Consider the following 115,343-nt stretch of genomic DNA (forward strand, 5'->3'; position numbering starts at 1 on the left):
CTGCTTTTATCGTGGCTGGTTCAGTTCTGATCGGCGGTGGAGAAGATGATTAGCTGGCTGCTAGTTATTGCTCTTTTTACATGGATGGGGGCTATAGGGGGATACTTTTTCAAAAAAGCCAGCGGGCAAAAAATCAGCATGAATTTGAATTTGTTCATATACCTTTTGGCCGGCTCGCTGTTTTACTGTGCTGGGGCAGTTTTGAACATATGGGTGCTTAGGCATCTTCCGTATACTGTCGTCTTCCCACTTACTTCTTTCACTTATGTCTGGACTCTTGCTATTTCTTACTTTTTATTAGATGAAACAATATCCATTAAAAAGTCAGCAGGTGTAGTTCTAATTATTATCGGCTCCATTTTTCTCGTGCGTTAAAATGACGGCACAACTAGTCTTTTAGCTCTTCCGTCTGCGAAACGGATAACTTTTGGATGATACAAAAAGAGCATCTGCTTAGGGCAGGTGCTCTTGATTTTCACACGGTTAATAACTCGTCATAGGCGAGATGGTTTCTTGTGGGTTTACTACCGGACGGCCAATGGAGTGGTATTCAATACCGCTGTTTTTCATTTCTGCTAAAGTAAAGCAGTTGCGTCCATCAAAAAGCAAGGGATGGACTAACAGGCGCCGGTATTCTTCTAATGGAAAACTTTTTATTTGCTGCCAATCCGTCATTATAACGGCTGCATCTGCGCCCTGCAGAGCTTCCTCCAAATCACTTGTAAATAGGACTGGCTCAGGCATGACTGTTTTTGCAGAAGGGATGGCTACAGGATCGTATGCTTTGACGACAGCGCCTGTTCTTAATAATTCTTCGGCCACTCGAATGGACGGTGCTTCCCTCATGTCGTCTGTGTTTGGCTTAAATGTCAGGCCAAGCAGCACGACAACCTTGTTATCAAGACTGCCGAGCCGGGTGGTTATCATATCGACCATCCGTTTCCGCTGCATTTCATTAACTTGCTGGACACTTTCTAATAAAGGCATCTGATAGTCGAATTGCTTCCCCATAGCAATGAGTGCATTCGTATCTTTCGGAAAGCAGGAGCCTCCATAGCCAACACCTGCATGCAGGAATTTTTTACCGATTCGTTTGTCCATGCCCATACCGGCTGCTACGTTATCAACATTCGCACCTACCTGGGCACAGAGATGGGACATTTCATTAATAAAGCTAATTTTAGCAGCTAAAAAAGCATTTGAAGCATACTTGATCATTTCAGCACTTCGCAAATCTGTTTTCACTATTGGCAGCTGGAATGGCTGATTGATTGCTTCCAATAATTCCAATGCCCAGGAATCTTCTGAACCAATAACTATTCGATCACCGTGAAAGGTATCATGGACTGCTGTTCCTTGCCGCAAAAACTCGGGGTTGGAAACAACGCTAATCGTTATAGGAGGAGTAAGCCTGGCTTCAATTAAATCTTTTATATATTGATTGGTACCGACGGGAACGGTACTCTTTGTAACAATAACGACATCCTGTCTTACATTTTCCGAAATCGCCCGGCAGACTGATTCAATATATTTTAATTCCGCCGAACCATCAGGCCTTTCCGGGGTTCCTACTGCTATATAAATTACTTCTTTTCCCGCCAGCCCTTCTCGATAATCAGTCGTAAACTGGATGTTGCCTTTGCGTAGATTTTTGGTTAACAGCTCCTCTAGCCCTTCTTCATAAATTGGCGACCTGCCGCTTTTTAGCAAGCTTACCTTTTCTTCATCAACATCCAGGCAAGTTACCGTATTGCCAATCTCAGCTAAACATACACCTGTGACTAATCCGACATATCCAGTACCAATTACTGCTATATGCATGGCTGAAACACCGCCTTTTCAGGAAATTGGGAATGAAGAGCAGGAGAGATGGCATGGACAGCTGAATAAGTCCATGTCTGCCTTTCCATTGGTGATATTTGAACTCCGCTTTTATAAACTGCTGCATCGATAAAGATTATGTTTCTCACCTTCAATACGTCTCTCTCCTTTTAAAGGGATACTTATTTATATTTCTAAATAGGGAAAACCATTCATTATCTTGTCAGTTTAAATAGTACCACCACTGGCGAACAGGCTACAATCCCCGCCAGAACTGGTTTTTTCACCAATTTACATTCTTTACAATTGCTGTACAATAAAAAAAGAGGCTGTATTTCGGTGGTTTGACACCATAAAATACAGCCTCTTTTTGACTAAAAGAAGAAAAAATAACCAATTATTAATTCTTTATTAAAAATTCTTCATATTAACCTCTGTCATTCGCTCGTTTTACCAGCTTATGAACACTGTTGATCAGCGGTTTTTTTCCTTTTTCTATTGCCCCCAGCTCGGCTATCAGGACGAGCAGAAGCAGGATAACGAACGAAATTACCAGCGAAATGCTTAACGATGCGTTAGAAAACAATATCCCCAATGTACCAAAAACCGCACTGAATCCATAAATTATCAACACCGTCGTTCGATGGCTGAAGCCGGCTGCCAATAATTGATAATGAATATGCTTTTTATCGGGCAACATAATATTTTCACGGTTGTATAAGCGCCGGACAATGGCAAACAACGTATCAAAAATCGGTACAGCCAGAACAATGACAGGAATAATAAAACTGAACAACGTCACATTCTTAAACAATCCGAGCAAGGAAATCACGGCTACTGAGTATCCTAAGAACATCGATCCGGTATCTCCCATATAAATTTTAGCTGGATAAAAGTTATGGAATAAAAAACCAAGATTACTAGCAATCAATACAACGCAAAAATAAACAACAACAATCCGGTAGTCGCCTAAAGCCATAATCAGCACACTGATCAGGGCAATCGTTGACACACCTGAGGCAAGTCCGTCCAGTCCATCAATTAAGTTAATGGCATTGGTGATCCCGACAATCCACAACAAGGTAATGATGGTACTCCAGCCTTCCAGCTCAACCAATCCAAGCAAAGGTACATTAATGCGTTCGATGATTAAGCCGCCATTAATTAGAATTGCTGCTGCCGCAATCTGCCCTGCGAGCTTAAAAACAGGCCGCAGCTGCAGCTTGTCGTCTAGGATGCCCAACAGGATGACAATTACAGCTCCTGTTACAATCTCAAACATGTGCATGTGGACTGGCTGTAAATAAAGCAGTCCCAATACTGTCCCGAGGAAAATGGCTAGGCCGCCAAGCCTTGGAATGGCAACTGTATGAATCTTTCTTGCTTCAGGCTGGTCAATAGCTCCGATTTTTACAGCAAACTGTTTGACAGGGAAAACGAGTAGTACGGTTGATATTAACGATATAAAAAAAGCGATGACAAGCTCTGTCACATTAACCATAAAATCCCTACTTTATATGAAATACGTCATGTTTAATATTAAACAAAAAACAAATAATATTACAAATGAATGACACTCTTTATAAATATTCACCTAGATGGCTCAATCCAAACGTTGATTATCCTTGTTTCACCGAATATATGGACGCACATGGATTCAAGGATAAGAGAAAAAGGTGTATGATTCCAAGCGAGAATCATACACCTTGTTTTGTTATGCTTGCTTTTCCCGTTTTTTGTCCCTCCGGAATAAACGGACGACCCTTGCTGATAAACCATCAAAGTACGTGTAGACGACCGGTATTAACAGCAAAGTGAAAATACTTGAGACTCCCAGGCCAAATATAATCGTAATTGCCATCGGCTGCTGGGATTCCGCCCCTTCGCCGAAACCAAGCGCCAATGGTACCATACCAAGGATTGTCGTTAAGGTAGTCATCAAAATCGGCCGCATTCTGCTCGCTCCTGCTTCCAGGATAGCTTCGAACCGATCCATGCCCCTGCGTCTTAAAATGTTGATGTAATCCACAAGGACAATGGCGTTGTTGACAACAATCCCCGCGAGCATGATTACCCCAATGAAGGCGGTTATGCTCATTGGCTTTCCTGTCAGGAATAGTCCAAGTAAAATACCTACTACAGTAGCTGGCAGAGAAAACATGATAACCAGCGGTGTCAGGAAGTTTTCAAACTGAACTGCCATGACAGCATAGACAAGGAAAATCGAGAAGACCAACGCGATCGCTAAGTCTGTAAAAGCTTCTGTCATATCTTCAACCTCGCCGCCGATGGAATAAGAGTATTCCTCAGGGAAATGGAGTTTTTCCAATTCGGCCTCAACATCGCTGCTGATACTGGCTAAATCTCTGCCAGATATATCGCTGGTAACATTTACTTGCGGCTGCTGGTTTTCTCTGGCTAACGTAGCTGGCCCTTGGATCTGCTCAAAGTCAGCAATTGTATCTAAAGGAATCATCGAACCTGCTGGTGACTGAATCGCCATGTTTTGCAGGTCACTGATTGTACTGCGCTCATCCTCAGGGAATGTCAACCGCACATTCATATCATCCCCGTCTTCCCGGTAATTCATTACCACTTGACCGGTGAAGCCCATTTGAATCTGGCTCATCACCTGCTGATGGGTTAAGCCATGCTGGGCAGCAGCCTCCCGATCGACAGTCACGTTTAATTCAGGCTGTGTCTCCGAGACGGAGGATGTCGGATTTTGTACACCGTCCACTTTCGAAATAATAGATACAACTTGGTCAGAAAGCTCCCGCAGTACTTCATGCTCTGGACCATTCAGCTGAATTTGGATAGGTGATCCAGCACTCATCCCTGCTCCTAGAGCACTGACAGAAACTTCAGCTCCGACAATATCCTCCATGTCTGCCTGCATGTCAGCTACCACTTGATCAGTTGTTTGTCCCCGGTCCTCTGATGAAATCAACTGCAAAGTATAGGATGCCTGGTTTCCACCACCCCCAGGTCCCATCATCGAGGAACCGCCGATGCTCAAGAAGCTCGTTTCTAAGAGGTCCTGATAATTCTCCAGCTTTTCACTAACCTCGGCCGCGATAGCTTCCGTTTCCTCCGTTGAGGTGCCCGTCGGTGTTTCTATGGAAACCTCGATCTGACCCTGGTCGGATGCCGGCATAAACTCCGCTCCGATAAATGGTACCAGGGCAAGACTTCCCACTATACATATAAAAGTAGCAAAAACCGTTGTCTTACGGAATTTCAACACTTTACGCAAAATATTCTTATAACCATTGTTCACTCTATCCAAAAATCGATCAAACCAGTAACGCCGTCCGTTATCCTTCATTGCTTTAGTCAGCAGTTTGGATGAAAGCATCGGTATCAAGGTAATCGAAACTACTAAAGAAGCAATTAACGCAAAGGCAACTGTCAGGGCAAATGGCGTGAATAAACTCGAGGCTATTCCTTCCACAAATACAATCGGCAAAAAGACGACTAATGTAGTGGTAGTCGAGGCTATCACGGCCGGAGCCAATTCTGAAGCACCTTTTTTGGCCGCTTCGACAATCGAATAGCCCCTCTGTCTGTACGAGACGATGTTTTCCAGTATAACGATAGAACTGTCGACCATCATCCCGATTCCGAGCGCAAGACCGCCCATGGTAAGCACGTTCAATGTCTCCCCTGTAAAGTATAGCAAGGTAAACGTAGATATAACGGCAATCGGTATCGAAAGTCCGATAACAAGGGTGGCACGAATGCTTTTTAAGAATAGTAACAAAATCAATACGGCAAAAATTCCACCGATAATCATATTTTGAACGACCGAATTAATGGAAGACTTAATGAAAGCCGATGTATCAATTACCACGTCAAGAGAAACATCTGATGGCAATCCTTCCTTTAAATCAGCGACAGCCTTAGTGACATTATCAGCAACATCAACCGTGTTGCCGTCGGTTTTTTTCATGACCGACAATACAACCGCCTGGCTTCCATTGACCATGGTAGTATCAGAAGATTCCTCAAATGTATCTTTAACTTCAGCAATATCTTCTATATGTACTTTGGTTCCTGACTGCGATTGGATAATAGTCTTTCTAATATCATCGACCGATTCAAAATCGCCATCTACTCGCACCTGCAGATCTTTATCACCCTTTTGGACAGCTCCGGCCGATCCTGATTGATTGGCACCACCCAGGGCTTGGCTGATATCCTGCGTGCTTATCCCATATTGGGAAAGTTTGGCTTGGTCAAGTTCAAGCTGTATCTCTCTCTTTTGACCGCCTTCTACAGTAACAGAAGCGACCCCGCCTTGGCGTTCAAAATATGGCACGACTTGATCTTCTGCAACCGCCTGTAACTGGGAGGTATCCTCTCCGGTAAGCCCTACCCACATGACCGGCATCTGATCCGGATTAAAACGTAATACCGAGGGATCATTGGCACTATCCGGCAGCATACCTTTTACCGAATCTACCTGCTCCCGCACTTCAAGCAAGGCATTATCAAGGTCCACCCCTGTTGAAAACATCAAAACCACCATAGAGGAACCTGATTGTGACTGGGATTGGACAGTTTCCACTCCTTCAATCGAACTCAGTGAAGCCTCCAATGGCTGACTAACTTGTTTTTCGACTTCCTGAGGAGCGGCATCCGGATAATTAGTCGCCACTACCGCAATAGGCAAGTCTATTTTAGGAAATAAATCAATCGCTAAACTCCGTAATGAAACAAACCCTAACGCCAGGATGGCCAAAACGATCATGATCACCCCGACTGGGCGTCGGACAGAAGTATCTACTAACTTCACGGTTACTGCTCCTCCTTCTCGATGCTTACTTGGCCGCCGTCAGTCAAGGTTAATTGTCCTTTAACAACAACAGAATCTCCTTCAGCCACCTCTGCTTCAATCGCTGTCATGTCAGACTGGGATTCTAAAACAGTAACTGGTATCTCGGACACTTGGTCGTCCTGTACTACATAGATAAAGGTTTCTCCGCCATTCTCAACTAATGCTGCAGTAGGTATCAGCAATGCATTTTCCACAATGTCTTCCGGAAGACGGACGACAGCTGCCATACCTGGTTTAATGTCGTTATCTTCATTTTCTATCTTCAATTCCACTGGGTATAAACCGGTATCGTTAGGTACGGAAGCGGCATAACCCATTTGAGCGGTAATTGTTTTATCAAGGCTGGGAATATGAATGTCCGCTTCCTCATTATCTGTAAACAATGGTAAATCTTCCGCTGTAACGGTCACTTCAATTAGTAAATCGTCCAAATCAACAATAGTTGCCAGAGGGTCTGAAGTAGAAACCATTCCACCCTCCTGCGCATTCAAAGTAGTGATCTCTCCATCGGCAGAAGCTTCGACATCAATCTTTCCCATTCCTTCTGCAGATTGGATCGTCGCTAACAAATCCCCCTCTTCTACCTGATCGCCTTTTTTCACCTCTAACACTTCAACTTCGCCAGCTGTGGGCGGAATCACAGGTGACGTGGTTTCCGGCATCGAGCGACCGTAAAACTTCTTTTCTATTGTTAAATCCCCTTGGGTGATACCTTCGACTTCTACAGGGGTAACTGTTTCTTCCTCGTCCTGACTTTCTGTATTATCTTCTGAACAGGCAACTAACAATAGGAATAGCGCTAACAAGGGCAGAATTAATTTTTTCATAGATAATCTCCTCTCTTACTTGTACAGCAAGCAATTTATGTAATGGGGCTTTGCTATCTATGCCGATACTGTCGGCTGTACGGGCAGCTTTGTCAAATCCTATGGCTGCGGGTACTCGCGTATCAAAGCATGTTTGTTTTCCTTCACTATAAAAAATTTTCCCAAATAGCATATACGGGAAAGCCCGTCAATTAGTTTCAATGAAAAGAAGGAATAATTGTTCTACATGAAAAAACAACTAAAATGACTGGTCAGTTTCCTTGGACTACTATACCATTAATACGATTCACTGACAATTGCTTGAATTGGGGCTGGGCAATTGTCTTTCCTAGACTGGTTACTAGGGAACTTATGATTTACAGCTGATTTTTTCACATCGATGATTAAAGATTAGGCATTGAGAAGCGGAGCAATAGTAAGTGAGAGAATAATAAAGACAAATATCCTGCACTCAGTAGGAATGCAGGACATTTTACATTTGGGAGTATACTGCTCCCATTACGTGATGATTAACACACAGAGGGTTTATTGAACACCTTTTTCGTCGGCTGTTCCATCTTCTTCTTCATCGTTCTCATTACCATTGTTCTCTTGTCCAGGCTCAGTTCCGCCTTCTGTGTCGCCAGTCTCCTGGTTGTCGTTCTCTTCGGTATCCATGTCGTTTTCATTGTTTCCTGTATCGCCGTTATTGCCTGTATCTCCATTGTCCCCGGTATTACCGCCATTATCTTCCATGTTGCCGCCGTTATCTTCAGCTGGAGCATCGTCCTCCTCCGGCGGAGGGTTTTGCTCCTCATTGTTTCCGCAGGCTGCGATCAGTGATAATGCCAATATAGATGTACCTAATTTAAATAACAAGCTATACTTCATAATTATAAACCTCCTTAAATTTAGATCCAAGATTATCATTCCCATTTTCACAAAAAGTACCCAAAACTTTTCAATAATTTTTATGGAATAAACAAAAATATGGGACAGTTCCTCCACTTCACCTGCTCGATTGCTGTGAGAAACTGTCCCTTACCTTTAATCTTTTATTGGTTTTCATCATCCGATTGCTGTTCTGAATCGTTTTGCTCTTCACTTTCTACTTCATCTTCAGAAGAATTTTCACCTTCCCGATTTGGTTCGCCAGTGCCACCTTCAGAGCCATTGTCGCCTGTCCCTTGGTCCCCCTGACTGTCGGTATCGCCAGAGTTGCCGTCATCCTGCTCAATTTCACCCGTATTTTGATCTCCGTTCTCTTCTACCGGCGATTCTTCATCTTCAGGGGGAGGCTGCTCCTCATCACTTCCGCACGCTGCTATGATTGAAAATGCCAGCAACGGGGCGCTAAATTTAAATAATAAACGCTTAGTCATTTCCATATTGTCCGATAACCTCCTTTACTGTGTTAAAACTTTGTATTGGTGATAGGCTAAAGAGGGACTCTCCTGATTGATACTGTACATTTTTATTATGGTAACACTATTACCTGGATTAAATCCTTTTAAACCTACCATATACAGAATCAACACGAAAAGAAAAAGGACTGTCCCAACAAAAGCCAATGAAGGCTTTTATAGACAGTCCTCTTACAATCATCGATAATCATTTTATGGCAAACATAATTTCCGCTTCACATGCTATTTCGCCATCTACGGACGCGGTTGCTTTTCCTTTGCCAATCGGCCCTTTTAGCTTAATGATTTCAACTTCTAATTTCAGCTGGTCTCCAGGTTTCACCTGGCGCTTAAAGCGGCATTTATCTAACCCTGCCAAAAATCCAATTTTTCCTTTGTTCTCTTCTTTGTTAAGAATGACCACTGCGCCGACTTGTGCTAACGCTTCAACTATCAGCACCCCTGGCATTACCGGGTAATCAGGAAAATGTCCTTGAAAGAACGGTTCATTGATTGTAACATTCTTCTTTCCGACAACTCTTTTTCCTTCTTCAATCTCTGTCACTTCATCAACCAATAAAAAGGGATAACGGTGGGGAATGATGTCCTTAATTTCCTGAATATTTAACATGGTTTTATCTCCTTTCGTACATCCACTTGATTCAAACGAAAGCTGCAGCCAGCTGCCGCGCTTACAAGTGCTTCTCCAATCTAAATTATAAAGAAAACTTGCGCTCCCGCCAACCCTTTTCAATTGAAGGTATCATCAATCCCAGGTTTGGTTGACTAGCAGCAGGGTAATACTATTTGTAGTTCAAACGTTAAAAGGAGGTCGAAAGGATGCTTTGGACGATATTAGGCATCCTACTAGTATTGTGGCTGCTCGGCTTGCTATTTGATATTGTCGGCGGTCTTATCCACATTCTACTAGTAGTCGCTGTCATTGTAATAGTGGTGAAATTTATTAGAGGAAGAGGCAAGCCTTAACAAAAAAGGATAACTTTAAAGGGACTGTTCCAAGAGGAATCTTACGCTTACGCGAGTTCTTCCTGGGGCGAGTCCCTTTGTCTTTTATATAAAAAAGGGTTAACCGTTTTTACAGCTGTATGTACGGTTAACCTTTCAAACAAATGTAAAGGTCAATTATTTTCCTGTTACAATGTCGACAATGTGCTGCCATGTATCTAATTCAAGTACTTCGGTCGGCTTCCCGTCACCCAGCACACCATAGCCGAACATCAAGCCAAGTATTAATGCAAGAGCGCTTAACAGAAGCACAACGACAATACGAAGCCAAATCGGAAAAATCCGGCGGCGCGCCTGATTGCTTTTCTTTTCGGCCCCTTGCTGTTCCTGTTCAGTCTTCTTGTCAGTTTCAGTAGAAGCAGGCTGCTTGGCAGATTGTTTTTGTATCTCTTTCTGCTCTTTGCGCTTGGCCGGACCTTGTTTAATTTCTTTGGTTGGGTTATTCGTTGGCATAGCTGTGATGACTCCTTACTATTAATTCATCCTGTCAAACTAATCCTGCCGATCGGCAGCAGTCTTCCATTTTACAGGATTACCTCAACTGGTTTACGAGCCCCATCATTTGGTCGCTCATTGAAATAGATCTGGCATTAAATTGATACGAACGCTGGGTCAGTAATAAATCGCTCATTTGCTTAGCAGTATCAACATTTGATGACTCCAACGCACTATCCTTTACCTGAAGTTCATTGCCAGCTACCGCTTGAATGATTTCGCCTTCCTGGTAATTCATTGCATCAAGATCCGGCAGTCTAAAGCTGTTATTTCCGGTCGGTTCCAGCACGCGCGGGCGTACCGCTTCAACAACTGCTAACCTGCCTTCTGCTTGTTTATTCCCATTACGTGTAACTTCAATTACCCCATTACCCGTTATCGAGATATCTTCAAACCCGTCGACAAAAGAAAGCGGGCCATTTTCACCAATAACCGGATAGCCATCCTGATTGGTTAGCATGACTTCCCCGTTTTCCTGCGGATTTAAGTAAAACGAGCCTGCTCGTGTAAATCTGGTTTCTGTTACGCCATTCTCAGTAACCTGGACTTGAAACAGGTGATTGTCGTTTAGCAGGGCGACATCAAGTCCCCGCCCGGTCTCCTGTAGCGATCCAGCTGATAAGTCGGCATTGGTATGGCCTAATACAGCTCCTGAACCAATTCGCAAACCATCAGGGGTTAGACGCCCTTCTGCATTGGCCGGATCTGATAAGTTATCGATTTGTTGAAATAAAAGCGAGGAGAAATTAGCCTCGCGGCTTTTGTAACCATTCGTACTAGCGTTGGACAAATTATTACCGATCAAATCTAATTTATTTTGCAGCTGGCCCATTGTTACGGCTGCCTGTATTCCTATTCTACTCATGGTGAACCACCCCTTACCTCACTCTGCCAATTTCATTAACGGCTTTTTCCATACTTGTATCATATGCCTTCAATACTTTTTGATTCGTTTCAAACATCCGGTAGGCTCCCATCATGTCGGTCATGGATTGTAAGGAATCCACATTGGAACCTTCCAAGTAGCTTTGCTGGACAGTGAAGGATACACCAGCCATTGCTCTGGCATTTACTGCCGGATCGGCATCATCTTCCATGCGATATAATCCCTGGCCTTCTTTAATTAAATCATTAGTATTTGCTGTGTAGGAAATACCAAGCGGGATCTCCTGTCCGTTAAATTGAAGGTTTCCTTCATCTGTCACGGTATATTCCATTCCGTTTGTTTGAATCGGGTTACCGGCCTGGTCAAGCACATAGTATCCTTGATTGGCTACAAGGAATCCGTCGCCATCGACAGTGAAATTGCCGTTTCTTGTCATTCGCTCTTCTCCCGCTTCATTCTGCAGGGTGAAGAATAGCCCGCCATCCTCATCAGGCATTGTCCCGTTTATCAGGGCCACATCTGTCGGAATTCCTGTTTCCTGCAAGTCTCCCTGGGCAAAATCAGGTACCGTTTCCTGTACATATACACCGGTATTAATGGAACCAATCTGTGTTTGCATCGGTAAATTCATCCCGCGGCTTGTGGGAACATCCTTTGACTCCATTCGCTGTAAAAGCAGTTCAGGAAAAGCTTTAAGTGTTGCCTGATCCTGCTTATAACCGGGAGTCTGCGCGTTCGCAATATTATTGGATAATGATTCCTGGCGCCTCTGCTGTGCTAACATTCCTGAAGCTGCTGTATAATATCCTCTTAACAAGATTCCTTGCCCCTTTTTTTCAGCCGGCCATCCACCGCCTGTATTTTTAATCATCCGCCTTGGCTGGCATCCTGCTTCGGCAATGATCGCTTGATATTTATATTCATAATAAGCTCTTTCTAGACATTTTTCGCATTACAGATAGAAAAAAGATGATCACACAATACTTCTTTTTTCTATTTTATCAATGTTTTCCAACATAATCCCCGTGCCTCTTGCTACACAATTCATTGGTTCCTCTGCTAACAGAACGGGTACTTTTAATTGATCAGCCAATAGTTGGTCTAAGCCGTGTAAAAGTGCCCCTCCCCCGGTCAAAATCACACCTCTGTCAATAATATCTGCCGACAGCTCTGGAGGAGTATGTTCTAAAACTGTTTTGGCTGCTTGGACAATCATGAATACAGACTCACGTAACGCTACTTCAATTTCCTCCGACCGGATCGTGATTGTTCTAGGCAAGCCAGAAACCATATCACGGCCGCGAATATCAATGCCTTCATCACGGGCTCCCGGGAATACAGTAGCCACATTGATTTTAATATCTTCTGCTGTTCTCTCACCGATCAACAGCTTATATTTTTTCTTAACATAATTAAGGATTTCGTGGTCAAATTTATCCCCTGCCATTTTAATGGACTGGGCTGTCACAATATCCCCCATAGAAAGAACAGCTACATCGGTAGTGCCGCCTCCGATATCGACAACCATATTCCCGCTTGGTTGAAAAATATCCATTCCAGCTCCAATCGCTGCAACCTTTGGTTCCTCTTCTAAGTATATTTTCTTTCCGCCGGATTTCTCAGCTGCTTCTTTGATTGCTTTTTGCTCTACTTTCGTGATATTGGTAGGACAGCAAATCAGCATACGAGGTTTGGAAAGAAATCCACGAGCATTAATTTTATTGATAAAGTATCTTAACATCGCTTCGGTGACATCAAAGTCAGCGATGACTCCATCCTTCAACGGGCGAATGGCCTCAATATTGCCAGGAGTCCGTCCAACCATACGGCGTGCGGCGTCCCCGACTTCTAAAACCTTTCCCGTATTACGATCCATGGCAACCACTGATGGTTCATTTAACACAATTCCTTTTCCCTTAACGTGAATTAACACATTAGCTGTTCCAAGATCTATTCCAATGTCCCTAGAAAACATGAATTTTGATCCTCCCTGCCTAATATTGTGCGTCGTATCCGTCCCTGAACACAATGCTACTAATCATATATTTTATCACAAATTCTCTGGATTAGTTAGCAGGAATGGAAAAAAATCTTATCAATTGCCATTTTCTTCATAAACTGCAGGCGAAAGGTTGTAACAGCAAGTAAAAATTGGCTTCCGCCATTGCGGGCGGCAAGCCAAGGTTTTTATTACGTTTTTCTTGAATTAGACTTTATGGATCAAAGTATAAGCAAGTTTATCACCTTTTATTGACTTACTGGTTCTGCCGGTGTTTCGGTTTCATTGACGCTTGTATTCAAGCTATACTTCAGCTTTGTTGCTTCACCACCACGTAAGTGCCTGATCGCCTTATGATGATCAAGAATGGATTTTACCTCATTGGCGAGATCCGGGTTGATTTCCGGCAGCCTTTCGGTCAAATCTTTGTGAACTGTACTTTTAGATACGCCAAATTCCTTGGCAATAACACGAACAGTCTTCCTTGTTTCTACAATATACTTCCCAATCCTGATAGTTCTCTCTTTGATGTAATCATGCACACCACTCGCCTCCCTGAGTTGTAAGTCCAAGGTGTGAAATGAGACATTAGGTGCTGATTTATAGGATGAATGGAGTAGACTATGTAAGAAGGAACAAAGCGGCCCGGTTAATATCATCGTTGTCTAGTGGAATGCCCCGCAATACGCTCACCTCAGACCCTGCTTGAATGCTAGGTTTTTAACATTTTATTAAACCCCGCCATCATTTATGAATAAAATCGAAAAGTAGCAGAAAGAGGGACAGCCCTCACTGTGACAAGTCGTGGATTAGTATATAAAAAAAGCATTCCCTTGCAGGAATGCTTTTTAGCTTTTATGACGTATGTTATAAAATGTTAACTCACTTTTTGTAGATAGACTGTAAGAAATTCCGAGGTTGACCGCTGGTTTATTTCTATATAAGGCTTACGTTCCAGCGGATAGTATCTTATTAATTCCGGTTGTAAACTCAGCCCAGCACATAATTCCGCCGTATCGTTAAATTCACTTAATTTTAGCAGAGTATCATGTCCAGGAAAAACAAATCGGACTTCATTTCCATAGGCAAGTAATTCATCAAGAAAATTTATGATATAGCCCCTTTCCTCTTACAACATTACTATATCATATTTGCTCTCCTGCCAAAAGCGACCAATTGACTATCTTAGCCATTCTCTTTTAACGGTTAACCTATCTCGCCGTAGTCTGGATCGTAATGTAAAGTGATAGGTTCCTCATCTTTAGGGTCTTTCTTTGGAGCTTCTGTTCCTTCCTCAGATGTTGGTGAATCTGCAGAAGCATCATACTGATTTGCCTTTCCTTCTTCCGCGAATGCGGCAACCGGTTGAACCAAAGCCAAAACTACCAATAGAGCGAGCAATGAAACAAATCTTTTAACCATAGATAAAACCCTCCTAAAGAATTTTAATATATAAAAAGATTAAGCTTTTTACCTTTGGATGCCCTAATCTCTATGTAGCCCCCTGGAGTCAGGCAATCTTTGGAAAAAAGTAATCCTTCTACCGAATGAACTGTTACGGTAATGAACAATTACTTTTAAGTTAATTAAGGCTCATGGCGTAAACTATTATTGTTCAGTGCCAGTAATGGAAGCCGCGAAAAAAAATAGTCGCTTCTTTTTACGATAAAATCATTATAAGAACGGAGCAGCAGCCCTTTATCCTGCTCTGCCATTCCTAAATAGTATTTTCGGAATGGGCTGTCCAGCGAAATGCCTTTTAAAATTTTTCTTGCTTTCTCATAGTCTCCTTTTGCAATTGCAAGGTGAGCTTGTTCACTCGGATCCATCGTCGTAATGCCTTTAATTATTCCGAAGTGAGCGGAAACAAAAGGAAAATTTTGTTGTTCTATTGCCCTGATCAAGACTGCCTTATTATATAGAATGGCAATTCGTTTAGCTTCATCGAGATGATAAACACATTGCACATAATTATCGTAAAGATAACTCAGCCCCAGATGCATATGGATATTAGCTTTTCTTTCCTGGCAGTATGACTCTGTCAATACTTGAAATGCATACTTCCTCGCCAAAATTAATTCGTTTCTTTTCCAGTAATAAGTGAATAAAATTTCATTTAAACGGACGAAAAAAAGCGAGGATAAAAAGCTATCTTCTATTTCGTTAATCAATTCAGACTGCTGATCTAAATAATCACCAAGCTTTTCGAATTCATTCAAGTCGTAATATAGGTATATTTTCATGAAGCCTACGATGCAATTCAGCTCTGCAAGATTTGTTTTAATTTGATTTATCTCTTCCAGCAGCGCGTGTTCCGGTATTGTTCCTTTTTTTCTTAACACTAACAAATCATAGAGATATGCCCATTTCCGGTTGATAGAGTTGAGACTCTGTTTATTTATTAAGATGAGATCATCCAATTCCTGATAATAACCGTTCATATAGAGGAATTCCAATCCAGTCCTTTTTACATAATCAGACTCCGAAGTTAAGCAGAACTGCTTAGTCAAAAAAACTACTTTTTCTTCTGGATAGTCCCTGCTGATCATGTTCATATAATCTTCGATAGTCAAATGTTTATGTAACATAGGATCCACCACTTCGGTCCTTTCAGTTTTTTTGCAGAGTACACCGCTCTCCTTCATGGCATACCTCCTTTCGTTTGACAAAACCTATGCTAACTGGTCATGTTAGTTTAATTATCGCATATAAGTTCTATTTTTCAACAGTAAATTACGAACATTCGTTCGACACTTTCTGGCATTTTATTACATATTTCTCACTTGTTCTACAAGAGGCTTTTCGTTTTAGATCAAAAGTGTCGGTTGTAATTAATACTCTCCGCCTTAGGTCCTGGTTCTCGCCCATAAAAAAAGCCCGGGAAAAGTTCCCGGGGCTAATTATATTATGCGTTTGCCATAGCTGCAGATGACTCGCGATCATCTGCTGAAGACTCCTCTGAAATACTGTCTCCTGATTCATTCTCACTGTCTTCTTCTGTATCTGGGCTATCTTCCGTGGAAGAGTTACCCTCAGTTTCAGCTTCCTTTTCTGTCGAAGAGTCACCCTCGGTTCCGGCTTCCTCTTCTGCTGAAGAGCTGTCTTCCGCAGCTTTATCTTCTGCGTCTGCTTCATTTCCGTTAGAAGACTCAGATTTCAATTCATTCAATTGACGGTTGAAGAATTCTTCAGGATTTACTGGATTCTCCCCTTGGCGCAATTCAAAGTGCACGTGTGTACCGCTTGCCTGGCCGAATAAGTTCTTGCCAGCAGTTCCTATCACGTCGCCTTGCTGAACTTTTGATCCAGCTTCCACTGAAACCTTATCCAGGCTAGCATAATAGGTAGTCACGTCATTTTGATGGGAAAGTTTCACTACATTGCCCAACAATGGATCCTCTTTAACTTCTATGACTTCACCGCTTAAAGATGCCGTTACATCAAAGCTTTCACCTTCTGGGGAAGCAATATCGACACCGGTGCTCTGATAGTACTTATTGTTGTATAGAACAAGTGCTTTTTCTTGATCTTCACTATCTGCACTATAGTCATAGAACTTTGTTACAATCTCTGCCTGATCTTCTTCCTGTACTGGCATTTTGATTACTTCCTGCTGTTCAACTACTGGCTCGGCTTCTTCACCCATATCAAATGGATTTTCAGAAATATTATCCACCTGCGGTTCGTTGTTGTCCAATGCTTGATCAGGGGTATCTAAGTTTTGATACCATAAAACACCTGTCAAAAGCAAAGCCGCCATCGTCAAGTAAAGTGCCGGGAAAAACCATTTCTTGCGAAAGATACGCTTCCAACCATTTTTTGAAACGTTCTTATTTTCCTCTCTCATTGATCATCACCTCAGCTATCATTCTGAGCAGAAAATGAGAGTTATATACATTTAAAAAACATTTTTTATAATTTAATGTTCGACAAAATATAAATTTTATTCCTATTTTTACGTTATATTATCCGCAAAATAAAAAAGGGACCGTCTTTTACCTGCCAGATTTGGCAGCATAAATGAAGATCCCGCGCTCTCTATGTCAGGAATTGGAAGCAAGCTGTGGAGCAGTTTGGCCGATCTCCTCAATATCTGCTCCCTGGTAATAGTACTGTAAAATTTCCTTATAGTTCTTTCCTTCTTTCGCCATTCCATTAGCTCCGTATTGGCTCATCCCGATTCCATGTCCGTATCCCTTAGTAGTGAAAATTAAATGGTTTTTCTTTTGTTCCAATTCAAAATCACTCGACCGCAGGTTAAGCTTTTCGCGGACTTCCCTTCCGCTAAACGACTTACCCCCAATAGTGATACTCGCAACGCGGTGGCTTGCGGTACGTTCAATGTCTGCAACCGCTGCTGAAGCAGGGTCGAAACTGACTCCCAGCGCCTGTTCCACTTCGCCTACAGTGAAGATTTTCTGATCCATGAACTTAGGTGACTCTTTATCCCACGGACTGGCGACACTCCTCAAATAAGGAAGTTCACCTTCCCAATATTTCTCCGAGTCCTCTGTGTAGCCATTGCTAGTCGAGAAAAAAGCAGGGGTAATCGGCTGGTCATCGTAGGTAACAATCTCCCCTTTTGTTCCTGCTACTGCTTCTAGGATTTTATTCATCTTCCAAGTGTAATCTGATCCCCAGGCCTCCCGCAATTCTTTATCATTTTTATAAACCTGATGCTGGACCGTATCTGTCACATCCGCTCCTTGCGGGTTTTCGTCAGGTTCAGCGGTGAGATGGTTGACAATGTAAGTCCTGGCAGCCAATGCCTGGGCTTTCAATGCTTCCAACTCAAACTCTGCGGGCATTTCTGAGGCTACCACATTGGTAACATAGGATTCCAGGGGAACGGTTTCCACTTCTTCAGTTTCGGAGCGGAAAACCTTCACCGAAAATGCAGAATCCTTTTCCTGCAAAACCACTTGTTCTGTTTCTTTTGGCGTAGATGTTGTGGAACTTTTCTCGGTACCGCCGGCCTGGATGAACGGTACAACGATTAGCGTGGGGACAACTAAAATAATGGTAATCAGGCTGGCAATAATAACACTTGGACCTTTCCACTTGAATGAAGGTGATTGCTTCAGTTTCTTCATAGGCGGCCTCCTTGTCTAGTTTGTCTACTAATTAATCTATACAGGAAGCAAAAACAATAGAACTACTTTTTCTGTAAAAGGATCACAATGTGATAGATTGTCCCAGCCAGGAAACCTGGCGTTTGGCAAGCTTCCCACATATGATTGGAAATACCAACAATCCGCCAGCAAGTGTACTGGCGGAATGTTTTAGTAGACAGTTTCTTTTATCGGAGGATTATCCTGTATTTCTTTATTATAAAGATGACACGCAACATAGTGCCCATCTTCAACTTCCTGCCATTTCGGCTCAATTGCAGCACAGGCTTCCATCGCAAAAGGGCAGCGCGTCCGGAACACACAGCCGCTTGGCGGGTTAATCGGACTTGGCAGCTCTCCTTCTAATATAGTCCGTTCCCTTTTATCCTCTACATCGGGGTCGGGAATAGGGATAGCCGAAAGCAATGCCTGCGTGTATGGGTGAAGCGGCTTTTTATATAAGTCTTTTCCATTTGTTAATTCAACCATGTTCCCAAGATACATGACGCCGATGCGGTCAGAAATATGCTTAACCATCGACAAATCGTGGGCGATAAATAAATATGTTAAACCTTTTTCTTTTTGCAGCTTCCGCAACAGGTTGACGACTTGTGCTTGAACAGATACATCTAAGGCCGAAATCGGCTCGTCAGCGATGATAAACTCAGGATCAAGAGCCAATGCACGTGCAATTCCAATCCGTTGTCTCTGGCCTCCGCTGAACTCATGAGGATAACGGTTGGCATGATCCCTGCTGAGCCCAACCTCTTCCAGCAGCTGATACACTCGATCAAGGCGTTCCTGTTTATTAGGATACAGACCGTGGATCTCCATTGGCTCGGAAATAATCTCCTTAACTGTAGAACGGGGATTTAACGAAGCATATGGATCCTGAAAAATCATCTGCATACTACGGTGGAAGTCAAACTTATCTCTCTCTGACAGCTCATGGACGTTTTTTCCGTTAAAAACCACCTCTCCGCCAGTTTGATTGTAAAGGCCCATAATCGTTCGCCCTATCGTTGATTTACCGCAGCCTGATTCCCCTACCAGTCCAAACGTCTCCCCATGGTAGACTTCAAAGCTAACATCGTTGACGGCTTTTAATGTTTCACCCTTGCCGACCTGAAAAAACTTTTTTAAATGGCTGACTTGTAATTTACCATTTTCTTTCATTGTTTGGCCTCCGTCTTTTGCCAGTACCGTCTGGCCCCGCATAATTCAGTTTCATAAACAGTACCCGCAAGTGTTGTTATTTCTACATTCTTTCCTGTTGTTGGGGAATGGAGCATTTTACCTGCACCATAATAAATACCAACATGATGCAGTTTCCCTTTACCTTCGTCATAAGAAAAAAACAGCAAATCTCCTGGTTCCAGCTGATCTAAAGGAATTTCCTCTCCGTCCATGGTTGCCTGGTCAGTTGCGTCACGCGGGATTTGATAACCATTCGCTTTGTGCATGTTATAGGCAAAGCCGGAACAATCGTAACCGAAGGAACTCATCCCTCCCCAAAAGTAAGGAAGGCCGAGAAAAGCTTCTCCAGCTTGGACAATATCGTCACCGCTGCCTTTTGCCATTTCTTGTTGATAGATATGTATATCTTCCTTAGATAAAAAACCGCTCCCAGCAGGCAGTCTAACACATACCGTGGATTCATCCTCTTCCAGGACCGGAAGCTCGGTTAAATAGCTTAGCTCCAGGTATGGCTGACTGTTGCTGTCATACAGTGTCGTCCGTTTACTTGTTACCTGAGCTGTACTTAATCCTGACCATGCCTGCTTGTTTGTCTGTTGGATTTGGCTGGTAGGCAGCCAGCCTGGATAACCACGGGTATCCTTTATCGATGGTTGTGTTGGAATAATTACCTGTGTCCATTCTTCCTTACTTTCAATAACTTTTACTTGTTCTCCATACAGAAGCTGAGACTGAACTAAATTCTTATCGCACAAATCGAGACGAAGTGGGTAAGTTAAACGATTCAGCCAGGCTTCTAAATCAACCGGATTAGAGATCCCTGGTTCATCTAATTGTCTCGGAGACTCTGGCGAAGTCCACAAAGTAGCTACCGGCACATTGACCACCCAAACGTTATCTTTTGTCGTCATACCGCTCCCTCACTTTCACTCGCTATATTTACTTGGTTGATTCCCAGCCCAGGCCCTTGCGGCAAATGGACAATGTTCGCTTGATAAGTAATACCTCCATTCAAGGTGTCTTCTGCCAGCATTAAAGGAGCATCAAAGTCATAGCGGGTAATATTTTTTTGGCTGGCTGCCACGTGGGCAGCTGCCGTAATGCCAAGCTTCGTTTCAATCATACTGCCAATCATGCATTCTACCCCGTAGCTTTCAGCTAATTTCACGATTGCCAGAGCCCGATCTATTCCACCTGTCTTCATCAATTTGATATTGATAAGGTCGGCACTGCGGGTTTCCAAAACACGGCGGGCATCAATCGGGGAGAAAACACTTTCGTCGGCCATTATTGGTGTATCTACACGATCTGTGACATATTTAAGACCTTCCATGTCATGCGCTTTTACCGGTTGTTCGATTAATTCTATATCAAGTCCGGCATCCTCCATTTGATGAATTGCCCGGACCGCTTCTTTTGCCCCCCAGCCCTGATTGGCATCCAGCCTGATAAGTGCTGAGGAACCGATGCTTTCACGGATTGCCCGTATTCTCCGTACATCTGTTTGGATCTCGTCCTTGCCCACTTTAACCTTTAAACAAGTAAATCCTTGATTTGTATAGGCTACGGCATCCTCCGCCATCTCATCTGGTGTGTTGACGCTCACCGTGAAATCGGTTTCCAGCTCGCTGCGATAGCCTCCTAACAGCTGATAAAGCGGAAGCCTGCACAACTGTGCGAAGCAATCATATAAAGCCATGTCTACAGCCGCTTTGGCACTGGTGTTTCCAACCAAACATTTATTTAACAGGTGAAAAACCTCCGCTTTTGCCAACAGAGATTTCCCCTGGAGAGCTGGCTGGATAATATGCTGGACTGCATGTTCGATACCCGCAAGGCTGTCACCGGTAATTACGTGTGTAGGCGGGGCCTCTCCCCAACCAATCGTCCCATCATCACATACCACTTTGATATAGACAGACTCTGCCACAGTTACCGTCCGTAACGCTGTCTTAAACGGTTTTACTAGAGGAACAGCTACCCTGCTCGTTTCGATTGCTTGTATTCTCATCAGCAAACTCCTTTTTGTTTTCTTCTTATAAAACCCCGGGTTCAATAGCCAATGTTTTCTTTGCGCTCGATAAGTGGCCCTGTACCCCTAAAGGAATGGCAAAGTGCGGTTGGCAATGCCCGATGTTGAACCCTTTCACAACCGGCTTATTTAAACCGGAAAAATAGCGCCCGAACACTTGATCAAGTGTTAAAGATGCTTTCCCGTCCTTAGGGTTGGCATTTTTAAAGTCTCCTACGATTATTCCTGCAGCTTTATCAAGTTTCCCGGCTTGCTGGAGCTGGTTTAGCATCCCGTCAATCCGATAGGGCTCTTCATCGATATCCTCTATCAGCAATAGCTTGCCTTTTGCCTCAATTTCAAAAGCTGTACCAAGCGTGCTGCACAACAGGCTCAAATTTCCTCCTGTCAGCTCTCCCTGCGCCTCTCCTTCTGAGATTGCATGAAGCGGCGAAATCTTCTCTGAGTAGACGAGTTTAACTGGATCAAAGAGCTGCTGGAACATTTGCTTCGATAAATCGGCAAACCCTTCTTTGCCAATATCCGAGCTGATCATGGGGCCATGGAATGTGACAAGTCCTGACTGCTGCTGAAAGGCCGTGTGCAAATAAGTGATATCACTATAGCCCCAAAAAACCTTTGGGTTAGCTGCAATTAATTGATAGTCTATATCGGAGGCTATTCTTCCTGTGCCGTATCCTCCGCAAACACAAATGATGCCTGCAATCCCAGGATCCCCGAACATCTCATGTAAATCATGTAAGCGGGATGCATCTTCTCCAGCCAAATAACCGTGAGTGTCTCTAATATGGGTGCCTTCCCTTACGTTTAAGCCGAGCGACTTGATAAACGCTATTCCAGCATCAAGATCAGCCAGGTTGGGAGGGCTTGCTGGAGCTATGATTCCTACTGTATCCCCCGCTTGTAATGGTCTTGGCAAAATCATCGCGTAAACCTCGTTTCTATGAAATTCTCCTGTGCATCAGTCCAGTTCTATCGCTGCTAATCGGGCGCTTTCGCTTTTTCATTGTCCAGCTACAGCTCCCAGCAGCTCGTGAACTTCCTGCTGCTCCGTACGATAAGTCAACATCATCGCTTACGCACTGTGTTTCCTTTATCTCCTGTGCATCAGTCCAGTTCTATCGCTGCTAATCGGGCGCTTTCGCTTTTCTATTGTCCAGCTGCAGCTCCCAGCAGCTCGCGAACTTCCTGCTGCTCCGTACGATAAGTCAACATCATCGCTTACGCGCTGTGTTTCCTTTATCTCCTGTGCATCAGTCCAGTTTTATCACTGCTAATCGGTCGCTTTCGCTTTTCTTTCTACATACAAGAAATGGCTCTGTTCACCTGGTACTGGCGGATTGGATTCACGCTGGTACGGCGGGTGATTAAGAGCCAGTTCTTTTTGTTTGTTATTCCATGATGGTTTCTAGTTTTAGTTCTTGTCTGCCCATTTCAGTTCCATATAACCTACTGGATGGCGGACAATTCCTGATACTTCATCTTTATGAAGGAACACTTGGTTATAAAAATTAACCGGTATGATCGGCATTTCTTCAAATAAAACTTTTTCTGCTTCGTACATTAACTCCCAGCGTTTTTCTTCATCGGCTTCATTCTTCGCTTGAGAGATCAAATCGTCATATTCTTCATTGGACCAACCAGTACGGTTCATGGAAGAATCGGTGACGAAGCTTTCCAGGAAGTTGATTGGGTCGCCATAGTCAGCAAGAAATGAACTACGGGATAATTGATGTTTTAAGTCTTTTTGATCTTGCAGGAATACATTCCACTCGGCGTTTTCCAGTGTGATTTCAATGCCTAAATCCTGCTGGAACCGCTGCTGGACTGTTTCGGCGATTTTCTTGTTATCTTCTGAGGTGTTATAGGTCAAAGTAATCGGGGGCAGTTCGTCATACCCTTCCTCTTCCATTCCTTCAGCAAGCAGTTGCTTGGCCTCCTCTGGATTATATGCTACTAAATCACCGTTTGTTTCGCGGAAATCATTTCCCGATGGGTCTTCAAATCCATAAGATACAAAGCCTTTCGCTGGTTTTTCTCCCATTTTTGTTACGTATTCAACGATTTCCTCTTGATTGACAGCCATTGCCAAGGCTTGGCGAATTTTTTTGTTTTGGAATGGTTCTTCATTGACATTAAAGCGGTAAAACTGCGTACCGGCTTGTGGATCAATGACAACATTATCACTGTCCAGCACGTCTTCAGCAAGATCAGCTGGGATTTCAGTGGTATCTAGTTCGCCGCTTTCATACATTTGATACTCTGTATTCGTTTCGTTGACCATCGCCCAGTGGACTTCTTCCAGTTTGACGGTTTCTGCATCCCAGTACTGATCATTTTTCACCATCGTAAAGTCACTGTCATGGTTCCATTCACTAAGCTTAAATGGCCCGTTGCCGACAAAGCTGTCAGCTTCAGCAAACCACTCAGGATTTTCCTCAGCGACTGCCTGATTAACAGGGAAAAACGCCGGGTTCGTTATCACGTTTAAGAAAAAGCCGGTAGGTGCAGCTAACGTTACCTTGAAAGTTTTTTCGTCGACGGCTTCAAGGCCTAAGTCTTCAGCACTGCCTTCCCCATTGTTAAAAGCTTCTCCGCCTTCGATGAAATAACCTAAAAATGCAGAAGAGAATCCCGATTCAGGATCAAGTAAACGGGTCCAGGCATAGACAAAGTCTCCAGCTGTGACATCGTCCCCATTGGACCACTTTGCATCTTCCCTAAGGTGGAAGGTGTACTCCAGGCCATCATCGGAAATATCCCATGATTCAGCAGTCGCTGCTTCTGGCTGATGGTCCTGCCCCAGGCGGGTCAAGCCTTCCATCAGGTTATTCAAAGCCTGCCAGGAAGCGGCATCAAAGCCCTCAGGCGGGTCAAAGGAGGTTGGCTCTACTCCATTGTTTAACCGCAGCACTTTATCACCGCTTGCTTCTGCTTCGTCGCCGGTGTCTGTCGTTTCTGTCTTGTCTTCCTGACCTTCCTCATCTCCGGCGCTTTCATTGGCTGTACATGCTGCCAACACAAAAGCAGCCATTAAAACGAATAAAATCGATAACCATTTTTTCATGTTGATCCCCCTTTTTTATTGTTACTGCCTGGCCCCTGCTATGTTTGAGACATGTTTTGCTCTTTCATCTTGCAGCCAGCAGCCCACTTTATGTGTGGAACTAAGCTTGGAAGGGGCAGGATAAACTTTATCACACACCTCCATGGCAAAAGGACACCTGGCTGTAAATGGACATCCTTGCGGAGGTGAGAATAAATCTGGTGGTGTCCCGTCGATCGGGATGAGGTTGTCTTCCTCAATATCCAATCGCGGAACAGAATTTAACAACCCCTGGGTATAAGGGTGCTTTGGGTCATAAAAAATTTCCCTTTTTGATCCAACTTCAATGATTTTCCCGGCATACATAACTGCTATCCTATCAGCGATTTTTGCCACCACTCCAAGATCATGAGTAATAAGAATGATAGAAACACCAGTCCGTTCCTGGATTTTACCGAATAGGTCGAGAATTTGTGCTTGTATGGTTACGTCCAGAGCAGTGGTCGGTTCATCAGCAATTAGTAAATCCGGATCACAAATCAATGCCATTGCAATAACCATTCGCTGCCGCATACCGCCACTGAACTGGTGCGGGTATTGCTTCAACCGCTCATCTGGATTAGGGATTCCTACCAGCTTCATCATTTCCAGCGCTTGTTTCTTTGCTTCCCCGCTGGTGATGTTCTGGTGCTGCTTCAGGCCCTCTGTCAACTGATCGCCAATAGTTAATGTTGGATTTAGCGCAGTCATTGGATCCTGGAAAATCATTGATATGTCGACGCCTCTGATTTTGCGCATTTCCTTATCTGATAAATTTGTTATATCCCTTCCCTTATAGACGATAGACCCATTTGCTATTTTACCGGGAGGAGATGGGATTAAGCGCATGATGCTATTAGAAGTCACGCTTTTCCCACAGCCGGATTCTCCGACAATTGCCAGCGTTTCTCCCTTCATCAAGTGAAAATCAACACCTCTGACAGCCTTGACTTCTCCCCCATATGTTTTAAAGGTTACTTCTAAGTCTTTTACTTCTAGTATTTTTTCCATTGTTGTCACTCCCTGAGCTTCGGATCCAGGGCATCCTGAAGTCCGTCGCCTAACACATTAAATGCAAACATCGTTAGAGAAATAAATAAAGCCGGAAAGAATAAGCGCCACCAGTCGCCGGAAAGGATGGTCGGCAAAGCGTCGTTGGCCATCACACCCCAACTAGCATAAGGCGCCTGAATTCCTAGTCCTAAAAAACTTAAAAAAGCTTCGGCAAAAATGGCTGTCGGTACCGTCAGTGTCATCTGGACAATGATTGGCCCCATTGTATTAGGAAGCAAGTTTTTCCTGATAATCCTTCGGGTTTTCGCTCCAAAGGACTGAGAGGCAAGAACAAATTCCAAGTGTTTCAACTGCAATACCTGTCCCCTGACAATCCGTGCCATACCAACCCATCCTGTCACACTTAGGGCCACAATAATGGTAGTCAAGCTTGGGCCCATTACGACTAGCAGCAGTATGACGACTAGTAAATAAGGAAGGCCGTACAATATTTCGATAATCCGCATCATAATATTATCTGCCCGGCCGCCTTTATAGCCGGAAATCCCTCCGTAAATAACACCGATAAAGAAATCGATTAATGCTGCCATCAATCCTACAAACAATGAAATCCTCGCCCCGTACCATGTTCTCGTAAAAACGTCCCTGCCTAATTCATCTGTTCCAAACCAATGTTCCGCTGAGGGAGCCATATTTTGGTTAGGGAGATTAATTTCACGGACAGAATGCGGTGAAAAAATCGGACCGAAAATCGCCAGTAATGCTAGTAAAACAAGAAAGAGCAGGCCGGTCATCGCCAGTTTGTTTTTTAATAGTCTTTGCCATGCATCACTCCAGTACGAGAGCGACGGTCTGGAAACCTTTTCGGCGTCCTGTGATTCTTTTTTCAACGGACGGAACCATTCATCAGGGATGGTGGAACCAGCGTGAAGTTCCTGGTTTTTCTCTTCCGCAAGACTCATGTTATTCCGCCTCCTTCTTATGCAGCTTGATTCTTGGGTCAAGCAATCCATAGGCAATGTCTACTAAAAACAACATAATGATTAAAAAGGCACTGTAAAATACGGTTGTTCCCATAATAACCGGATAATCCCGGTTGTTGATGCTCTCCACAAAGTATTTACCCATCCCGGGGATGGCAAATATTTTTTCCAATACAAACGTCCCTGTCAGGATACCAGCCAGCAAAGTACCTAAAATAGTAACTACTGGCATAAGTGCATTTTTAAGTGCATGCTTAAAGACTATTTTGTAGGGAGACAATCCCTTTGCTCTAGCCATCTTGATATAATCCTGTGTAAGCACTTCCAGCATACTCGACCTTGTCAGCCTTGCAATGATGGCCATTGGACCCGTAGCCAAAGCAAGGACCGGCAGCACCATATGCTGAGGGCTGGACCAGGTAGCCGCTGGAAGAATTTTTAATTGAACAGCAAAAGTCTGGATCAGCTGGGTAGCCAAAATAAAGTTCGGAATAGAAATCCCAAGCACAGCAATAGTCATCGCAAAGTAATCAATTAATCCGTTATGTCTTAATGCTGCAATAATTCCTAATAGTATCCCGGAAATGACTGCGACGATAACAGATACCAATCCTAGTTCGAGCGAAATCGGGAATCCTCTGCCAAGCAGGTCATTAACTGTCGAAGTAGGCTGCTTGATCGATGGGCCGAAGTCAAAAGTCACAATTGATTTCAAATATAGGAGATATTGGACATACAATGGCTCATCCAAATGGTAATGGGCCTGCAAATTGGCCTGGACAGCTTCACTGGTACCGCGTTCCTCGTTGAACGGCGAGCCAGGAATTGCATGCATCAAAATGAAAGTCAGGGTTACAATTATTAAGATGGTAACTACCATGATCACAAAGCGTTTTAATATGTATCCTAGCATGGCTCCACTCCTAACTGAATGTTGTGCGCATCGCCAGTTCAGTCATTACCAGCATCGCTTGATACGCCTCTAAGATGTCCTTTGCTTCAAATTTAACCGTTGTGGTCCCCGGCTCTAGCTCAGTTCCGGGCATAAGGCTTGCCCATTCGGCTTGACCATAATTAGTGAATTCAATGCGTAAAGTAGGGTGTTTTGGCGGCTTAAGCGGAGCAATGCTTGCACGCTTTTCCAAAGCTGATTTGGCTTGTCTTTGCAGCAATTCACCTGCTTTTCGCGGAGAAAGAGCCTTCACCGCCGAACGGGAAATAGTCGTCTTAACTGGAGCAGTAACTACATTTTCAATCAATTGTTCAGCTTCTGCACATGCTTGATCATCTCCAGCCACCATAAGCACCGGTACACCGAAATGGCCTGCGACATACGCATTGAAGCCTAGCTCCCCTACTATCTTGTCATCTATGAAAAAGTTACGGACACCAAAGGTCATTGAATGGGACATGACGCCTTTTTGGCCGGCGCGGGCATGGTAACCGAGAAACATGGCTCCTATGTAGCTTTCGTCTAAATCTTGCACCATCGAGAAGGGTTTGACATCTCCTGTGATAAGGGATGCTTCTGGGTGAATTTCGTCAATTAAAAGGTTATTCATTTTTGAATGGCTGTCATTGACAAGGATTTCCTCGCAGCCGAATTTGTAAGCTGCCTCAATCACATAGTTTGCTTCTTCGGTCATTATCCGGCGAGCTCTTTCATAGTTGAGCTTGTGCGAGTCTACATACGTGTGATCCGGCAAACCGGTGATCCCTTCCATATCTACTGATAAAAACAAATTCATAACTACAGGCTCCTTCTTTTGGCGTCGGTGTTGCCTTATTAAACTTTTGATAATAATAACACAATTTTTAAAAAATTTAAATAATTAATTTGGTCTAGACAAGTTTGCAGCTTATACAGGCAATACAAAGCCCCACAGAAGGTTTCGCTTCTGCGGGGCCGCATTCAATCTGTTCTTATTTATAGTTTAAGCAGTTTTGCATTAATCGCTACAATCACCGTGCTCAAGCTCATCAACAATGCCCCCGCTGCCGGTGTTAAGACAATCCCTACCGGGGCTAAAATTCCTGCTGCAAGGGGGATGGCCACTATATTATAACCTGTAGCCCACCATAGATTCTGAACCATTTTTTTATACGTTTTTTTCGATAAATCGATTAAGTTAACCACATCATGAGGGTTGCTCTTTACAAGAACGACGTCTGCTGTTTCCATCGCGACGTCCGTGCCTGCCCCGATAGCTATCCCTAAGTCGGCCGTAGCCAAAGCAGGTGCATCGTTGACGCCATCACCAGTCATAGCTGTCTTCCAGCCTTTTTCTTTAATTTTCGTCACTTGGTCGGCTTTTTCGTCTGGCAATACCTCTGCATAAACCTCATCGATATTCAATTGTCCAGCTACCCAGTGTGCCACCTTTTGATTATCGCCGGTAAGCATCATCGTTTGGATGTCCTGTTCCTTCAAGGCAGCAATCGCATCTTTTGCCGACTCCCGAACCATATCTGCAAGGGCAATCATGCCAGCCATCTTTTCTTCTAAAAGAACAAATACTACTGTTTTTCCTTCAGAAGCCAGTTCGCTATAATGGACGTGGTCATATTTAATTTGATGTTCACTTGCATATCCAGGGCTGACAACATTGATCTTTTGGTTTTCAACCAAACCTTCTATGCCTTTTCCGGTAATGGACTGAAAATCTTTGACTTGCTTTAATGGAAGATTACGTGATTCAGCCTCACCCACAATCCCAGCTGCTATCGGGTGCTCAGAACTTTGTTCCACACTTGCAGCCCAGCTTAATACGTCTTCCTTCGAATAAGTTTCTGATGGGACAATATCGGTTACGCCAAATTCGCCTTTTGTCAGTGTACCTGTTTTATCAAAGACAATAGCGTTAAGGTTCCTAGCCTCTTCAAAATTGGTACGATTTCGAATTAATAAACCTTGTTTGGCCGAAATAGATGTCGAAACAGCTGCAACTAAAGGGGCAGCTAAGCCTAAAGCGTGCGGGCAAGTAATTACCATGACAGTAACCATCCGTTCTAACGCGACATCAAAAGCATAGCCAAGCATCAGCCAGATTGCCAGTGTTGTAAAACCTGCTGCTAAAGCCAGATAAAACAGCCATTTGGCAGCCCTGTCCGTAAAATTCTGGGTTTTCGATTTGGTTTCCTGTGCTTCCTTAACAAGTGTCACTACTTGGGACAAGTAGGATTCTTCACCTGTTTTTGTTACCTGAACAGTCAAGGACCCTTCTTTATTAACGGATCCGCCAATTACTTCATCGTCCTGATACTTTTCAATAGGAACCGATTCACCTGTCAGCATCGATTCATCTAATGCCGACTCTCCCTTTAAGATAATACCATCGACAGGGATCTTTTCCCCCGGTTTTACAAGCACCCGATCGCCCTTATTCAATTCAGCTACCGGAATATCTTGTACCTGATCTTCATCAGACAGCTTATGGGCTGTTCCAGGCATGAGTTTCACCAGCTCTTCAAGTGCATTGGACGCTCCCATTACAGAACGCATTTCAATCCAATGGCCCAATAGCATAATGTCTATCAGGGTAGCCAATTCCCAAAAGAAGTCTCTTCCTTCCCAACCAAAGACTGTCAGCGTACTATATCCATAGGCGACAAAAATGGCAAATCCAATAAGCGTCATCATACCAGGGTTTTTTTCTTTGACTTCGCTAATCGCTCCGGTAATAAATGGCCATCCGCCATAAAAAAAGACAAAAGTCGATAAAATAAATAACAGGTATTGGTCTAAAGCAAACCGCCAATCCACACCAAGGAAATCCTGGATCATCGGTGAGAGGAGAAGGATCGGTATGGTAATGACCAGGGAAAGATAGAAGCGGCGCTTAAAGTCAGCAATCATATCCCCATGATCATGGTGATTGTGGCTTCCATGCCCTTCATGGCCATGTCCGCCATGCTCCTCATGGCTTTGAGAATGACTGGAGCCTCCGTGTCCGCTGTGGCCTTGTGAATGATCAGAGCTGTCCTTCTCGTGTGTTTGCTGACTTGTTTGGCCGTTCTCCTGTTTATGAGAATGGTTCTCCTGATTCTGCACTTTCTTCTCCCGCTTATCCATCCTATCTCTCCTTTCGTTTTTACTTTATAAAAATTCGTTTTTTTACATCTATACCCTGTACCCCTACATTGTATGATTTAATCGATTAACATCCTTATATAAATAGGAAGGTTCCATGATAGCTTACCCGAAAATATTCCCCTTCAACGGACAATTTAAAATTTGTCAGGTCTGGTGGTTTTCCTCAGCTGACAGAGGAGATATTTAAACTTTCGCACAAAAAAAGAGCTATCCTTAAGGACAGCCACGTGCCAGATTAGTATTTAATCTAGCAGCTATGGGGTATCGGTCCCTTTCCAGATAGCTCTTTCCAATATAAAATTATGATACAGAGGTTTGTTGCTGTTTTTCAGGATTAATGACAACTTCTCCATCATCGTTGACACGTTCGACATCAGCACCTAAGGAAGCAAACTTTTCTGCCAAATCGACATAGCCGCGGTCAATGTGCTTCAATTCTGTTACACGGGTATAACCCTCAGCAGTCAACCCGGCAAGAATAAGGGCAGCACCAGCGCGTAAATCAGTAGCAGCTACTTCTGCTCCTTGTAGCTCTGTCGGACCTTCAACGATCACACTTCTACCTTCAATTTTAAGCTTGGCATTCATACGTCGAAATTCCTCGACATGCATGAAGCGATTTTCGAAAACTGTTTCCGTGATGACACTTGTACCTTCAGCTCTTAACATCAATGCCATCATTTGAGATTGCATGTCTGTAGGGAAACCTGGGTGAGGAAGGGTTTTAATATCGGTTGCTTTCAGTTTTTTCGGCCCGATTACCCGCAAACCATCTTCCTCTTCCTTAATATAAACGCCCATTTCTTCCATTTTGGATACTAAAGAACGCAAATGCTCTGTCTCTGCTCCTTGTACTAATACATTACCGCCTGTTATAGCTGCACCAACCATAAAGGTTCCTGCTTCGATGCGGTCAGGAATAATGGTGTGTTCAACACCATGGAGTGTTTCTACTCCTTCGATTCGAATGGTTTCTGTACCAGCGCCAACTACTTTGGCACCCATTTTATTTAAGAAATTAGCTAAGTCAACAATTTCAGGTTCTTTGGCACAGTTTTCAAGAACCGTTTTTCCTTTTGCCAAGGCAGCAGCCATGATAATGTTTTCGGTTGCTCCGACACTTGGCACATCCAAGTATATTTTAGCTCCCTGCAAACGTCCTTCCGAGTGCACTTCTACAAATCCATTGCCAACATGCACTTTAGCTCCCATAGCTTCAAAGCCTTTCAAATGCAAATCAATTGGCCGGGAGCCTATCGCACACCCTCCAGGCATAGCAACCTTCGCATGTCCGTATCTAGCCAGCAATGGGCCTAATACAAGTACAGATGCCCTCATCTTCCTTACAAATTCGAAAGGTGCTTCAGTCTTAAGCGGCTGTGATGCGTCTACTGTTACTGTATTATTTGAAATGCTGATATCTGCATTCATATTGCTTAATACTTCTTTGATCGTTCTTACATCTGCTAGTGCTGGTACTTCATGAATAGTGCTCTTTCCTTCACTTGCAATAATACTTGCTGCGATGACAGGCAGTACGGCATTCTTGGCACCTTCTACTTTCACGGTACCATTTAGCTGCCTCCCACCACGGACGATGATTTTTTCCACTGCTCATTCTCCTCTGCGTCCAATTTCACTATATTAATATTCAGTAATTATGATAGGTGTTCCTATTGTGATGGTAGTATTGCCGCTCACATCTCCGCGAGCAGCTATCTGTATATTCATTAGGCTGTCCTTACCAGGGATTGTTTCTTCCCAGATAGGCGTATACCCCGATAGGACGGTGAAATCTTTTTCCTGTATCTCATCTAGTGTTTGAACATCTAATTTTTCTACAAATTTTTCAAAAAAATAAACACTATTTATTTTACCATTTGTTTGCAGAGAGATACAAGAGAATTCTTTATAACTTTCTGTAAATAATTCATTAGTCACTAGTCCTAGTTTACTAGAATAATAAGATTTCGCCTGCTCGTTCCACGCGTTACCTTTAACAGAATAACTAATCTGTGTTGCCGCTTCCTCTTGTTTCGGCTTAACCATAATAAAGGTTTCGGCAATACCTGAACTTTTGTGGAGGTTGGTTATTTTAATTTTTTCTGCTACTTCGGTTTCCTCTATTTTGAAATCGGACGCAGGGAGGACTGTTTCTATCTTTCTGGCAATCTCTTTGGCCTGGCCAGCATTGATTTGCTCTTTAAGGACTACCTGCCATTGTTTAACTGCAAGCTCTTCCTCCGCAGCAATCTTGGTTAACCAGTCCAGCTTGTTGTTCTCTGCAGTTGCGCTAAATTGGTTTATAGAAAGGAAAAATCCTATGGTGATGATGAGAAAGAACCTTGCTTTCATTTTTATTTATCTCCTTTATCTTATGAAGTTGGGTTTGTACCCTTTCACAAGTATTGACCGGAGAATAAAAAAACATACGGTTCTTTTCTCGTCATTAATTGACACCTATATTCAATTAAAACACTTCTTAATGGTCACTAATCATTAAAAAAGAAAGATTAACTGCTGTGACCATTGCAGGAAGTCCAAGAAGAACCTGCTGACTGTTGTGCCGATTGCTACTGTGATAAAAATTAATAATAATGTCCCTTCAAAAACGCGTCCTTTTTTAATAAGAGGATCAAGATTTATCCCTTGCAAAACCCTCCACGTGATAATGATAAAAATTAAATGAGAAATCATACTGACAAGCGCTTGTTGTCCTAGTGATTGCATCAATTGGATCACACCTTTTCTCTTTGTCGCTTTTTTTGTTCACTAGTAAAACATTGCCACGGACAAAAAGAAATGTCAACGGTGCATCATTGTTTCTGGTAGTCTTTTACCTTTATTTTTTATTTCCTAAACCTGATAATTTCCCGTCAAAGGAAACTGGCTAGGCTATAGATAAAAGAGCCTCCTGTATAAGAAGAATGTCGCTAAAAGGGAAATTAAGCATATTTTCGATATTTCCCGGGGAATAACGACACCTCTCTGGTGTTGCGGTGCTGGCGGTTCGGCGCCTGCAAGACAGCTCATAGATTCAAGAGTAAGAATCGGGGGCGGGAGTGGTGTTTAGTAAAAAAATTTAAAAACGGAACATTTATGGTTTTTTCAGAATAAAAAAAAGACTTTAAAACCAATAAAGGCATTAAAGTCTTCGATACAAATCACTTAATTATGATAGTTAGCTGTTTTCAATAACGTCTAAACGATTAATTGCTCGTCTCAACGCATGTTCAGCCCTTCTGAAGTCAATATCGTCCTGTTTAGTTTGCAGGCGTCTCTCGGCACGCTCTTTCGCTTTCCGAGCCCGTTCTACGTCGATGTCAGAAGGTTTTTCAGCAGACTGCGCCAGGATAGTTACCTTATCAGGGCGTACCTCAACAAAGCCGCCATTAACTGCAAGCCTGTTTGTCTGCTCTGGGCCTTTTAGACGAACGGCCCCGATAGTTAAGGGCGCCACAAGTGGGATATGTCCGGGCAGTATTCCCAGCTCCCCATTCTCAGCCTTTAAACTAACCATTTCGTATGAATCTTCCATTACAGGGCCATCAGGAGTGACAACACTCACAATTAGTGTTTTCAATGAAACCCCTCCTCGGGCTGGGATAAAATACTAATTCATCAGCCGTTATTTCTGAATCCGCCTCAAGGCTGCATCATTCGTATCTTTTAATAAACAAATGCGCAGCCTCGCTGGCGTTTATTAGTTAAATCACTCCATTGATTGGGCTTTTTCAACTACTTCTTCGATACGTCCAACCAAACGGAAAGCATCCTCTGGAACATCATCGTATTTTCCGTCCAAAATTTCCTTGAAGCCCTTTACTGTTTCTTGGACTGGTACATAAGAACCTTTTTGTCCAGTGAACTGTTCGGCTACGTGGAAGTTTTGCGATAGGAAAAACTGGATGCGCCGTGCACGAGAAACGGTAAGCTTGTCTTCGTCCGTCAACTCGTCCATCCCGAGAATCGCTATGATATCCTGTAATTCCTTATAGCGCTGCAATGTCCGCTGTACTTCACGAGCTACTTCATAATGCTCTTCCCCAACTACTTCAGGGTCTAGCGCACGTGACGTAGACGCTAACGGATCAACCGCAGGATAAATACCTTGCTCGGACAGTTTCCGGTCCAAGTTAGTAGTTGCATCCAAATGGGCAAAAGTCGTTGCCGGTGCTGGGTCAGTATAGTCATCAGCTGGCACGTAAATTGCCTGAATTGATGTTACTGATCCTTTATCCGTTGAAGTAATCCGCTCTTGCAATTGTCCCATTTCAGTAGCAAGTGTCGGCTGGTAACCAACAGCAGAAGGCATACGGCCTAAAAGTGCTGACACCTCTGAACCTGCTTGCGTGAAACGGAAAATGTTATCGATAAATAACAATACATCCTGTCCTTGCTCATCGCGGAAGTATTCAGCCATGGTCAACCCTGTCAATGCTACTCTCATACGCGCACCAGGCGGCTCGTTCATTTGTCCGAACACCATTGCTGTTTTGGTAATAACACCGGAGTCCTTCATTTCATAATAAAGGTCGTTCCCTTCCCGTGTACGTTCGCCCACGCCGGCAAACACGGAGATACCGCCATGTTCCTGAGCTATGTTATTGATAAGTTCCTGTATAAGTACAGTTTTACCAACACCTGCTCCACCAAACAAACCGATTTTTCCACCTTTGATATATGGAGCAAGCAAATCAACAACTTTGATTCCTGTTTCCAAAATCTCAGTTTCTGTCGCTAGGTTTTCAAACTTAGGCGACTGGCGGTGGATTGGGTCGCGGCGAGTGTCTGCGGCCAATGGCTCATCAAGGTCGATATTCCCGCCTAAGACGTTAAATACACGACCAAGGGTCACATCGCCGACAGGTACTGAAATCGGTGCACCTAAATCAGCTACCTCTGTTCCACGCTTGACACCTTCAGTAGATGACATAGCGATGGTACGAACACTATCGTCTCCCAGGTGCAAAGCAACTTCCAAGATAAGATCGCTGCTTGCTTCATTGTCATCTTGTGTTTCATATTGAACGCTCAATGCGTTATAGATTTCGGGAAGCTGTCCGCTTTCGAATTTTACGTCCACGACAGGTCCCATAATTTGGGTAACGCGTCCTTTGCTCATCGATTTCCCTCCTAACTAGCTATAATGGAGCTATTCTTGCGCTGCTGCTCCACCAACAATTTCTGTTATTTCCTGAGTGATTGCCGCTTGCCGTGCACGGTTGTATGACAATGAAAGATCGTCGATGAGATCATTGGCATTGTCTGTAGCACTTTGCATCGCCGTCATCCTTGCAGCATGCTCACTAGCTTTTCCATCAAGTAAGGCCCCATAAAGTAAACTTTCCGCATATTGCGGCAAAAGAGCTTCCAAAATTTCTTCCTGATTTGGTTCATATTCGTACGTACTTAACTGCTTTCCTTCGGCACTTACATCTGTCAAAGGAAGAAGTTTTTTCGCCGACACCTCTTGTGAAATAGCACTTACATAGTGGTTGTAATAGATGTTCAGTTCATCAATTTCTTCATCAAGGTACATTTGGACCGTTTCTGAAGTTAAATCTTTTATATCAGCAAAATCCGGTTGGTCGGCAAGACCAGTAATTTCTCTGGCAATCGGCATGCCGCGCTTGGCAAAGAAGTCCCGGCCGACACGGCCAACTGCAATCACTGTATATTCATCAGTTGATTGATGTCTCTCTTGAATTGTCCGGTAAACCTTCCGTAAAATACTGCTGTTATAAGCTCCAGCCAAACCACGGTCAGATGTGATGACAAAATAAGCTGTTTTCTTCACTTCGCGAGCCTGCAGCATTGGATGATTCGAATCCTCGCCGCTGTTAGCAATGCTTGCCACAACTTCCTGGATTTTATCGCTGTATGGAACGAAGGATTTAGCATTTTGTTCTGCCTTGTTCAATTTGGAAGCAGATACCATCTGCATCGCGTTGGTAATTTGCTTTGTTTTTTTGGTTGAGTTTATCCGGTTTTGGATATCTCTAAGAGAAGCCACGCCGTCTCACCACCCTTTCTACAAAGGTTAACGATCGAATTTCTGGTTACATTCAAGAAGTCTTAGGCAGATGCAACAAAGGATTTCTTGAACTCTTCTACTGCACTGTTCATATCCTCAGTTTCTGCCAGCTGTCCTGTTTCACGGATTGTTTTTAGTAGCTCTGCTTTGTTGCTTCCCAGCCATTCATGGAATTCAGCTTCAAAGCGGGTAATATCTTCTACAGGGATATCATCCAAATATCCTCTAGTCAACGCATAAATAATCATTACTTGGTTTTCAACTTTTAACGGCTTGTGCAAGCCCTGTTTTAATACTTCCACAGTACGTGCACCACGGTTAAGCTTGGATTGTGTTGCTTTGTCCAAATCGGAACCGAACTGGGCAAATGATTCAAGTTCACGGTAAGAGGCTAGGTCTAGTCGTAGTGTACCGGATACCTTTTTCATTGCTTTAATTTGAGCAGATCCACCTACACGAGATACAGAAAGACCCGGGTTGATTGCCGGTCTTACACCCGAGAAAAACAGGTCGGATTGCAAGAAAATCTGTCCATCGGTAATGGAAATAACGTTTGTCGGAATATATGCTGAAATATCGCCAGCTTGTGTTTCAACGAAAGGCAACGCAGTTAAAGAACCAGCACCTTTATCATCGCTCAATTTAGCTGCACGCTCTAATAAACGGGAATGCAGGTAGAAAACATCACCAGGGAATGCTTCACGGCCTGGCGGGCGGCGAAGCAGCAAGGAAAGTTCACGATATGCTGCTGCTTGTTTTGACAAATCATCATATACAACAAGTACGTGCTTGCCATTGTACATAAATTCTTCGCCCATAGTTACGCCTGCATACGGAGCCAGGTAAAGTAGCGGCGCGGGCTCAGATGCACCTGCTGATACAACAATGGTATAATCCAGGGCACCATAACGGCGCAATGTTTCTACTGTACCGCGGACTGTGGAGTCCTTCTGTCCGATCGCTACGTAGATACAAATCATATCCTGGTCTTTTTGATTTAAAATTGCATCGATGGCAACCGTTGTTTTACCAGTTTGGCGGTCACCGATGATTAGCTCACGCTGTCCCCGTCCAATCGGCACAAGTGCATCGATTGCTTTAATACCGGTTTGCAGCGGTTCATGGACAGATTTACGGTCCATTACCCCTGGTGCCGGAGATTCTATTGGACGGGTTTTGCTTGTGTCCATTGGCCCTTTACCGTCTACTGGCTGGCCAAGCGGGTTTACTACTCGTCCTAGTAATTCCTCCCCTACTGGCACCTGCATGATCCGCCCTGTCCGGCGAACTTCATCGCCTTCGCGGATTTCTGTATATGGTCCAAGAATAACGATACCTACGTTGCTTTCTTCCAGGTTCTGCGCCATTCCCATGACACCGTTGGCGAACTCAACAAGTTCTCCAGCCATGACGTCATCAAGACCATGAGCACGGGCAATCCCGTCACCAATTTCAATAACTGTACCTACATCATTGACTTCTATGTCAGATTGATAATTTTCAATTTGCTGTTTTATCAGTGCACTGATTTCTTCAGCTTTAATGCTCATGCCATTTCACCCCTATCATCAATTATTTCGCGGATACAATATTCCGTTCTATTCGTTCAAGCTTGCCGCTGATAGTTCCATCATATATCGTATTACCAATTTTGAGCCTGACGCCGCCAAGAATAGATGGGTCGACAATATTGGTAATCTTCAATGTATTCTTACCAAGCTTTTTGGCAAAAACCTGTGAGAGTTGGACCTTTTCGTCTTCGGTCAACTCCCGAACAGAATAAACCTTCGCTTCCGCTATCCCTTTCACATCATGTACTAATTCGATAAAGTGACTAATTATGGATGGAATGAGTTCTTCTCGATGGCGATCAACCAATAAGGATAATGTATTGACCACATCGGAAGAAAAGTCTTGAAACGTCTCACGAATGAGCTGTTTCTTTTTATCATTATTTACTCTTGGATGCTTCAGGAAAGGTAATAATTCATTATTGTTTTGAAATACTTCTTTCAAAATATAAAACTGCTGTTCCATTTGGTCTATGGCAGATTTTTCATCTGCCAGTTGAAAAAGAGCATCTGCGTATCGTTTGGCAACTATTGCTTCACTCATCGCTCTTCTCCTGCCTCTTTAATATATTCATTGATCAACTGCTCTTGATCCTGGGCGCTGATTTCTTTTTCAATCACCTTACTAGCGATTCGCACGGATAAGGTCGCCACTTGATCTTGGAGGGCTTTGATTGCTTTTTCTTTCTCCTGCTCGATGTCTTCCCGGGCAGAAACCTTTATGCGTTCGGCAGCTTCGCGCGCTGCTTCAATTATTTGCTGCTCTTGCTTTTGCCCAGCCTTTTTCGCATTCTCGATAATCGTTTGTGCTTCCTGGCGGGTTTGTTTCAGTTCTTCCGCAGCTTCGCGGGAAGAACGTTCAGCATCGGCGCGGTTTTTTTCCGCTGTTTCTATTTCACTAGCTATATGATCTTCCCTTTGCTTCATTACATTCATCAAAGGACCCCATGCAAACTTGCGCAATAGAATCAATAATACAATAAAGAAGAACAACTGGGTTAACATGTCTCCGACGTATAGACCACCGGGTCCAGCGTTTATAATCAGCCAACCTGTGTATTGCACAGCATTCACTCCTTTCGTCATCTGTAACAGGTTCATTCGTCAGTTTAAGTTTCTTTAGTTAAAGGAAAGGCGAAAGTCCAGCAAATGAACTTCGCCATTTTATTTAAGTTTTATCTAGAATTTCTGTTACATGACGATAAGTGCGATAACTACCGCGATGATCGGCATAGCCTCAACCAAACCAACACCAATGAACATAGTAGTTTGAAGCGCACTGCGCAATTCTGGCTGGCGAGCGATCCCTTCTACTGTACGACTTACAATCAATCCGTTACCAATACCTGCGCCTAGTGCGGCTAGTCCTACTGCGATTGCAGCTGCTAATGCTCCCATAATAAAAATCCTCCTCTAAAATATATGAATTTATTTAATTCCTGTGTTCCGTCTTTCTAAACCGGCCTCTGGGAAGCCAGCCCTAAACCTGTTGAGCATAACCCTGACTGTTTGGCCATTCGGCCCAGCGGGTATAAACTCGGTATATAATTTTAATGGTCTGCGCTCACTTTGTGAGACATGTAAACCATTGTCAACATAGTGAAAATAAACGCTTGGATGGCTCCAATGAACAAACTGAAACCTTGCCAGGCAAGCATTGGGATTGCTCCTCCCAGAAATCCTGCCACACCTGAAGCGGTCAGACCCGCCAGTAAACCAAGCAAGATTTCCCCTGCATAGATGTTACCGAAAAGACGAAGACCAAGTGTCAACGTATTCGAAAACTCTTCCAGCAGCTTTATCGGGAATAAGAACGGCAAAGGACGGAAATAATCTTTTCCGTATTCTTTTACACCCCTTATCTTAATGCCATAATAGTGAGTCAACACAATTACCATGGTTGATAAGGTTAGTGTGATACCTGCATCCGATGTTGGGGACTTCCACCATAAATGGTGTTCTGAATCTACTGTCATAAAGGCGACACCAAGTAAGTTACTTACAAAGATATAAGTGATTAGTGTTAAACCTAACGGCAGAAAAGTCTTCCCTGTCTTCCAATCCATCGTGTCTCCTACAATACCTTTCACGAAATCGATGACCCATTCCATGAAATTTTGGAGACCTGTTGGCTTCATCTGCAGCTTTCTTGATGCGGCGACCCCCAGGATAAAAACAAGGGTAGATGCGATCGCGATCATCAAAACATTGGACAAATTGAAATCAAGCCATGAAATTCCAAATAAGTCCAGAAGTAAGGGTTTTTCATGATCCAAAATTCTTCACCTCTCTTCCCAGCGCTAGTCTTTTAATCTAAATAAAGCAAAATCTATCATAATGACAACATAAGAAGTCATTAATCCAATTAACACACCAATAATATGGAAATATTCTTCGAATTGAAGGGCGATAAGCACAGCAGCGGCTGCTGCAGCTAATCGGGAAAAGCTACCGATTCCTCTGGTAGAGCGTTGTTCGACTGCGGCTTGTCCTAGTTGCATGATCTTTCTTTGCATCAGCCATAAATTATAAAAACTTATCACTGTTCCTAGAAGAAGTCCGAGGAAGATACGTGGATACGGAGTAAACCCGGCTCCAAGTACAAGTAAAGCGAGAAGAAAAAGCATCCATCTGCGCTGGCGGGTTACCATGTGTTCATATTGCTGCATATTATTTGTTCCCCCGTGGTTACTTCCATTATTACGGATGCTTATTATGTACCGGCTCCAAATCCTGGCAACTCATCCTTAGACTGATTGACGGAATGCTCGCTGGTTGTGGAAAAAGGCTGCCTTGCTTGGTAAGATGTATGGCCAGCTTCACGGTTGGTTTTTCCTCAAAAGAACAAAAAAATTTTGTCCGATTGGCAAAACATTTCGAAAAATCCTCCCGGCAATCGTTTAGGACGATTAACATTCATCTTACAAGCTGGGTGCTTTCAAAACAAGGAAAAAGCATATGCCTCTCCTTATGAAACCCTTATCATTCCACACTTGATTAGCATACAATAGGGGTCAGGCAATGTCAATCGGTTTACGGGAGAAAGTAGATTTTGGAAATTCCGCCATCAATATGAATAAACCATAATGCACCCTTCTCTATTATATAAGAAATAAAACTATGGAAAAAGCGACAAATTTGTGACAAATGTAAAAGAAATAACATCATTAAATAAGGACAAGGCCCCCTCTGCCAAATGGGAAGGCGGAAGCAGGCCCTGTTCTTTTATTCAATGTTGATCATCGTAGGGTAACTGTACTTATGGTCCCTGTCTGTCCTAATAATGACATTGGCAAGATATTGACCCTTTTTTCCAACTTCTCTCTTATCCAATGCACCTTCTATCAACCCTGGCTGTTGGTCCTTCAGTTCCACAATTGTACGGTCAAACCTCAGGGTTTCCGGATTATATAAATCAACACTTAGCTTTTCTGCCCCCTCCGGCAAATACATACGAAACTGATACTCTTCATCTGTGAAAGCCTTTAAGCTAAACTCAACCCCCATCGCCTTCGGATAATCAGCTTCTTTAATCAGAAATAGATATGGTAAGTGATAGGAAAGATCCTCCTGCTTTAAAGTAAGCCAGCCTTGATGGATTCCTTTGTCAAGCAGTGACCCTGTAACAGAAAGCTTGATAGGAATAGTTGCTGTCTCCCCCGGCGGAATAGTAAAACTTGCCGGCAGGTCCCATCTCATTCCTTGTTTCTGTTCGGCCATGTCAAAATAATATTCTTTTTCTTTTTTGGTCGTGTTTTCTATTTTAAGCTTGTAGACATGGTGCTCCTTCATTTTTTCGATTTTCCCAAAGGTCAATAAAGGGTTGTGAAGAATTGTTTCTGTTTTGATCGCTTTTGCAACCTGCATCCTGCCCATCCCTTGAATGATTGGATCGTATCGGTTTCCTTGCTCGTCGTTGACTGGAAGGGCCGTAGTAAGCAATGCCCCTTTTAATTGGTCGTGGCTCCAATCAGGGTGTGCCTGTTTCACGAGGGCCAATCCCCCTGCAACATGGGGAGCGGCCATACTGGTGCCTTGCAATTCCTGATACCCGCCTGGAACGGTGCTCGTGATGGATGCACCTGGAGCAACAATTTCCGGCTTGATTTCCCAATTAACCGTTACCGGGCCTCTGGAACTGAATTCCGCCATTAAATCCTGCTTTTCCTCATAAACGGTTTCGATCCATTCCTCATCCTGCGCATTGTCGATAAGCCATTTCCCATCCGCTTGGGAAATAGCAGCCACTGGAATACCAATTGGTTTTTTGCCGTCGTCCACCGATCCGTGGAAAGTGCCCTTTTCATTGTTATAAATAACAACCGCTGCTGCACCCGCCTTTTCTGCAGCACGTGCTTTCTGAGAAAAAGGAACTGCCCCTCTTTCAAGTAAGACGATTTTACCGCGGGCGTCCCTAATATCCCCCTCCTCCATGCTTCGGTGCACGATGGGGTATTTTTTTTGAAGGTCCCATAGGGCGGAACCCATCAACAGAGCCAGGGGAATTTTTTTGTTATGCAATTGATCATATAGATATGGAGTAGTGATTGGCGGAGTGGATGCTCCGACAGAAATTGCTTTGTCCGAGGTAGCAGGTGAGCCTACTGTCCAGTTATCGGGCCCTTCATTGCCATTAGCCACGACAACGGACACCCCGTGATCGATGGCACGATTAACTGCCGCACTAGTTGGCCAATCGGGGCCATTTACCGAACTGCCCAGCGACATATTAATGATATCCATTCCGTCTTTGACCGCTTTCTCCAGAGCAGCAATAACCTGGATGGACGTTCCCATACCGCCAGGCCCAAGCGCCCGATAACCGTACAACTCCGCACCCGGAGCTACCCCTTTCATTTTCCCATCAGCCGCAATAATTCCAGCGACATGACTGCCATGAAGTGTAGGCATGCCTTGTTCTGCCAAGGTTTCCATCGGGTTATCATCTAAATCAACTAAATCGAACCCGCCTTTAAAATTGGCAGACAGGTCCGGATGGGTGTAGTCAATACCAGTATCAATAACACCGATTTTGACACCCTTCCCTGTATATTCAGCGCCTGTTCCGGTCGTAAAAAAAGGGGACTTCTTCAGAAAAGAGATACTATCCTCCGTGTTAGTCCGGTATGTCTGGACAGGGTAGCTTTTTCTGATGAATGATTCAGTTTCTATCTTTTCCAGTTGATGAGCTTTTCCCCGAACAGCCAATCCAGTAAAAAGGGTGTCATAGACTTGCAACACCTCAATAAACGGATGATATTTTTCAATAAAGTCTTTATATTCATGGGGATTTCCATCGACCTCTAGAATTACTGACTGAGGTTCTTCAGTTGCTACAGTGGGAGGTACAGCGGGTAATAGTACGAGGAGGAGAGCAAATATGGCTAGCAATGCAATCTGTTTAACAGGCAAAATAGTCCCTCCTCTTTTTAGCTTATTATCTGTTTACAGAGAGGAAACATGCATGAGCAGAACAACTAATTTGCTGATAGGAGGAGAATAATGAAGAGGATATCTGTTAGAGTGGGGAATTTGATCTTCTTTCCCAGAGTTTCGCTCTACTCATCGCCTTTTTCGCTCCTCTTGCAGGCATAGTTGATCTTCCGCTCTACTTCCAGATCCACTGTATAGTGGAGCGCAAAGGCTTTGCTTCTTTGCTCCCAAATAATAAAACGGCGCCCCACACTTTTGCAGTGCAGGACGCCGCTATTTGTTTTCTAATTTTCCAGTTGAAACGAAGCAGGCCGATCTTCTCTCTGGTGAAAATGGTAGCGGATGGCTTCAGCGATTCTTACTGAAGCCTGACCATCGCCGTACGGGTTGGAGGCTTTGGCCATGGCAGCATAAGCTGCGGGATCAGACAATAGTTCATCTGCCAAATGAAAAATATTATCTTCCACAGTTCCGGCCAGTTTTAATGTGCCAGCCTTTATTCCTTCCGGTCGTTCTGTCGTATCCCGAAGAACAAGAACAGGAACCCCAAGGGAAGGTGCTTCCTCTTGAACCCCGCCAGAATCAGTTAAAATTAAGTGGGCGCGGGAAGCAAAGTTGTGAAAATCAACTACGCCCAGCGGTTCAATCAGCTTAATCCGATCATCGTTGCCGAGAATCTCAATAGCCGTTTCCCGGACTACCGGATTTAAGTGGACCGGATAAACGACTTGGATATCGTCATGGGTCTCGACCAACCGCTTGATGGCACGAAACATTTGCTGCATGTTGGAGCCGAGATTTTCCCGGCGGTGGGCGGTCATCAACACTAGGCGCTTTCCTCCAAGCTTATCAAGGATTTTACTGGAATAATTCGAATCGACAGTTGTCTTAAGTGCATCAATCGCTGTATTTCCAGTCACAAAAATGCTATCCGCCGGCTTGTTTTCCTTGATTAGATTTTGCTTTGATTGGTTTGTCGGAGAAAAATGGAGATCTGCCATAATGCCTGTCAGCTGGCGATTCATTTCTTCCGGATATGGTGAATATTTATTCCATGTGCGCAGCCCGGCTTCCACGTGGCCGACCGCAATTTGATTATAATAAGCTGCGAGTGAAGCAGCAAAGGTCGTTGTCGTATCGCCATGGACAAGTACGATATCAGGGTTGGTCTGCTTCATCACTTCGTCCAGGCCTTCGAGGGCTCTATTAGTAATTTGCGCCAAGGTCTGACGAGACTTCATGATATTTAAATCATAATCAGGAGTGATTCCAAAAATGCCAAGTACTTGGTCGAGCATTTCTCTATGTTGTGCCGTAACTGTAACAATCGCTTCAAATTGTTCCGGCCGCTTATTTAGCTCAAGCACTAAAGGAGCCATTTTGATTGCTTCCGGCCTTGTGCCGAAAATTGTCATCACCTTGATCGGTTTCCCCATGAAATGCCACTCCTTACTATTTACTGCTTATTTTGTACCAAATAAACGGTCGCCGGCATCGCCTAACCCCGGCACGATATAGCCCTTCTCGTCCAATTTTTCATCGAGGGAAGCTAGATAAATATCAACATCAGGATGTTCTTCTTTAATTACTTCTACACCTTCAGGCGCAGCAATTAAACACATCAATTTAATGTTCTTAGCACCGCGCTTCTTTAAGGAGTGAATAGCATCGTTTGCAGATCCACCTGTCGCCAGCATCGGATCTATGACAATCAATTCACGTTCTTCAATGTCTGATGGCAGCTTAATGTAGTATTCCACTGGTTTTAACGTCTCAGGATCACGATAAAGACCGACATGGCCTACTTTCGCAGCTGGAATCAAGCTCAAAATGCCGTCTACCATACCGAGCCCGGCACGCAGGATAGGAACAAGCCCTATCTTTTTACCACTAAGCGTTTTTGTCTTTGCTTGTGTAACAGGGGTATCGATGGTAATCTCTTCCACCGGCAAATCTCTAGTGATTTCGAATGCCATCAATCCCGCTACCTCATCAACCAATTCGCGGAATTCTTTAGTCCCTGTACTTTTCTTACGTATGTAAGTTAACTTGTGTTGAATTAATGGATGATCCAGTACATATACATTTCCCACGTTCCGATCACTCCTTTGGTATATTTGCATCCTTAAAATTGTACTGAAAAAAACGTCTGCTTTCAAGCGTCCCTTTCCGTAAATGCCGAATTTATTCAGCAATGCCTTGGGAATGCAGACAAAAAGCCATCACCAGGGAAGATGATGGCGGGTTATAAATAGTTAATCCTCTTCTTTTTCAGTTACAACTTCTATCACTTTTCTTTTTATTAAAAGCCGGCAATCTGGTGAAAGAGGGTCCTGTCTCGGGTCAATATGCCTCCCGCGCACAAGGAAACCGTCGAAAGTGAATAAGTCATTAAACTCTCTTCGTTGGACGGCATCATACCCTTTTATGTGCAGGTTATACCCTTCTTCCGTTTCTACTACTCCGCCAATAGAAACTGTTGTCTTATCATTCATTGTCGTCCCTCCTAAAATCGGTATACCCATGTAAGCGAAATTTTAAAAGGGTGATTAGAAGGAAATTTACGGAAAAAGCTTTCCCATCACCAGTCTTTTGGAGAAGGGAAAGCTTTTTTAATGCGCAGTTAAGTCTGCCACTAATTCTGATATAACGGGAATTTGTCTGTTAAAGCTTTGACTCTGGATTTTGCTTCCTCTAACTTTTCCTGATTGCCGTGGTTTTTCAAGGTAAATGCAATTATGGCACCTACTTCATCCATTTCCTCCAGGCCAAAGCCGCGGCTTGTTACAGCGGCAGTACCAATACGAATTCCGCTGGTTACAAATGGACTTTCCGGATCAAACGGAATCGTATTTTTATTGGTAGTCAGGCCAACATTATCCAACGCTTCTTCAGCAACTTTTCCTGTCAATTCCAGGCCACGCAAATCCAATAACAGCAAATGGTTATCTGTTCCGCCGGATACGATACGGATTCCTTCCTTTTGCAAAGATTCACCTAGCCGCTTCGCATTATCGATAATTTGTTGAGAGTACGTCTTAAAATCATCCTGCAAAGCTTCCTTGAAAGCCATCGCTTTGGCAGCAATCACATGCATTAATGGACCGCCCTGCATTCCTGGAAACACGGATTTATCAATTTTTTTCGCAAATTCTTCCTTGCATAAAATCATTCCGCCGCGAGGACCTCTTAATGTTTTATGGGTAGTAGTCGTGACAAAGTCAGCATATGGAACTGGGTTTGGGTGAAGTCCAGCTGCCACAAGGCCAGCAATATGAGCCATATCTACCATCAAATAAGCTCCTACTTCATCGGCAATTTCACGGAACTTTGCAAAATCGATTTTTCGCGAATAAGCACTTGCTCCCGCTACGATCAACTTCGGCTGCAACTCTTTTGCTTTCGCAAGGATGTCTTCATAATCAAGCTGCTCCCTGTCTTTGTCCACTCCATACTCTTCGAAGTTATAAAGCTTGCCGCTGAAATTGACAGGACTGCCATGGGTTAAATGGCCGCCGTGGCTTAAATTCATACCAAGTACTGTATCGCCGATTTCCAATGCGGTAAAGTACACAGCCATGTTAGCCTGGGCACCGGAGTGCGGCTGTACATTAGCATGATCTGCCCCAAACAATTCCTTTGCGCGGTCACGGGCTAGATCCTCTGCAACATCGACATATTCGCAACCGCCATAATAGCGTCGGCCAGGATAACCTTCTGCATACTTATTGGTGAGTACGGAACCTTGTGCTTCCATAACCGCTTGCGATACAAAATTTTCAGACGCTATCAATTCGATTTTGTCGTTTTGGCGCCTTCTTTCATCCTCGATTGCCTGAAAAAGCTCTTGATCCTTTTGTTTCACATGTTCCATTGCGTAATGCCCCCTTAATCGTATTGGTTACTGAATTTCCTGCCATCGGCCATTATAAGGCCTGACTGGCGGCTGCAGCGACTGAAAAACAAACACTGCATCGTTAACTCCCTCTGGGAAAACACAGAGGAACATATTTATTCAATCTATCAAAATAGTAACATTAATTAGTCGCAGAAAACACCCGAATCGTCTTGCGGGTAAACTGCACGCTCGCCGCCAATTAACTTCGGGCGTGTTCTGGCTGTATTAACTCTGGCATTTCCGGCAGAACGCTGTTTAAATCTTAGCGGCACTGCCACCCGGCGCAGATGCATACCTATCATTGTTTCTCCGATATCCATACCTGCATCGGCTGAAATAGTTTCGGCAAGCACTGGTTCGCGGAAGTGCTTATAAGCATAGGAAGCCATCGATCCGCCCGCCTTAGGGACAGGAACAGCCGTAACTTGTTGGTATCCTCGCTGAACCAGAGTGTCTCTTTCCATGACGAGAGCACGGTTTAAGTGCTCACAACATTGAAAAGTTAGTTGAATCCCGGAGTTTTTCTGAAGACGTTCCATCTCACTGAAAATAACCGAAGCTATCTCCTCACTTCCAGATGTACCGATACGCTGGCCGGCAACCTCGCTCGTAGAACAACCGACTACAAACAGCTGGCCCTGTTTTAAATACCCCGTAGACAGCCATTCGTCAACTAGCGCTGCCAGCTCTTCCTGCAAGTGCTTCATCCATACAACCTCCATTTCTGTGAGAACAGTTCCCTGCATCTAGATTGGTTTTTTACTTGGTTTCGTAGTCAGCAATTTTGCCGATCCTGTTTGCATGGCGCCCTGCCTGGAATTCTGTTTCCAACCATGTTTTGACGATTTCCCTGGCCAAACCAGGCCCGATAACCCGTTCCCCCATGGTAATCATATTCGAATCATTATGTTCTCTAGTCGCCTTGGCACTAAACACATCATGAACTAATGCAGCACGAATCCCTTTTACTTTATTCGCCGAAATCGACATACCTATCCCTGTTCCGCAAATTAATATTCCTTTATCAAATTCGCCGCTGGCCACTCGTTCAGCTGCAGGAATTCCATAATCAGGATAATCAACGGAATCAGCGCAGTCACAACCAATATCTTGATATTCAATATTCATTTCCTCCAGCAGTCCGCTTATTTCTTTACGTAAGCTTATACCTCCATGATCAGAGGCTAGAATCACTTTCATTATTTATGCTCCTTTTCCAACTTGGCGTTTTTGTAAGTATACTGGCATGGTCGAAGGGTTTTAGATTAACCATTGATGGCTTTAAATACTTCCATCGAAGCAGCAAGAGATAGCAAAGGGTGCGCTGCAGCAGAGCAAAAACCAGACTCCATTTTTTGCGTCTTGTCCCGAAAAATAATATCTTGCAAGAACTTCTCCTACACTTCCTTTCAAGTATAGAAGAAACAAGTGGATGGACAGCCGTTCTGCTCTCATCCTGTTTTTCCCAGCCATCTCTTCTCTGCATTTAATCAGGAAGCTTGCCCTCTCCAGCCGTAAATTCCTCGCGATCGGCGAGTACCATTTCTATCTATTGTCTATCTTTTTTGCGAGCAGTTCAATATACTTTTCAATTTCTTGCAAAGTTACCTGATACGTATTTACATTTCCGCCAAAGGGATCGGAAATGTCGTAATTGGGCAGGATCGCCTCTAGTTGGCGAATATTATTTATTTCTTCCCGCAAATAATCATGCAGCGCTTTATCCATTTTATAAGGGTCCATCTTTTTACCGTTTTCTTTCATAAAAATGGCCCGCTTTTCTTCTAAATCCGAATAAGCCTTTTTCAGCTTCTCCCAGGTTTCCTGGTCGCCTTCCATCACATACTCTTTAAGGGTAAACAATTTCTCGTTGAAAGCCGGATATTGCATGGCAAGCGATTGTTTATGCTGGGATGTCATGGTTAAAACCAAATCGGCCCAATGCAGCAAATCCAGAGTTACCGGTTGTGATTGGTGATCCATCTTGATTTGCTTCCTCGCCAGAACATCCAGAGTGCTTTGCGAAGCGCGCTGTCCTTTACCGGCGAAGATCCCGGCAGATTCAACCTCTGCCTCGGGCAGTTTTTCTTTCAGCAAGGCTTCCGCCATCGGACTGCGACAGGTATTTCCTGTACAAACGAACAAAATCCTCATTTCCTGATACCTCCAGCTGTAAATAATGGAATGAAAGAAACGAGCTCATCATGTATCCCTACATTCCGTGTCCGTATATTTATTCTTTTTCATTATATCATTTAGCCTGAAAGTTCTCGCGGGAAACGATAACTTTCATCCTATCCGTTTCTTTGCAGAAAATAAGCAAGGAACCCTGTGACAACAAAAAAGGCCGCCTCCTCTTTAGTATAAGGAGACGACCAGCTATTACCCGAATATAATTTTTAATCCAAACGCACACAAGATACTTCCGCCTAGCAATTCACTATACACACCCATCAGGCCTCTAGCCTTCCTCCCAAGCAGCAGGCCGGACCATGTCAGCATGGCGCTGAATAACCCGAACAACATGATTGCCAGAAAGGTCCTTACTCCTGACATGCCAAGACTTAAGCCAACCGAAAAGCTATCAAGGCTGACGCTTAATGAGAATAAAATGAGTCCAATTCCAATTGGACTGATCAGCTTTTTATGTTCCCGGTTAAAAGAAGACAGCAGCATTTGCATGCCTAGTGCAAACAGCAGCAAGCCGCCGCCAAGAATGGCAAAGCCTTCTATTTTAGTGGAAATGAATTTGCCGACCACGATTCCAATAAACGGCATAAGCATGTGGAATATGCCAACCGAAATACCAACGATAAATATCCGTTTCAGCCTTAAGGCCTGCATCCCCATTCCTAAACCAACAGAAAATGCGTCCATCCCTAAAGCCGCTGCCATAAAAATCAAGGAAATATATTCCCCCGCATTCACACCAGCCATACCGCCAACCCCTCTCCGGACATGCTATTCCACTATATGCCGGAGAGACAAGTTATATGCCAAACTGCCAGAAACTCTCCCATGTGAAGATGAGGAAAAACCATTCTTTCTTTATATGCTTAATATAGTTGGCTGAGTTTTTTGCTGGCAGCTTTGTTTAGTCGATTCATAACTGCTTGGCCGACGCCTGTTTCGGAATAAGTTTCACAAAGGATGATATCGACATCTGATTTTTTGAAAGCTCTCAATGTATCGTATAGATGGACTGCTACTTCATTTAAATTTTTATGTGATCCACACACTTTAATATTATCCGCACGGATTACTTGCGCCATTTCCCTGCTGGCTATTACACCTGTTTTGTAGCCGTTCTGTTTACAGTCATCAATTTGGGCCTGCAGGAATTCCGCATCCCCTTCAACAAGCCACAGTGGAGCCTCAGGTGCATAGTGGGTGTACTTCATACCAGGTGACCGTGGTGTTTGATTCTGCTCATTTTCAGTCACTTGTTCTGCAAGAGCAGGATCTACCATAACAGTACCAAGCACTTCTTCTAATTGCTCGCGCGTTACTCCGCCCGGCCGTAAAATGATTGGTACATTACTTGTACAATCAACGACCGTTGATTCAACCCCAACCCCAGTTGTACCGCCGTCTAACAACCCGGCAATTCTGCCATTTAAATCATCGTAGACATGATTAGCAGTTGTGGGGCTCGGCCTTCCTGATTTATTAGCGCTCGGTGCGGCCAGCGGCAGACGGCAAGCTTGCAGAAGGGCGCTCGCAACTGGATGATCCGGAATTCTGACAGCAATTGAAGACAGGCCAGCTGTTACATTTTCAGCAATTGTTCCATTGCTTTTTAAAATGATTGTCAATGGACCTGGCGTAAATGCTGCTAACAGCTGTTCAGCGATTTCCGGGATTAGTTTCACGTAATCGTTCATTTGCGATTTATCTGCAAAGTGTACAATCAGCGGATTATCGGACGGCCTCCCCTTCGCTTGGAATATTTTTTCTACCGCCTCATAGCTTGTTGCATCTGCACCAAGCCCATATACTGTTTCTGTCGGAAAAGCGACTACTTGCCGATCGGTTAGTAATTCCGCCGCTTCACTGACTGCCCGCTGTATCTCTTTATGTTCCTCTAGTTTCCATACTTTCGTGTCTATCATTTCGATTAACTCCTTTATTAATAAAAGCTTGGCAGGTAACCTCCAAGCATAAAACAGATAAGTTATTAACACTTTATCCACATTATGTAATTATTCAGGCAATTCCGCAAGTTTCCTCTTCGTTATACTGGTGCTTGCCACAAAAAAGCCGCATGCTTGGCAGAAAAACCACAACCCCTGGCACCGCCGGGATGACAAGGGTGTTTCAGAGCAAATAACTCGATCAAATAATGGAAGGATAGATTATTTTCCAACCCTTGCATTTATCCACACATCTTGCCAGCCGGCAGGGTTTATTTGCAGTATTCCACAACTTATCAACAGTAATCAAGGTGATTTGTGGATAACCATTCAGCTATCCCTTTGGTAATTAAATGCGATATCACCCACGCCTTGTACGGTTAAGTTCCCTCTATACACTACTGCAAACAGGCAGCTTAATGTTCGTGCGTTCCTGTGCGTAATTTCTTTGTCCACCACTGGCCTTCGGTTAAATCCTGGCCTTCTGGAAAGGCAGGAGATGGTTCTTTCTGAAACTCCAATAACGACAGCAATGTATCTAACGCAGGCTGGTGACTGTGAATGAACAGGCCAGTCCCTTTTTGCTCGCTGGCCATAGCAATTGCCGTTTCAATAATTGCCAGCGGAAAAGAACCGGGCACTCCATCCTTAATGTACAGGCTTTTCAGCCAATAACCTGACTTCTCAACAGGAATCAGGGCAAAAAATGCTTTATACTCTCCCTGGTAATCAATTAACCGTCCATACTCTCTCAACGATTGCTGTTCAGAGAAGGTATTCCAGGATCCTTCAAAAAAAACCTCTAATGCTTGATCATCCAATTGGCTCGCGCTTATCAGTTTCATCCATACACTCCCTATCAACATATTCAGTGTCCAGATCTAGCATCTCTCCGGCCTTCACTTAGTCTATTCTATGATTGATAGAAAGGAAATATGATAGATTTAACTAAACCATTCAAAAAGAAAAAATTTCACTTCCACTTCTTCCTCGCCCACTTGCTCTGCTTCGGCTTCTTCTGTTTCTTTATCTGTTTCGGCAACAGTGGTCCCGTCAGAAAAATCGAGGAAGCATAATGGCGGGAATAGTACACACCACCAGTTAGCGCCATTGCCATTTCCAAGTGTGATTAAAATCGCTTCGTATTCGCCAGCCGGGTAAATATAAGATCCATACACTTTTGCAGGAAAATTCACCCGATCACCATAGTCTACTTGATAGGATTGGTGTGATCCTTGTTCCTCAAGAACTGTTTTCACGGTAGCTTTTATTTGCGGAAGCTTGTTTTGGATGGTCTCCCTCGCTTCCTCGATATCATCTATTTCCTTGACCCACTCTGTAATATTATTATTGACCCGGTCGCGGATTTTCCGCTTCAGCTCCTGGTCGTTTTCACCATCACTATTTGCTAATATGCGCAAGCGAATCGCATCATCCGGGATAACCTGGTAGTCTGCACTGCTGCTTTGATCCCATTCTCCTAATCCTTTGGTTGGAAGAACTCCTAATAGTGCCAAAAAAATAATAAAATAAATAATATAACTGCGCATGCTTCCTGCCCCTTTCTTAACTGCTTAGCAACAGTATGGACAGGAGGCGATGCTTTTAAACTGGTAATCTACTATTTTTTTTATCCCTCATTTACTTTGCTTGAACAAATACCATCCGGTCTTTTCCATTGATATCTTTTCTTACCTCGATTTCACTTGCAGGAAACTGGCTGCGGATCAACCGGGAAACTCGGTCCCCTTGCTGATGGCCGATCTCGAAAGCAATCAGTCCCGGCTTATTTAACACCTGGCCAGCCTGGCGAAGAATTTTATCATAAGCAGCCAGTCCTTCCTGGTCAGCGAATAGCGCCAAGCCGGGGTCATAATTTTTCACTGTATCCGAAAGTGTTTCCTTATCTTGATAGGGAATATAAGGCGGGTTGGAAACTAAGACATCGACAGAGATTTGCCTGTCAATCAGCGGCTGAAGAAAATCCCCTTGTAAAAAGGCAATTTCACTTCCATGCTGCTTGGCATTATGCTCAGCAACAGCCAAAGCTTCCGCTGATATATCAGCTGCAATCACCTCAGCAGCAGGCTGTTCACATTTTAGCGTAACGGCAATAATGCCGCTGCCTGTGCCAACATCGACGAGTGTTATCGGGCGGTTTACGTCGAAGGCAGATAGATAATCAAGCACTCCGGCAACCAATTCTTCTGTCTCCGGTCTAGGTATCAAAACATGACGATTAACAGAAAAATCGCGTCCGTAAAAAGATTCTTTTCCCATTAAATGTTGAATAGGAACTCCAGTTGCTGCATGTGCCTCAATATCTTTGATAAACTGTTCGTCCGCTTCGCAGGTGAGCGAATCTCTCAGCGAAGCTAAAAAGTCTGCTCGCGCTAAGCCAGTATGGTGTTGTAATAATATTTCAGCCACCTTTGGCTCTCTTTTATGCTGTTGTAAAAAAAGAGAAGCCCAGCGAAGGGCTTCATTCAGTGTTCGTCGTCTTCTAGTCATCTTATTCACCGATCTGCTCTAGTTTTTTGGCTTGCTCTTCCATACGCAAAGCCTCAATGACTTCTCCGACTTTTCCTTCCAAGATCTGGTCAAGCTTTTGGATGGTTAAGCCAATACGATGGTCTGTGACACGGTTCTGTGGAAAATTGTATGTTCGGATCCGCTCAGAACGGTCACCCGATCCAACCGCAGATTTTCTTGTCTCATCGTATTCAGCCTGTGCTTCCTGTTGAAACTTATCATAAATACGGGCTCGAAGAACCTTCATCGCTTTTTCCTTGTTCTTGATTTGCGATTTTTCATCCTGGATCGAAACCACGATTCCCGTCGGCATATGGGTCAGTCGGACAGCTGACATCGTCGTATTTACACTTTGTCCGCCTGGGCCGCTGGAAGCAAACGTATCAACACGGATATCTTTTTCATGGACATCGACCTCGACTTCCTCCGCTTCTGGCATTACGACAACCGTTGCGGTTGATGTATGGATCCTTCCGCCAGACTCGGTCTCAGGTACACGCTGTACCCGGTGTGCTCCATTTTCGAATTTAAGCTTGGAATAAGCGCCTTCGCCGTTAATCATAAAAATGACTTCCTTATAACCGCCGACGCCAGTTGTATTTGCCTCCATTACGTCGATCTTCCAGCCTTCTGCCTCTGCAAAACGCGAGTACATCCGATAGAGATCTCCTGCAAACAGTGCTGCTTCGTCACCGCCAGCAGCCCCGCGGATTTCCATAATAACGTTTTTGTCATCATTAGGATCCTTCGGCAGCAACAAAATCCGCAGCTCTTCTTCCAATTCTTCTTTTCGTTCGGATAGCTCACTAATTTCGGATTTTACCATTTCCTGCATTTCTGCATCCACTTCATCTTCAAGCATCACTTTCGCATCATCTAATTGCCCGGTGACATCTTTATATTCACGGTAAGCCTGGATGACATCCTCCAAGCCTGACTGTTCTTTAGAATATTCTCGTAGTTTTTTTGTATCACTGATTACTTCAGGATCACTAAGCAGTTCATTTAACTTGTCATAACGATCTTCCAAGGATTGCAGTCTGTCTAACACTTCATCCACCTCTTTCTCCTTAACAGTATAATTATAGTACAGGAGAAAAACCCCGTCAAAAAAAGCTTGCCGCCGTATATTCAGTCAATAGCTACTAGACTCCGTCTGTCGGACGAAAGGTATAGAATCACAAACAGATAAGCAGGCAAAAACGCACGAATTCACATGCCTCGTGCGTTTTAACTGTAACTGCTGCTATGCATCTATTTCACACTTATTTTACTAACACCTTGATTTGATAATTCGGAACCTCACCTTCGATTGCCGAACGAATATGATTAATTTTGGCCATTTTCTCTCCTGAATTTAATTGCTCATTTACACTCACAGTTACAGTAGCCTGATCATCTTCAAAAGTAATTGTTTGGACACGTACACCTGCTACCGACTCTGCTGCCCGAGCCATTTTAGAATGGTCGGCGTCATCCTGATCCAATTGTTTCTCGCCAAACTCATCGAAAATAATTGGGCCGGTATTCCTTGTTTGCATATAACCTTCATCCGTCATTTCTCCTGGTGCCATCCCGCTTTGCCCTTGCAGTGAATCACCGCTTTGTTCTCCACAAGCCGCCAGAATGGACAGGAACAATAGAATTAATAGGAGAATTATCCTTTTACACATAAGCACCCTCCCAAGCATTTTCTGTTAGGATGCTTCAGTTTAAGCAATTTATCCACCCTTGCTTGCTCAACGAAGATAAACAAAAACAGGGAGCTTGGTTTGGGCCCCCTGTTTTTAATCGGTTATTTCGATGCTTGGGAAGTTGTTAAGTTTAACGCTTGCCTGGGACGGTTTGGTACTTCATGGTGATGGCGACACCTTGGTTCATAAGACTCTGAGGCACCGACAAGAATAATCGGATCATCGTACGAGGCGGGTTTACCATTAATCAGCCGCTGTGTTCTGCTGGCTGGCGATCCACAAACCGGACAAATCGCATTTAGTTTTGTTACTGTCTCACTTAAGGCCATTAGCTTGGGAACTGGCCCAAATGGTTCCCCTCGAAAATCAGTGTCCAACCCTGCTACAATGACACGGTGTCCATGATTAGCCAGTTCATCTACAATTTCTACAATTTTTTCATCAAAAAATTGCACTTCATCTATACCGACTACATCGACGTCGGCATCCATATACTTTAGAATGTCGGCTGAACTGTCTACAGGCCTAGCTAGAATAGAAGTTCCATTATGGGAAACTACCGATTCTTCCGAGTATCTGCTGTCAATCGCCGGTTTGAAAACCCGGACAGATAAATTTCCATATGTAGCTCGCCGTACCCTTCTAATCAATTCTTCTGATTTTCCGGAAAACATACTGCCGCAAATAAGTTCAACCCATCCACTTTGCTTCATTACATACACAAGCGGGTCACTCCCTTCAAGGTTAGAGAAGTCGTTATCTAAATTCCTGAATCTCAGGAATGTTTATGCTTAGTTATTTCCCTGTCCATTTATAAAAAATGTCATTTTTCTACTTATTTTGCAATCAGGCTCGCACTAGACAAACTAACTTCAAAAAATCCATGTCAATTGCTGCACACATCCACATAACATTGATAAACGAACAAAGTAAAAAAACAGGCAAAAATTAGACAATTTGCCTGTTTTCCATGCTATTCCGGCTTAATTGCCAAGCATAAATGCCTGGGGAATATTAGCCAAGGTTATATTTTTTCTTGAATCGATCTACACGGCCGCCAGCTTTATCAGCTTTTTGTTTTCCTGTGTAGAAAGGATGAGAAGCTGAGCTAATTTCCACGCGAATCAATGGGTATGTGTTGCCATCTTCCCATTCAATTGTTTCTTCAGATGATTGAGTAGACCCGCTAAGGAATTTGTAGTCAGAGCTTGTATCAAGAAATACAACTTTTCTGTATTCCGGATGAATTTGTTCTTTCATATTCTTTCCACTCCTTTTGCCCTGAATCCTATAGAAACAGAGTTATTGTAAGCCCCCAATCCGAATAAAACAGATAGAGGCATGAGATACATTACTTCCCGCCTTTAAAAGACATAGGCTTAATAAGCAATCTATTCTAAACTCACATAGAATGATTATAACAGTGTAAAATTCCGTTTGCAAGGTGCATTTTGGCAAAGTAAAACTTTCCCTTTTACCGTTCTTTATACTATGAAAGGATAATTAAGCCCTTCTTGCTGTTCCCTTGCGTTTCATATCTTCCTCCATGTTTTGGAAGAATTCTTGATTGTTTTTAGAAGCTCTCATCCTACGCAGAAAACGCTCGACAAAATCGTTGGAATCCTGCATCGTTTTTCGGATAGCCCAAATTTTATCCAGATGATCTTTGGAAACAAGTAATTCCTCTTTCCTTGTTCCAGACCTAAGAATATCAATTGCAGGATAAATACGGCGTTCGGCAAGACTTCTGTCCAAGTGAAGCTCCATATTTCCTGTTCCTTTAAATTCCTCATAAATAACGTCATCCATACGCGACCCCGTATCTACCAAGGCTGTTGCCAGAATGGTAAAGCTTCCACCTTCTTCAATATTACGTGCTGCACCAAAGAAGCGTTTTGGCCGATGGAAGGCAGCAGGATCGATACCACCGGACAATGTCCGGCCGCTCGGCGGGATAACCAGATTATAAGCACGTGCCAGCCTGGTAATGCTATCCATCAAGACAATCACGTCTTTCTTATGCTCCACCAGGCGCATCGCCCGTTCTAGTACAAGCTCGGAAACCTTTATATGATTTTCCGGCACCTCATCAAAAGTGGAACTGACAACATCTACATCTGGATGGACAGAACGCTCGATATCTGTAACCTCTTCCGGGCGCTCATCGACCAGCAGGATGATCAGCTTCGAATCCGGATGGTTTTTAGAAATACTGTTAGCTATCTGCTTCAACAGCATTGTTTTCCCTGCTTTTGGAGGGGCAACAATTAATCCTCTCTGCCCAAACCCTACCGGTGTCATTAAATCGATAATTCGGGTTGAGAGTTTTTTCGTTTCTGTTTCCAAACGCATTAGACGGTCTGGATACAACGGAGTCAATGCTGGAAAATGAACGCGTTCCTTAGCGATTTCAGGGTTCTGGCCATTAACTGCATCAACATGAAGGAGGCCGTAATACCTTTCGTTTTCCTTAGGAGGACGAACTTTACCAGATACCTTATCCCCATTTCGAAGATCAAACCGACGAATCTGGGAAGCAGAAATATAAATATCTTCTGCGCTGGGAGAATAATTGATTGGGCGCAAGAAACCAAAGCCCTCTGATGGAATAATCTCTAGAATTCCATCCATAAATAAGAACCCATCTTTTTCTGCTTGAGCTTTCAAAATAGAAAAAACAAGCTCTCTTTTTGTTAATTTAGCATAATAAGATACCTTATATTCTTTTGCTTTTTCATATAGATCCTTTAACGTTAAAGATTCTAAATGAGAAATGGACAATTCAGCCACAAAATCACCACACCTATTTAATTTTTATATTTTTATTAATTAAGATCATTACTTAACAGAATAGTTCTTCACTGCCACAGCCCTATGCTTAGTCAGATGGCAGAAACGGCCGCTTCACCATGTGCCATGGATCGGGTAAACTATGCAATTCCTGTTCGAAGCCTCGTCGGATAGCTTTTTGATAGATTTTTAAGCTGATGGAGGAAAACCCAGTAGGAAAGTTGACGCCTTTCATCCACTTTGGCTTTTCTAGTCAACAACACTTGAAAGCCGTACAAGGAAGAAGTAGTAGGAAAGCATAAAACTAGAATAGAAGTTTGTAAACAATACTATAGCATTATTTCCATAATAGACCTTCATTAAACTTCTTCAATATTACCTTTTCTTTATTGATTATTCAACTATAATTTCAGCAAAAGCCAGCACGCCGGTTGTATACCCTTTCAACTGCTTATTCATTTACCATTTAAACTGTTTCCTCAAAACATAAGTATGACTCATTTATTATACATTTTAGGGAATAAAAGTGATGGAGGATGTTCCGGCGGAGTATAGTGGTGCTTAAAGGATGCCCTTGTTCTTTAACTAGCTCTCGGGGCACCCTTAAGCATTTGTCTACTATCAAGCTGATTGTTGAAACTATTCAACAGAATTGTGAAACGCCTGCTTCGTCGGCAGAATACCATCGTTTTATGAATTTTGGAATTGCTCCACTTCTTCGGGAGTCATTTCTTCCCGCCAAATCTTTGCACCCAAATCGGACAGTTTTTCAGTAATTTGTTCATAGCCGCGGTCAATATGCTCAAGGCCAGTGATTTCCGTTATCCCCTTGGCCATGAGGCCTGCGGCTATCAGAGCTGCCCCAGCCCGAAGATCGCTGGCCTTCACTTTGGCGCCTTCCAGCTGAACAGGCCCTGAAACAATTGCTGAGCCGCCTTCAACCTTGATTTGGGCATTCATTCTCCGCAGTTCGTCAATATGCTTCATCCGTGCCTGATAAATGGTATCTGTGACCACACCGGTTCCTACCGCTCTGGTCAGCAAGGAAGTGAATGGCTGCTGCAAATCTGTCGGGAAACCTGGATGGACAAGTGTTTTAATATCAACACTCTTTAACTCTTTCCCAGGCTGTACAAGCAGCTGCTCATCGCCTTCTTCAATATTAATACCCATTTCCCTAAGCTTGGCCAACAATGATTCAAGATGCTGCGGAATGACGTTATCAATCAATACTTTTTCGCCTTGCGCAGCTGCCATGATAGTATAAGTACCGGCTTCAATCCTATCAGGGATAATTGTATGCATACATCCTGTCAGTGAGTCACACCCATCAATTCGAATCACATCTGTGCCGGCTCCCTTGATTCGAGCACCCATACTGGTCAGCAATGTAGCTACATCAATGATTTCCGGCTCTTTAGCTGCATTTTCAATAATCGTTCTTCCTTTGGCTTTAACAGCGGCAAGCATAATATTAATGGTGGCGCCCACGCTGACGACATCGAGATAAATTCGAGCTCCCCTTAGCTCATCAGCCCTAAGGTAAATCGCCCCTTGTTCATTTGTCACGGTAGCGCCAAGAGCTTCAAAGCCTTTAATATGCTGGTCAATCGGACGCGGGCCTAAATGGCAGCCTCCAGGAAGGCCGATCACTGCTTCCTTGAATCGACCAAGCATCGCTCCCATGAAATAATAGGAGGCGCGAAGTTTTTTTACCTTTCCGCTCGGCAAAGGCATATTAACCATATTGCTTGGATCGATATGGATTGTCTGCCCTTTCCAAGATACATTTCCGCCTATCTCCTCCAGCAAATCACCTAATACTTCAACGTCAGATATGCCTGGCAACCCTTCAATAATAACCTTTGATTCAGCAAGAATGGCAGCCGGCAGCAATGCAACAGCACTATTTTTCGCTCCGCTCACTCTTACTTTTCCATTTAAAGGACTGCCGCCTTCTACTAGTATTTTTTGCATTGAGAACTCCTCACTCCCTGAGATTGCTCTAAAGATCGTCCAACTGCAACTCCCGGTTGCACCCGTCCCGTTTCTTTTCCTTTAGAGGCAAATCTGCAGTAATCTAGTTGATCAACCTTATTTTACACAAATTTTGCCAAACCATACTAATTTTGCTTGTTCCAATCAGACAAAAACTTTTCGATTCCTTTGTCGGTTAGTGGATGGCTCACCATCTGCTTCAGTATGCTAAATGGTACGGTAGCAATGTGGGCTCCGTTTAGAGCGGCATCGGTAACATGAAGCGGATGCCTGATTGATGCAGCAATAATTTCTGTCTCAATGCCATGGCGGTCAAAGATTTCTGCGATTGCTGCAATTACCTCCATCCCGTTATGCCCGATGTCATCCAGCCTTCCGAGAAAAGGTGACACAAAGCTTGCCCCTGCTCTTGCGGCCAGCAATGCCTGATTGGCATTGAAAATCAAGGTAACGTTGGTTTTTATATTTAAATCACTTAACGCTTTTACTGTTTTTAAACCTTCAAGCGTCATTGGTACTTTAACTGTAATATTAGGAGCTATCGCTGCTAACTCTTTTCCTTCCTCGATCATGCCTTCTGCATCTTCGGAAATCACCTCTGCACTTACAGAACCGCTAATTTCTTCTGTTATGTCTTGAAGCCTTTGATGAAAAGAAACATCTTCCTTTGCTACTAGGCTTGGATTGGTAGTCACCCCCGCCAGAATTCCTAAAGCGCTTGCTTCCCTGATTTCCCCAATGTTGGCAGTATCAATGAAAAACTTCATTTACACAACTCCTTTTCACTTGCTATTGCAAACGGATAAGCTTGGGTTATCGGCTTAGCCGGGTTTACGTGTACCAGCTGCCTAATGAACTTGTACTATTTATTTTAACTGATTAAACATGGAAAATCACTTGATAGCTATGAACATTTAAATTGAAAAGAGTTATTGATAGAATGAATGGTGGCAGAACATGTGGAAAATTATTTTATAGCAGGAAAAGGAAACTGTCCTGGCAGACAGTTTCCTTTTCAGCCAATTATGCTTTGTTTGATGAACCGAACTCGCGCATTTTACCAATAACGGTTTGCTTAATTGCGTCGCGCCCTGGCCCTAGGTATTTACGAGGATCATACAGATCCGGCTGTTCCGCCAATACCTCGCGTACTTTTGTTGCTTGCGAAATTTGGTTTTCCGTATTTACATTGATTTTGGATGTTCCTAGAGAAAGTGCACGTTTGATATCTTTAGTAGGAATTCCAGTACCGCCGTGAAGTACTAGAGGAACATTTACCAAATTAAACACTTCTTCCATACGGTCAAAACCAAGGTTAGGTTCGCCTTTGTAAGGGCCGTGTACAGAACCAAGCGCCGGAGCAAAGCAGTCAACACCTGTTTCGTTTACTAATCTTTCGCATTCTGCTGGAATCGCGTAAGCTGCTTCTGCGTCGTCTACGATTAAATCGTCTTCTTGTCCACCGATACGACCAAGTTCAGCTTCAACAGAAACGCCATTGATATGAGCTACTTCAACAACTTTTTTAGTCAATGCGATATTTTCTTCCAATGGAAAATGAGAACCATCAATCATGACAGATGTAAATCCGGCATGGATTGCTTGGACACATTTTTCAAAGCTTGAGCCGTGGTCAAGATGGATTGCTACAGGAACTGTAGTACCATACTCTTCCATTAGCGCTTTAACCATGGTTACGACAACTTTAAAACCGCCCATATATTTTGCAGCACCTTCTGATACTCCAAGGATAACTGGAGACTTCTCCTCTTCAGCAGCTTGCAATATGGCCTGGACATATTCTAAGTTATTAAGATTGAACTGACCAACGCCATAATTATTTTTCTTGGCTTCTTCAAGCATTTCTTTCATTGAAACTAATGGCATGCTATTTCCTCCTTATGGTAAGCTATCTGCTTTAGTATGCAATATCCAGTCAATAGTTATTTTTGATTGGGTACAGTATAAGAATACCAACTCCTATCTATCGGCGCAACAAAACAGTTAAAAGATAACGCTTTCTCTCTTTTTTCAGATTATTATGTAATTCACTCTATCCATTTTCTGACAGAATTCGATTGACCCGGTACCTTGCATCCTCAATATTAAAGGGTTTGGCGAAGATTTCTTTCACCATTGGAAACTGGTCTTGTTTTCCTTCTATTTCTTCTGAAAGCCCGCTCATCAATATAGCAGGTATATGGATCCCTTTTTCTTCCAACTTATGTAACAAAGCCTTCGCATCCATAATTGGCAATTTATAATCAACCATCAGCAAATCAGGCTGCTCGATTTCTATTTTATCTAAAGCTTCCTTGCCATTTTCCGCAGTAGTAATCCGGTAACCTTCGCTTTTTAAAATTTCCTCCAACAACAGCCGGATGCCTGGCTGGTCATCTACGATCATCACTGTTTTTGCCATTTCTGCCTCAACCCTTCCTGATTCTATACTTAAACCCTTACCAAAGCGCGGCACGGTTTAAATTTTATATTTTTGATCTGTTGTTTCTATACTTTTAAGAATATAGTTAACTGTTATGTTTACCAAGTTATATTAAGTGTTCTAGGGCAGATGAGTATTTTCCTGCTAATCTTGTGGAATATTGGCTTTTTTGGCACTTCCCTTTGAACAGCCATTAAAAAACTCCACAGACGGCACCATTTTCGGAACGATCGCCTGCGGAGTTAAAGCACATACATTTATTTTTTTACAGGCCGTCTACAGATGCACCGATAAAGTCGTGGAACAACTGCTGCGGGCGGTTCGGCCTTGATTTGAATTCCGGATGGAATTGGGAAGCTACAAACCAAGGATGGTCTTCCAGTTCAATTGTTTCAATCAGTCTGCCGTCCGGGCTTGTCCCTGAGAAAATAAACCCTTCAGCTTCCATCTGCTCACGGTAGACGTTGTTAAATTCGAAACGGTGTCGATGCCTTTCATAGACAACATCCTCATCATGATAAGCTTTCCTTGTTTTAGTTCCAGGTTTCAACCTGCACGGGTACACGCCCAACCGTAGCGTTCCGCCAAGATCGGAAACATCTTTTTGCTCTGGCAGCAAATCGATGATCGGATGAGGCGTCTCTGGGTAAATTTCCGCAGAATGAGCGCCTTCCAATCCTAAAACGTTTCTGGCGAACTCGACTGTGGCGAGCTGCATACCAAGACAAATACCCAAGAACGGAACCTTATTTTCTCTGGCATAGCGTATCGCTTCAATCTTTCCTTCGATCCCTCTATCACCGAAGCCGCCAGGTACTAAAATGCCATCCACACCTTCCAGCTTCGACTTGATATTTTCTGCAGTGACATGTTCTGAATTAATCCAGCGGATGGTAATATCCGCATCAAACTGGTATCCAGCATGCTTCAATGCTTCTACCACAGAAATATAAGCATCAGGGAGTTCCACATATTTTCCAACCAGGCCGATAGTGACCTCCTTGGAAAGATTTCTAACTTTCTGCGCCAGCTCATTCCATTCCGTCATATCCGCCGGAGCGCAATCGAGGCCAAAGTGGTCGCATGTCAATTGGTCGAGTTTTTGTTCCTGCAAGGACATCGGAACATGATACAGGGTATCTGCATCTCCAGCTTCCACTACTGCTTTGGAATCAATATCACAGAACAAGGCTATTTTATCTTTCATGTCCTGGCTTATTTCCATCTCTGTCCGCAAAACAATTACATCGGGCTGAATACCAAGCGACCTAAGCTCCTTCACACTATGCTGTGTCGGTTTCGTCTTCATTTCCCCTGCGGCTTTCAAATAAGGAACGAGGGTACAGTGTAGATACATAACGTTATCCCGGCCGATATCGCTTTTGATTTGCCTGATAGCTTCCAAAAAAGGAAGAGACTCGATATCGCCGACGGTACCGCCAATTTCTGTGATTACTACGTCAGCGTTTGTTTGCTGACCGGCCCGGAATACTTTGTCTTTGATTTCATTGGTAATATGAGGGATAACTTGAACGGTACCACCCAGGTAATCACCTTTCCGTTCTTTCTTTATCACAGTGGAATAAATTTTTCCAGTGGTGACGTTACTGTATTTATTTAGGTTTATATCGATAAATCTTTCATAATGACCTAAATCCAAATCGGTTTCTGCACCATCTTCTGTTACAAATACTTCGCCATGCTGATAAGGACTCATCGTCCCCGGGTCAACGTTGATATAAGGATCAAATTTCTGGATAGTAACATTTAACCCCCGATTTTTCAGCAAACGTCCCAACGATGCTGCAGTTATACCTTTACCCAGAGAAGAAACAACTCCTCCAGTTACGAAAATATACTTTGTCAACCTGCATCCCTCTTTCTATATTATTATGCCATTTAGTAGTAATCCTGCTAAGAATTAACTAGTAGTCTAGTCCCCGGCTCCCGGGTCAGACTTAGCCGTCTTTGCTCGCTTGGTTAGATTATTCCAAAGAAAGCCTTTTTATTATGGATGTACCGGAGTTCTCTCCTGGGGTATGACAAGCAGCTTAAGCATGCCTGTCCCCTTTTTTCAAATCATATAAAACAACAAAAGCGCTCCCCTTATTCAGGGGAACGCTTTATCAACGATAAAATAATTTAAAGAGCCCAAATAAAATTTTACTTACTTCCCTTTAGAAAGTCAAGCCCGGATCAATTAATTATAATTATCATCGTTGGCTTTGTCGTCGTCTTCATCGCCGACATAAGATACATCTTCCTCAACGACCTTCTTGTCTTCGTCACCCAATTTACCGCTGCGGAAATCTCCGTCATAATCATCATCTTTGTCAGCATCTGTATCATCGTCATCGTCAAAATCATCGTCGGTATCATCGATGAAATCCGTTGTGTCGAGGTCATCGAAGTCTAAGTCTTCCTCTTCCAATTCACTCAAATCGTCTTCAATCTCTTCTTCCACATAAATATCATCTTTTTTCCGTTTACTTGTTTTGGCTTTAGCCTTTGCCTTCGCTTTTTTCTTTTTCTTTTTCTTCTTAGGCGCATCGGTAATTTCCTCTTCGATCTGCTCGACAGGATACCAAACTTTCAGACCCCAAAGATTGGACCCTCCAGTCAAAAAGCGGCCGTCCGTGTTCAAATCCGTATAAAATTGAGCAATATATTCATCTTTTTGGGCTTTACTATAACCTTTATACTCAGCGATACGGTCATATACTTCTCTAAAATCCATTGCTTTTTTTTCATCTAAAAGGATCAAATTCGCTATTTCAATCATCGAGAAATCAGCAATCTCCTCGTGGCTGTAATTTTTCAAGCTCACGGTCAAGCACTCCCTTTATGTCAAATTATTAGAAACCAAAAACGCTCATGTACACAAATCCGGATTACTTTACGCTTTTCCAAGCAAAAGCAGCAGCTCATGCTATTGGATTACAAGAATGTATACATTCATTTTTTTATTAAGAAAAATTATGTCTTCCTCTGCCGCTTCCAGCACAAGAGCAGTACTCCGCCTGCTTTAATAAGTTTTTGAAAGCCTTTTGCTGAAGAAAAAATAGCGGTCTTAACCAATCATATGATTGTAGAGGCCAATATAACTTATCCTCCCATACATTATATGGTTATAAAAATCAAATTGCAATAATAGCTCTTGTTATCATTCCGCAAATCATCGAGTTGAAAATGGAACAAAAGTTTTCTTTCATATCCTGTTAATTTAGACACTTTTAAGCTCGGTTAAACATGGACTAACGATTTTTGTAGTTCAACACTTTAGTCACTCAGCAATTAGCTTGGATGAAAAGCGAAGGTACGGGAGCGCTTCAAAAACAAAAGGGATGCACGCAAGCGGTAGCATCCCTATCAAAACTACATATTTCTACGATACTGACCGCCAACTTGATATAGAGCATTGGTTATTTGTCCCAGGCTGGCGACTTTAACTGTTTCCATTAATTCGGCAAAAACATTTCCTCCCGATGAAGCCGTAGTTTTTAATTTTTCTAAAGCAGCTTCTGCTTCATGCTCGTGATTGTCATGGAAGCGTTCCAACTCTTGGATCTGATGTCTTTTTTCCTCCTGAGAAGCACGTGCCAGTTCCATCGAATCCATCTGGCCAGCCGGAGGATTAGGGTTTAAATAAGTATTCACCCCAATGATCGGCAGCTCGCCAGAGTGCTTTTTCGCCTCATAAAACAGAGATTCTTCTTGAATTTTACCGCGTTGGTACTGCCTTTCCATGGCGCCTAAAACCCCGCCCCTGTCGTTGATCCGCTCAAACTCCTGCAAAACCGCCTGCTCAACCATATCTGTTAGCTGGTCGATAATAAATGCCCCTTGAAGAGAGTTTTCATTTTTGGTAAGGCCAAATTCCTTACTGACAATCATTTGAATCGCCATTGCCCTGCGGACGGACTCCTCTGTAGGTGTGGTGATGGCTTCGTCATAGGAATTCGTATGCAGTGAATTGCAATTATCCTGGATAGCTATCAAGGCCTGCAATGTTGTCCGGATGTCATTAAAGTCGATTTCCTGGGCATGGAGGGAGCGTCCAGATGTTTGAATATGATATTTCAGCTTCTGGCTTCTTTCATCTGCTCCATATTTATCCCTCATGATAATAGCCCAAATTCTGCGGGCAACACGGCCAATCACCGTGTACTCGGGATCAAGACCATTGGAAAAGAAGAAAGACAGGTTCGGTGCAAACTTATTTATGTCCATTCCCCTGCTTAAATAATATTCAACATAGGTAAATCCATTGGCTAATGTAAAGGCAAGCTGGGTAATCGGGTTAGCTCCAGCTTCAGCGATATGATAGCCGGAAATCGAGACAGAATAATAGTTTCTTACCTGGTGGTCGATAAAGTATTGTTGAATATCCCCCATCATTCTGAGTGCAAATTCAGTTGAAAAAATACAAGTGTTTTGGCCCTGGTCTTCCTTGAGAATATCGGCTTGGACAGTTCCCCTAACAGTAGCCAACGTTTTCTCCTTAATAGCACCAGCTTCTTGATCGGTTGGCTTACGCCCGTTTTCTTCTGTGAATTTTTCCATTTGCTGATCGATAGCTGTATTAAAAAACATGGCCAATATAATTGGAGCTGGTCCATTAATAGTCATAGAAACAGACGTTTTCGGATCGATTAAATCAAACCCGTCATAAAGCTTTTTCATATCCTCTAAAGTACAAACATTGACTCCGCTCTCGCCTACTTTCCCATATATATCAGGACGCAGATCCGGGTTTTCTCCATAAAGTGTGACAGAATCGAACGCAGTACTAAGTCTTTTTGCATCATCGTCTTTTGACAAGTAATGAAAACGGCGGTTCGTTCGTTCCGGGGTTCCTTCTCCAGCGAATTGCCGTTTCGGATCCTCGCCCTTTCGTTTAAAAGGAAATACACCGGCCGTAAATGGAAAGGCACCTGGGACGTTTTCTTTTAATAGCCAGACTAAGCGATCGCCCCAGTCAGCAAATGAAGGGAAAGCCACTTTCGGTATTTTTAAACCGGACAAACTCTCGCTGTTAATATCAAGCGTTATTTCTTTTCCGCGAACCGGAAAGGACATCTGATCTTTTTGATAGTTTGCTTTTGTCTCCTCCCAGGCATCCAGCAATCGTTTGTTTCCAGCCTCAAGCTGCATTTCCTGCTGCTCAAGCAGCTCTTCAATCGGGCCAGTTTGGCTGTCATCAGCGATTAGTTCCCTGGTGGCCCGCAAATGTTGAATTTTCCTGGCAACCTTTGCTTGATCATCTGCCTTTTCATGATATTTCTTTACATAAGCGGAGATGTCGCGTAAATAGTGCCTTCTTTCATTTGGAATAATGACATTCTGTTTTTCCACCACATTTACCCTCTCAAAAGAGGTGGTGCTATTCCAGTTATACTCGCTGTTAAGCTTTTCAATCATTGCAGCAAACAATGTATTAGTCCCAGCATCATTGAATTGGCTTGCAATCGTTCCGAACACAGGGAAGTCTTGTTTATTCTGGTGGAAGAGCATTCTGCTCCGCTCGTATTGCTTTCGTACCTGGTTTAAGGCATCTTCGGAACCTTTCTGTTCAAACTTATTAATTACAATGAAATCAGCAAAGTCAATCATGTCTATCTTTTCTAATTGGGACGGCGCTCCGAATTCCGCTGTCATGACATACATGGATAAATCACAAACATCTGTAATCGCAGCATTCCCCTGGCCAATCCCGCTTGTTTCGACAATTATAAAATCCATGCCGGCGGCCTTGGCAATTTCAATCACATCCGCAATCGACTTGGATAGCTCGCTGCTCGAATTTCTTGTTGCCAACGAGCGCATAAAAACTCGATCAGAAAATATCGCATTCATGCGAATTCTATCTCCAAGTAAAGCACCGCCGGTTTTCTTTTTGGTCGGGTCAATCGATAAAACCGCTATTTTTTTGTCAGGGATTTCATTGATAAACCGGCGAATCAGTTCATCTGTCAACGAGCTTTTTCCGGCCCCGCCAGTTCCGGTGATCCCAAGAACCGGCACCGTGCTTGCCTGTGTATCTTTACAGACTGCCTCTATTGCTGCTGCCTGTTCCGGCTGTGGATGATTTTCCACCACACTTATTAAACGGGCCAATGCCTGATGATTAGCAGCGGGCAGCTTTTCAATTTCTTTTTGCAGGTCGACTGGTGGCGCAAAATCACATTCCTCTAGCATTTGATTAATCATTCCTTGCAAACCGAAACTGCGGCCGTCTTCCGGAGAGAATATCCTGGCGACACCATAGTCGTGCAATTCCTTTATTTCCCGCGGGATAATAACTCCACCGCCGCCACCATACACACGAATATGGCCGGCACCTTTTTCCTTTAATAGGTCGACCATATATTTAAAATACTCTACATGCCCTCCCTGATAAGAAGATATGGCAATTCCCTGTACATCTTCCTGAATGGCTGCATTGACGATCTCTTCTACGGAACGGTTATGCCCAAGGTGTATCACTTCCGCACCACTTGACTGAAGGATACGGCGCATAATATTGATGGAAGCATCATGCCCATCAAATAAACTAGAAGATGTAACGAAACGCACAGGATGAACTGGCTGATAAATTTCTGCTTTTTCCATTATACATACTCCCCTTCCCTAACTATATTTTGATCCGTTCGCCGCTACCTGCCGCTCAGAAACACCGAGCCCTGCCAGTAAAAAATGGACTTGCCTCTCTGTATAGGAAGTTATCGTAAAATCTTTTTGCAGCATCCAGCGGCGGAATCCCCACATTTGTCCCTGAATAAAGATATTGTTAGCTATCAGCGAAATGTCCGACGTTTTAAGCTGGCAAGGTGCACTGTCACTTATCAGATTTTCCAGCATACGGACCATTGCCTTTTCTTTCTTGATCACATATTCCTGCGCTTCTTTTGACAGCGATTTCATTTCCTGATACATAATAACGACCTCATTTTGCATTTCATCCATAAGGAAAAAGTAAGCACGGACAGCTTCCATTAGATGTTCTGTCGTTGCATTCTCCGTTACAAAGGCAGCCTCCATCCGAACTTTTACATTTTCATAAATAGAGTCACACACTAGGAACAAAATGTCTTCTTTCGTCCGTATATATTCATAGAGCGTTCCAATGCTAAACCCGGAAGCTTTGGCGATTTCTCTCGTTGTGGTTCGATGAAACCCTTTCTCTTTGAATAAAGCGACGGCCCCCTTTATCATTTGGTTTCTTCTGTGCTGTATCAGCTTTTCGTCTTTTACAGAGGATGTAACTTTGCTGCTTGTCATTTACGTTCACCTCCCTGCTTCCATTGATAATACCAGTCAAGCGCAAACTGATATGGATCGGCATCAATCGGGTTAATTGATTCCTGGAACTTGGCATCTTTTTTTAAATAATCATCGACCTCACGCCAAATTTCTTCACGGATTAATTCTTTGATCTCAAGTTCCAACTTTTGGGTCCGTTGATTTTTGCCTTGGTTTGTCTGCTCCAAGAATTGTTTGTGTGCCAGGATTTGCTTCCACAATTGATCAATACCTTGATTTTCTGTAGAAACTGTCGAAATAATTGGCGGAGTGAAGCCTTCCTTGTCACTAATCATTAAAAAATCCCTAAGTAAAATCTTTAATTTATCCACACCGGGTAGATCGGCTTTGTTGACGATAAATAAATCGGCAATCTCCATGATTCCTGCTTTAAATACCTGAAGCACATCCCCGCTATTAGGAGTTAACACTAATGCTGTCGTATCGGCCACTTTCATAATATCTAGCTCCGATTGACCAACGCCTACTGTCTCGACGAGGACGAGATCAAAGCCATATGCATCACAAATACGCAGCGTGTCTTTCGTCGCCCGGGCCAATCCGCCCAGACTCCCCCTGGTCGCCATGCTCCTGATAAATACTCCCGGGTCGGTAAAGTGCTGATTCATTCGAATTCTATCCCCCAAAAGTGCTCCACCGCTGAAAGGGCTAGTCGGATCAACAGCAATGACAGCAATGGTCAGGCCTTGATTCCGTACATAATGAATCAGGCGGTTTACCAGCGAACTTTTGCCCGCTCCCGGAGCACCTGTGATGCCGACAAAATGAGCGTTTTTCTTGATAGCAAAAATATCTTTAAGCAGTTTTAATTTATCCGGGTGGTCGTTTTCCACCATAGTAATTGCTTTAGCCAATGCTCTAATGTCCTGTTTTCCGATCTTTTCAGCTAGAGGATGCATGGAGATGGCTCCTTTCCAGATATCAGTAACGGGCTGCTTGTGTGACGATGGGCATTACAGGCATGATTCCAGTACTTTTGTTAAGTATATAGTTGTTCGGGCTTAGGCTTTGGTGAGCATCCGGCCGATAACCAAGCGCTGGATTTCATTTGTTCCTTCATAAATTTGAGTGATCTTAGCATCCCGCATATAGCGTTCTACTGGATAATCTTTGGTATAGCCATAACCGCCGAACACCTGGACAGCTTCCGTGGTTATTCTCATCGCGGCATCGCCAGCAAACAATTTCGACATAGCCGAGGCCTTTCCATAAGGCTGTCCTTGCGATTCGAGCCAGGCAGCCTGGTAAGTTAATAAACGAGCAGCTTCAATGTCAGTTGCCATGTCTGCAAGCTTAAAGGAAATACCCTGATTTTGAGCGATTGGCTTTCCGAATTGCTCCCGCTCCTTCGCATAATCAACTGAAGCATCAAGGGCCCCTTGGGCTATGCCGAGTGCCTGGGCGGCAATCCCATTACGTCCGCCATCCAATGTACTCATCGCAATCTTAAAACCTTCTCCTTCTGTCCCAAGCAAGTTCTCCTTCGGAATCCGGCAATTTTCAAAAACTAACTCAGTTGTCGGAGAGGAACGAATGCCCAGTTTCTTCTCTTTTTTGCCAAAGGAGAAGCCTTGAAAGCCTTTTTCAACGATGAAAGCACTAATCCCGCGATGCTTGGCATCCTGGTCTGTTTTAGCAAAAACAATGTAGGTATCCGCAACACCGCCATTGGTAATCCATACTTTGTTCCCGTTAAGAATATAACTGTCGCCGTCCAGTTTTGCGGTAGTTTTCATGGAGGCTACATCGCTGCCTGCTCCTGGTTCTGATAAAGCATATGCGCCTAGTTTTTCCCCTCTTGCCAGCTCGGCGAGATAGGTTTGTTTTTGGTTTTCAGATCCATACTTAAACAACGGCCAGCTCGCCAGTGATATATGTGCCGACAAAGTAACACCAGTAGAGGCGCAGACACGTGATAGTTCCTCAACAGCAATCACATAACTGACAAAATCAGAACCAATACCGCCATATTCCTCCGGCCAGGGTATTCCAGCCAACCCGAGCTCAGCCATTTTGTCAAAAATTTCCCGGTCAAACCTTTCTTCTTCGTCCCGTTCAGCTGCTGTGGGCTCCACTTCTTTCTTAGCAAAATCCCTTACCATTTTTCTCAGCATTTCCTGTTCATCTGTTAATTGAAAGTCCATTGTTAGCTCCCCCTTTATCTCTTTTAAGCGTATTAAGCTCGTAAAATATGTTTTCCAATCACCATATGTTGAATTTCGCTCGTTCCTTCGTAAATTTCACAAATTTTGGCATCCCGGAATAGCCGTTCAACGGGATAATCTTTGGTGTATCCGTACCCGCCAAAAATTTGCACAGCTTCGATAGCAGCTTTTACAGCTGTTTTTGAAGCCATCAGCTTAGCCATCGATGCTTGTTTGCCACAATCTTTTCCTTCAGTCCGCATGAAGGCAGCCTGATAGGTTAATAGTTTTGCCGCTTCTACTTCTGTAGCCATGTCAGCCAATTTGAAAGAGATTGCCTGCTGATTGGCAATTGGACCGCCAAACTGTTCTCGTTCTTTCGCATAAACCGTCGAATAGGACAACGCAGCTTCTGCAATCCCGAGTGACTGGGCTGCAATGCCGATACGCCCAGCATTAAGGTTGGCCATCGCAATCTTAAATCCATCGCCTTCGCTGCCAAGCAGCTGCTCTTTTGATACGTGACACTCTTCAAAATTAAGCTGAACTGTACTGGACCCATGCAGGCCCATTTTCTTTTCTTTTTTGCCAACAGTCAGGCCAGGGGTGCCTTTTTCTACAATAAACGAGCTTACCCCTTTATAGCCGCCTTCCTGGCTGGTACGGGCGAAAACAATATACGTATCTGCATACCCGCCATTGGTGATAAACATTTTGGTTCCTTGAAGAACATAACCCTCCGCGGTCGGCTTTGCAGACATCTTTAAATTGGATGCATCTGACCCTGCTCCTGGCTCAGTCAAAGCAAACGCTCCTAAATACTGACCAGAAGCCAGCTTTGGTAAGTATTTTTGTTTTTGTTGTTCATTCCCAAAATACAAAATCGGATTGGTTCCAACCGATGTGTGCACCGATAAAATCACGCCGACGGTGGCGCTTACTTTGGAAAGCTCATGTAATGTAATAATATAGGAAATGTAATCCATCCCACTGCCGCGATACTTTTCCGGGATCGGAACGCCCATCAGTCCTAACTGGCCCATCCTTTTTATTATCTCTTCCGGAAAACGATCCTCCGCTTCCATACGCGGCACAGCAGCTGCTACTTCTTTCTCAGCGAAATCTTTTACCATTTTCCTTATCATTTGCTGTTCATCGGTAAATGTAAACCTCATGTTCCCGCCTCCTTTGATTAAGCAGTCTTAATCATTTGTGTATTCATAGAAGCCCCGGCCGGACTTTTTGCCAAGCCAGCCTGCTTTAACGTACTTTCGCAAGAGCGGACATGGGCGATATTTACTATCAGCAAATCCTTCATGAAGTACCTCCATAATATATAAACATGTATCCAGGCCAATAAAATCCGCTAACTGGAGGGGGCCCATCGGGTGATTCATGCCTAGTTTCATGACGGTGTCAATATCTTCAGGAGAAGATACACCTTCATATACAGCGTAAATAGCTTCATTTATCATCGGCATAAGAATCCGGTTAGCGGCAAATCCAGGATAATCCTGTACTTCCACAGGAGTTTTAGCCAGTTTTTCTGTCATTTGTTTAATGGCTTGAAATGTTTGCTCACTAGTCTGAAGTCCGCGGATTATTTCTACCAGCTTCATTACTGGTACCGGATTCATAAAATGCATGCCAATCACTTGGTCGGGACGATTTGTTACAGCTGCTATTTCTGTAATCGGCAAAGAGGACGTATTGGTTGCCAATATTGCATGGGCAGGAGCATGATAATCTAATTCCTTAAAAACCTTTGTTTTAATACCAAGGTTTTCAACTGCAGCTTCTATAGCTAAGTCGCATAACCTCACCTCTGATATATCGGTGGTCTTATTGAGCTTGGTTAAAGCTGACTGCCTGGCTTCGCCCGACAGCCTGCCTTTCTCCAAAGCCCGGTTCAACCGTTTCTCTATACCTGAGACACCGTTTTCCAAAGAATCCTCCGACACATCGTAAAGCAAAACCTCTAATCCTGCCTGGGCACAAACTTGGGCAATTCCCGAGCCCATTTGACCGGCGCCGACGACCATTACCTTTTTAATTTCCATTAGCTTTCACCTTTCTATATATACGTCTATGTTTTTATCATTCCGAGCGGAAGTGGAACGACTTTCCTCTGAAGCTGATCAACTCTGAATCAAAGTAGAGCGACTTCGGCGGTAAGTGGATCAATTCCTGATAGAAGTAGAGCGACCTCGGTTGAAAGCCGGAGCCGTCCACTCCCCCGCGTTGCTGAACGGGCATTTTCGCTTTTCTTTGGCTAGCTTCTATGCCCACCAACTTGGGGACTTCCTGCTCCTCTGTTCGATAAGTCAACATCGTCGCGTTGCTCCGTGTTTCCTTTATCTCCTGCGGAGCCGTCCACTCCCCGAGTTGCTGAACGGGCATTTTCGCTTTTCTTACTACTCCACTTCAAGGAGGATGGCGTCGCCTTGGCCGCCTCCGCTGCAGATTGCTGCGATTCCTAACCCGCCTCCTCTTCGTTTTAATTCGTGGATCAGTGTAAGGATAATCCGTGCCCCACTGGCTCCGATTGGATGTCCTAAGGCTACTGCTCCTCCGTTGACATTCACTTTGTCCAAGTCTAGTCCCGCGATTTTACTGCTTGCCAGTGATACGGCAGCAAATGCTTCATTAACTTCGAATAAGTCGATGTCAGCTAGGGATTTTCCTGATTTTTTTAATAGCGCATTAATGACAAGTCCCGGGGTTTGCGGGAAGTCTTGAGCTTCTACGGCAATTTCCTGGTGTGAGAGAATTTTAGCCATTGGCGCCAATCCTTCACGGCTTGCTCTATCCCCGGACATTAACAACATTGCACAAGCCCCGTCATTAACTCCCGGAGCGTTTCCTGCTGTAATTGTTCCACCTTTATCAAAAACAGGCCTTAATTTAGCAAGGGCTTCGATAGTGGTTTCCTTTCGTGGTGCTTCATCCTGCTCTATCACTAACGGCTCTCCTTTTCTCTGCACAATTTCCACTGGTATGATTTCGTCCGCAAATATTCCTTTTTCTATTGCCTGGACTGCCCTCTGCTGGCTGCGATATGCCCATTGATCCTGATCCTCTCTGGTTATCCCTAATTGATTAGCGGTTAAATTACCATAAGAGCCCATATGGACCCCTTCAAAAGAACAGGTTAAACCGTCATGAATCATCATATCCTTGACCTTCTGGTCCCCCATTCGAAAACCAAATCTAGCTTTTGGCATAAAATATGGGGCATTGCTCATACTCTCCATTCCTCCAGCAATAATAATACCTTCCTCGCCAAGCCGAATCAGCTGGTCAGCTAACGTTACACTGCGCATCCCCGAGGCACATACTTTATTGATGGTTTCCGTTTTTACCCGCCACGGAATGCCTGCCTCCCTTGCTGCCTGCCGGGAAGGAAGTTGGCCTTGCCCCCCTTGAAGGACCGTTCCCATAATTACTTCATCCAGCTTTTCAGAATCTATCCCGCTCCGCTGTATTGCAGCCTGGATAGCTCTTCCTCCAAGCTGTGCAGCAGTTAAAGGACTAAGAGTGCCTCCTAATTTCCCAAATGGCGTTCTGGCTCCTGAAACAATGACTGTATTCACTATCGTCCATCCCCTTCCTTTGATAACGCTTTCATTTTGTTCCGATTGAACGTTCGCTCACCGGATTAGCAAAAGGCGAGGAACTGTCCCAGAAGATCAGTTCCTCCTTAAATGCCAACACATAAACCTCTATCTGTCACTTTCTATTTTTATGCGGTTTTTTCCTCTTTACTTTCTAAAACTGATAACGCAAGTATTTCAGCGACATCCATCGTACTAATATCCTCATCGACTTCTTTTGCTTTCGTACCGTCACTGAGCATGGTCAGACAGAAAGGGCAGGCACTGGAAATCATCGTTGGATTTACTTGCATTGCTTGTTCTGTTCTCGCTACATTGATGCGGTTGCCAGTTTTATCCTCGGTCCACATAAGACCGCCGCCAGCACCACAGCACATGCCGTTTTCTCGATTTCTTTCCATTTCAACCAGGCGGATTCCTGGTATTTGTTTCAATATTTCCCTCGGCGGATCATAAACGCCATTATACCTGCCTAAGTAACAGGAGTCATGATAGGTTAACGTTTCGTTAATTTCCCGACTTGGCTTCAACAAACCTTGCGACACCCAGTCATATAGCAGCTGAGTATGATGAAACACCTCTGCCTCGAGGCCAAAATCAGGATATTCATTTTTAAATATATTGTAAGCATGAGGGTCGATTGTTACAATCTTTTTTACATTATGCTTTTGAAATTCCTTCACGTTTTTCTCTGCCAATTCCTGAAATAAGAATTCATTGCCGATACGGCGGGCGGTATCGCCAGAATTAGCTTCCTTATTCCCTAGAATCGCAAACTTGATTCCTGCCTGGTTCATCAGCTTGGCAAATGCCATAGCAATCTTTTGGCTGCGATTATCATAGGCACCCATAGAGCTTACCCAGAATAAATATTCAAAGTCTTCCCCAGCTTTTTTCATGTCTTTAACGGTTGGAATCGAAACATCCGGATCAAGGTCGCGCCAGTTTTCCCGTTCCTTTTTCGACAATCCCCAAGGATTACCCTGCCGCTCAATATTCATCATTGCCCGCTGGGCATCAGGGTCCATTCTCCCTTCAGTGAGGACAAGATAACGGCGCAAATCAATAATTTTGTCAACGTGTTCATTCATTACCGGGCATTGGTCCTCGCAGTTCCGGCAGGTGGTACAAGCCCACAGTTCCTCTTCTGTAATGACGTCGCCAATCAAACTGGTATTTTGAACCGTATCAACACTTGCTGCTACTTCATCCTGGGCTGACCCAGCGTTTCTAGCCATCTGTGCCAGCTGATTTCCTTGTGTATTGCTAAAAGCATAGCTGGGAACCCATGGGGATTGACCTGTAACAGCAGCACCTTTTTCGGTAAGGTGATCGCGCAGCTTAATGATTAAATCCATCGGCGACAGCATTTTGCCTGTTCCTGTAGCTGGACAGACATTTGTACAACGCCCGCACTCTACACAGGCATATAAATCGATAAGCTGAAGCTGGCTAAAGTCTTCAATTTTGCTAACACCAAAAGAAACATCCTCTTCCGCCTGCTCTTCATCGATTTCAAAATCCAGCTTTGTCAGTTTACCTGGTGGCGTCTGTCTGCTTAAAAAGACGTTGGCAGGTGCTGCCAGCAAATGGGCATGTTTGGATTGCGGAACATAAACAAGGAAACTTAGCAGCGCTAGCAGATGGATCCACCATGAGACAAAAAATACTACAGCAGCGGCCGTGGGAGAAACCCAATAGAAAGCGCTTGCAATTAACGACGCAACTGGCTCAGTCCAAGCTAGTGAATGGTTATGCCAAATCATAGCCATCCCATTTCCAAGCAGGACAGACAGCATTAGGGTTCCAATAAAAAGCAAAACCAGGCCAGCTTTAAAGCCTCTTTTTAAGCGGACTAATTTCTCTATATATCGGCGGTGAAATGCCCAGATGACCGCTGTCAAAATCATTAATGTAACTAACTCCTGAAAAAAAGTAAAGCCGGGATACAGAGGACCGAGCGGCAAGTGGGAGCCGGGCGCCAAGCCTTTAACGATAAAATCGACAGCACCGAACTGGACGAGGATAAATCCATAAAACATCATGACATGGATTGCTCCAGACTTCTTATCCTTTAATAATTTCTTTTGGCCGAAAACATTCACCATAACCGCCCGGATACGCTTCTTTATTTCCCCGTCAAACTCGAATTTCTGTCCTAATTTAATGTATGAAATCCGTGTCAGCACTACTCGTGCAAATAAGTAAAAGCCATAACAGGTGACGCTTAGAAATAAAAGCCAATTCAACAGCATTAATCCGTCCATATTACTTCCTCCTTGTGTGTAGAATCTTTCTCTCAAGATCAGGCTCGTTGTCTATGACCTTTTGAACGGAGCTGCCTGGCCATAAATCGGCCAAACCGGATATTCCTTTCGATTTCCTCCGCTAAACGATAAAACTTATACCTCTACTTTATATTATGAATGAACATTCAGTCAACTGTTATTGGGTTACTTTTTTGATTATTTAAAACACGCTGGCCAGATACCCCCCTGCCTAACGTCAATGTATATTTAATAGCCGCCGGCAAAAACTAAGACAGCAGTGTAGAAGGGCAGAACTAGACTGCTGGTGTTTTGCCACTGACCAGATCTTTATTTTTACAAAGAAAGTCCTTGCCTTATTATTTTATTTTGTTATTCTTAATTAGGTATTTTCAAATTTGGAAGAAAACCCTTTCTTTTCTTCCAATCCAAAAAATATCTATCAATCAGACAGCCATGTAATTACTCAAGGAGGAAATATTTTATGAAGGAAGTAATCTTAGCCTTGGTGACTGGGGTGATCGTCGGATTCATTTTTGCTTGGGGAAAGCTCCCTATACCGGCGCCGCCAGCCTTAGCAGGAGTCGTAGGAATTGTAGGGATTTATTGCGGATTTAAATTATTTCAGCTAATCGAACCCATGATTCAGAGGATTTTTTCTTGACTGTCTCACACAGATAAAAGGCCTCCGGTAGAAGTCGGAAGCCTTTTTATATGCACAACTTTACTATTGGACGAAAAAAAGAGAGGAAGAAATAATTTTCTTCCTCTCCTTTTTGAAAAATCGTTCTTAACTTACATTAAGAGTTATTGTTTTTTCGCTGCTGGCCCCGTTTTTCGCCGCCTTTTTGACCGATTTCCTCGTAGAATTCCTGATCATGATTTTTGGAAGTGGTGTTACCGCCTTTTTGACCGATTTCTTCATAGAATTCTTCATCATGATTTTTCGAGGTAGTTTCGCCGCCTTTTTGGCCAATCTCCTCATAGAATTCTTTATCATGATTTTTGGAGGTAGTTTCGCCGCCTTTTTGGCCTATTTCCTCGTAGAATTCCTGGTCATGATTTTTGGAAGTAGTTTCGCCGCCTTTTTGGCCTATTTCCTCATAGAATTCCTGGTCATGGTTTCGGGAAGTAGTTTGTCCGCCTTTTTTACCTGCTTCCTCTACTGACATCTTTCTATTGTTTTTATCATTCTTAGCCATCTTCTAAAACTCCTTTCATTTTTTTATTATCACTTACATTCTACTAGTTCACGTTTTTCCCGGTTATTAAACATGAACTGATTTTTTCGTATTTTTTATTCCTAAGAACGATGAAAATTATCGCCGAGTGCCGCACACAGAGTTTTTGAGAAAATATATAAAGGGTAAAGATGATAAGGAGGTGTTTTCGTGCCTAAAATCAAGGATGAAAAAAAATATGTTGATATCCAAATGGGGAAATTCCAACTTTTTTTTAATAAAAAATATCGATTTATTTCCTTGGCTAATGATCTTTCTTTGGGCTTATGGTTTTTAATAGGAAGTATTTTATTTTTATTTAAACACACGCAAACGATTGGCACTATTTTTTTCATTTTAGGAAGTGCCCAACTTTTGGGACGCCCAGTACTTAAAATAATCCACGCATTTTATTTAAAAAAGGGATCATCTTAGAATAATAGACCGCAGCAAAATGAAAGACTGGATTAGTCCCTCTGAACTACCCAGTCTTTTTTATCCATCAGTGGTTTGGATAACAAAGCCTTCCTTCTTTCAAACCAGTATTATAGCAATGGATAAGCAAAGCATCCGCACTGACCCTTTACTGATAATGTTATTATCTCTTCCCTATTGTTAACTGTTAGAAACTTTAGCTGCACAAATAGAGCATATGGCTTATGCCATATGCTCTAAATAACGTACGTCGATGAACGGTTGTCCTCCGCTTTTAATCTATCCAGCTCTGTACAACCAACGACTACCAGGCTTCCTGCTCCTTTGTACGATAAGTCAACATCATCGCTTCGCTCCGTGTTTCCTTTATCTCCTCCGGTGCCGTCCACCCTGTACGTCGCTAAACAGTTCTCCTCCGCTTTTAATTCTACATTCTTTCTGGTGCTTGGACTCCTAGTAGTTTTAGTCCGTTGTTGATCGTGATGCGGACTGCTTCCATTAACGCAAGTCTTGCTTTCGTCCGTTCTGGGTAATCAATATCCAGTACTTTTTCTGCATTATAAAAGCTGTGCAGAGTAGATGCCAAATCAAAAATATATTGAGTGACCCGGTGCGGTGTCCGCTTAGCTGCAGCTTCCTCTATTGCAGCTGAAAACTCTCCAAGGCGCTTTAACAGCTCCTCCTCTTTTTCTGCAGCTAACAAAGTGCCATCAATATCAGACGTAATGGCAAAACCCTTTTCTTTTGCCTGCTTTATCATCGTGCATATACGGGCGTGAGCATACTGGACGTAAAAGACCGGATTTTCATTGGATTGTGAACGGGCTAAGTCCATATCAAAATCCAGATGAGAATCACTAGAACGCATGACAAAGAAATACCTCATAGCATCAATGCCGACTTCGTCCATCAGCTCTCTCAATGTTACAGCCTTACCGGTACGTTTGCTCATTTTCACACGCTCGCCATTTTGGAAGAGGTTGACCATTTGGATAATTTCTACTTCTAGCTTATCTTCTTCATAACCAAGTGCCTGAATCGCTGCTTTCATTCTTGGAATGTAACCGTGATGGTCGGCACCCCAAATGTTGATCAATGTATCATAACCACGGTCTAATTTATTTTTGTGGTAGGCAATATCGGGTGACAAATACGTATAGCTGCCATCCTGCTTAACCAGAACACGATCTTTATCATCTGTATACTCCGTAGTTTTGAACCAGGTTGCGCCATCTTTTTCGTAAATGTGGCCTTTCTCCCGCAGCGTGTTTAGCGCTTCTTCTATTTTACCGTTCTGATATAAAGAAGTTTCAGAAAACCAATTATCAAAAGGAACTCTGAATTGAGAAAGATCGCCTTCTAGTTTTTTGAGCTCGTAGTTCAAGCCATACTCACGGAAAAAGTTCAAGCGTTCCTCAGCAGAAGCTTCACTCCATTTTTCTTGATACTCTGCCGCCAGCTGCTTGCCCAATTCAATTATATCTTTGCCGTGATAGCCGCCCTCGGGCATCTCCCACTGTTTTCCGAGTGCTTGCATGTACCTTGCCTCGACAGAAGCTGCCAAACTGGCAATCTGGTTACCCGCATCGTTAATATAATATTCTCTGGTTACTTGATAACCGGCTTTCTCTAAAACATTGGCCAGGGAATCCCCCACTGCTGCCCCACGGGCATGGCCTAAATGCAGGTCGCCAGTCGGATTGGCAGATACAAACTCGATTTGTATTTTTTGGCCTTTGCCGATATCTGAACTGCCATAGTCTTCTCCTGATTGCAGGATGGTCGGAATCAATTGAGTCAAATACTGGTTATCCATAAAGAAGTTGATGAAACCAGGTCCGGCGATATCGATTTGTTTAATCGAGGCTTTCGACTGATCAAATTGTTCAATAATTTTATCAGCGATTTGTTTCGGCGGCATCTTAGCTATTTTGGCAAGCTGCATAGCGATATTCGTTGCATAATCCCCATGGCTTTTATCTTTTGGCTGTTCTAAAATTATCTCCGGCAGTTCCTCTTGCTTGGCAAGGCCAGCATTAATAACAGCCTGAGCAATTTCATGTTTCAGGTTTTCCTGTGTTTGCTGCATAATATTCATTGATACGCCTCCTCTTTGACAGATAAGAAAGGCATGGCTTTCGCCTTCGCAAATATATCTTTCTTATCCTCATTGAATTGTTTATATAAAAGTCGTCCAGCTGCGGCCAGTGATTTGCCATGGAAAGGCCCGATATAGATGGGGCTACTTCTTCCTGGGCCAATCAGCATTTCCTAGCCGGGCTGCTGAAAGCCCAGGGTAAGCCGGTGCCTGCGCTCCCCTTCTCCATTCAGCTTGGTTGTATAGCTGATAAAAAGCTCTCCTTTTTTTCGTTCCTGCAGCTGTTGAAATGTAATTTGATCTGTATGTGTCTCCATATGTATGGTACCAAATTCATGGCGGTACACATTTTCCGTGATGTGCTTTTTGCGAAATATCTGGTGCATGTCCACAGCCCCTGTCCTCTTTACACTAACCTTCTCTGGCTGTATCGTGATCATGGACTGGACATCTCCCCCCTCATCCTTGTGTTCTGTAAAAGTCAGTACAGAGGTTTTCCCTTTTTGATAGTAGCTTCCTGTTTCTTGTATGACACTGACGTCTTTTCGTCCCCTGTCGAATATTTCCGTAGTCAATTTTATCTGAACAGTAGTTTTGCCTGTTGGCATCTTTTTTCTCTCCCTTATGTCGGGTTACAAATGACTATCCTAAATAACTAATTATAAGAATGAATCGGGAAAAACTCAAGTCCCAGTAAAAGATACCAATAATAGCAATAAAAAGCGGCAAATAGTTTCTCCCTAACAAAAAGACGCCACCAGGAAGGTAAGCGTCAATGTACAGCCTTTGATTTATGAAGCTCAAGCAATGGAAGCTTGGCAAAAAAGTAATCACTGCGTTCGTTAATAAAGCGCCGATAAGAGATTTCCAACATATCTCTGTCTTTCCTTGCTTTGCCTAGGTAGTATTGCTGGAAAGGGGTCAAGCTTTTGAAGCTGTTAAGGATGTTGATACATGTCTGGTTGTCTCCGCGCGCCAAGGCCAGATGAGCCATTTCAGACTGAACAGGTGTTGTAATCCCCTCGGTTCTGCCATGAAAAGCCGAAATAAACGGGATAGTATAATCATTAACCCCTTGGATTGCTGTCAAATCCTCGGTCATATTAGCAATCCGCTTGGCCTCTACAGCATGACTGATGGCCTGCTGGTAACTATCATACAAATATCCCAAAGCCATCGTATTGTGTATGTCTATTTTTTTCCTGGGACAGTGGGTCGTCTGCAAAATCCGGAAGCCATGCTTCCTGGCAATAATCATTTCATTTCGTTTCCAGTGAAATGTCAATAGCATTTCGTCCAGCCTTACCGAAAACAATTCACGAAGCATTGGATCGCTAATTTCATGAATGCTCACCAGCAATTGATCCAGATATCTGCCTAGCTTCCCATATTCTTTCCGCTCAAAATGGGCATACACTTGCAGAAAATGATAAAGGCACTCCAGCTCAATCCCTTCGATTGGAAGCTTGGCTATCCTATTTAAGTATTCGCTGGTTTCCAGCTTTCTCTTTCTACGCTCACAGATTATCCAGTACATCTGCGCCCATACACGGTTCTCCGGATTTTCCGAAGCAAGATTCTTTTCAATAAGTGTATCTAAATTCTCCAAAAATCCATATGCATATAAAAATTCCATGCCAATTCGCTGGTTGGCATCCGTTTTTGCCTCTAGACAATAACCTCGGGTAACATCTATCGCTGTGTTAATATCATCAGAAACAGATAATGCTTGAAAAACATGATAAAGGGAAAGCTCCCCCTTGTTTAAAAAGAATTGATTCCTTGCCCTATTTCCGCTGGCCTGCCGGTTGACAGGGTTCATCTCTCTATACTCTATGTTTTTCATAGATACCCCTTTCCATCCCTAATTCTACAAATAGCGACAATTTATTTTTTATTATATCATATGCGATGAGCGAACTGCCATATTTATCCTCTTATTACCAGTGATTATACAGCAAAACATCAGCATCCGGGGTTTCTATACTAAAAATAAGTCTTACTTACTAGACTAGAACTCTATTTCAGCCAGCCTAGCAGTATTTCCCTTACAAATTTACTAGCTGCTATGACGGTTTGTTCTGTTGGATCATAAACCGGAGCGACCTCTACTAAATCCGCCCCAATCACATTCAAGCCAGAATCGGCAATCAATTTGATTGTCTCCAACAATTCCTTGGAAGTAATTCCGCCAGCTTCCGCTGTTCCTGTCCCGGGTGCATAAGCCGGATCCAGTACATCAATATCAATAGTGACATAGACATCGCGGCCCTTTAATTCAGGCAGAACCTTTTTTAAAGGTTCTACTACTTCGAATTTGGACATGTGCATACCGCTTGTTTGGGCATAGTGAAACTCTTCACGCATTCCTGATCTAATGCCAAAAGAATATACATTTTCCGGTCCAATCAGTTCACATGTTTTTCGGATTGGTGTAGAGTGGGACAGTGCCTCCCCTTCATATTCCTCCCGTAAATCAGCATGGGCATCAATATGAATTACTGCTGCTTCCGGATATTTTTCATGGACGGCTTGTATGATCGGCCATGACACTAGATGTTCACCACCCAGGCCTAACGGGAATTTATCCTGCTCCAATACCTTTTTAGCATAATCATATATCATATCAAGGCTGCGCTGCGGATTGCCAAACGGCAGCGGAATATCACCGGCATCAAAGTAATTCACTTCCTCCAAATGTTTATCCATGTATGGGCTGTACTCTTCCAATCCAAGCGAGGCTTCCCTGATTCTGTTTGGTCCAAACCGGGAGCCCGGCCGAAAACTGACTGTCCAATCCATTGGCATACCATAAATGATAGCTTCTGCTTGTTCGGGATCTGGCCGCGACATAATGAACACTTTTCCTGAGTATGCCTCATCGAACCTCATTTTTTCATCCCCCCTATTCGGTCAAATCCTTTACAAATTTCGGCAAAGCAAAAGAAGCAAAGTGTATGTCCTTCGTATAATATTTTGTTTCCATCTCAGTAAAACGTTGATCTTTCACTTTTAGTGGATCGTGAATCTTGCTGCCAATTGTAAAGGTCCATAAACCGCTCGGGTAGGTAGGGATATTGGCAGTGTACAAACGCGTCACTGGAAAAATCTCTTGTACATCTTTATATACCTGTTGAATCAAATCCGCTTTAAACCAAGGGTTATCTGTTTGCGCGACGAATATCCCATCGTCTTTTAAGGCCTTGGAAATACCGCTGTAAAAACCTTTGGTGAACAAATTGGCAGCAGGTCCTACTGGTTCTGTAGAATCTACCATAATAACGTCATAGGCACGCTTACTTTCTGCAATATGCATGAATCCGTCGGCAACCTTAACCGTAACACGGGGATCATCCAAATCACCGGCAATCTCGGGCAGGTATTGCTTGGAATACTCGATCACTTTTCCATCTATCTCTACAAGAGTAGCGGTTTCCACCTGCTTATGCTTAAGCACTTCTCTAATCACGCCGCCGTCTCCGCCACCGACTACAAGTACATGTTTTGGGTTGGGATGGGTAAATAAAGGAACATGTGCAACCATTTCATGATAAACAAATTCATCTTTTTGGGTAGTCATTACCATTCCATCGAGTACAAGCATATTTCCCCATTCATCCGTCTCCAGCATATCCAATTGTTGATAGTCTGTTTTTTCGGAATGTAAGCTGCGTTTTACTTTGGCAGTAATGCCGAAATCTTTTGTCTGCTTCTCTGTATACCATAATTCCATATAAAATCTCCTTTTCGTCATAAAAAATGCTGCATTGTCCATTACTCTTATTTACTTCACTGTTCGAAATGAAACACATCAAATCCTGATAAAGTTCGACACCGAAAGGCTTTTCGCTGATCTTAGCTCCTAAATGCAGAGGGACACTGCCTTCATGCCTTTAAGCTTCAACAATACTAAAAATCTTATACTTTAGTCTGTCTGAAAATCAAGCGTTTTGCCAGGTTTATTTGTTCAAATTTATACCCATACTGTTAAGGTTAAAAATTTCGCCAGGAACTTTATCTCTACAACTAATCAGGTGGATGCCATGATTTCAATCGTTAGACAGCTTTTACAGCAAATAAATAACAGGTTTTTACGCTGGGCAACCGCCTTTGCATTTTTAGCAGGGGCTGCTTGTCTTTTTCTCGTTGCCTCTATCTATGCCACCGCCTATATACTTGGCCCTCCCTCTATGACAAAAGGGGGAAACACGGTTTATTACAGTGACTCGGAGCAGGTTATCGGGGAAGAGCACGGACCAGAAAGCAGATATTGGGTGAAACTGGAGGAAATCTCACCAATAGTTATCAAGGCTGCAATAACGACAGAAGACAAACGATTTTATTCGCACCACGGCCTTGATTTACCGAGAATTGCCTCCGCAGCCTGGAACGATTTAATTGCCATGTCTAAGGTACAGGGAGCCAGTACAATCACCCAGCAATTTGCCAGAAACCTATACTTATCCCATGAAAAGACATGGTCACGAAAACTGAAAGAAGCCTTTTATGCCATTCGCTTAGAAATGCATTATGACAAAGATGAGATTCTGGAAGGATATCTGAATACCATTTATTATGGGCACGGCGCTTACGGAGTAGAAGCGGCCAGCAGGTACTTTTTTGACAAGCCGGCAAATGCTCTGGACATAGCTGAAGCCGCACTGCTTGTCGGAATCCCTAAAGGGCCATCCTACTATTCGCCTTTTAATCACTTGGATAATGCAAAGGAACGTCAGCAGAAAATATTGTCCTCTCTGCATAAAGAAAAAATCATTAGCAAGGAGGAACTGTTTTTAGCTGAGCGGAAAAACTTAAAGCTGACAGAGCCTGAAGATAGAATGGAAGAACAGACAGCTCCTTATTTTCTCGACGCAGCCTTGGCTGAACTACAAAATATTTTAGGCATCGATAGGGAAGCTATCCGCTCCGGCGGATATAAAGTATATACAACTTTAAATCTCGATAACCAGCAAAAAATGGAGAATGTCATCACATCTTCCGTTAAGGAGAATACAAAGCTGCAGGTCGGCGCTGTCGCCCTGTCGCCGCACAATGGAGCAGTAACAGCCATGGTTGGAGGCAGAGACTATTCGGATAGCCAGTACAATCGGGTAACTCAGGCCAAACGGATGCCAGGCTCTTCCTTCAAGCCATTCTTATATTACGCAGCCCTGGAAAATGGCTATACTGCTGCTACTTCTTTATTGAGTAAACCGACAAGTTTTGAGTTGGAAGATGGTACCGTCTACCAGCCAAGTAATTATAATGGCTATTATGCCAATGAACCTATCACTCTTGCCCAGGCTTTGGCATTATCGGATAACGTATATGCTGTCAAAACAAATTTATTTTTGGGTCCGGAACAGCTGGTAAACACTGCTAAAAAATTCGGGATTGACGAGGATTTTCAGGCGGTTCCCTCGCTCGCTCTGGGGACTGGGGCAGTGACTGTCAAAGAAATGGCGTCCGCATACAGCATGCTGGCTAATGGCGGACACGAGGTAGAGGCATTCACCATCAAAAAAGTGACTGATACGCACGGTAAATTGCTTTACGAACGCGAAGAGGCCGACCAGCCACCGGTCCTCGATCCTGCCAAAGCCTTTATTCTAACTGATTTGATGACCGGTATGTTCGATGAATCGCTAAATGGCTATATGCGTGTCACAGGCGTAACGATCGCAGATCAATTAAGCCGGCCTTATGCTGGTAAATCAGGCACAACCAAAACGGACAGCTGGATGGTTGGTTTCAGTCCAGACATTGTTACCAGTGTCTGGACTGGGTACGACGAAAACAAACCAATCGAAAATGTTAAAGAACAACAAGTGGCTAAAGAAATTTGGGCCGACTTCATGGAGCAGGCTCACGAAAAGCTGCCTTTCCACACCTTCTCTGTGCCCAAGGGAGTTGTCGGCGCCTATGTAGACCCTGTATCCGGGGAGTTGGCAACCCCCTATTGTGGGCAGCAGCGTTTAATGTATTTCGCCAAAGGCACTGAGCCTGCCAATTATTGCTCCCTCCATCAGCCGGAGGACCCAAAAGAAAAACCACCGGAAGAAAAGAAGGAAGAAAAAGATAGCGGCTGGAAGCGCTGGTTTAAATGGCTGTCATGATTAAACCGCTTCTCGTGCTTGTTGGAAGTTTAATACAGAACCAATAAGAAAAAGGCCGGAAACTATTCCGGCCTTTTTCTTTGTCCTAGTACACAGTTATACCATGTGATACATATTTTACAAATTTATTAAGCAAACCTCAAGACATTCAATCATTGTTCACGATTCAGTCACAATTTGTTCATTTTTTAAAAGATATTTTTCAAAAGGAATCTAGGTTATTTTAGTGATTCCGACAGGGCTTGTTTTAATTCCTCAGCAGAATTCTTCCACATTTCCTCATTAAAATCACGAAGAAAATCACCTAGTAATTTTTTGGAATGGTCATCCATATGGTCAACAATCACTTTCCCTTTTAACGATTTGTCCATATGATTGACATGCTCAGGCATGGACTTGTATGCCCGTTTAATGGATCTATCGACCCTTACTTCACTACCGGCAACCCCATGGTAGTAAGCACCTTCCTCCTTCTTGCTGACTGTGACCCAAACAATCCAGTATAGCTTTCCATTAGGCACTTCATCTTTGTTGGGTAAAAACTTAACCCGGCGCTCGACTTCACTTCTGGCGTGCATCGCTCCCATATCAACAAATGCCCTATCTTCATTGGGATCTATAATTACAGGTGAGACATTTTCCAAGCTGATGGCGCCGATTCCGTAGCCGCCATGGCCATCAGTGGAATCATCCTTCAAAATCGTAAACTGGTTTTTCTTCTTATTGGAAGGTTGCTCTGAACTCATGTTACGCTCCTCCTTCGTTAATTTGTCAGTATTTTATTTTTCAAGAATCGGTCCTGCCTGCTAATGGTATCAATATCGTCATTGTAGCATAGGGGAAAATTCGTTTTCATCTATGAAGTATTGGCTAAGGCAGGAATTTTGCTAATTGACAGCGAATAATTAGCACTGTCAATGAAGATGAAATACAGAGGAGGATGACAACATGCCATATGTAACAGTAAAAATGCTTGACGGCCGGAGCGATGATCAAAAAATGGCGCTCATTGAAAAGGTTACCGATGCGGTAGTTGAAACGACCGGTGCTTCTAAAGATAAAGTAGTCGTTTTTATTGAAGAAATGAATAAAAGCCATTACGGTGTCGCTGGCAAACGGCTCAGCGACTAGTAACAAGAGCAGAGCCTGAGGATTAACCAACCACAGCAGACAGTCGAACGGTGATTCGAATCTCTAACATTCGAACTCGTTCGATTTTTCTTTTCTAATGTTTCATATACCCTGTGGACACAATGACAGCTATATTTCTTCCTTGTATGCCTGCGCTTATGGGCTGTTCATCCCTTGCATGACGACAGCAATCTCAAGTAAATCTTAAGCATTTGGGTTTTATTGGTTGAAAACCGTACGCAGACTTTCAGCGGAGGAAATCCACGGAGACTCCTGCGGGTGGAGAGGCCTCGGTGAGACCCCGCATAGCGCCAGCTCGAGGAGGCTCACCAGCCGCCCGCGGAAAGCGTAGTGTATTTCCGCAGCGTAGTACTAATGTTTATCAGATGCTATTAAGAAAACATCTACTGTTACATCGCCATTTATATCCATTACGTAATCCATCGAATGCATAAAGATGGGCCTTTTAAAACTTCATATGCTGTTATCATTCGGTTTTGGCAAGTGGATGTATGTTATCACGGTATTATTTTGCGCAAATTACGGTTTATCAACCATGTTTTTGCCTGGTTATCGAGTGTTCTTCTTTCACGAAGCTGAACTGCTCTGGCTTAGGTTCCTCCGTTGGCAGTTTTTCCGTGTTCTGCTTGGAACGTCCAAACAATCTGCCAATCAAACCGTTCTTTTCCACCCGGACACCGACCCGTTCCTGCTGGACTTCTTTTATTCCTTCAATGACAAACTGCATGGAAATAATCAAAAACATGAATCCAATAAATACAGGGAGGACAATCCATTCTTGCCCGCCCATAAATGCATTTCGCGAACCACTGACCAAACCAGACCATTCGTAGGTGACCGAGTGTGGATAAGCTTTGTAGGATTGATTAAGCATTACACTGGTTCCGCCTAAAAACATATTAAATAAACCGAGATGGATTAAGATCAGCAACACTTGAATAAACTGCTGCCCAAAAACGATGCCAAGCTTGGAATGAAGGTGAGGCATAATATGTCGGAACAAAATATGATTGGCATTTCCGCCTAAAACACGTGCGCCGTCTATATATTCACTTTTAGTGATCAGCTTGATTTCATTCCCAATCAGGATAGTTGTCAGCGGTACTACCAATAAGGTCAGCACTCCAGCTTCAATCAATATTCTTTCTGTAAATGAATAGGCGAAACCTGAAGTAGTACCCATTAAAACCGGGCTTAGCAGTATGACTGCAATGACACTCAAAGGTAAAAAATGAAAACTATCGACAAACCGCTCGATTCCCTTCTTCCATTTATCCTTGATGAATAAAGCGTACGGAACTGCCAGGACAAAACCGAGAAACATACGTAAAAAAGCAATAACACCCGCAAAAAGAATGGTGTACTTTGCGCCTGTTAACAGCTGGTCGAGCACACTGTAGCCATTTCTGTCAGTGCCTAATAATACATATTCTGAAGGTGGGTGCGGCTTGCTGCTAACCAAATTACCGTCATCGTCGTAAATTAACACAAAGTTTTTTACCGGCTCTTCCTGGACGACGGTATGGATAATACTAATTGCCAATATCGCAAATATAACAGTAAAGCCGAGCGCAAACTTTGGATTTTTAAAATGGGCAGCAATTCCTTTTGCAAGATTGAACAAGCGATCCTTCAGCGTCTGTTTGTTTGGGGTGCGGGCCAAGCTCTGGATAAATGTTTTATTGTCAAAGCGGAGAGCATCTTTTTCACCAAAAATTTCGATTCCCTGGTACAAGATATAAAATGGGGTGAATACCATCATCAGCGCCACTGCAATCACCATAGGCCTGAAATCATTCATAATAAAGCTTGAAAGCCCCCTAATATTAAACATGTACTCGATTACAAACAGACTGGATAAGGACCCCCAAAGGATTAATTTTGAGTGGTAAAACGTACTCCTAAGGATATTTCTAAGCACATGCATACTAATAATAGCCTTATCCTTGATTCCTTTGCTCTGGGCAAAATCCACATAGTCTTTAGTGAGTTCTTCTTCCATCAATAATAAAATCACCCTGAACAAAGATATTAACGGTAAGATTGACAGGACAACAATTGGAGCAAGGTAAATTCTATCGTCACCCAATGTCACAAACTTTAATATATGTACGCCGGTCTGCTTGTATATATATACAACAAACATTTGTAACAAGAACGCAACCATCAAATCCGGAACTGCTTCCGACACGGTGAGGATGCGTTTAACCAAGGCAATTAAATACTTTGGAAGGAACTGAGTCAATACTGCTAATATAAAAGCAAGACCGAATCCCAATAGTAAAGCCGCTCCTAGTATTCTCATTGAATACAGATAAGGATCCAGCAGAAAAGCAAAAACGTTTAATTCTTCTCCTCTAAATTGATAGACCCATTTATCTGGCTGGATCATTTCTTTGGCTAAGGTAAATGTATTTTCCAAGTATAGCGAAAAATCCACTATCCCTTCGCCTTGCATAAGGCTTGGTGCGGAACTAACCGCTACTATTCCCATTAATCCAAGGACGTAATAAACAAGGAATCTTACGAACTTCACAGGCACTCTTCCTTCCATTCCAGGTATGATAAGCTATATGGCAGACAACTTTAATTGTATCCAATATTCCAAAAACTCACAATGGTCGAAAGGAAATTATTAAGCATAAAGAACTACTTGTTAAAAACAAAAATGAGGAGCCGATGCAGGCTCCCCATAATAATTAGTGCTGTCGGATAGACGCAATGAATTCCCACGCTTCATCCATATCAGACTGCTGATAATTTTGTGTCTTTTTGACCACTTGGACTTTTTCTTCTACTTCCTCTTTTGGCAAATCGTCGAAGTAAAGCATCGTTGAAACTAATTCAAGAAAACGAGAGCTTTTCTCCTTCATATCGTTAATCATTTGCTCTAAAGGGGGTAAGTCGATGTTAGAGTGATTAAGGAATTCATCACCTTGTTCTGTCACTTGATATCGATATTGATAATAATTGCTTTTATCTTCTTTCACTTCGGAAATAAAGCCAAGGTTGCATAATTCTTCGATCCGCAAGGTTAACTCCTCCGAATAAGGGCCGTAAAAGTGAAATTCATACTTTTCTTCAAATGGGAAATCACATTTCTTAAGTATGTAAATCATTTTTTGCAGCTTTTTCCTTCCGACAATTTCATCCGCAGCTGAAAAAAACTTCATAATTTTTGCATGGTTTTCTAACATTATCAACAACTCCTATCTTGACAATATGGGAATGCTAGCAATCAGTTAACCAAATAGTATCTCATAGATCCGCTTTTTTTCGGGCCTTCCCTCCGGGAGATTTTCAAGCACGTCAAGCGGGAAGTACAGCTTATGGTCTGTCCGTTTCTTGCCTGAGATCGCTTCGACAATGTCAGACTGTCGGGACAATTCTTTCAGTTCATTATTTTTCGGCTGTAGCAAATGAATTGGCAGGCGTTCTTCCTCTTCTCCAGGCCGATAAAAATCATAAGGCAAATCAGAGGAGGAATCGACAACCAAATAATACTCTGGATCAACTTCAATAGCCTGAAACAACTTGTATAACTCCATCCATTCATTCATTTGTTGATTCGGATTGAACTCGATATATTTCAAGAGCCTTCGGTTAATGAATCTTTCGCATAAATCACTTAATACTTCGTCGTCTTCCTGTACCCATGCCTGGAAATAATAAAAGACGATTGACTCGTCTAACCGCAGATACTCTTCCAGGTCCACTTCCCCGGCAAAAAAGGAAAGAAAGTGCGTCGGATTTAATTTAAATTGATACTGCTGCTCATATAAGTATTTTGCCCGGTGGAGGATTTTCGACAAAATTACTTCAGCACTGCGTGTGACCGGATGAAAATAGACTTGCCAATACATTTGATAGCGGCTCATAATATAATCCTCCACCGCATGCATCCCAGTCTGTTTGATGACGACCTGATCTTCAACCGGCCGCATCACCCGGAGTATTCTCTCCATATCAAAGTGGCCGTAACTTACTCCTGTAAAATAAGCATCTCTTTGCAAGTAATCCATACGGTCAGCATCGATTTGGCTGGATATAAGGCTGACGACTAGCTTATTCTCATACGTTTTGTTGATAACATCGGCTACATCTTGCGGGAAACCTTCACCGACCTTTTTCAGTATTTTATTTATTTCTGTATTTCCTAATATGATTTTCTTGGTAAAATCCTCATGATTAAGTTTAAATACTTTCTCAAACGAATGAGAAAACGGTCCATGCCCCAAATCGTGCAGTAATGCTGCGCACAAGCAAAGCAGGCGTTCCTGGTTATCCCAATTCGGCCTGTCCTGAAAGTTGAACAGAATCCGCCTGACTATTTCATATACACCCAATGAATGGTTAAACCGGCTATGCTCTGCCCCGTGAAACGTCAAATAAGAAGTACCAAGCTGTTTAATCCGGCGAAGCCTTTGAAATTCCCTAGTGCCGATCAAATCCCAAATAACTTGGTCTTTGACATGGATATATCTATGTACAGGGTCTTTAAACACTTTCTCTTCGTTTAACTGCTCGTCTTTATATGCCATGCTACGGTCCTTTCCATATTATCGATTTTAGAGGAATACTTGGACAATCAGTAAACAGATGCAGGGATACCGCCTTTCCGCAGAGCAGCCGTTCTTTCTCTTCGTTATTCCCTGTACCCAAATTCCAACAATAATAGACAATTTACTTCTATTATATAATAGATGGGCAAACATAAAAAACGGTTTTTTAAACTATTTGCTTTTTGCAGCTATTACCAGTCAGCCAGCCAAATTTGCTATAATAAATTGACTCCTGGTTTGATGGGGTTTCATAAGTGGTACCGCAGCGTGCATCCTAAGAAAATATTAACAGGGTAAGATAAAGGAGTTAACCGCATGATTGATTGGAAACAACAGTTTAGTGAGAAAGTACGTTTTATAGATCAGCGGGGAAAAGCCGCAAGAGAAGATGCAATTGCTTCTTTTGCCTATGACGATACGCTGGCAATTTCCGTAGGAAACGAAATCTCTCCTCCCGCCGCCCGGTTGTGGGTTCATGAGAAAACTGTCATTCTGGGAATCCCGGATGCTAAACTCCCTCATATTCATGAAGCAATTCAATGGCTAGGTGAACAAGGCTATCAAGTAGTTATCCGCAATTCTGGAGGGCTGGCGGTAGTATTGGATTCCGGCATTTTAAATTTAACCTTCGTCCTCCCCGATGCCAAAAATATCGGCATTCATGAGGGTTATCAGGCAATGGTCGAATTTATCCAGTATCTTTTTGAAGATGTGACCAATGACATTAAAGCATTTGAGATAAAGGGATCTTATTGCCCTGGAGATTATGATTTAAGTATCGGAGGCAAAAAATTCGCCGGCATCTCCCAGCGCAGAGTTAAAAATGGATCTGCCGTCCAAATTTATTTATGCATCGAAGGAAGCGGGAAACAGAGGGCCGAGCTAATCAAGCAATTTTACCGAATTGGCAGACAGGGAGAAGCTAATCGTTTTGACTACCCGGAAGTGCATCCAAGTACGATGGCTTCCCTTTCAGAGCTGCTGGCATTGAATTTGACAGTCGACGATGTTGCCCGCCGGATTTTACAAGCTTTACGCCAGCTCAGTTCCGTGGTTGTGGAAGATCCGCTTAGTGAACAAGAGCGGGAATGGTTTGGGAAACGATTGGAGCAAATGCACGACAGGAACAAAAGAACACTGGTGGAATGATATAACTTCCCCAGTGTTTTTTCTATCTCTCCTACGTGAAAACTTGTTTGCTGATCCGATGGGCTTCCAGTGCCTCCCAATCAATGGAATAGCCGATGCCAGGCTGTTCCGGTAGATTGATTTCTCCGTTTTGCACAGTAACTTCGGGTTTTATGATGTCCTGGTGCCAGTACCGGCCGGAGGCAGAGATGTCTCCCGGAAACATAAAATGCGGCAGACTTGCCAACGCTATGTTATGCGCCCTGCCCACCCCAGCCTCAAGCATACCGCCGCACCAGACTGGAATGTTTTTTTGGCGGCAGTAATCGTGAATCCGCTTTGCCTCGCTAATGCCACCGACCCTGCCAATCTTAAGATTGATGACACGGCAGCTCCCCAGTTCAACAGCTGCCTTTGCATCCGCCAGGGAGTTGATGCTCTCATCAAGGCAAACAGGAGTCTGCAGCTGATGCTGCAAAATAGAATGTTCATAAATATCATTGTAGCCCAGAGGCTGTTCGATCATTGTCAACCCAAACTCGGCAAGCTGTTTTAAAGTATCGATATCATTTAAAGTATAGGCCGAATTGGCATCGGCCATCATTTGGATGTTGGGAAAATGTTTGCGTACTTCCCGGACAATATCGACATCTGATCCGGGTTTTATTTTCAGCTTGATTCGCTTGTACCCATCAGCAACATAGTTATCTATCACTGCCAGCAGCTTATCAAGCGTAGGCTGGATGCCAACGCTCACCCCGGCGTCGATTTTGGTTTTCTTTCCTCCGATAGCCTTGGAGAGCGGGATATTTTTACGTTTAGCATATAAATCCCATACCGCCCCCTCGACGGCAGCCTTTGCCATATTGTTTCTGCGTACTACTGAGAATCGTTCGCTAATATCGTCAGGATGATTAATTGGCTTTTCCAGCAGTAAAGGGATCAAAAAATCTGTCATGACATAGTGATTTGTGTGCCCCGTTTCTTCCGTATACCACGGTGCAGGAAAAGCAACTGACTCGCCGAACCCTCGGGATCCATGGTTATCGACAGCCTCTATTATATAGAAATCCTTATCTGTAAAGGTGCCAAAGCTTGTTTGAAAAGGTGTTTTCAGTTCCATCACCAACCGGTGCAAGATTACTTTTTCTAAATAAATCGGTGTACTTTCCACGGTGTGTCCCCCCTTTATAGAGCCGAATTATATTCTTATGATAACGTTCCTTTACCGGTAAAGGAAGTTTGCCTAGCGGCAGTTCCAACCAAGATGCCCCGCTTTATTAAAAAAAAGAGCCAGGATTCGGTCCCGGCCCTTACTTACTGATTATAATGCTTGAGCTGCTGTGAGGATTGCCAGTTTATAAACATCGTCAGCCACACAACCGCGGGACAAATCGTTCACTGGCTGGTTTAACCCTTGCAGGATTGGACCGACAGCATCAAAATTGCCTAGTCGCTGGGCAATCTTGTAGCCAATGTTGCCTGCCTCAAGGCCAGGGAAAACAAACACGTTTGCATTCCCTTTTAATTCCGAGTCTGGAGCTTTCTTCTCGGCGACAGCAGGAACAAAGGCTGCGTCGAATTGAAATTCGCCATCCACGACTAAATCGGGATTTTGTTCTTTAGCTATTCTGACTGCCTCAGATACTTTTTCTGTTTCTTCCGATTTAGCAGATCCTTTGGTGGAAAAGCTTAACATAGCAATGCGCGGATCAATATCGAATAATTGAGCTGTTTCCGCACTAGCCGCAGCGATTTCTGCCAAGTCCTGACTGTCCGGGGCGATGTTGATAGCACAATCGGCAAAGATATATTTTTCTTCTTCTTTCACCATTATAAAGACACCAGATGTTTTCTTTATACCTGGCTTCGTTTTAATAATTTGCAAAGCCGGGCGTACAGTATCAGCAGTCGAATGGGCTGCACCGCTGACAAGTCCATCTGCTTTGTTCAAATATTCCAGCATGGTTCCGAAATAATTTTCATCGAGCAGCATTTCACGGGCTTGTTCTTCGGTGTTCTTTCCTTTCCGGCGTTCAACGAAGCTTGATACCATTTCATCAAACCCTGTATAATTCCTCGGATCAATAATTTCTGAAGAAGAAATATTAACCGAAAGTTCTTGCGCCTTCTGTACTACTTTTTCCTCAGATCCAATTAATACAGGAGTCAATATCCCTTCAGCCCCGAGCTGGCTCGCAGCGGTCAATATTCTTTCATCCAATCCTTCCGGGAACACAATCCGCTTGTTATTTGACTTCACCTTATCTTTTAAAGTTATAAATAAATCGCTCATTAAAAAACCTCCAACTTTCATTCTGTTATATATGATACGCCTTTTTCTGTATAATTGAAAGACTTCTGTTCACTAAAATACACAAAAATCTTGTTTGCTTGCAGTGCTTCAGAATTTGTCCAAATGATGACACTTATACTTCTAAAAGACATAGCTTTCGTAAGTAAAACCAGCATATCCACTGGCATTTCAGCGGACGCCTGGAATCCCGGCGTTTAATCTGCCGTGATTGCCTTTAGTGATTATCTTTCCCTAATTATGTTATATTAAAAACATACTTAACCTTGAAGGAGTGACCTACTATGCCAGAAGCAGTTGAAACGATGGACGGCTGGTATTGCTTACATGATTTAAGAACGATTGACTGGACATCCTGGAAACTGGCCTCATCTGATGAGCGTCAGGCAGCGATTTTTGAATTCCAGCAGCTCTTGGAAAAATGGGAGCAGACGGAAAAGGACAAAAAAGGCAGTCATGCTTTGTACACAGTTGTCGGACAAAAAGCCGACTTTATTTTAATGATTCTACGTCCTACATTAGAAGAACTGAATCAGATAGAAACAGAGTTCAATAAATCAAAATTAGCAGAATTTACAAGACCTGCTTATTCCTATGTTTCTGTGGTTGAGCTTTCTAAATATATGCCGAGCAAGGATGGAGAGGATCCGGAGCAGAAGCCGGAAATCCAAGCACGATTGAAGCCGACGTTGCCAAAATGGCAGTACATTTGTTTCTATCCAATGGACAAGCGCAGGCAAGACGACGACAACTGGTATATGCTTCCTTTCGAAGACCGCGGTAAATTAATGTACGAGCATAGCAAAACAGGCAGGAAATACGCCGGGAGAATCCGCCAGATTATTACCGGTTCGATGGGACTTGATGACTGGGAGTGGGCCGTTACCTTATTTGCCCATGACTCACTGGATATTAAAAAACTCGTATATGAAATGCGTTTTGACGAAGTCAGCGCACGTTATGGCGATTTTGGCACTTTTTATGTGGGCAGCATTCTACCTAGAGAACAGCTTCCTTCATTTCTGCAAATATAAATGGAAAAAACTTATAGAAGAAGAGGACTGGCTTTTGCTGGTCCTCTTCTTAATTATTCGTCTCCAAAACCACCCGCCGGGCGGTTTTTTTGTGCTTCTTACCCTTTCATCGCCATTGCCAGCGCCCGATTGATTTCTTTTGTGACTATCTAATTTCCCGGCATAGTTGAGAAGCATCCGGCATAGTTATAGCTATTAGAGAGTGTAAGTGACTTAGATTGCTCACTCGTTCGCAGCAAGAAAGAGGTGACATCATTTATAGCGGTAATTTATAACGAGGAAGACGTCAATCTACTTGCACGCTTGATGAGAGCAGAAGCTGAAGAGGAAGGGCAGCCAGGAATGCTAATGGCAGGCAACGCTGGTGTGAATCGAGTGCATGTCAAATGATTCGCACGATGATTTATCAAAGTCCACGAGTGTTTGAAACAACACAGAAGTTTTTTTCTGTCAGCGGGCAAGAGAGAAAGAAAAAAGATCAGTTAGATAGACGATTAAAGAAATGGAGTACCACCCTGCCAGTAACTCACTTTGGTTTAACCTAAAGGAAGCTATCTACCAGGCCACCTGCCTGCAATAATAGATAATGGAAATGAAGGGAGAGGTTTTAAAAAATGAGTAAGGACAAAAGACAAATGCCTTCCGCCGCTTCGGGAGGGCAACCTAATGGAGCCGGATATGCACCACAAGGGTATGGCTATGCACAGACACCTGCTTACAATTACCCTCAGCAGCAACAGCCCCAAGCTGGAGCACAGCCCGGTTTCTATCAAAACAACATGCAAATGCCCCAGATGCAGCAAATGCAGCAGGCGCAACAACAGCCAGGCAGTGGTGCTTCCAATATACCGGGTATGCTGCCAACAGAGCAATCCTATATTGAAAACATACTTCGTCTCAACCGCGGCAAGAGGGCAACGGTGTATATGACTTTTGAAGGTAATGACCGCTGGAATGCGATGATATTTAAGGGAATCATCGAAGCGGCTGGAAGAGATCACATTATCCTTAGTGATCCGGAAACGAATCGGAGATACTTATTATTGATGGTTTATCTGGATTATATTACTTTTAATGAGGAATTAAATTATACCTACCCTTACAACACCGGCGGACAGCCAGCCGGATACCAGCCCCGTTAGGGTTTCTCTGGTCTAATAACTGGATGGCTCTATCCTTTTCCGGATGCAGCTTTTCTGATAGAAAAGCCGTAATACATTCTTAATGTCTTTTTCCTCCATTTAAAAAACCCTTGCAGATTATTTGCAAGGGTTTCTTATGCTAACTAAACCGGAACACCAGTCTCTATAACCACCATGTTATATTATCAATTCAATCTTAAAAAGGAAGGAAGCCCAGAAATGAAACATCCATATAAAAAGTTCTTTCAACTGCAACTGCTGATGATGATTTTCACATTGCTGCTAGGTATAGTGGCGATGGTGAAAGGAAGTCTTCTGCTAATCGTGACCGCCCTCTTCTGCCTGGCTTTCAGTTTTATTTTTGAAGGTCTGGCCGAGTATAAAAAGCAGCATACCTTTCAGTTTGCCCAGCAAATGACAAGGGCAGTCGTCATTATCCTTTTTGTCAGCTATCTGTATATTACACTAATTTAATAGCGGCATATCCAAGAGCAATCCATCCTGCCAGAAATGCCAGCCCTCCCAGCGGGGTAATCATGGCAAACATTCTTATCCCAGTCGGCGCGTAAATATATAGGCTTCCCGAGAAAAGGATGATGCCGGCAAAGAACAGCCATCCCGCTGTTGATAAACTGGCAGCCTGGAACCTGCTTAACAGCAGCCCAACTACAAGCAATGCCATGGTATGGAACATTTGATAGTTGACAGCTTTTTCCCAAGTCGAAAGAGCCTTCTCTGATAATTTGCCTTCCAGGCCATGAGTGCCGAAAGCACCTAATGCTACAGCCAGGAAACCATTGATAATGCCCAAAATCAAAAATAACTTCATCCACTATCCACCTCTATTAAAAATCAAAAATTGAATTGCCATTCGCTTCTTCATGATTTATATTGTTTTTTTGGGGTCGGCCCGGTGTTGGTTTCGAGCTTGGAAGCTGGCCTTCTACGCCGCCCATCATCTTCGCCAGTTCCTGTTCCTCGGTTACTCCCTGTCCATCGTCCAAAATCAAGTCACATAGCAAGCGCACGGCACGAACGTGCTCCCTTACCGCTTCTGTCTGGTCTTGTTTTGCCAGAGCTTCCTGCAATTCATTCCCCATCTTCCGCAAAACTGCCTGATTGGTAATTGCCATGGAAAACCCTCCTTGTCTAAGTGAAACTGCGTATAGTAATGCTCTGTTTTCCGAGTCAAGTATAACACGAATAGCGAACTGTGTTCACTGCCAGAACGACCAATAAATGTAACGGAACCTACAAAACACCTAACGCATTCATGAAGATAACCAAAATTAATACTGGAGCTAGAAACTTTACAATCAAATACCATACAGTTCCTACCGCACTGTCTGTTAAGTCAGCAGCATGCAATGCTTCTTTCTTCGAGAAATACCAGCCAATAAACAATGCCATGACTAATCCACCGATTGGCAGTAAAATATTAGATGCCACATAGTCCATGGAGTCCATAATGTTCCGCTCGCCGATCGGGGTGAAGCCAGACAATGCTCCCATCCCAAGCGATGCACCAATGCCTAGAAGAAAAATGACAAAGCCGATAATTACAGCAGACTTCTTTCTGCTCCAGCTGGCAGCTCTCATCAAGTAAGCAACCGGTACTTCCAGTAAGGAAACGGAGGAGGACACGGCAGCTAAAGAAAGGGATAAGAAAAACAGGATGCCGACATAACCGCCAAATGGCATTTGTCCGAAAATATCCGTCAAGGTAATGAAAACCAGGACAGGCCCTGAATCTGGTTCAATGTTAAACGCGAAGACAGCAGGAAAAATAACTATACCTGAAATGATTGCAAAAAATGTATCCATTAAACCAATGCCAATCGTTGCACCCGGCAATTTATGATGTGCGGAAAGATAGCTGCCGTAAGTCATCATGACACCAACTCCGAGACTCAGCGAGAAAAACGCTTGGCCCAGTGCAGCGATATAAACGGAAGGGTTACTAAGGACGCTCCAGTCTGGCCGAAACAAGAAACGCATCCCTTCCATCGCTCCCTCCAATGACAAACTAAAACCAGCAAGCACTATTAACAACACTGCCAGCGTCGGCATAAATATTTTATTAGCCAGTTCGATCCCTTTTTTCACTCCAGTCAGTACTATGGCAATCGTCACTACCATGAATAACGCATGCCAAAACAGCGGCTGTCCTATTGAGGTGGTAAAGACTTCAAACGCTGCACCATAGCCTTCTTCCGGTACTGTAAAGAAATGACCGTTTAAATAATTCCAAAAATAATACATCGACCAGCCGGCTACTACACTGTAAAAGCCTAAGATTAATAATGATCCAAGTACACCAAGGAAGCCAGCCATAAACCATGGTTTTCCTTGAGCTAACTTTTGATAGGACCCGACCACATCGCTCTGGGCTTTTCGCCCGATACTAACTTCTGCCAGCAGCAATGGCACCCCAATAATCAGGATACTTACCAAATACAAAATTAAAAAAGCGCCTCCGCCATTTTCCCCGGCTACATAGGAAAATCGCCATATGTTTCCCAGGCCGACGGCTGAGCCCATAGCTGCCAGCATGAAACCCAATTTCGATGCCCAGCTTTCTCTTGTTGAATTCATTTATACATACAACTCCTTTCAAATTAACTTTATGACTCGTCGGCAGTGTACGACATCCGGACAAAAATCAGATTGCTGTAATTTATTTACTGAAACATGCATGAACAGTAGCATTATAGTTTGTCCCATCATAAATAGATACTTTCCATCATAATAAAAAATATATAGCAATACAATCATTCATTAAAGATAAGTTTTTCCATTAGAAGTTTTATTGGATAAGATTAGGGAAATATGCTAGCCTAATAGATTTTTTAAGGGAAGGAGAGTGGTTATGGATACATGGTTTGGAGTGTCATCGACACACTTGTTCCACCCCTTTTCAGCCAGCCATTTACTAATGCTTATTATCTATAGTGCAGGCGCGGCAGCCTTATTAATCAATAGCTCGAGAATTTCACAGAGACCTTCCCTTTACCGCGCAATCAGATGGGGCTTTTTGATTGTATTAGTTTTATCCGAACTTGTATATCAAGGATGGGCAATTTATCATCACATGTGGAGTTTTCCGGATCATATGCCGCTTCATCTATGTGGCATCGCTTCTATAACCGCCATGCTTGCTCTTCTTTTTCAAAAAGACAAACTAATACAAATGACTTTTTTTCTAGCTGTAATTCCAGCCTTTCTCGCCTTAGTCACCCCAGATATCCCGTATGGTTATGAGCATTTCCGCTTTTGGAAGTTTTTCATTCACCATATGGCTATTTCCTGGTCAGGCATCTTTTTATCTATGGCCGGCAATACAAATATCACCTTTGCCTCCATGATGCGCACTTTTTTACTCTTGATTGCTTATGCCTTATTTATAGGAATGATTATCAACCCTTTAACAGGAGCTAATTACTTATATTTGGCCAGGCCTGCCGAGGACACGCTTTTAACATTGTTTGGTGAGGGGTTCTCCTATTATATCAACCTTAGCACTACTGCTCTCATTGTTTTTTACTTGTTATATTTATCAATGAAATTCTACCGAAGGAGCCGCCAAATTAGATAAAGCAGAGCGGACAACCTCTGAAGTAGAGCAACTATAACAAAGCTGAGCGACTTTCCCCGGTTGGGGAGCGATTTTGGACGAAAGTAGAGCGAATATCACCTGAATCAGAGCAACTATGGCTAACTGGAGCGACCTTTCGGAGAGGTGGAACAAAAAGTTATCTTCAAATAAATTAAAAGCCTTGGGCTTTTGCCTCAAGGCTTTTTAGAATAAAAGGATTTATAACTGGGATGTCCAGCACAGCTAAACAACATTTCGAAGAAATCCCCGCAAATATTTAAATAGAATCAGCATTTTTTCTAGTTTCGCTCTGGGTACCTGCCGACTAGCGTGGATCTCCTCGAAGTCCATTCGCTGCTCCCAGATACCCTCTTTCTTTCAAATCACTATTATGTCTAAATGTTGTTGTTCTTCATCTTGATACCTTTCATACAGCCATAGGACGAATTCCAATTCCTCGGTACAGAGATCTCGTTTTAACTCCTTTTCCATATTGTTTACAAACAAAGTATAGGCAATCATAAAGAGTTGTTCCCCCTAACTCGAAAAGTTGGCACCCCCCCACAGGAGCCGTCCGAAAATTGTTATATTACAGCTATTGTACTGGCAAATCTGCAATTATTCAATATAATTATCGAAAAATTTAAAAAATGTATTGAAATTTATCATGATTCGTGCCTTATCTCCTGAAAAACTGCATCGATTTGCTCATTAATCCAGTTATTGCCTATCTTTTACCATAAAAAAGGAGCGTACACCAAGACCAGGATTAAAATCCAAATTAAATCGACAAAATGCCAATAGTAGATGAAGATTTTGTGCTTTTCCTTAAATAATTGATACGGCAGGCTGCGAAAGGATTGACAAGCCAAAACCACCATCCATAACAATCCGAACAACACATGGGAAGCATGTAATCCCACGAGCACAAAAAACGCCGATAAAAAGTTGCTTGAAGTGAGGGTGTATCCATCCTGAACATAGAAATAAAATTCCTGTACCTCGATGACCAGGAAGGCTGTCCCTAACAAAAAGGTAACACCCAGCCCTGTCCATATTCGCCGCCAATTGTGGTTAGCCAATCCCTTTTCAGCAATCATCAATGTGCCGCTGCTCGTTAAAAGGCATGCCGAAGCGAGAATGACTGACTGAGTGTCATAAACTTCTCCCGGAGCTGGACCTGTCGCGGCCGGGGTAAACACAAAATAAGTAGCAAACAGGGTGCCGAACATTACCCCCTCCACCATTAAATAAATGAAAAATCCGATTTGTTTATCAGCAAACAATGCATCAGCATGATTACTCATCTGGCTCCTCCCTTTCATACAGCGACCTTCGTTCATCCTTCCAAGTCCTCCACAAAAACATTAACAGCAAAAATCCTCCACATATTAGAGCCAGCAACCACCAGTTGTAAATCAAACCAATGCTCATCACCAACAATATCATTGACATTAACGCCGGCTGGATCGTATAAACCGCTATCGGAGCTGGCCTTGGGTCCTTTTCAACCTGCAGCTTCCGCCCACTTTGCTTGGCATACCAAAAAGCGTCCCGTTGATCAACGATCGGCACTTTTTCAAACGGATGCTCTGGTGACGGTGAAGCAACTGTCCATTCTAAGGATCTTCCCTGCCAAGGATCAGCAGATGCCTTTTCGCCTGATTTGTGTGTTGTGTATATATTCCAAGCAAAAAACAAGACACCGGCTCCCATCATGAACGCGCCGATGGTGCTAATCAGATTAAAGGCTAATAGGTTTTCGCCCCATTCGTAAGTGTACGTGCGGCGCGGCATCCCGTTCAATCCGGTGATATGCATAATGAAAAATGTTAAATGAAAACCGGTTACAAATAATCCAGCATGCCAAAGCCCTAACCGGCGATTTAAGATTTTTCCGGTGATTTTTGGATACCAATAATAAATCCCGGCAAAGATACCCAGAATCGTTGACCCGATAATCGTGTAGTGAAAATGGGCGACCACAAAATGCGTATCATGGAACTGCATGTCGGCAGCCGCCACGGAGAGCATTACACCGGTAACCCCTCCCATGACAAAGGTCGGTATAAATGCAATGGCAAAAAGCATAGGCACCGTAAAACGAACGATTCCATTACGCATGGTAAACAACCAGTTAAACACTTTGATGCCGGTAGGGACAGCAATCAACATGGTAGTGATTGCAAAAAAAGTATTGGCCATCGGTCCCAGCCCGACAGTAAACATATGATGCGCCCATACCATAAAGCCGAGAAAACCAATTAAACATAAAGAGATAACCATGGCCATATATCCGAACACTTTTTTTCTGGAAAAGGTGGAAATAATATCGGAGAAAATACCGAACGCCGGCAAAGCTAAAATATACACTTCCGGATGACCAAATATCCAGAACAAATGCTGCCAATATACCGGTGAACCCATTTCTCCCGAGAAGAAGGAAGTATCAAACAGGCGGTCGAACATAAGCAAAAACAAAGCGATGGTCAAAACTGGGAATGCGATAAGGATGAGAAAGGAAGTAATCAAAGTAGCCCATGCAAATAACGGCATCCGGGTCAGGGACATGCCGGGAGCCCTGTGGCGCAAAATAGTCACAATCATATTGACAGCAGTAAGGGTAGTACCCAGACCGGATATTTGCAGTGCAAATACGTAATAATCATTGCCCGCTGTCTGTGTGTATGTATCGGTCGACAGGGGAGTGTAAGCTGTCCAGCCGGCGTTCGGCGAGCTGTCGAGAAAAAAAGCCAGATTGAACAGCAACCCTCCCGCAAGAAACAGCCAAAAACTGACAGCATTCAGGAATGGAAAAGCCAAATCTCTGGCACCTATTTGCAAAGGTACAGCAATATTCATAAGTCCTATCAGTAGCGGCATGGCAGCAAAGAAAATCATCATCGTTCCATGGGTCGAGAATACTTCATTGTATTTTTCCCCTTGGAATACCCAAAAATCATTCTGGGGAACTGCCAGCTGTGTCCGCATAATCAAGGCATCTGTACCCGCCCGAAGAAAAAACAACAACCCGAACAGGAGATACATCGTACCTACTTTTCGATGGTTCGTCGTTCTGGCATATTCCCAGAGCACTGGCCATTTCCTCTGTCTGGTTATCCACACCAAAACGGCCGGCCCTAATAATAATGCCAATACCCAAGCAGCAATCACATCGCTTGGCATGTATAATACTTCGTCTAAAAGGTTAAATGTCATCATGTTCACCCTTTAATTCGCATTTTCATTCATCGAGCAGCCATCGTCTGTATTTCTCTTCTGAAACAATTTCTGTATCAAAACGCATAAGGGCATGGTCCATCCCACAGAATTCTGCGCACTTTCCGAGAAAATTCCCCGTCTTGCCTGGCGTTACCTCGTATAATATTTCTTTACCTGGGATAACGTCCTGTTTGCCGCCCAGCTCCGGTACCCAGAACGAATGAATAACATCCGCCGATTGCAGGTGAAGAACGATAGACTTACCGACCGGCAGTACTAGATCTTTAGATTGTTTTCCATTTTCATATTCAAATGTCCAATTAAACCGTTCGGCAGTGACGTGGACATGGTTAGCTGAATCGTTGTTATTGGCGCTCGTCGAATCGCCTGTAGCCTGCGGAGAAATCTCATAGGTAATCATAACTGTAGGAACTGCCAGGATGGCTAATAAAACAACCGGAATCAATGTCCAGCTAATTTCCAGTCGCTTATTATCATTAATCTCCTCGGGAACATCCTCTTTATTCTTTTCAGTTTCTTTATACTTCCAAGTAAAACGAAACAGCAAACTAAACACGACTAACATGACGACAGTCATAATTGCAAAGCTGAAATAAATAAGAAAAGCCTGGTCATCAGCCATTTGGCTGTGCGGATCAAGAGTTCTAATTTGGCATCCGCCCACTATTAACATGGTGAATAACAATAAAATTTTCTTCATGGCCACACGCCCTTTGTCCATGTGAATGGAAATCATACTTCCTATTAACCTATCCAGAAATCCTATAAACATATCTTCCTTTTTCATAACAATAGGAGAAACTGTTTTAATAGAAAAAAATTTACTTAGTAGTAAGGTATGTTTATAATGAACACAGGTACTCCAACAAGAAGAGGTGAAAATATGGAACAAATACATAAGCTTGCTTTTTTCCAGAACCAACTTGAAGAAAACGTTCCTCAATTAGCTGAAGAGTTATTGCAAAACCTGCTTGAAAAATTCCCCGAAACGTACACAAATTTATCAGAAGAGGATCATCACCTCTCCTACAAACTTATTAGTGCGTTGATTACTACCCTTTCATCCCTTCTGCCTGAGAGTGAACATGCGGATCAGGAAGCAATCCGCTGGGGGCAAAAAATAGGTTCCTATTTGGTAGATCGGGATAACAGTTTGTCAGATTCATTAGCAAAATTGAGTGTTCATAAACGTGTTCTGTGGTTATTCATCGAGAAAAAGGCACGTACATCTGATTTTGGCTTCCATGAAGTGATTGAAGTAATGACAAGGATTGATGAGCTGTATAACCACATTGTCCACGGTGTAGGGATTACATTGAAGGAAGAAGAAGAACGCAAGCTTAGTACTTACGAGGAAAAGTATTTAAAAGTTTCCACTCCCTTAGTACCTATCATGGACGCAGTAGCTGTACTGCCAATTATCGGCGAAATCGACGAAAGAAGAGCAGAGGTGCTTTTAGAAGAAACTGTCCACAGGGCGAGCCAACTGAATATTGACTGGCTTGTCATCGATTTATCCGGGATTTTCAAGGTGGATGACTTGTTTGTCAGTTACCTATACAAGCTGCTGGACCTGCTTAAGCTGCTGGGCATCACGCCGATCCTCACTGGAATGAAGCCAGAGATGAGTATTCGCTCCAGAGAACTCGGCTTATTTAAGGAAAAAGGCATTATTACCAAATCCCATCTTAAACAGGCAGTAGAAATGCTTCATGCCCAGATGAAATGACAAGCAAAATGGGAGGCTCCCCTCCACCGTGGCATACAGGCTGAAGGAGGAGCTTTCCATCTTTAATCTCCATTGTCCAGATGGGCATTTTCGAGCCGTTGTATCCTTAATTCCAGCTCCTTTAACTCTTGTTTAGTAGCGATGCCCAAATCATCAATCATCTTGTTTTTTTGATTATTTTGCTGATCCGTCCACTCAGCCGTCTTAGCTTCTCCCTTTTCTACAAACTGCCGCAGCATTTCTTTTGCCTGCTTGGCGGTAAGTTCATCATTGGCAACCAACTCATCCAATTTCTTTTGTAACTTTTCTCTACCGCTGACTGCAGCTCCCAAGCCTAGTAAAAACCCCTTTTTCAATAAGTCATTCATGACCAAAACCTCCTATTATTTTTAAGTGAGCGAATCATTTTATAGTGCTTCCTTGCTAAAACAAACAACATCAATAAAAATAATGCCCCAATGGCCAATCCCAGCTTGAGCAGAAAATCAGCTTGCCAAAACCATCCGATAGCTAAAATAGCCGAACCGATGGTCATGAAGAAAACACTGATAACAGCGTAAAAAGTGTAATACTGGTGCATGAATTTGTATCTTTGTTTGTTCTTTTCCCATTCTCTGTCCTTTTCACCGTCGTTTAACCAGTCGACAAGTTCTCTCGGCAAGGATAATAGCGGGCGGGCAGACTCTTTCAGCACCTCTGTATAGATGGAACCCTTGCCATTTTCTCCAGATGCCCATTTTTTTACAATAGGCCGGCTCCACTTAACAATATCCATTTCAGGATAAATGGAAAGAAGTACCCCTAACAGGATAGAAGCAGCCCGTCCTAAGAAAGCATAGTCAGCTGGCAGCTGAATCGGCTGTTCTTTGATAAAAACCTGAATATCCTCCATTATTTGTTCAAGCAATTCTCCTCGCATATGATGGCTGCTTTCTTCCTGGTACATATTCAGGGTTTTCTTCAATACCTTTTTGATTTTCTCTGTATCATAGTTTTCTAACAGTACATCCATTTCGAGAAGCGCTCGAATGACCCGGTCATAATCATCCAATATTACACCTTGCACAATATTTCTCAGCTGCTTGGTATCTTCTCGTTTGATTTCTCCCGCCATCCCAAAATCGATGATAGCCAAAGAGCCATCAGCCTTCACTTTAATGTTACCTACATGGGGATCGGCATGAAAGATGCCTGGATTGATAAATTGATCTACATAAAGATCAAACAGTGTTTTTGCTAGTTGCTTTCTCTCTATTCCATGCTCCTGCAAAAAGGCAAGGTTATCAATTCTAGCGCCTTCTACCCATTCCATGACTAACACACGCGGAGTACAGAGATCCTCATAATATACGGGAACCGAAACATTTTCATATTCTCTAAAACGGTTGTTAAAATACTTGGCATACTTGAGCTCCTGTTCAAAGTCCAATTCCTGGCTCATAACAGATACAATCTCTTTGTATAATTGCTTTAAATCCGCCTTTTTCCCGTAAACGGTAAAGCGTGACAACAGCCAAAACACTAAGCGGAGCGCACGGAAATCCTTATGGAACACTTCCTCTACGCGATGTCTTCTTACTTTTACTGCGACTAGCTTTCCATTTGTTAATCTCGCTTTATAGACCTCACCTATCGAGGCTGATGCTACGGGCTTTGTTTCTATGTCTGACAGCTTAGCAGTCAGCTCGTTGTGCCATTCATCTTCCATTATGCTTTTAGAGTATTTAAAGGGAATCGCCTTCACGCTGTCGGTTAATCCTTGCAATTCCTTAATAAATGCGGCAGGAAGCAAGTCTCCCCTTGTACTCAAAAATTGCCCGAATTTGATTAACAAGCCGCCCAGTTCGGTCGATTTTTTTTTATATTCCCTGGCCTGCTTTGCCAATAATTTTTCCCATTTTGCAATTGTTTCACTGTCCCAAACACGGTGTATAAAATGAAACCAATAGATTTGCCATAAAAATTTACAAGTCATAAATACGATAATAAAAATGCGGTATAAAGAGTTGTATTTCAAATTAACACCATCCACTCTGCTCTCTCTGCTCTTCAACCATGCAATGTGTTGTATTCCATTACCCTTAACAGCTGCAGAAAAAACGAGCTTTTTCTTATAAGGACTGTCGTTCCCTATCAAAATCAATTGCGATGCAGTTCTATTCGCCTATCCCCACCGCAGTTTATGTCGCTAAAAGCCTTCTATTTGACTATTCATAATCTTACGAATAATTCATTATAATTAGAGTTGGAGGTACACAATTATTTTAAAATTCCGGGGAGGGTATTTTATTTGAAGAAAAAACTGACTGCCATTATTTCTACTAGTGTATTATCATTTTCCTTGCTCGCACCTTCTGCTTCTTATCAGGCAGAAGCAGCTTCAAGCGAAAAATGGAACATTGAGCGTTATGGGGATGAGCTGGATATAACTGCTGAGTTAAACGAGAAGTCGAAAGATGAGGAGTTTCAAAAAGAAGCGAAAGAACAAATTAAGAAATCAGCAGCTAAGGTGAACTTTGATGAAGAAGAATCCTCAGCCAGCGGACAAGCCGACGATGATTTCACGTTTGACGGCGGGACAAAGCTATTTCTTGATCGTGATTTAGCGTTTAAAGAATTCACGCTGCGCAGCGTCGGAGATAACGTGGAAATCTGGGTCGCCAATGATTTAGGATTTGAGGAGGGCGACTCACGGGAACCTCATGTGGTCACCCAAGAACAGGTAGACAAGCTCGCTAATGAATTTGATGCTAATATTTATCCAAAAACAACTGAATTCTTTGGAACTCCTGATTCTCTCGACGGCAGCCATTCGCCGCTGCCGGGAATGGTTGGACTTCCAGAAGGGTATTATGAATCGGAAGATGGCAGCGATAAAGTCATCATGCTGGTAGACAATATAAAGGATGATAACTATTACGATCCTGAATATCCGTTTTTCGTAGCCGGTTTTTTCTGGAGCACATTAGAGAACTACATTGACCGTAATATTATTACCATCGATACAAACAACTGGGAAGAACGCCTGGAAAATACTTTCTTCGCCACTACCATGCATGAGTTACAACATTTGATACATTCGGATAATGATAGTGATGAAACCTCATGGTTAAATGAAGGTATGTCCACTTTTTCTGAATATCTAGGCGGTTATGGGCATGATTATGGTTCAATTAACTTCTTACTGGACCACCCGGAAAACTCTCTGGTGAACTGGGATGAACATGTCGGTGCAGAAACCGGCCCAGAAACAATTGCCGATTATGGACTTGTCTACTTATTTACCTTGTATAACTACGAACAATTTGGCCAGGAATTTATCCGCGAGGTAGCAACAAGTCCGCTTAACTCGATAGACAGCTATAATGCTGCCTACCAGGCATTTGGCATAAAAGAAGATTTTCAAAGTGTCTTCGAAAAGTTCGTTACTGCCTTGTTGATTGATGAGCAGAAAAAAGTTAAAGGTAAAAAAGGTGTCTATGGCTTTGAATCTATTGATCTTCGCGAAATTCCAGTGGAGGATGGGAAAGTTAGAGGGAACACCGTTAACTTTGAGACTGCCCAGCAATATGAAAAGGACGGAGTACCTGCTTGGGGAGCCGACTATAAGCTATTAGACTTTGACGGTAAGATAGAGAGCATTTCCTTCGACGGTGTCGACTTTTTGCCAAGCCCTTGGCAAACCATTGCCGACCCATTAGGCTCAGATAATCAAGTGTTCTGGGGAAATAATGGGGATGAGGCAGATAACAGCCTGATTATGGAAGCAGATCTAACTGGTGTAACGGAAGCAACTCTCCAATTTGATCATTTCCTTGATATTGAAGAACAATGGGATTTTGGCGTTGTCCAAGTTTCTACAGATGATGGAAAGTCATGGACCAGCCTGGAGAATGAACACACGAGATCCGATGTCGTTGATGAAGGCTATCCAAAAATTAAAGAAAATGTTCCTGGTTTTACTGGTCATTCCGACAAATGGGAGCAGGAAAGCTTTGATTTATCCGCGTATGCCGGAGAAAAAGTGTACATCTCTTTTCGCTACTTAACGGACTGGGGATACAATGACACAGGCTGGTTTGTCGATAATATCACCGTTCCTGAAATTGGATTAAGCTATGACGGTTCTTCCCTTGATGGCCTGCAGTCTAAAGAAGAACTGCTTGAACAGTACGTCAATTATTCCGTTACATTTGTAAATGAAGATAAGCATGGAAAGTACAAAGTTTACCATGTTGATCCTTTTAATATAACGGAAACAGATGCTTTGAATATGCGCAATCTATTCAAAAAAGGAACAAACTACATGACAACATGGTATGCTGCGCCTGAGGGAAGTTTAGATTCTGTCCCATTTGAATATAATGTAGAATTAAAAGACAAAGGGCCTAAGAAAAACAAAAAGAGATAACGAATGGATTGTTCGCTAATCATATGACAGCATAGGTTAACCAGATAAAAACTGTGTACCTCCATCATAAAAAACAAGACCTCCCAAAACAGGGCTGGTCTTGTTTTTAACATTACCTTTATCATTGATCTATAGTTCTATTACCAAATCTTTCTCTGCTTGCAATTGGTATTTCTCATCGTGGACACATAAGTGTATGTCCGGGCCATCTAATAGATGCAGGACGAGCCTGTTGACCTCTCTATCCACTTTAATAACCTGATGGTTGTACTGTACATGGAAGGAGTAACGATCCCATTCTTCCGGAAGGATCGGAGCCATATGCAGGCCGTCTTCTTTAATGCGCAGGCCAGCAAAACCAAAAACGATGGCCATCCATGTGCCGCCCATATTTGCCATATGAAGTCCGTCCTTCGTGTTGCCCTTTGTATTATCCAAATCAAGTCTGGCTGTTTCTATAAAATAGTCATAAGCTTTCTGTCCATAGCCAAGCTTGGACGCCATAATACTAAATACACAGGATGACAACGAAGAGTCATGGGTAGTAATTTGCTCATAATAATTGAATGAATTTACAAGTGTTTCATGCTTCTGCTCATCTTCAAGCAGAAAATGCGCCAAAATTGTATCCGCCTGCTTGCAAACCTGATACCGATATAAAGTCAATGGATGGTAATGCAGCAGCAATGGTTTTTCTGTATCTGGGGTGTTAGATAAATCCCAGACTTTTTTATTAAGGAACGAATCATCCTGAGGATTAATATCCAATTCGGCATCATATGGTAAATACATATTATCGGCTGCCTTTATCCACTCTTTGATTTCCTCCGGCTCCAGGCAAATATGGTCAAATAATTGTTCAGCTAACCGGGCATCCCATGTGGGAAGCATTTCTGCTATTCTGGCAGCCCACCGCAGATTGTGCTTCGCCATAACATTCGTATAGTAGTTATTGTTAACGAGACAGGTATATTCGTCAGGCCCTGTCACTTCATCAATGGCAAAGCTGCCGTCCCTTCTGAAATGGCCGGTATCCAACCAAAGCCTGGCTGTTTCAATCAATAATTCCGCTCCATAATCCAGCATGAATTGCTGATCGTTCGTAGCGAAGTAATACTGAATATAGCTGTAGGCAATATCAGCGCTTATGTGATACTGGGCAGAACCGGATGGAAAATAAGACGAGCATTCTTCTCCGGTAATCGTCCGCCATGGGAACAGGGCTCCTTGTTTATGGCCCAGCGTTTTCGCCCAGTCCTTTGCATGCTCCAAAATAGAGTAACGATAAATCAACAATTGCTTGGCAAGTTCCGGATTTGTCATTAAGAAAACAGGAAACAGGTATATTTCTGTATCCCAAAAATAATGTCCTTCATAACCTTCTCCGGATAGTCCTTTTGCCGAAATGTTACTATACTTATCCCGGCCGGAAGACTGGAGTAAATGGAATAAATTAAACCGTATTCCTTCCTGAAGCTTGGCCTCACCGCCAATTTCAACGTCACTTCTTTCCCAAAATAACTTTAAATAGTCTTCCTGAGACTTCAGCAAAGTCTCGTAATCTACATCATGCAGGCGATAATAAATACTTTTCGCCCGTTCCTTTAAATCGTCGCCATGCCTTAAGGTGTCTACATATATATTTTGCTTAATGAATTCCACAGCATCGGTCTTCTTTTTGTCGAAAGTATAGCTGAAGAATATTTTTTGCGAATCGTGATCAATATCTGGCTCAATATCACTGTTATTCGGTAAAAAATGGCTGGTATGACAGCCTACCTGTAAGCCGGATGTTTCCGTCTCGCTCATGATAAACCCTGTCTCATGGTGGACATCGATATCCTGGACGTTCAAGCTTTTGGAATGACCTGCAGCCAGACGCGGATCGTCCATACTGATATAATTGGATATATCGCCGTCCACTGTAGAAACAATAGTAACCTTGTCATCGAAATTGATTGGATCAATCGTCACTTTACTAATAAACAGCTCGCGGTGAATAAAGGAGACCATCCGCTTGAATGTCACCTTAACTTCCTTCCCGCTCGGCGATAACCAGTGGATATGTCGCTCTGAATACCCTTTATCAAGATGCAAGGTCCGACTGTAATCCAGTATTTCGCCTTCAGTAATAGCGAATTTTTCTTTGTCGTTTCCGATATAAATATCAATGGTTTGTGCATCAATAACATTCAACATCTTTTGCTGAGTAGACGGAAATCCGTACAGCTTTTCCCCATAGGAAATATTGATTGTATCGTGAAAAGCGTTAATATATGTTCCTCTGATTGATTCAAAAGAAGGACCGTATCCTTCTTCAAAACTCCCTCTCACTCCGAGATATCCATTACCCAAAAAGAATAGGCTTTCTTCGTTTAGGAGGTCGGTATCTCTTAATGAGTGGCTCTCGATCTTCCATGTCATATGCCTATTACTCCTTTGAAAATTAATGTTGGAAAACTCTCTTCTTTGAACCAACATATAATAAATACTAGT

Annotated in this window: 109 protein-coding genes and 1 pseudogene (1 of these 110 only partly in view); 15 read left to right on the top strand and 95 right to left on the bottom strand. The window is 43.2% G+C overall.

Annotated features, from left to right (window positions below; translation table 11 throughout):
- Positions 1-53, top strand: the 3' portion of a protein-coding gene (locus BLR93_RS09410; RefSeq protein ID WP_093213607.1) for a DMT family transporter. 298 nt of this gene lie to the left of the window's left edge; the window shows 53 of its 351 coding nt (coding positions 299-351); the start codon falls outside the window, past its left edge; it ends in the stop codon at positions 51-53.
- Positions 46-375: an EamA family transporter gene (locus tag BLR93_RS09415; protein ID WP_093213610.1), complete on the top strand. Its 330-nt coding sequence runs from the start codon at positions 46-48 to the stop codon at positions 373-375. The genes BLR93_RS09410 and BLR93_RS09415 overlap by 8 nt, the downstream gene beginning before the upstream one ends.
- A gap of 108 nt (positions 376-483) precedes the next feature.
- Here BLR93_RS09415 and BLR93_RS09420 read toward each other — a convergent pair whose 3' ends face one another.
- The 8 genes from BLR93_RS09420 to fabZ form a co-directional block, all read right to left on the bottom strand.
- Positions 484-1,821 (bottom strand): UDP-glucose dehydrogenase family protein, encoded by a 1,338-nt coding sequence (locus tag BLR93_RS09420; RefSeq protein ID WP_093213613.1) that lies wholly within the window; start codon positions 1,819-1,821, stop codon positions 484-486.
- On the bottom strand, positions 1,812-1,976 hold the full coding sequence (locus BLR93_RS18010) for a hypothetical protein (RefSeq protein ID WP_175559307.1): 165 nt from the start codon (positions 1,974-1,976) through the stop codon (positions 1,812-1,814). Before BLR93_RS18010 ends, BLR93_RS09420 begins: the two co-directional genes overlap by 10 nt.
- A 272-nt stretch (positions 1,977-2,248) precedes the next feature.
- Positions 2,249-3,322 carry an MraY family glycosyltransferase gene (locus BLR93_RS09425; protein ID WP_093213615.1) on the bottom strand — a complete coding sequence of 358 codons (1,074 nt, stop codon included), beginning with the start codon at positions 3,320-3,322 and terminating at the stop codon, positions 2,249-2,251.
- A 213-nt stretch (positions 3,323-3,535) separates the two neighbouring features.
- Positions 3,536-6,619 carry an efflux RND transporter permease subunit gene (locus BLR93_RS09430; protein ID WP_093213618.1) on the bottom strand — a complete coding sequence of 1,028 codons (3,084 nt, stop codon included), beginning with the start codon at positions 6,617-6,619 and terminating at the stop codon, positions 3,536-3,538.
- A 2-nt stretch (positions 6,620-6,621) separates the two neighbouring features.
- Entirely contained in the window at positions 6,622-7,488 is an 867-nt protein-coding gene (locus BLR93_RS09435; RefSeq protein WP_093213620.1) for an efflux RND transporter periplasmic adaptor subunit, read from the bottom strand.
- Positions 7,489-8,013: 525 nt separating this feature from the next.
- Positions 8,014-8,358, bottom strand: a complete 345-nt coding sequence (locus BLR93_RS09440; RefSeq protein WP_093213623.1) for a hypothetical protein — start codon at positions 8,356-8,358, stop codon at positions 8,014-8,016.
- Positions 8,359-8,522: 164 nt separating this feature from the next.
- Positions 8,523-8,855 carry a hypothetical protein gene (locus BLR93_RS09445; protein ID WP_093213625.1) on the bottom strand — a complete coding sequence of 111 codons (333 nt, stop codon included), beginning with the start codon at positions 8,853-8,855 and terminating at the stop codon, positions 8,523-8,525.
- A 223-nt stretch (positions 8,856-9,078) separates the two neighbouring features.
- Complete coding sequence (gene fabZ, locus BLR93_RS09450; RefSeq protein ID WP_093213628.1) at positions 9,079-9,501, bottom strand: 3-hydroxyacyl-ACP dehydratase FabZ; 423 nt, start codon at positions 9,499-9,501, stop codon at positions 9,079-9,081.
- Between the two features lie 209 nt (positions 9,502-9,710).
- Here fabZ and BLR93_RS17770 point away from each other — a divergent pair, with 209 nt between their 5' ends.
- On the top strand, positions 9,711-9,857 hold the full coding sequence (locus BLR93_RS17770) for a lmo0937 family membrane protein (RefSeq protein WP_139184412.1): 147 nt from the start codon (positions 9,711-9,713) through the stop codon (positions 9,855-9,857).
- Between the two features lie 156 nt (positions 9,858-10,013).
- On the opposite strand, the gene BLR93_RS09455 is transcribed toward BLR93_RS17770, so the two are convergent.
- From BLR93_RS09455 to BLR93_RS09775, 64 genes are all read right to left on the bottom strand, one after another.
- Positions 10,014-10,349 (bottom strand): DNA-directed RNA polymerase subunit beta, encoded by a 336-nt coding sequence (locus BLR93_RS09455; protein WP_093213630.1) that lies wholly within the window; start codon positions 10,347-10,349, stop codon positions 10,014-10,016.
- Positions 10,350-10,428: 79 nt separating this feature from the next.
- On the bottom strand, positions 10,429-11,256 hold the full coding sequence (locus BLR93_RS09460) for a flagellar hook-basal body protein (protein ID WP_093213633.1): 828 nt from the start codon (positions 11,254-11,256) through the stop codon (positions 10,429-10,431).
- 13 nt (positions 11,257-11,269) lie between these two features.
- Positions 11,270-12,094: a flagellar hook-basal body protein gene (locus BLR93_RS09465; protein ID WP_093214639.1), complete on the bottom strand. Its 825-nt coding sequence runs from the start codon at positions 12,092-12,094 to the stop codon at positions 11,270-11,272.
- A gap of 156 nt (positions 12,095-12,250) precedes the next feature.
- Positions 12,251-13,252, bottom strand: coding sequence for a rod shape-determining protein (gene mreB / locus BLR93_RS09470; RefSeq protein ID WP_093213636.1), 1,002 nt, complete (start codon positions 13,250-13,252; stop codon positions 12,251-12,253).
- A 272-nt stretch (positions 13,253-13,524) separates the two neighbouring features.
- The gene (gene spoIIID / locus BLR93_RS09475; RefSeq protein WP_093213638.1) at positions 13,525-13,818 is read right to left on the bottom strand and encodes a sporulation transcriptional regulator SpoIIID; all 294 of its coding nucleotides are present in this window, start codon (positions 13,816-13,818) and stop codon (positions 13,525-13,527) included.
- 664 nt (positions 13,819-14,482) lie between these two features.
- Complete coding sequence (locus BLR93_RS09480; protein WP_093213641.1) at positions 14,483-14,698, bottom strand: hypothetical protein; 216 nt, start codon at positions 14,696-14,698, stop codon at positions 14,483-14,485.
- Between the two features lie 164 nt (positions 14,699-14,862).
- Positions 14,863-15,921: an AimR family lysis-lysogeny pheromone receptor gene (locus BLR93_RS09485; RefSeq protein WP_093213643.1), complete on the bottom strand. Its 1,059-nt coding sequence runs from the start codon at positions 15,919-15,921 to the stop codon at positions 14,863-14,865.
- Between the two features lie 260 nt (positions 15,922-16,181).
- On the bottom strand, positions 16,182-17,123 hold the full coding sequence (spoIIQ, locus tag BLR93_RS09490; RefSeq protein WP_093213645.1) for a stage II sporulation protein SpoIIQ: 942 nt from the start codon (positions 17,121-17,123) through the stop codon (positions 16,182-16,184).
- 196 nt (positions 17,124-17,319) lie between these two features.
- Positions 17,320-18,369, bottom strand: coding sequence for a stage II sporulation protein D (gene spoIID / locus BLR93_RS09495; RefSeq protein WP_093213647.1), 1,050 nt, complete (start codon positions 18,367-18,369; stop codon positions 17,320-17,322).
- 189 nt (positions 18,370-18,558) lie between these two features.
- Positions 18,559-19,563 (bottom strand): ABC transporter ATP-binding protein, encoded by a 1,005-nt coding sequence (locus BLR93_RS09500; RefSeq protein WP_093213650.1) that lies wholly within the window; start codon positions 19,561-19,563, stop codon positions 18,559-18,561.
- Entirely contained in the window at positions 19,560-20,495 is a 936-nt protein-coding gene (locus BLR93_RS09505; RefSeq protein WP_093213652.1) for a C40 family peptidase, read from the bottom strand. The genes BLR93_RS09500 and BLR93_RS09505 overlap by 4 nt, the downstream gene beginning before the upstream one ends.
- The gene (locus tag BLR93_RS09510) at positions 20,492-21,595 is read right to left on the bottom strand and encodes a mandelate racemase/muconate lactonizing enzyme family protein (RefSeq protein WP_093213655.1); all 1,104 of its coding nucleotides are present in this window, start codon (positions 21,593-21,595) and stop codon (positions 20,492-20,494) included. Before BLR93_RS09510 ends, BLR93_RS09505 begins: the two co-directional genes overlap by 4 nt.
- 25 nt (positions 21,596-21,620) lie before the next feature.
- Positions 21,621-22,541, bottom strand: a complete 921-nt coding sequence (locus BLR93_RS09515) for a S66 peptidase family protein (protein ID WP_093213658.1) — start codon at positions 22,539-22,541, stop codon at positions 21,621-21,623.
- Between the two features lie 489 nt (positions 22,542-23,030).
- Positions 23,031-24,683, bottom strand: a complete 1,653-nt coding sequence (locus BLR93_RS09520; protein ID WP_093213661.1) for a peptide ABC transporter substrate-binding protein — start codon at positions 24,681-24,683, stop codon at positions 23,031-23,033.
- Positions 24,684-24,704: 21 nt separating this feature from the next.
- Positions 24,705-25,712 (bottom strand): ABC transporter ATP-binding protein, encoded by a 1,008-nt coding sequence (locus BLR93_RS09525; protein WP_093213663.1) that lies wholly within the window; start codon positions 25,710-25,712, stop codon positions 24,705-24,707.
- Between the two features lie 5 nt (positions 25,713-25,717).
- Entirely contained in the window at positions 25,718-26,677 is a 960-nt protein-coding gene (locus BLR93_RS09530; RefSeq protein ID WP_093213666.1) for an ABC transporter permease, read from the bottom strand.
- A 1-nt stretch (position 26,678) separates the two neighbouring features.
- A complete protein-coding gene (locus BLR93_RS09535) occupies positions 26,679-27,611 on the bottom strand; it encodes an ABC transporter permease (protein ID WP_093213668.1) in 933 nt (310 codons plus the stop codon).
- A gap of 10 nt (positions 27,612-27,621) precedes the next feature.
- Complete coding sequence (locus tag BLR93_RS09540) at positions 27,622-28,446, bottom strand: M55 family metallopeptidase (protein ID WP_093213671.1); 825 nt, start codon at positions 28,444-28,446, stop codon at positions 27,622-27,624.
- A 179-nt stretch (positions 28,447-28,625) separates the two neighbouring features.
- Positions 28,626-30,770 (bottom strand): heavy metal translocating P-type ATPase, encoded by a 2,145-nt coding sequence (locus tag BLR93_RS09545; protein ID WP_093213673.1) that lies wholly within the window; start codon positions 30,768-30,770, stop codon positions 28,626-28,628.
- A 321-nt stretch (positions 30,771-31,091) separates the two neighbouring features.
- Positions 31,092-32,402, bottom strand: coding sequence for a UDP-N-acetylglucosamine 1-carboxyvinyltransferase (gene murA, locus BLR93_RS09550; protein ID WP_093213676.1), 1,311 nt, complete (start codon positions 32,400-32,402; stop codon positions 31,092-31,094).
- Between the two features lie 33 nt (positions 32,403-32,435).
- Positions 32,436-33,146: a YwmB family TATA-box binding protein gene (locus BLR93_RS09555; RefSeq protein ID WP_093213678.1), complete on the bottom strand. Its 711-nt coding sequence runs from the start codon at positions 33,144-33,146 to the stop codon at positions 32,436-32,438.
- A gap of 144 nt (positions 33,147-33,290) precedes the next feature.
- Positions 33,291-33,524 carry a DUF1146 family protein gene (locus BLR93_RS09560; RefSeq protein ID WP_093214642.1) on the bottom strand — a complete coding sequence of 78 codons (234 nt, stop codon included), beginning with the start codon at positions 33,522-33,524 and terminating at the stop codon, positions 33,291-33,293.
- 448 nt (positions 33,525-33,972) lie between these two features.
- Positions 33,973-34,374 (bottom strand): F0F1 ATP synthase subunit epsilon, encoded by a 402-nt coding sequence (locus BLR93_RS09565; protein WP_093213681.1) that lies wholly within the window; start codon positions 34,372-34,374, stop codon positions 33,973-33,975.
- A gap of 129 nt (positions 34,375-34,503) precedes the next feature.
- Positions 34,504-35,916, bottom strand: a complete 1,413-nt coding sequence (gene atpD, locus BLR93_RS09570) for a F0F1 ATP synthase subunit beta (RefSeq protein ID WP_093213683.1) — start codon at positions 35,914-35,916, stop codon at positions 34,504-34,506.
- 30 nt (positions 35,917-35,946) lie between these two features.
- Complete coding sequence (locus tag BLR93_RS09575) at positions 35,947-36,807, bottom strand: F0F1 ATP synthase subunit gamma (protein ID WP_093213686.1); 861 nt, start codon at positions 36,805-36,807, stop codon at positions 35,947-35,949.
- Positions 36,808-36,869: 62 nt separating this feature from the next.
- Positions 36,870-38,378, bottom strand: a complete 1,509-nt coding sequence (gene atpA, locus BLR93_RS09580; protein ID WP_093213689.1) for a F0F1 ATP synthase subunit alpha — start codon at positions 38,376-38,378, stop codon at positions 36,870-36,872.
- A gap of 22 nt (positions 38,379-38,400) precedes the next feature.
- Positions 38,401-38,943, bottom strand: coding sequence for a F0F1 ATP synthase subunit delta (locus BLR93_RS09585; RefSeq protein WP_093213691.1), 543 nt, complete (start codon positions 38,941-38,943; stop codon positions 38,401-38,403).
- The gene (gene atpF / locus BLR93_RS09590) at positions 38,940-39,404 is read right to left on the bottom strand and encodes a F0F1 ATP synthase subunit B (RefSeq protein WP_245690129.1); all 465 of its coding nucleotides are present in this window, start codon (positions 39,402-39,404) and stop codon (positions 38,940-38,942) included. Before atpF ends, BLR93_RS09585 begins: the two co-directional genes overlap by 4 nt.
- A 186-nt stretch (positions 39,405-39,590) precedes the next feature.
- Positions 39,591-39,797 carry a F0F1 ATP synthase subunit C gene (atpE, locus tag BLR93_RS09595; RefSeq protein WP_026570770.1) on the bottom strand — a complete coding sequence of 69 codons (207 nt, stop codon included), beginning with the start codon at positions 39,795-39,797 and terminating at the stop codon, positions 39,591-39,593.
- Between the two features lie 152 nt (positions 39,798-39,949).
- Positions 39,950-40,675, bottom strand: a complete 726-nt coding sequence (gene atpB / locus BLR93_RS09600; protein WP_093213693.1) for a F0F1 ATP synthase subunit A — start codon at positions 40,673-40,675, stop codon at positions 39,950-39,952.
- Positions 40,676-40,699: 24 nt separating this feature from the next.
- On the bottom strand, positions 40,700-41,068 hold the full coding sequence (locus BLR93_RS09605) for an ATP synthase subunit I (RefSeq protein WP_093213695.1): 369 nt from the start codon (positions 41,066-41,068) through the stop codon (positions 40,700-40,702).
- Positions 41,069-41,624: 556 nt separating this feature from the next.
- The gene (locus tag BLR93_RS18370) at positions 41,625-43,811 is read right to left on the bottom strand and encodes a S8 family serine peptidase (RefSeq protein ID WP_281241694.1); all 2,187 of its coding nucleotides are present in this window, start codon (positions 43,809-43,811) and stop codon (positions 41,625-41,627) included.
- 305 nt (positions 43,812-44,116) lie between these two features.
- Positions 44,117-45,268, bottom strand: a complete 1,152-nt coding sequence (wecB, locus tag BLR93_RS09615) for a non-hydrolyzing UDP-N-acetylglucosamine 2-epimerase (RefSeq protein ID WP_093213697.1) — start codon at positions 45,266-45,268, stop codon at positions 44,117-44,119.
- 27 nt (positions 45,269-45,295) lie between these two features.
- A complete protein-coding gene (gene upp, locus BLR93_RS09620) occupies positions 45,296-45,925 on the bottom strand; it encodes a uracil phosphoribosyltransferase (RefSeq protein ID WP_093213699.1) in 630 nt (209 codons plus the stop codon).
- 162 nt (positions 45,926-46,087) lie between these two features.
- Positions 46,088-46,327, bottom strand: coding sequence for a hypothetical protein (locus tag BLR93_RS09625; protein ID WP_093213702.1), 240 nt, complete (start codon positions 46,325-46,327; stop codon positions 46,088-46,090).
- Positions 46,328-46,467: 140 nt separating this feature from the next.
- Positions 46,468-47,706 (bottom strand): serine hydroxymethyltransferase, encoded by a 1,239-nt coding sequence (glyA, locus tag BLR93_RS09630; protein ID WP_093213705.1) that lies wholly within the window; start codon positions 47,704-47,706, stop codon positions 46,468-46,470.
- Between the two features lie 167 nt (positions 47,707-47,873).
- The gene (locus tag BLR93_RS09635) at positions 47,874-48,437 is read right to left on the bottom strand and encodes a TIGR01440 family protein (protein ID WP_093213707.1); all 564 of its coding nucleotides are present in this window, start codon (positions 48,435-48,437) and stop codon (positions 47,874-47,876) included.
- Positions 48,438-48,489: 52 nt separating this feature from the next.
- Positions 48,490-48,930: a ribose 5-phosphate isomerase B gene (gene rpiB, locus BLR93_RS09640; protein WP_093213710.1), complete on the bottom strand. Its 441-nt coding sequence runs from the start codon at positions 48,928-48,930 to the stop codon at positions 48,490-48,492.
- Between the two features lie 65 nt (positions 48,931-48,995).
- Complete coding sequence (locus BLR93_RS18375) at positions 48,996-49,118, bottom strand: hypothetical protein (RefSeq protein WP_281241695.1); 123 nt, start codon at positions 49,116-49,118, stop codon at positions 48,996-48,998.
- 157 nt (positions 49,119-49,275) lie between these two features.
- Positions 49,276-49,884 (bottom strand): low molecular weight protein arginine phosphatase, encoded by a 609-nt coding sequence (locus tag BLR93_RS09650; RefSeq protein ID WP_093213716.1) that lies wholly within the window; start codon positions 49,882-49,884, stop codon positions 49,276-49,278.
- Between the two features lie 228 nt (positions 49,885-50,112).
- The gene (locus BLR93_RS09655; RefSeq protein ID WP_093213719.1) at positions 50,113-50,667 is read right to left on the bottom strand and encodes a manganese efflux pump MntP; all 555 of its coding nucleotides are present in this window, start codon (positions 50,665-50,667) and stop codon (positions 50,113-50,115) included.
- 119 nt (positions 50,668-50,786) lie between these two features.
- Positions 50,787-51,839: an L-threonylcarbamoyladenylate synthase gene (locus BLR93_RS09660; protein WP_425440939.1), complete on the bottom strand. Its 1,053-nt coding sequence runs from the start codon at positions 51,837-51,839 to the stop codon at positions 50,787-50,789.
- A 440-nt stretch (positions 51,840-52,279) separates the two neighbouring features.
- Entirely contained in the window at positions 52,280-52,708 is a 429-nt protein-coding gene (locus BLR93_RS09665) for a hypothetical protein (RefSeq protein WP_093213723.1), read from the bottom strand.
- A 99-nt stretch (positions 52,709-52,807) separates the two neighbouring features.
- On the bottom strand, positions 52,808-53,413 hold the full coding sequence (gene spoIIR / locus BLR93_RS09670; protein ID WP_093213726.1) for a stage II sporulation protein R: 606 nt from the start codon (positions 53,411-53,413) through the stop codon (positions 52,808-52,810).
- A gap of 91 nt (positions 53,414-53,504) precedes the next feature.
- Positions 53,505-54,374, bottom strand: a complete 870-nt coding sequence (gene prmC, locus BLR93_RS09675; RefSeq protein WP_093213728.1) for a peptide chain release factor N(5)-glutamine methyltransferase — start codon at positions 54,372-54,374, stop codon at positions 53,505-53,507.
- A gap of 1 nt (position 54,375) precedes the next feature.
- Positions 54,376-55,446 carry a peptide chain release factor 1 gene (prfA, locus tag BLR93_RS09680; protein ID WP_093214650.1) on the bottom strand — a complete coding sequence of 357 codons (1,071 nt, stop codon included), beginning with the start codon at positions 55,444-55,446 and terminating at the stop codon, positions 54,376-54,378.
- A gap of 214 nt (positions 55,447-55,660) precedes the next feature.
- The gene (locus tag BLR93_RS09685) at positions 55,661-56,068 is read right to left on the bottom strand and encodes a hypothetical protein (protein ID WP_093213731.1); all 408 of its coding nucleotides are present in this window, start codon (positions 56,066-56,068) and stop codon (positions 55,661-55,663) included.
- Positions 56,069-56,190: 122 nt separating this feature from the next.
- On the bottom strand, positions 56,191-56,811 hold the full coding sequence (locus BLR93_RS09690) for a thymidine kinase (protein WP_093213734.1): 621 nt from the start codon (positions 56,809-56,811) through the stop codon (positions 56,191-56,193).
- A 292-nt stretch (positions 56,812-57,103) separates the two neighbouring features.
- Positions 57,104-57,349: a type B 50S ribosomal protein L31 gene (locus BLR93_RS09695; protein ID WP_026570790.1), complete on the bottom strand. Its 246-nt coding sequence runs from the start codon at positions 57,347-57,349 to the stop codon at positions 57,104-57,106.
- A gap of 243 nt (positions 57,350-57,592) precedes the next feature.
- Positions 57,593-58,879: a transcription termination factor Rho gene (gene rho / locus BLR93_RS09700; protein WP_093213737.1), complete on the bottom strand. Its 1,287-nt coding sequence runs from the start codon at positions 58,877-58,879 to the stop codon at positions 57,593-57,595.
- Positions 58,880-59,569: 690 nt separating this feature from the next.
- Complete coding sequence (locus BLR93_RS09705; RefSeq protein WP_093213738.1) at positions 59,570-60,856, bottom strand: UDP-N-acetylglucosamine 1-carboxyvinyltransferase; 1,287 nt, start codon at positions 60,854-60,856, stop codon at positions 59,570-59,572.
- Positions 60,857-61,002: 146 nt separating this feature from the next.
- Positions 61,003-61,644: a fructose-6-phosphate aldolase gene (fsa, locus tag BLR93_RS09710; RefSeq protein WP_093213741.1), complete on the bottom strand. Its 642-nt coding sequence runs from the start codon at positions 61,642-61,644 to the stop codon at positions 61,003-61,005.
- Between the two features lie 256 nt (positions 61,645-61,900).
- Positions 61,901-62,764 (bottom strand): class II fructose-1,6-bisphosphate aldolase, encoded by an 864-nt coding sequence (fba, locus tag BLR93_RS09715; protein WP_093213742.1) that lies wholly within the window; start codon positions 62,762-62,764, stop codon positions 61,901-61,903.
- A 166-nt stretch (positions 62,765-62,930) separates the two neighbouring features.
- Positions 62,931-63,299 carry a response regulator gene (locus BLR93_RS09720; protein ID WP_093213745.1) on the bottom strand — a complete coding sequence of 123 codons (369 nt, stop codon included), beginning with the start codon at positions 63,297-63,299 and terminating at the stop codon, positions 62,931-62,933.
- Between the two features lie 286 nt (positions 63,300-63,585).
- Positions 63,586-65,187, bottom strand: coding sequence for a CTP synthase (locus BLR93_RS09725; RefSeq protein WP_093213747.1), 1,602 nt, complete (start codon positions 65,185-65,187; stop codon positions 63,586-63,588).
- Between the two features lie 333 nt (positions 65,188-65,520).
- Entirely contained in the window at positions 65,521-66,147 is a 627-nt protein-coding gene (gene rpoE, locus BLR93_RS09730) for a DNA-directed RNA polymerase subunit delta (RefSeq protein WP_093213750.1), read from the bottom strand.
- A gap of 548 nt (positions 66,148-66,695) precedes the next feature.
- Positions 66,696-69,932 carry a fused isobutyryl-CoA mutase/GTPase IcmF gene (gene icmF / locus BLR93_RS09735; protein WP_093213752.1) on the bottom strand — a complete coding sequence of 1,079 codons (3,237 nt, stop codon included), beginning with the start codon at positions 69,930-69,932 and terminating at the stop codon, positions 66,696-66,698.
- A gap of 18 nt (positions 69,933-69,950) precedes the next feature.
- Positions 69,951-70,601 (bottom strand): TetR/AcrR family transcriptional regulator, encoded by a 651-nt coding sequence (locus BLR93_RS09740; protein WP_093213755.1) that lies wholly within the window; start codon positions 70,599-70,601, stop codon positions 69,951-69,953.
- On the bottom strand, positions 70,598-71,542 hold the full coding sequence (gene meaB, locus BLR93_RS09745) for a methylmalonyl Co-A mutase-associated GTPase MeaB (RefSeq protein ID WP_093213757.1): 945 nt from the start codon (positions 71,540-71,542) through the stop codon (positions 70,598-70,600). Before meaB ends, BLR93_RS09740 begins: the two co-directional genes overlap by 4 nt.
- Positions 71,543-71,644: 102 nt before the next feature.
- The gene (locus tag BLR93_RS09750; RefSeq protein ID WP_093213760.1) at positions 71,645-72,787 is read right to left on the bottom strand and encodes an acyl-CoA dehydrogenase; all 1,143 of its coding nucleotides are present in this window, start codon (positions 72,785-72,787) and stop codon (positions 71,645-71,647) included.
- A gap of 32 nt (positions 72,788-72,819) precedes the next feature.
- Positions 72,820-73,962: an acyl-CoA dehydrogenase gene (locus tag BLR93_RS09755; RefSeq protein WP_093213762.1), complete on the bottom strand. Its 1,143-nt coding sequence runs from the start codon at positions 73,960-73,962 to the stop codon at positions 72,820-72,822.
- A 27-nt stretch (positions 73,963-73,989) separates the two neighbouring features.
- The gene (locus tag BLR93_RS09760) at positions 73,990-74,847 is read right to left on the bottom strand and encodes a 3-hydroxybutyryl-CoA dehydrogenase (RefSeq protein WP_093213765.1); all 858 of its coding nucleotides are present in this window, start codon (positions 74,845-74,847) and stop codon (positions 73,990-73,992) included.
- Between the two features lie 354 nt (positions 74,848-75,201).
- Positions 75,202-76,383, bottom strand: a complete 1,182-nt coding sequence (locus tag BLR93_RS09770; RefSeq protein ID WP_093213770.1) for an acetyl-CoA C-acetyltransferase — start codon at positions 76,381-76,383, stop codon at positions 75,202-75,204.
- Between the two features lie 146 nt (positions 76,384-76,529).
- Positions 76,530-78,668, bottom strand: a complete 2,139-nt coding sequence (locus BLR93_RS09775) for a heterodisulfide reductase-related iron-sulfur binding cluster (protein ID WP_093213772.1) — start codon at positions 78,666-78,668, stop codon at positions 76,530-76,532.
- 484 nt (positions 78,669-79,152) lie between these two features.
- Here BLR93_RS09775 and BLR93_RS09780 point away from each other — a divergent pair, with 484 nt between their 5' ends.
- Positions 79,153-79,332, top strand: coding sequence for a XapX domain-containing protein (locus tag BLR93_RS09780; protein ID WP_093213775.1), 180 nt, complete (start codon positions 79,153-79,155; stop codon positions 79,330-79,332).
- 136 nt (positions 79,333-79,468) lie between these two features.
- Here BLR93_RS09780 and BLR93_RS09785 read toward each other — a convergent pair whose 3' ends face one another.
- Positions 79,469-79,870, bottom strand: a complete 402-nt coding sequence (locus BLR93_RS09785; protein WP_093213777.1) for a KGG domain-containing protein — start codon at positions 79,868-79,870, stop codon at positions 79,469-79,471.
- A 189-nt stretch (positions 79,871-80,059) separates the two neighbouring features.
- Here BLR93_RS09785 and BLR93_RS09790 point away from each other — a divergent pair, with 189 nt between their 5' ends.
- Positions 80,060-80,323: a YrhK family protein gene (locus BLR93_RS09790; RefSeq protein ID WP_093213780.1), complete on the top strand. Its 264-nt coding sequence runs from the start codon at positions 80,060-80,062 to the stop codon at positions 80,321-80,323.
- Between the two features lie 236 nt (positions 80,324-80,559).
- On the opposite strand, the gene BLR93_RS18015 is transcribed toward BLR93_RS09790, so the two are convergent.
- From BLR93_RS18015 to speE, 6 genes are all read right to left on the bottom strand, one after another.
- The gene (locus tag BLR93_RS18015; protein WP_175559308.1) at positions 80,560-80,712 is read right to left on the bottom strand and encodes a hypothetical protein; all 153 of its coding nucleotides are present in this window, start codon (positions 80,710-80,712) and stop codon (positions 80,560-80,562) included.
- A gap of 38 nt (positions 80,713-80,750) precedes the next feature.
- Entirely contained in the window at positions 80,751-82,421 is a 1,671-nt protein-coding gene (gene argS, locus BLR93_RS09795; protein ID WP_093213782.1) for an arginine--tRNA ligase, read from the bottom strand.
- 173 nt (positions 82,422-82,594) lie between these two features.
- Entirely contained in the window at positions 82,595-83,029 is a 435-nt protein-coding gene (locus BLR93_RS09800) for a YwiB family protein (protein WP_093213785.1), read from the bottom strand.
- Positions 83,030-83,193: 164 nt separating this feature from the next.
- A complete protein-coding gene (locus BLR93_RS09805; protein WP_093213787.1) occupies positions 83,194-84,267 on the bottom strand; it encodes an AimR family lysis-lysogeny pheromone receptor in 1,074 nt (357 codons plus the stop codon).
- Positions 84,268-84,440: 173 nt separating this feature from the next.
- Positions 84,441-85,313, bottom strand: coding sequence for an agmatinase (speB, locus tag BLR93_RS09810; protein ID WP_093213790.1), 873 nt, complete (start codon positions 85,311-85,313; stop codon positions 84,441-84,443).
- A gap of 13 nt (positions 85,314-85,326) precedes the next feature.
- Positions 85,327-86,154, bottom strand: a complete 828-nt coding sequence (gene speE / locus BLR93_RS09815) for a polyamine aminopropyltransferase (protein WP_093213792.1) — start codon at positions 86,152-86,154, stop codon at positions 85,327-85,329.
- Between the two features lie 310 nt (positions 86,155-86,464).
- On the opposite strand from speE, the gene BLR93_RS09820 reads away from it, so the two are divergent.
- Positions 86,465-88,537 carry a transglycosylase domain-containing protein gene (locus tag BLR93_RS09820; RefSeq protein ID WP_093213795.1) on the top strand — a complete coding sequence of 691 codons (2,073 nt, stop codon included), beginning with the start codon at positions 86,465-86,467 and terminating at the stop codon, positions 88,535-88,537.
- Between the two features lie 218 nt (positions 88,538-88,755).
- Here BLR93_RS09820 and BLR93_RS09825 read toward each other — a convergent pair whose 3' ends face one another.
- On the bottom strand, positions 88,756-89,283 hold the full coding sequence (locus BLR93_RS09825; RefSeq protein WP_093213797.1) for a YwhD family protein: 528 nt from the start codon (positions 89,281-89,283) through the stop codon (positions 88,756-88,758).
- 199 nt (positions 89,284-89,482) lie between these two features.
- Between BLR93_RS09825 and BLR93_RS09830 the strand changes: the two are divergent.
- Positions 89,483-89,668, top strand: a pseudogene (locus BLR93_RS09830) (2-hydroxymuconate tautomerase); the annotation flags it as partial.
- A 550-nt stretch (positions 89,669-90,218) separates the two neighbouring features.
- On the opposite strand, the gene BLR93_RS09835 reads toward BLR93_RS09830, so the two are convergent.
- The 3 genes from BLR93_RS09835 to BLR93_RS09845 form a co-directional block, all read right to left on the bottom strand.
- On the bottom strand, positions 90,219-92,225 hold the full coding sequence (locus tag BLR93_RS09835; protein ID WP_175559309.1) for an ABC transporter permease subunit: 2,007 nt from the start codon (positions 92,223-92,225) through the stop codon (positions 90,219-90,221).
- Positions 92,226-92,388: 163 nt separating this feature from the next.
- Positions 92,389-92,886 (bottom strand): YwgA family protein, encoded by a 498-nt coding sequence (locus tag BLR93_RS09840; protein ID WP_093213804.1) that lies wholly within the window; start codon positions 92,884-92,886, stop codon positions 92,389-92,391.
- A 45-nt stretch (positions 92,887-92,931) separates the two neighbouring features.
- Positions 92,932-94,230, bottom strand: a complete 1,299-nt coding sequence (locus BLR93_RS09845; protein ID WP_093213806.1) for an HD domain-containing protein — start codon at positions 94,228-94,230, stop codon at positions 92,932-92,934.
- 336 nt (positions 94,231-94,566) lie between these two features.
- On the opposite strand from BLR93_RS09845, the gene BLR93_RS09850 reads away from it, so the two are divergent.
- A complete protein-coding gene (locus BLR93_RS09850; RefSeq protein WP_093213809.1) occupies positions 94,567-95,400 on the top strand; it encodes a lipoate--protein ligase family protein in 834 nt (277 codons plus the stop codon).
- A gap of 31 nt (positions 95,401-95,431) precedes the next feature.
- Here the strand turns inward: BLR93_RS09850 and menC are convergent, their stop codons facing one another.
- The gene (gene menC, locus BLR93_RS09855; RefSeq protein WP_175559336.1) at positions 95,432-96,502 is read right to left on the bottom strand and encodes an o-succinylbenzoate synthase; all 1,071 of its coding nucleotides are present in this window, start codon (positions 96,500-96,502) and stop codon (positions 95,432-95,434) included.
- Positions 96,503-96,703: 201 nt separating this feature from the next.
- A complete protein-coding gene (pta, locus tag BLR93_RS09860) occupies positions 96,704-97,675 on the bottom strand; it encodes a phosphate acetyltransferase (RefSeq protein WP_093213812.1) in 972 nt (323 codons plus the stop codon).
- A gap of 302 nt (positions 97,676-97,977) precedes the next feature.
- Between pta and hemQ the strand changes: the two genes are divergently transcribed.
- The 4 genes from hemQ to BLR93_RS09875 all read left to right on the top strand — a co-directional run bounded on the left by hemQ (position 97,978) and on the right by BLR93_RS09875 (position 100,343).
- A complete protein-coding gene (gene hemQ, locus BLR93_RS09865) occupies positions 97,978-98,727 on the top strand; it encodes a hydrogen peroxide-dependent heme synthase (RefSeq protein ID WP_093213814.1) in 750 nt (249 codons plus the stop codon).
- A 246-nt stretch (positions 98,728-98,973) separates the two neighbouring features.
- Positions 98,974-99,117: a hypothetical protein gene (locus BLR93_RS18020; RefSeq protein WP_175559310.1), complete on the top strand. Its 144-nt coding sequence runs from the start codon at positions 98,974-98,976 to the stop codon at positions 99,115-99,117.
- Between the two features lie 224 nt (positions 99,118-99,341).
- Positions 99,342-99,869 carry a spore coat protein GerQ gene (gerQ, locus tag BLR93_RS09870; RefSeq protein WP_245690112.1) on the top strand — a complete coding sequence of 176 codons (528 nt, stop codon included), beginning with the start codon at positions 99,342-99,344 and terminating at the stop codon, positions 99,867-99,869.
- A gap of 219 nt (positions 99,870-100,088) precedes the next feature.
- Entirely contained in the window at positions 100,089-100,343 is a 255-nt protein-coding gene (locus tag BLR93_RS09875; protein ID WP_093213817.1) for a hypothetical protein, read from the top strand.
- Here the strand turns inward: BLR93_RS09875 and BLR93_RS09880 are convergent.
- The 3 genes from BLR93_RS09880 to BLR93_RS09890 form a co-directional block, all read right to left on the bottom strand.
- Positions 100,330-100,698, bottom strand: a complete 369-nt coding sequence (locus tag BLR93_RS09880; RefSeq protein ID WP_093213820.1) for a DUF423 domain-containing protein — start codon at positions 100,696-100,698, stop codon at positions 100,330-100,332. The genes BLR93_RS09875 and BLR93_RS09880 overlap by 14 nt on opposite strands.
- A 16-nt stretch (positions 100,699-100,714) precedes the next feature.
- Positions 100,715-101,002 (bottom strand): YwdI family protein, encoded by a 288-nt coding sequence (locus BLR93_RS09885; protein ID WP_093213822.1) that lies wholly within the window; start codon positions 101,000-101,002, stop codon positions 100,715-100,717.
- Between the two features lie 118 nt (positions 101,003-101,120).
- Complete coding sequence (locus tag BLR93_RS09890; protein WP_093213825.1) at positions 101,121-102,464, bottom strand: sodium-dependent transporter; 1,344 nt, start codon at positions 102,462-102,464, stop codon at positions 101,121-101,123.
- 274 nt (positions 102,465-102,738) lie between these two features.
- On the opposite strand from BLR93_RS09890, the gene BLR93_RS09895 reads away from it, so the two are divergent.
- Entirely contained in the window at positions 102,739-103,464 is a 726-nt protein-coding gene (locus BLR93_RS09895; RefSeq protein ID WP_093213827.1) for a YwaF family protein, read from the top strand.
- A gap of 378 nt (positions 103,465-103,842) precedes the next feature.
- Here BLR93_RS09895 and BLR93_RS18025 read toward each other — a convergent pair whose 3' ends face one another.
- From BLR93_RS18025 to coxB, 4 genes are all read right to left on the bottom strand, one after another.
- Entirely contained in the window at positions 103,843-103,986 is a 144-nt protein-coding gene (locus BLR93_RS18025) for a hypothetical protein (RefSeq protein ID WP_175559311.1), read from the bottom strand.
- A gap of 212 nt (positions 103,987-104,198) precedes the next feature.
- Positions 104,199-104,771, bottom strand: a complete 573-nt coding sequence (locus tag BLR93_RS09900) for a cytochrome c oxidase subunit 3 (RefSeq protein ID WP_093213830.1) — start codon at positions 104,769-104,771, stop codon at positions 104,199-104,201.
- On the bottom strand, positions 104,764-106,683 hold the full coding sequence (locus tag BLR93_RS09905; RefSeq protein ID WP_093213833.1) for a cytochrome c oxidase subunit I: 1,920 nt from the start codon (positions 106,681-106,683) through the stop codon (positions 104,764-104,766). The genes BLR93_RS09900 and BLR93_RS09905 overlap by 8 nt, the downstream gene beginning before the upstream one ends.
- Before the next feature lie 25 nt (positions 106,684-106,708).
- On the bottom strand, positions 106,709-107,407 hold the full coding sequence (coxB, locus tag BLR93_RS09910) for a cytochrome c oxidase subunit II (protein ID WP_175559312.1): 699 nt from the start codon (positions 107,405-107,407) through the stop codon (positions 106,709-106,711).
- A 183-nt stretch (positions 107,408-107,590) separates the two neighbouring features.
- On the opposite strand from coxB, the gene BLR93_RS09915 reads away from it, so the two are divergent.
- Entirely contained in the window at positions 107,591-108,436 is an 846-nt protein-coding gene (locus BLR93_RS09915; protein WP_093213838.1) for an STAS domain-containing protein, read from the top strand.
- Positions 108,437-108,498: 62 nt separating this feature from the next.
- Here BLR93_RS09915 and BLR93_RS09920 read toward each other — a convergent pair whose 3' ends face one another.
- Together BLR93_RS09920 and BLR93_RS09925 are read right to left on the bottom strand one after the other, a co-directional pair.
- Complete coding sequence (locus BLR93_RS09920; RefSeq protein ID WP_093213840.1) at positions 108,499-108,804, bottom strand: phasin family protein; 306 nt, start codon at positions 108,802-108,804, stop codon at positions 108,499-108,501.
- Positions 108,801-110,453, bottom strand: coding sequence for an ABC1 kinase family protein (locus tag BLR93_RS09925; RefSeq protein ID WP_245690113.1), 1,653 nt, complete (start codon positions 110,451-110,453; stop codon positions 108,801-108,803). Before BLR93_RS09925 ends, BLR93_RS09920 begins: the two co-directional genes overlap by 4 nt.
- A 273-nt stretch (positions 110,454-110,726) precedes the next feature.
- Between BLR93_RS09925 and BLR93_RS09930 the strand changes: the two genes are divergently transcribed.
- Positions 110,727-112,847: a choice-of-anchor J domain-containing protein gene (locus BLR93_RS09930; protein WP_093213843.1), complete on the top strand. Its 2,121-nt coding sequence runs from the start codon at positions 110,727-110,729 to the stop codon at positions 112,845-112,847.
- A 129-nt stretch (positions 112,848-112,976) separates the two neighbouring features.
- On the opposite strand, the gene BLR93_RS09935 is transcribed toward BLR93_RS09930, so the two are convergent.
- Positions 112,977-115,271, bottom strand: a complete 2,295-nt coding sequence (locus tag BLR93_RS09935) for a glycoside hydrolase family 65 protein (RefSeq protein ID WP_093213845.1) — start codon at positions 115,269-115,271, stop codon at positions 112,977-112,979.
- Positions 115,272-115,343 lie beyond the last annotated feature (72 nt).

Origin of the sequence: Sediminibacillus albus (genome assembly GCF_900101125.1) — a bacterium.
In the GTDB taxonomy this organism is placed as follows: Bacteria; Bacillota; Bacilli; order Bacillales; family Amphibacillaceae; genus Sediminibacillus; species Sediminibacillus albus.

What these genes read in the sequence shown, in the direction of transcription:
- BLR93_RS09920 (WP_093213840.1), bottom strand. Translation starts at nt 108,804, where the DNA reads ATGAATGACTTATTGAAAAAGGGGTTTTTACTAGGCTTGGGAGCTGCA.
- BLR93_RS09825 (WP_093213797.1), bottom strand. Translation starts at nt 89,283, where the DNA reads ATGAGTTCAGAGCAACCTTCCAATAAGAAGAAAAACCAGTTTACGATT.
- BLR93_RS09545 (WP_093213673.1), bottom strand. Translation starts at nt 30,770, where the DNA reads ATGGATAAGCGGGAGAAGAAAGTGCAGAATCAGGAGAACCATTCTCAT.
- coxB (WP_175559312.1), bottom strand. Translation starts at nt 107,407, where the DNA reads ATGAAGAAAATTTTATTGTTATTCACCATGTTAATAGTGGGCGGATGC.
- BLR93_RS09820 (WP_093213795.1), top strand. Translation starts at nt 86,465, where the DNA reads ATGATTTCAATCGTTAGACAGCTTTTACAGCAAATAAATAACAGGTTT.
- BLR93_RS09415 (WP_093213610.1), top strand. Translation starts at nt 46, where the DNA reads ATGATTAGCTGGCTGCTAGTTATTGCTCTTTTTACATGGATGGGGGCT.
- BLR93_RS09785 (WP_093213777.1), bottom strand. Translation starts at nt 79,870, where the DNA reads ATGGCTAAGAATGATAAAAACAATAGAAAGATGTCAGTAGAGGAAGCA.
- BLR93_RS09705 (WP_093213738.1), bottom strand. Translation starts at nt 60,856, where the DNA reads ATGCAAAAAATACTAGTAGAAGGCGGCAGTCCTTTAAATGGAAAAGTA.
- BLR93_RS09740 (WP_093213755.1), bottom strand. Translation starts at nt 70,601, where the DNA reads ATGACAAGCAGCAAAGTTACATCCTCTGTAAAAGACGAAAAGCTGATA.
- glyA (WP_093213705.1), bottom strand. Translation starts at nt 47,706, where the DNA reads ATGGAACATGTGAAACAAAAGGATCAAGAGCTTTTTCAGGCAATCGAG.
- gerQ (WP_245690112.1), top strand. Translation starts at nt 99,342, where the DNA reads ATGAGTAAGGACAAAAGACAAATGCCTTCCGCCGCTTCGGGAGGGCAA.
- BLR93_RS09895 (WP_093213827.1), top strand. Translation starts at nt 102,739, where the DNA reads ATGGATACATGGTTTGGAGTGTCATCGACACACTTGTTCCACCCCTTT.
- argS (WP_093213782.1), bottom strand. Translation starts at nt 82,421, where the DNA reads ATGAATATTATGCAGCAAACACAGGAAAACCTGAAACATGAAATTGCT.
- prmC (WP_093213728.1), bottom strand. Translation starts at nt 54,374, where the DNA reads ATGACTAGAAGACGACGAACACTGAATGAAGCCCTTCGCTGGGCTTCT.
- BLR93_RS09485 (WP_093213643.1), bottom strand. Translation starts at nt 15,921, where the DNA reads ATGAAGGAGAGCGGTGTACTCTGCAAAAAAACTGAAAGGACCGAAGTG.
- fabZ (WP_093213628.1), bottom strand. Translation starts at nt 9,501, where the DNA reads ATGTTAAATATTCAGGAAATTAAGGACATCATTCCCCACCGTTATCCC.
- BLR93_RS09555 (WP_093213678.1), bottom strand. Translation starts at nt 33,146, where the DNA reads ATGAAAGCAAGGTTCTTTCTCATCATCACCATAGGATTTTTCCTTTCT.
- BLR93_RS09510 (WP_093213655.1), bottom strand. Translation starts at nt 21,595, where the DNA reads ATGAGAATACAAGCAATCGAAACGAGCAGGGTAGCTGTTCCTCTAGTA.
- BLR93_RS09720 (WP_093213745.1), bottom strand. Translation starts at nt 63,299, where the DNA reads ATGGCAAAAACAGTGATGATCGTAGATGACCAGCCAGGCATCCGGCTG.
- fsa (WP_093213741.1), bottom strand. Translation starts at nt 61,644, where the DNA reads ATGAAGTTTTTCATTGATACTGCCAACATTGGGGAAATCAGGGAAGCA.
- BLR93_RS09460 (WP_093213633.1), bottom strand. Translation starts at nt 11,256, where the DNA reads ATGAGTAGAATAGGAATACAGGCAGCCGTAACAATGGGCCAGCTGCAA.
- BLR93_RS09695 (WP_026570790.1), bottom strand. Translation starts at nt 57,349, where the DNA reads ATGAAAGAACAAATTCATCCGGAATACAGAAAAGTTGTATTTCTTGAT.
- BLR93_RS09685 (WP_093213731.1), bottom strand. Translation starts at nt 56,068, where the DNA reads ATGTGTAAAAGGATAATTCTCCTATTAATTCTATTGTTCCTGTCCATT.
- icmF (WP_093213752.1), bottom strand. Translation starts at nt 69,932, where the DNA reads ATGGAAAAAGCAGAAATTTATCAGCCAGTTCATCCTGTGCGTTTCGTT.
- BLR93_RS09850 (WP_093213809.1), top strand. Translation starts at nt 94,567, where the DNA reads ATGATTGATTGGAAACAACAGTTTAGTGAGAAAGTACGTTTTATAGAT.
- BLR93_RS09435 (WP_093213620.1), bottom strand. Translation starts at nt 7,488, where the DNA reads ATGAAAAAATTAATTCTGCCCTTGTTAGCGCTATTCCTATTGTTAGTT.
- BLR93_RS09505 (WP_093213652.1), bottom strand. Translation starts at nt 20,495, where the DNA reads ATGACGACAAAAGATAACGTTTGGGTGGTCAATGTGCCGGTAGCTACT.
- speB (WP_093213790.1), bottom strand. Translation starts at nt 85,313, where the DNA reads ATGAGGTTCGATGAGGCATACTCAGGAAAAGTGTTCATTATGTCGCGG.
- BLR93_RS09900 (WP_093213830.1), bottom strand. Translation starts at nt 104,771, where the DNA reads ATGAGTAATCATGCTGATGCATTGTTTGCTGATAAACAAATCGGATTT.
- BLR93_RS09905 (WP_093213833.1), bottom strand. Translation starts at nt 106,683, where the DNA reads ATGACATTTAACCTTTTAGACGAAGTATTATACATGCCAAGCGATGTG.
- BLR93_RS09455 (WP_093213630.1), bottom strand. Translation starts at nt 10,349, where the DNA reads ATGCCAACGAATAACCCAACCAAAGAAATTAAACAAGGTCCGGCCAAG.
- atpE (WP_026570770.1), bottom strand. Translation starts at nt 39,797, where the DNA reads ATGGGAGCATTAGCAGCTGCAATCGCAGTAGGACTAGCCGCACTAGGC.
- BLR93_RS09890 (WP_093213825.1), bottom strand. Translation starts at nt 102,464, where the DNA reads ATGAATTCAACAAGAGAAAGCTGGGCATCGAAATTGGGTTTCATGCTG.
- BLR93_RS09750 (WP_093213760.1), bottom strand. Translation starts at nt 72,787, where the DNA reads ATGGACTTTCAATTAACAGATGAACAGGAAATGCTGAGAAAAATGGTA.
- BLR93_RS09780 (WP_093213775.1), top strand. Translation starts at nt 79,153, where the DNA reads ATGAAGGAAGTAATCTTAGCCTTGGTGACTGGGGTGATCGTCGGATTC.
- BLR93_RS09635 (WP_093213707.1), bottom strand. Translation starts at nt 48,437, where the DNA reads ATGAAGCACTTGCAGGAAGAGCTGGCAGCGCTAGTTGACGAATGGCTG.
- spoIIR (WP_093213726.1), bottom strand. Translation starts at nt 53,413, where the DNA reads ATGCGCAGTTATATTATTTATTTTATTATTTTTTTGGCACTATTAGGA.
- spoIIQ (WP_093213645.1), bottom strand. Translation starts at nt 17,123, where the DNA reads ATGAGAGAGGAAAATAAGAACGTTTCAAAAAATGGTTGGAAGCGTATC.
- BLR93_RS09875 (WP_093213817.1), top strand. Translation starts at nt 100,089, where the DNA reads ATGAAACATCCATATAAAAAGTTCTTTCAACTGCAACTGCTGATGATG.
- atpA (WP_093213689.1), bottom strand. Translation starts at nt 38,378, where the DNA reads ATGAGCATTAAAGCTGAAGAAATCAGTGCACTGATAAAACAGCAAATT.
- BLR93_RS09515 (WP_093213658.1), bottom strand. Translation starts at nt 22,541, where the DNA reads ATGATTTTGCCAAGACCATTACAAGCGGGGGATACAGTAGGAATCATA.
- BLR93_RS09480 (WP_093213641.1), bottom strand. Translation starts at nt 14,698, where the DNA reads ATGGTTAAAAGATTTGTTTCATTGCTCGCTCTATTGGTAGTTTTGGCT.
- BLR93_RS09935 (WP_093213845.1), bottom strand. Translation starts at nt 115,271, where the DNA reads ATGACATGGAAGATCGAGAGCCACTCATTAAGAGATACCGACCTCCTA.
- wecB (WP_093213697.1), bottom strand. Translation starts at nt 45,268, where the DNA reads ATGGGGAAACCGATCAAGGTGATGACAATTTTCGGCACAAGGCCGGAA.
- BLR93_RS09420 (WP_093213613.1), bottom strand. Translation starts at nt 1,821, where the DNA reads ATGCATATAGCAGTAATTGGTACTGGATATGTCGGATTAGTCACAGGT.
- BLR93_RS09755 (WP_093213762.1), bottom strand. Translation starts at nt 73,962, where the DNA reads ATGAGGTTTACATTTACCGATGAACAGCAAATGATAAGGAAAATGGTA.
- BLR93_RS09535 (WP_093213668.1), bottom strand. Translation starts at nt 27,611, where the DNA reads ATGCTAGGATACATATTAAAACGCTTTGTGATCATGGTAGTTACCATC.
- BLR93_RS09665 (WP_093213723.1), bottom strand. Translation starts at nt 52,708, where the DNA reads ATGAAACTGATAAGCGCGAGCCAATTGGATGATCAAGCATTAGAGGTT.
- BLR93_RS17770 (WP_139184412.1), top strand. Translation starts at nt 9,711, where the DNA reads ATGCTTTGGACGATATTAGGCATCCTACTAGTATTGTGGCTGCTCGGC.
- hemQ (WP_093213814.1), top strand. Translation starts at nt 97,978, where the DNA reads ATGCCAGAAGCAGTTGAAACGATGGACGGCTGGTATTGCTTACATGAT.
- BLR93_RS09840 (WP_093213804.1), bottom strand. Translation starts at nt 92,886, where the DNA reads ATGTTAGAAAACCATGCAAAAATTATGAAGTTTTTTTCAGCTGCGGAT.
- pta (WP_093213812.1), bottom strand. Translation starts at nt 97,675, where the DNA reads ATGAGCGATTTATTTATAACTTTAAAAGATAAGGTGAAGTCAAATAAC.
- BLR93_RS09650 (WP_093213716.1), bottom strand. Translation starts at nt 49,884, where the DNA reads ATGAGGATTTTGTTCGTTTGTACAGGAAATACCTGTCGCAGTCCGATG.
- speE (WP_093213792.1), bottom strand. Translation starts at nt 86,154, where the DNA reads ATGGAATTATGGTATACAGAGAAGCAGACAAAAGATTTCGGCATTACT.
- BLR93_RS09540 (WP_093213671.1), bottom strand. Translation starts at nt 28,446, where the DNA reads ATGAATTTGTTTTTATCAGTAGATATGGAAGGGATCACCGGTTTGCCG.
- BLR93_RS09915 (WP_093213838.1), top strand. Translation starts at nt 107,591, where the DNA reads ATGGAACAAATACATAAGCTTGCTTTTTTCCAGAACCAACTTGAAGAA.
- BLR93_RS09775 (WP_093213772.1), bottom strand. Translation starts at nt 78,668, where the DNA reads ATGGACGGATTAATGCTGTTGAATTGGCTTTTATTTCTAAGCGTCACC.
- BLR93_RS09880 (WP_093213820.1), bottom strand. Translation starts at nt 100,698, where the DNA reads ATGAAGTTATTTTTGATTTTGGGCATTATCAATGGTTTCCTGGCTGTA.
- BLR93_RS09845 (WP_093213806.1), bottom strand. Translation starts at nt 94,230, where the DNA reads ATGGCATATAAAGACGAGCAGTTAAACGAAGAGAAAGTGTTTAAAGAC.
- mreB (WP_093213636.1), bottom strand. Translation starts at nt 13,252, where the DNA reads ATGTTTTCTAGGGACATTGGAATAGATCTTGGAACAGCTAATGTGTTA.
- BLR93_RS09530 (WP_093213666.1), bottom strand. Translation starts at nt 26,677, where the DNA reads ATGAGTCTTGCGGAAGAGAAAAACCAGGAACTTCACGCTGGTTCCACC.
- meaB (WP_093213757.1), bottom strand. Translation starts at nt 71,542, where the DNA reads ATGCATCCTCTAGCTGAAAAGATCGGAAAACAGGACATTAGAGCATTG.
- fba (WP_093213742.1), bottom strand. Translation starts at nt 62,764, where the DNA reads ATGCCATTAGTTTCAATGAAAGAAATGCTTGAAGAAGCCAAGAAAAAT.
- BLR93_RS09425 (WP_093213615.1), bottom strand. Translation starts at nt 3,322, where the DNA reads ATGGTTAATGTGACAGAGCTTGTCATCGCTTTTTTTATATCGTTAATA.
- BLR93_RS09520 (WP_093213661.1), bottom strand. Translation starts at nt 24,683, where the DNA reads ATGAAAAAATGGTTATCGATTTTATTCGTTTTAATGGCTGCTTTTGTG.
- BLR93_RS18025 (WP_175559311.1), bottom strand. Translation starts at nt 103,986, where the DNA reads ATGATTGCCTATACTTTGTTTGTAAACAATATGGAAAAGGAGTTAAAA.
- BLR93_RS09625 (WP_093213702.1), bottom strand. Translation starts at nt 46,327, where the DNA reads ATGAATGATAAGACAACAGTTTCTATTGGCGGAGTAGTAGAAACGGAA.
- BLR93_RS09655 (WP_093213719.1), bottom strand. Translation starts at nt 50,667, where the DNA reads ATGGCTGGTGTGAATGCGGGGGAATATATTTCCTTGATTTTTATGGCA.
- rpiB (WP_093213710.1), bottom strand. Translation starts at nt 48,930, where the DNA reads ATGAAAGTGATTCTAGCCTCTGATCATGGAGGTATAAGCTTACGTAAA.
- BLR93_RS09585 (WP_093213691.1), bottom strand. Translation starts at nt 38,943, where the DNA reads ATGAGTGAAGCAATAGTTGCCAAACGATACGCAGATGCTCTTTTTCAA.
- BLR93_RS09605 (WP_093213695.1), bottom strand. Translation starts at nt 41,068, where the DNA reads ATGCAGCAATATGAACACATGGTAACCCGCCAGCGCAGATGGATGCTT.
- BLR93_RS09800 (WP_093213785.1), bottom strand. Translation starts at nt 83,029, where the DNA reads ATGCCAACAGGCAAAACTACTGTTCAGATAAAATTGACTACGGAAATA.
- atpD (WP_093213683.1), bottom strand. Translation starts at nt 35,916, where the DNA reads ATGAGCAAAGGACGCGTTACCCAAATTATGGGACCTGTCGTGGACGTA.
- BLR93_RS09445 (WP_093213625.1), bottom strand. Translation starts at nt 8,855, where the DNA reads ATGGAAATGACTAAGCGTTTATTATTTAAATTTAGCGCCCCGTTGCTG.
- BLR93_RS09760 (WP_093213765.1), bottom strand. Translation starts at nt 74,847, where the DNA reads ATGGAAATTAAAAAGGTAATGGTCGTCGGCGCCGGTCAAATGGGCTCG.
- BLR93_RS09500 (WP_093213650.1), bottom strand. Translation starts at nt 19,563, where the DNA reads ATGAAAGAAAATGGTAAATTACAAGTCAGCCATTTAAAAAAGTTTTTT.
- menC (WP_175559336.1), bottom strand. Translation starts at nt 96,502, where the DNA reads ATGGAACTGAAAACACCTTTTCAAACAAGCTTTGGCACCTTTACAGAT.
- BLR93_RS09440 (WP_093213623.1), bottom strand. Translation starts at nt 8,358, where the DNA reads ATGAAGTATAGCTTGTTATTTAAATTAGGTACATCTATATTGGCATTA.
- BLR93_RS09805 (WP_093213787.1), bottom strand. Translation starts at nt 84,267, where the DNA reads ATGAAAAACATAGAGTATAGAGAGATGAACCCTGTCAACCGGCAGGCC.
- BLR93_RS09525 (WP_093213663.1), bottom strand. Translation starts at nt 25,712, where the DNA reads ATGGAAAAAATACTAGAAGTAAAAGACTTAGAAGTAACCTTTAAAACA.
- atpF (WP_245690129.1), bottom strand. Translation starts at nt 39,404, where the DNA reads ATGTTAACCCAGTTGTTCTTCTTTATTGTATTATTGATTCTATTGCGC.
- BLR93_RS09885 (WP_093213822.1), bottom strand. Translation starts at nt 101,002, where the DNA reads ATGGCAATTACCAATCAGGCAGTTTTGCGGAAGATGGGGAATGAATTG.
- spoIID (WP_093213647.1), bottom strand. Translation starts at nt 18,369, where the DNA reads ATGAAGAAACTGAAGCAATCACCTTCATTCAAGTGGAAAGGTCCAAGT.